Here is a 115,343-nt window from a genome sequence, read left to right as displayed (position 1 = left end):
GGTCTCGATCCCGAACCCGGCCCGCTCGTACGCCCGGCGCAGCGCCAGCTGGTATCCGGCCACCTCGGGCCGGGTGATGCCGCCCTTGCCGTCGGAGGAGATGCCCCAGCCAGCGATCGTCGCGTAGATCCGGCGGCCCGCCTCCTCGGCGTCGGCCGCCCGCATCAGCACGATGATCCCGCAGCCCTCGCCGGGCCAGAAGCCGTTGGAGCCCTTGTCGTACAGCCGCATCTCACCCCTGGCCAGCGCCCCGGTCTTGGCGAAGCCGATCACCTCGAACGGGTCGATGGACAGGTCCACGCCGCCCGCGACGGCCACGTCCACATCTCCGTCGACCAGCGACCGGCACGCCGTCGCCACCGAGAGCAGCGAGGAGGAGCAGGCGCCGTCGACGGTGTAGCCGCCGCCCTTCAGGTCGAAGTGGTTGCAGATCCGCCCGGCGATGGTGTTGGCCAGGCCGCCGGCCAGGCTGTCCTCGTCGATGCCGGGGAACGGCGCCTTGTAGACGGTCTCGTAATCTCTGAGGAACGCGGCCACTTTCGCGTCGTCCCAGCCGTGCTCCTTCAGCGTCGCCGCCGCGGTCCGCCGCACGTACGGCCAGCGCAGCCGCATCACGTTGGCCCGGGCGAACTCCCCGGTCAGCGTGTTGCCGACGATCACGCCGGTGCGCTCCCTGGGCAGGCCCTCGGCGCCGGGGAACCCCGCGTCGGCGAGGGCCCTGGCGGCGGTGTCGAGGGCCAGCCAGTGGGTGAGGTCGGTGGAGCGGTAGGTGCTGCCGGCGATCTTGTACGCCATCCGGTCGAATTCGTACCCCTCGATGACCGCGGCGTTGCGGGCGTAGAACCGGTCCGGGGCGGCCGGGTCGGCGTCCCAGTAGTCGGCCTGCCGCATCCGCTGGTCGGGCAGCCGCCGGAAGGCCCGGCGCCCGGCGAGGGCGTTCTCCCACAGCTCGCGCGGGGAGTCCGCGTCCGGGTAACGGCAGGCCATCCCGACGATGGCGATCCTGGTCATACGGGCGCGACCTCCCTGCCCGGCTTGGCCAGCGCGGCCTCGGCCGCGGCCAGCGCCGCCGCCTCCTGCTTGGCCCTGGACCGCTCGGAGAAGTGCAGGGACCACAGGAAGCCGCCGCGCACCAGGCAGACGATGGCGGTGGCGAAGAAGATCCCATACGGGATGCTCATGCCGGTCAGCACGCCGTAGGTCAGCGCCACGCCGCCGCCGAAGGCGATCTGCGCCCCCGGTTTGGACGGGCTGGTGCCCGGGTCAGTGATCATGTAGTTGGTGAACAGCACGAACGCGACCCCCGTCATGGTGGCCAGGCCGCCGAGGATGTTGACGTCGAGGAGCACGCCGCGCACCAGGGCCTGCAGGGCGAACCCGCCGAGCCAGGCCATGATCAAGTACGTCCGCCCGGTCAGCATGGCGTTGATCATGGTCCCGGCCATGACGATGCCCAGCGGGAGCAGCCAGTCCAGCGCCCCGGTGATGTGCTCGGTGAAGTGGTACGGCGGCGCGATGCTGGCCCACGGGAAGACCAGCAGGATGATCGTGATGCCGAAGTTGGACGGGTTCATGAAGTGGCGCAGCCGCCCCCGCACCGGGGCCCGCAGGATCCACTTGGCCCCGACCGCGACCATCACGCCGAAGATCATCACCAGCACCCGGTCGTTGACGTAGATCAGCATGTTCATCGCCAGGCTGGTGATGTGCGCCGGGTAGAGGAACTCCATCATTCCCTTGGCCCCGTTGCCCCGGAAGCGCGGGGCACGCCGCTCCACCCGGGCGCCGATGATCTCCAGCACGATCTCCACCGTGTAGCCGGTGGCCAGCGCGATGAACGGCCACAGGTACGGCTGCTCGAAGCCCAGCCAGGTGTAGCCCAGGATGTTGAAGACCGTGATGGAGATGGCGAACCGGCGTAGCGCGGTGATCACCTTGGCGTCGTGCCGAGGCGGTTCGGCCACCGGATGTGCGCCGTTCGCGGATCCGTTCTGTGCAGCCATAGGAGTCACCTCTCCGTTGCCTGAGCGCCCAGCTGGATGTTGTGCCAGCCCGGCGTCAGCTGCAGATTCTGTTCGTGGATCTGACCGGTGCGGTCGCGCCAGCAGAGGTTCACCTGGAGCGGGCCGGTCACGTTGTCGCCGAGGCCGAAGTGCACCTCGCTGCTGCGCTTACCGGAGTGGCCGCTGCCGCCGTCCACCCGGGACACCTGCTTGCCGCCGCCGGGCATGGTCACCGTGACCTGCGCGCCCACCACCGGCGAGCCGGGCTTGATGTCGCCGTCCTGCTCGTGGGTGAGCCGCAGGCCGAGGAAGCCGCCCTTGGCAGGGCTGGTGTTCTGGTAGAAGACGGGCTCGTCCCACTGCCGGGCGAGCGCCATGTCCAGGCGGCCGTCTCCGTCCGCGTCACCGGTGGCGACGCCGCGGGTGGGCACGGGGATGGCCAGGCCGAGCTCGCCGGCCACGTTGCTCCAGTAGCCGTCCTTGCCCTTGGCGTAGAAGGCGAAGGTCTGGCCGCCGGCGACGTCGTCCCCGGCCGTCACGTTCGGCCACCACATCGGGAATTCGAGCACGCCGTCGTTGGCGGTGGCCAGCTCCTGCAGCAGCGGCCACCGGTTGACCTCGCCCTTGACGAAGCCGGTGGTCTGCGCGATGGCCGGCTGGCCGCTGTTGTCGAAGTCCGCGATCTTCAGGTCCCAGCCCCAGCCGGACCAGGCCAGGCCGAGGGGCGCGCTCAGGTCCTCCCAGGGCGCGTGCCCGGAGGTCAGGTCGGCGCGCATCTGGCTCTTGTCCTTCGCGGTGCTCATGAAGGCGAAGTTGCTCTCCTCGATGCCGAAGGAGGTGGTGATGTTGCTGACGAACATGTCGTAGAGGCCGTCGCCGTTGAGGTCGCCGAAGTCGACGCCCATGCCCTTGAACGAGTCCCGGCCGACCACCTTGGACTTGGGGATCAGCGGGGTCCTGGTGCCTTCGGCCACGGTGAACCTGATCCGGCCCGGGGTAGACGCGTTGTGCAGCATCCGGTCGGGGCCGAAGTCGTGGCCGAGGTACATCTCGGGCAGCATGTCGCCGTCCACGTCGGTGGCCCCGGCGGCCAGCACCCAGCCCGCGGAGACGGTGCGCGGCAGCCCGTTGTCGATCTGCTGGAAGGTGACCGAGTCCGGCCCGGACGCGGTCCAGCGCAGGAAGTAGTCCTCACCACCGTTGAGGCCGCGCGACATGGAGGCGTTCATGACGACGCCGCCGCTCAGCCGGTCGTCCAGGACCGGGCCGTGCGGGAAGTAGTTACCCACGTATACGTCGTCGTGGCCGTCGCCGTCGAAGTCGTCGACGACCACGGCGTTGGTGTTCCACTGCGGGCCGGTGTAGCCCGGGGTGCTGCTCCGCGGCGGCACGGCCTCGATCGCCTGGTACGCCCCTGCGCTCAGGCCCTTCGCATCCGCTTTGGCCAGGTAGATGATCGGCGTCCGCCCCCACAGGTAGACCAGCAGGTCCATCCGGCCGTCCTCGTTCAGGTCGGCGGGCACGCACCCCATCGGGGCCATCACGTCGTTCATCGGCAGCCCGGCCGGGACCAGCGCGAACGGCGCGTACCGGTCGGACTTCAGGCCGGGGGTCGGGGTGACCACGACCTGGTCGATGCGCGGGTCGGTGACACACAGGTCGTTGGCCAGGCCGTCGCCGTCCAGATCGTTCATGGCGATGCCGGAGCCGACCGAGGAGATCCACGCGTCGATGTGCTTGTAGTCCTTGTTGACGCGGCGGATCGTCTGCTGCTTGAACCCGCTCGGCATGGCGATGTTCATCGGCTGGAACGCGTACGTGCTCGCGATGTCGGCCCGTTCCGCCGGGGACGGGGTGGGCAGCTTGACGATGACGTACGCCACCGCCAGCGCCACCAGTGCCACGATGCCCGGCAGTTGCCTGCGGACCCAGCCAGCTGTGCTTGCCACTGACTAACACCTCCCAAGAGATACGAATTCATCGGCGATGCGCTGGCGCCACACCTCGTAGCCGGGTGGGGCGCCGTCCAGCGGCCCGTCGGGCAGGGCCTCCGCGCAGATCAGGGACGCCTTCTCCGGCGTCATCCCGCAGAAGACGCGGACGGCCAGCTCGGTGTGCGGGCCGAGCAGCCCGGCCTGGACCCGGGCGGTCGCGCCGAACGCGCTGCCCTGCGCGACCTGCGGCCGGTACTGTCCCGCCCGTTCCCAGAGTTCGCGTAGTTCGGCTTCCGAGGCGCCGCCCGCGTAGGTGGCGGCCAGGCCGGTGCCGGCGTACAGGTCGGCGCGGCGGGCCTGCGGGAACTTCTCGATCATCGAGGCGACCAGGTCGGGGTCGGTTCCGCCGACGAACCACATGGCCCGGCCGATGCCCTGGTCGATGGCCCGGTTCTGGTAGCCGCCGTGGTCGCCGCGCGGCCACGGGAAGCGCGGCTCCTGGAACTGGCCGTGCACGTACTTGGCGGTCTGGAAGTACGCCTGGTGGAAGCCGTAGCCGTCCAGGGCCAGCCAGCGCAGCAGCGGATCGGGGGCCTGGACGCGCGACCACACCATCCGGGGCAGCCGGGCCATCGCCCAGCCGACCCCGACATAGACCATGTAGACGTGGTCCTTGCCGCGCCCTTCGAGGAATCCCTGGAGCCTTCCGCGCCCGCCGAATGGCAGCGCGTCGACGATGGTGAATGCCATCGCCGCGCCCTCGTAGGCGAATCCGCGGAATCGTTTGGTAATTCTCTCCAGCAATTCTTCCGCGTCGGCGGGTGTGCGCGCCTCGGCGGCGTGGGCGAATCCGGTGAGAAATGATCGCCCGACCGTTTCGAGTAATTCTTTGGCGGCTGGGCTCTTTTCGTGGAAGCCCCGCACGTCGAGCCTTGTGGCGGACATGTCCGGGGTTAGTATTTTGCGCCTCAGCGCACGCACCATATTAGCCACATATCAAATATCCATTGACTGTGGAGGTGCGTCTACTTCAAACTTGCTCACGCGAATTAAGCCGGGTGCGGACGTTATTCCGCCACAACTCGTAGGCCGGGAGATCGGCCTTCTCGGCGGGATCCGCGGCCGAGTCGTCGGCCACCGCGACCGCCGCGTCGACCGTCAGGTCGGCCAGGATCGACACTCCCGCCGCGCTGTGCTCGGGCACGTGCCCGGCGTAGTGGCGGGCCTTCGCGGCGAACACCACGCCCTGCGCCAGCTGCGCCCAGTGCTCCCCCGACTCGCGCCGCAGCGCCGCCAGCGCCGCCGGGTCCGAGCCGCCCGCGAACGTCGCCGCCAGCCCGACCCCGCTCCACAGGTCGGCCTGCCGGTCCCCCGCGAACCGCCGCACCGCGGCGGCCACGCCCGGCACCTGCCCGCCGTGGATGAACCACAGCGCCCGGCCGATGCCCTGGTCGATGGCGCGCGGGAAGTAGTCCGCCCGGCCCTCCCACGGGTAGGCGGCCGGGATCCGCTGCTCGTCCACCCAGCGCCTGGTCTCGAAGTAGGCCCGGTCGAAGCCGTACCCGTCGACGGCCAGCCAGGTCATCGCGGGATAGTACGGCGTGCCGCTCAGATCCGGCATCACCTTCTTCCACAGCACCCGGGGCAGCCGCGCCATGGCGAACCCGATCCCGATGTAGGTCAGGAAGATGTGCGGCCGCCCCGGCCCCATCAACAGGTCCCTCGTCCGCTTCCCACGCCCCCCACCCATCGCGTCCACCACGGTGAACGCCATCGTGGCCCCCTCGTAGGCGAACCCGCGCTGCTCCGGCTCGATTAGCTCCAGCCGCCGCTCCACCTCCCACTGGTCCCGCGCGTCGATCCCCCACTCGAACCCGCAGATCACCGCCTGCGGAATCGCCTCCAGATGCCGCGTCGCCCCCGGCGGCCCCTCCGGAAACCCCCGCGCGGCAAAAGTCACCTCCCGCAACGCCGGCGTCAACACCAGCCTGCGCAACGAACCAATCGTGGTAGGCATCGCCCCTCCTCGGATCGCGTCAATCACACAATCCCCCGCCACCCCGCACCCACGCTTCTCCGGACGTGCGCGAGCCATCTCCGAACGTGCGCACATGACAACGCCGCCGCTCGAAATCCGAGCGGCGGCGACAATGAAACGCTGGGTCAGGCGGCGCAACCCGCGAGTTCGGCGGGAGGAGTCGGCTGGGGAGTGTTGGCGAAGAAGAGTTTTGTGCAGGCGGCGGTGAACTGGGGGTTCTCTTCGGGGGTGAAGTGGCCGGATTCGGGGGCGATCACTTCGCGGACGTCGTCGGCGACGCGGCGGAAGGAGCCTGCGATGATTCCGCCCAGGGCCTGCTGGCCGCCGATCGCGAGGACGGGCATCGTCAGGCGCTTGGCCTCGGCGTTGGCCTGGTTGTCGGCGGCGTCCGTGGCCAGTGAGCGGTAGTACTCGAAGCCGGCGTGGCGGTCGCCGGGGTCGGAGTAGGCCTTGTAGAAGACCTCGCGGGCGATGTTCTCGGGGTGCCGCGCGCCGTCGAAGAAGTGGTCGAGGATCGGCTTGGTGTCGCCGGTGTCCCAGACCGCTTCCGCGATGGGTGACATGTTGAACTGGAAGTGCCAGCTGAAGGGGTAGAAGTCCTCCTGGCCGAAGCCGGGCAGCAGGGCCTCGATGACCGCCAGCCTGGTGACCTCGCCGGGGAAGTCCCGGGCGTAGGGGTAGGCGACCTGGCCGCCGACGTCGTGGGCGAGGAGCTCGACCTGGCCGCGGAAGCCGATCTTGCGGACCGCCTCGCGGATCCGGTGGGCGGTGGTGACCTTGTCGTAGCCGCCGGCGTACACGCTGGACTCGCCGATGCCGGGCAGGTCGAAGGCGAGCACGGTGTGGTCGCGGGCCAGCTCGGGGATGACCTTGTTCCAGGTGTACCAGGTGCCGAGCCAGCCGTGCAGCAGCACCAGCGGCGGGCCGTTGCCGGCCCGGACGTAGTGGATGCTGCCGCCGTCCACGGTGACCTTGCCGTGCCTGAGGTCGCCGCCGGCGTTGGCCGGCCCGGCGGCGGAGGTGAACAGGGTCACCAGCGCCGCGATTACCGCGAATAATGTGAGCCGCTTCATGACCGGCCCCCTGAATTCTTTGTCTCCACGGTCCCTCCTCGTTTTACCGATGAATTGATACTCGAATGCGGGGAGCGACCGCGCATCTCTAAGAATGCGCACTGAAAGTGACGTGGATCTTGCGCCCCACCCGTCCCGCCTCGGCCAGCAAGTCCTCGCTCCACCGATCCCAGAGCCCGGCCATGCGGGAGGTGATGACGACCGTGTCCACGGACTGGTCCTCAAGACCGGTGAGCAGCCCGATCCGGTGGTGCCCGGTGTGGCCGCCGCCCGCGGTCGCCCGCTGAAGCAGATCGCGGTCGATGTCGAACAGGGTGGCCGGGGGCAGCGACGGCGGCACCCGGCCGCCCGCGCCGATGACGACGATCCGGCCGGTCGGCGCGATCTCCTGCACGGCCGCGTCGATCTCGGCGGACACGTCCAGGTCGCGGACACTCGCCGCCCAGTCGAGCACAGCACGGCACTCGTCGTCGATGGTCCCGAAGAGCAGCCGCGGGATGAGCAGGGCGAGCAACTCGACCTGGGGCTCCTCCCAGCCGCGCAGGAAGTAGCGCAGGTTGATCGCGACGTCCTGCATGTCGTTGGCCCGGTTCCGCTCGTGCGGATACTCCAGCGCCCAGGCCGTCCTGGACAGGACCAGCGGCACGCCGCTCTTGAACAGCCTGAAGCCGAGATGCATGTCCTCGCAGCCCCAGCGGTCGAAGCCCTCGTCGAAACCGCCGACCTCGTGGAACTCCTTGGCCGGGACGGAGACGTTGATGGTGAAGAAGAGCAGCCACGGGATGGCCATGCGGCTCAGGTCGAAGTCATATTTCTCGTACAGTCCGTGCCTGACGTCCAGGAACCACGACTGGCCGGTGAAATGCTCGACCACCTGCTCGGGCGGCATCCGGGACATCGCCTCGGCGATGGCGTCCACCTGGTCGTGGCCGTAGTCGGGGTTGTAGCCGTAGGCGTACCCGACGATGGCCCGCGGGCCGCCGGGACGGGCGTGCTCGGCCAGGTGGGCGCGGAGGAAGCCGGGGCCGACCATGCCGCCGGTGTCGAGGAAGACGAACAGCGGCGCGGACGCCATCCTGGCCCCCGCGTTGCGGGCGTGCCCGGCCCGGAACCCCAGATACTCCATGAAGTGGTATTTCATGTGCAGCTGCCCGGCGAAGGAGTCGACCACGTCCTTGGTGTGATCGGAGGAGCCGTCGTCGGAGACGATGACCTCGAAATCGTCGGCGGAAATGTCCTGCCGGGCGAGGTGATTAAGGGTATCGCGCAGCATTTCAGCGCGATTGTAGGTGGGAATAATCACGGAAATCTTCATGAGTTCTCCCTAATACGTCGTAGCTGGTGTCAGCTGTACGCTTTTGCTTGAAGCGCGAAGAGCTCCGAGTAGAGGCCGCCGCTGGCGGCCAGCGTGCTGTGGTCGCCGACCTCGACGACCCGGCCGTCCTGCACGACGATGATCAGGTCGGCCATCCGTACGGTGGAGAAGCGGTGCGACACGAACAGCGTGATCGCGCCGGTCGCCTCGCCGACCCGCCTGGCCTGCTCCGCGTAACGTTCGAAGAGCGCGTGCTCGGCCTGCGGATCGAGCGCGGAGGTGGGTTCGTCCAGCACCAGCAGCAATGGCGAGGACCGCATCAGCGCCCGGCCCAGCGCCAGCTTCTGCCACTGGCCGCCGGACAGCTCGACGCCGTCGGCGAAGGACTTGCCCAGCTGGGTCTGGAGGCCGTCGTCCAGATGCTCGAGCACGTCGGACCCCTGCGCCCGGTCCAGCGCGGCCCTGATCTCCGGTTCGTCGTCCAGCCTGGGCAGGTCGCCGACGCCGACCGTCTCGCCGGCGAGGAACTCGTACCGGACGAAGTCCTGGAAACCGGCGGCGATGCGCTCCCGCCAGGCGTCGATGGGGATGCGCCGCATGTCCACCCCGTCGATGAGCACCTGGCCCCGGGTCGGCCGGTAGAACCCGCACAGCAGCTTGACCAGCGTGGTCTTGCCCGCGCCGTTCTCACCGACGATGGCGGCCGTGGCTCCGGCCGGGATGTGCAGGTTGACGTCGCTGAGCACCTTCGCGTCGGTGCCCGGGTAGGTGAAGCCGACGTCGTCCAGCCGGATCCCGTCCCGCAGCCGGTCCGGCGGGCTCTCGTCGCCGTGCGCCGCGACCGCGACCACGTCCCTGATCCCGGCCAGCCGCCGGTACGCGCTGGACATGCGCTGCAGATCCTGCAGCAGCGTGACAGCGGTCGTGACCTGCTGGTTCACCTGCGCCGCGAGCGCGATGACCAGCACCACCTCGCCGACGCTGCGCCGCCCGGCGATCGCGTCCCGCACCACCAGCAGGACGGCGCCCACGTACGCCAGCGCGAAGATCACCTGCCCGGCGGCGCGGATCCAGGTGGCGGCCAGATGCGCCCGCCACAGGCCGCGGGTGGCGTCCGCCCACAGCCGGGTGTGCCGCCCGCGCAGCTCCCCGGCGAGGCCGAAGACGCGCAGCTCACCGGCGAGCCTGGCCGACGTGGACAGGTGGAACAGGTTCAGCGCCACCCGGGTGGACTCGGCGGTGGCGGTCCGCGCGCTGTCCCTGACCCGTTCCGCGGCCCGGCCGGTGAGCAGCGGCGGGATCGCGGCCAGCGGCAACAGCAGCAGCCACGGGTTGACCATGGCCAGCAGCACGCCGGTGAGCGCCACCGCCAAGCCGAGGCCGATGCTGTTGAGCAGCGCCTCCAGGCCGACCCGGAACTGGCGGCTCTCCTGCTGCAACACGGTCAGCGCGTCGGCGTGCTCGGCCCGCTCGTGGTGCTCGATGCCCACCGAACCGTTGGAGAGCGCGATGAGCTGCTCGTCGAAGTCGAGCTCCGCCAGCTCGGAGAGCTCGAAGTAGGCCAGGTGGGCGAAGTGGCCGAAGGTCAGCACCATCACGGCGAGCACCGCGACGACGATGCCCGCCAGGGCCGCCTGGCCCGGGTCGTGGGCCACGATGGCGTTGGTCATCCACGCGAGACCGGCGGCGAGCCCGGGGGCCGCCGCCGCGCCGGCCACCATCAGCACCACCGAGATCGCGGTCTTGCGCCGGTCCATCCGCCACGCGGTGCTGATCATCTTCCAGGAGCCGGCGAGGAGGTCCTTCACGCCGGCACCTCCTCGTCGATGTCGGTCTCGTCGGTGAAACGATCGGCTTGGAGGTGGAACAGGGTGGCGTACCGACCGTCCAGCGCCAGCAGCTCCTCGTGGCTGCCCTGCTCGATGATCCGGCCGTGTTCCAGGACGACGATGAAGTCGGCCTGCCGCACGGTGGAGAAACGGTGCGAGATGAGCAGCGTGGTCGCGCCCTGGGTAAGGCCGGCGAAGTCGTCGAAGAACCGGGCCTCGGCGCGCACGTCGAGGCTGGCCGTGGGCTCGTCCAGGACCACGATCGAGGAGCCGTGGCGGAGGGCGAACAACGCCCGCGCGAGCGCGACCCGCTGCCACTGCCCGCCGGACAGGTCGGCGCCGTCGGTCAGGTGCCGGGCCAGCGGCGTGTCGATGCCGAGCGGCAGCCGCTCCAGCGTGGCGGTGAGGCCCACCCCTTCGGCGGCGGCCCGGATCCCGGCCCGATCATCCATGTACGCCACCGCGCCGAACCCGATGTTGTCCGCCGCCGGCGCCTCGTACCTGGCGAATTCCTGAAATATCACGCCAAGCTTGGCGCGCCAGGCCTCGATCGGGTACGTCGAGATGTCGACGCCGTCCAGCCGGACCGCGCCCGAGGTGGGCTCGTAGAGTCGGGCCAGCAGCTTGACCAGCGTGGTCTTCCCCGCGCCGTTCAACCCCACGATCGCGGTGCACCGGCCGACCGGAATGGTCAAGTCCAGGTCCTCGAAGACCGCGCGCCGCTGCCCCGGATACCGGAAGGTCACCCGATCGAACTGAATGGTGTGCACGGGCTCAGGCACGGTGACGGCCGTTCGCTCCTCCTCGACCGGCTCGTCGATGCGGTCGGCGAACCGCTGCACCGCGTCGTACGCCTCCATGCCGATGGCGGTCTGCAGGTCCGACTCCGGGTAGTACTCCGCCAGCCGCAGCGACCCGAGCGAAGCCTGCATGACCAGGATGAACGTCGTCAGCGTGAGCGTGTCGGTGAACCCGACCAGACCGAAGACCGCGGCCGTGGCCACCAGCGCCCACGCCCCGAACCAGACGAACGGCCACAGGTAGACCCGCCGCCGCTCCGCCCACATCGGCCGCAGCCAGGCGAAGTACGCGGCCCGCAGCGTGTCCCGCATCCACCCGGCCAGGCCGAACACCCGGATCTCCTTGCCCGCCAGCGGCTGGATGGCCAGCGTGCGCAGGTAGTCGCCCTTACGCTCGGCCGAGGTGAGAGCGAACCGCACTCGGGCGTATTTGCGCAGGCCGCCGCGCTGGCCGTACCGGAAGAGCAGGACCGCGACGACCAGCCCGGCGGCGGCGAGCCAGGAGAACGCCACCCCGACCACGACCGCGTACCCGGCCAGCTGCGTGTAGCGCCCGATCAGCGCCACCAGACCCGCGCACGCCTGCCCCGGGCTCTGCACCCCGAACTCCAGCTCCCGCGCGGCCACCCGCAGGTCCTCGAGCGCGCCCTGATCCTCCAGGGGCCCGATCCCCGGCGTCCGCAGAGAGGCCGCCATCAGTCGCTCGACCATCTGCCCGTCGATCCTGCGCGCCGCCAGCTCCCCCAGCGACGCCTGCAGCGGCGCGATGATCTGCTGCGCCACGAACGCGACCGCGGCCACCACGAAGATCGCGACCAGCGAGTCCCACGCGGGCGAGTCCAGCCCGCCCTGGACGGCCGCGGGCACCCTTCCCAGCACCACGCTGGTGGCGATCACGAACACCACGGGCAGCAGGCCGAGCACCAGGTTGACCACGACCAGCAGCGCGACCAGGCCGGTCCCGGCTTTCGGCACCAGCTTGGCGATGCGCCAGCGCGAGGCGACGAGATCGCCGGCCGACATCACATAGGGGTTGGCGCTCATGACGACTCCCGTCCGCTCGCCGCGACATACTCGGCGCACCTCGGCAGGTCGCGCGCCATGATGATGTTGTTCAGCTCCCAGTAGTTCAGCTCACCGATGTGCGGCAGGAGTGCGGTGATGGGTGTGGCGTACTTGGCCGCCATGTATTCGTAGTTGCTCGCCGCCTGCTCGTTGTTGCCGTCGAAGCTCTTCTCGTGCGGGCAGTGGATGGCGGCCGCCTCCCGGTTCAGCACGAAGTAGGCCCCGTCCCGGTGCAGCCGGTAGCCGAGGTCGATGTCCTCGCCGCCCCACTTCCGGAACGCCTCGTCGAACATCCCGATCCTGCGCAGCTGCTCGGTTCCGGCCGAGACGTTGCAGGTCCAGAAGTTCAGCCAGGGGGCGGGGAGGTGGCCGAAGTCGTCGCCGTACAGGCCGTAGAAGATCTCCCGCACGTCCAGCCAGACCTTCTTGCGCTGGAGGTCGGCGATCGTGCGATCCGGCCGCTCGAAGTCGATGACCTCGTTGATCAGCTTCGCGTCCTCGTTGTCGAGGTTGAAGCAGTACACGTAGCCCACGACCGCGACCGGCCCATCGGCCTTCTCATGGCTCGCCAGATGCGCCCGCAGGCACTCGGAATGGGCCAGCACCCCCGAATCGATGAGCACGGTGACATCCCCGCCCGCCGCCGCGATCCCCACATTCCGCGCCTGCGCCGCCCGGTACCCCTCGTCCTCCTGCCAGAAGTACCGGAGGTTGAGCCGCCCGCGGAAGGTGTCCACCATGTCGGCCGTCGAGTCCGTGGACCCGTCATCCACCACCAGCACCTCGAACTGGTCCTTCGGCAGACTCTGCCCGACCATCGACTCGAGCGTGTGCCGAAGCAGCCCCACCCGGTTGTAGGTAGGAATGACCACACTGCACTTCAACGACCCCGCCATTGCCGCTCCAGTCCGTCGAGAAATGCGCCTAAAACGCCCGGACTGTCAGTCTTCCGGTGGCCTCTCCTGAGCCGCATCTTCCTAAATGCTGAGGTCATCCCTGCAGGTCAGAAGTCCTTCACTGCCCCGCACGCTGATCACTCACCGTCCCGGCCCGCGACGCCTGACCCACGTCAATCACACGCGCCGAGGGGTTCGACCGCGTGGGTGACCCGGCCACCCTGCGGGGGTGCGGCGAAGGCGACGGAGAAGCAGCGCACGACGACTCCGCCGGACCCGAGGAACGATCCCCTGTCCGCCACGGCCTCCACCGTGACAACGGGCGATCCGGGTGCGGTCGCGCGCACCCGGACCTCCGCGAGCGCTTCGTCCGCCTCCGCCACCGGGTCGGCCACGCTTTCCCAGCGTTGCACGGCGCGCTCGGCGAACAGCACGGCGTAGCGCCCGGCAGCCTCCTCGGCCGCCACGGTAAACCGCCATTCGGCGACGTAGAAGCCGATTACCGGCAGCGCGAACACCAGCACGAAGATCCCGAGAGCCACCAAGAGGGCCACTCTGACCCGCCGGACATCCCGTTCGTCGACCACCCGCGTACCCTTCCGTCGGTGCTCCGATGTTCAGCGCGGCCCGCCTACCAGCCGACGTAGTTGACCTCGAGCGGCCGCAGGTGCTGCCCTACCCGAGTTCGATCTCCAGTACCACCCGGTTCGCCATCCTGATCCGCTCATACGAGCATCCCCGATGCGGTACGACTGGTCCGGGCCCTCTTCGACGAACAGGCCGAGCGGTATGGCTACGCAGATCCTGCCGAGGGGGACCCGGCCGCGTACACCCCCTCCAGCGGACTGTTCCTGGTCGCGTACCTGAACGGTGTCGCCGTTTCCTCTGGCGGCTATCGCGCCCACGACGAGCACACCAGAACGGTAGAGATCAAGAAGATGTACACCGTTCCTGAGCTACGCAGTCAACGCTCGAGCGAACTCATCTGGTCGCTTCCTCATTCTTGGACTTCGTCGCGCCCGCCAAGATGGGATCGAGCCCGCGGATGGGCGGATTGATCTCGTTCGGGACGCGGAACGCCCTCGCGCCGAACGGGTCGTCACGGGGTGCGGGGGTGCCGATCACGCAACCATGTTGGATTCGAGGTGTCAACGATATTTCGAAGTTGTGCGCTTTGCTGCATAATCATCGAGCATGTTCGAACCGGCGTTGGCGGCATCACTTCCCGTGGCGTCCCAGGTGGCCCACGATCCGCTCGCCCGCGCTCGAAGCTCGCACCGCCCGCGCCGCAATCGAGTCCTGAAGGAGTACCCGTGGACAGCCCCGACCGCAGTATCCGGTCCGTCATCGAAGCCTGGGCGATCTGGCGCGACGCAGGGGCGTGGGACGACCTCCGTCTGACGTGGCATCACGACGGTCGGATGAAGACAACCTGGTTCAGGGGCTCTGCCGACGATTTCGTCGCTGCGGCTCGCGCCGGCTTTGAGGCGGGAGTGCTGGTGCACCACTTCCTCGGTGGCTCATCGATCGAGGTGTCGGACCATCGCGCGATCGCACAGACGAAGATGTCCATCTCACAGCGCCTCATGTTGGAGAACGTCGAGGTTGACGTCACCTGCGTGGGGCGGTTCTACGACTTCTTCGAGCGGCGAAGCGGCGACTGGCGAATCGTGCTTCGCGAACCGATCTACGAGAAGGACCGAGTGGACCCCGTGACGCCCGGCCAGATTCCGGTGATGGATCGAGCAGTGCTGGCAACGCTGCCGTCCGGCTGCCGGCATCTGCTCTACTGCCAGCGCAATGCGGGAATGAGCGTCCACACGGACGTTCCAGGTCTTCGCGGCCGAGAGGTGCAGGAACTCTACGCGGATGGCCGGCGCTGGCTAGCTGGCGAGACTCTCCGACGCTGACGGGCCCACCCCATCACGGCAGGTCCTCGGAGAGTGAGCACTATTTTCGTAATTTTCACCTCTTCCCGAGAATGTCTGTTACATTCGCGGCATGGCGATTAGTGACATCGAGACCGTGACTCAACTGGTGCTGCACGAGCGCCAGGGGCGCGACCGCAGGTGGTGGGACCAGATGCGCGCCCAGTACTGGCCGGACGCCACCGTGCACCTCAGCTGGTTCGAGGGGAGCGCCTACGAGAACGTCGACCAGTCCGAGGCGATGAACGCGAACGGCAGCGTGTCGACGCATCGCCTGTCCCCCTTGGTCGTCCACGTCGCCGGAGACCGCGCCATCGCCGAGTTGCCGACCGTGATCGAAGCTCCGATCACCATCAACGACGTCGACGTCGTCCTGATGTCATCCCTCCGCATTCAGTACCGCGCGCTCCGGCGCGACAGTGAATGGCGACTCCTCAGACTCGACACCGTCTACGAGCGCGACCACCTCGTGGTGACGACACCCGGCGAGTCCGTGCACGTTGCTGCCGCCGAGCTTGCGCCGTTCCGCAAGCCCTACCGTCTGCTCGCGTGGTTCCTGGCCTCGCGCGGCTACACCGTTCTCGATGATCTGCTCGGCGACGATCGTCCCGATGAGGTCGCCGCGTTCTACGAGCGCGAGCGTCGTTGGCTGAACGAGTCCTGATCACCATCGCTTCACCGGACTCGACGACGTCCGGGAGAAAGGAATCCCTGTGCCCGAAGCAGTGATCGTCTCGACAGCGCGCTCGCCTATCGGCCGCGCCTTCAAGGGGACCCTCGCCGGCATGCGCGCCGACGATCTGACCGTGCAAATGGTCCGTGCCGCCCTGGATAAGGTGCCCGAGCTCGACGCGGCGGACATCGCCGACCTCATGCTCGGCTGCGGGATGCCGGGCGGCGAGCAGGGGTGGAACATGGGCCGGAATGTGGCGGTCATGCTCGGCTACGATCACCTCCCGGGCACCACGATCACGCGCTACTGCTCGTCGTCGCTGCAGACGACGAGAATGGCGTTCCACGCGATCAAGGCCGGCGAGGGGGACGTCTACATCTCCGCCGGCGTCGAGGTCGTGAGCGGATTCAGCAAGGGTACGAGCGACTCGATCGAAGGCCAGGACCTCCTGAACCCTCGGTTCGCGGACTCCCTCGCTCGCAGCACGCGCCGCGCCGCGCATCCTGAGCCCTGGATCGATCCCCGAGCGCGGGGTGAGCTTCCGGACGTGTACCTCTCGATGGGTCAGACGGCTGAGAACGTCCAGCAAGTGCTGGGGATGAGTCGTCGCGAGCAGGACGAGTTCGCCGTACGCAGCCAGAACCTCGCCGAGAAGGCGATCGCCGACGGATTCTGGGCGAGCGACATCACCCCGGTCGTCCGGCCCGATGGCACGGTGGTCGCGACGGACGACTCGCCTCGCCCGGGCGTCACGCTCGAGGCGGTGAGCCGGCTCGAACCGGTTTTCCGCGCGGGCGGCACCGTTACCGCCGGCAACGCCTGCCCCCTCAACGACGGCGCGGCCGCGGTCGTCGTGATGAGCGCCACCAAGGCCAAGGACCTGGGCATCACCCCCCTGGCCAGAATTGTCGCCACCTCCGTCACGGGCATCTCGCCCGAGATCATGGGTCTCGGCCCCGTGACCGCCATCCCTGCCGCACTGGATGCCGCCGGAATGTCCCTCGCCGATATCGACCTCTTCGAGATCAACGAGGCCTTCGCCGTACAGTGCCTTGGTTCGGCTCACAAGCTCGGCATCGACCTCGACCGGCTCAATGTCAACGGTGGGGCGATCGCGATCGGACATCCGTTCGGAATGACCGGCGCCCGCATCACCAGCAGCCTCATCAACGCCCTCGTTCAGCGCGACAAGCAGTTCGGTGTCGAATCGATGTGCGTCGGCGGTGGAATGGGCATGGCGATGGTGATCGAGAGGCTCGCCTAGGCCTATGTCCGCACGTACGGGCTTCCCGGCGGCGCGAGCTCCTGCGGTTCGAAGCCGTACGAGCTCGCGAACTGTTCGGGCACCAGCAGCATCTCGACGGAGAGGTTGTCCACGAGACGCAGATAGAAGCCGCCGGAGACCGCCGGCATCCCGGCGGTCGAACGGATGCCGAGACGCTCGGACGCTTCGCGCGCCCGCAGGAGTTCGTCGCGGTCCCGGTACCCCATGGCGACGTTCATGAAGCCCTGATCGCTCAAGGGTGCGTCGGGGTCCGGGGCCTTCGGCTCGGGGATTTCGTACTCCATCACCTCGAGGAGCACGTCGCCGGCTTGGAACACCGCGCAGGTTCGCCGAGCACCCTCGAGTCCCCACAATGCCTCGTGCTCGGGACGGTGCAGGGCGTCGGACGCGATCTCGGGGAACCCGTAGACCTCTCGGATCTGGCGACGCGCGACCTCCAAGTCCGACACCGACACCGCGGCATAGGACACGGCCGGGCCGGGCCGCACGCCAGGAACGGCTGTCTCCTCGGTCTCCTCGATGATCTCGACGATGACGTCCGACCCGGATTCCCGGAAGCAGACCCGCCGCGCCCCATCGACGATCACGGGGTCGGTGAGCGTCGACTCCCCCGCCGCGCTCAGCCGCTCCAGCACCGCGTCGAAGTCGGAGACGGTGATGCCGTAGCGCACCCAGCCGAGGTCCGAGGGCCGCCACCCCGCCGGCCGGGGTCGCTGCGGGGGGTTGATGTGGTGGAACAGCTCGATGTGCACGAACTCCTGACGTCCGAGCATCCACCACAGCATGACCGAGGTGTCATCGCCACTGGGCAGCTCCTGCAGGCGGGCGGCGAACTCGCCCCACCGGGGCCTCCCGCCCGCGCTCGAGAAGCCGAACACCTCGACCAGCGTGCGAATCGTGCGCGGCATGTTCGCCGTGCACACGGCGACCTGGATGAGACCTGCCATGTTCCAACCTTCCTGATTCAGAATTCAGAGAACGAGCGCGACGATGCGGGCCCGTCAGGCCGTGCCGAAGTTGACCAGTTCGGTGATCCCGCCGTCGTAGCGGAACTCGGCGCCGGTCAGCGAGCGGTTGGCGGGGTCGGCGAGGTACACGATCGCCCGCGCGATCTCGTCGACGCCGATGAGATGCCCCAGCGGCATCCGGGCGGTCAGGAGCTGCCGCGCGGCATCCGGATCCGCGTCGTAACGACCGGTGACGGAGGTGTGCACCGCCCCGGGGTAGACCGCGTTGACCCGAATGCCCTCGGCCACGAGATCGGCGGCCATCGCCCGGGTGAGCGCGGCGACCGCGCCTTTGGACGCGCTGTACACCGCGCGTAGCGGGGTCCCGGCGACGGCGGCGATGGACGCCACATTGACGATCGTGGCCGAGTGCCCCGCCCGCAGGAGTGGAATCGAGTGCCGGCTGACTCGCGCGACGCCGAACACGTTGACGCCGAAGACCTGGAGCCAGTCGTCTTCGGTCGCCGTCTCGACCGACCCTCTCGCCCCGATCCCGGCGTTGTTGACGACGACGTCGAGCTTCCCGTACGCGTCGCCGAGAGCGGCGAACGCCGCACTCACGGAGGCGTCGTCGGCGACGTCGCACGGAATCCAGCTGATCCCCTCAGTTGGCGGGCCTTCGCGCAGGTCGAGCCCGACGACGGTCATCCCGGCCGCGGCGAACGCCGATGCGGTGGCCAGCCCGATGCCGGAGGCGGCCCCGGTGACGGCGACGATGCGGCCGGCGTCGCTGGAGGGCGGCGTGCGTCCTAGGTTCATGATCACCTTCCGATAACTGTGCGGGTGGTGGTGATGCGGGTCATTCGGTGTTCACAACCTCCGCCCCGCGGTCAGGCCGCCCTCGACGGGAATCAGCGCACCCGTGACGAAGGACGCCTCGTCGGACAGCAGCCATCGCGCCGCATGGCCGATCTCCACCGATTCGCCTGGCCGGCCCAGCAGATGGAGGCTGGCCGCCCGCTCGACGTACGCCGCGGACTCCGTCGACCCGAAGACGGCCTCGGCCATCGGCGTGCGTATCGAGCCCGGGAGGATCGCGTTCACCCGAATGCCGAGCGGCCCGCCCTCGACTGCGGCGGCACGTGTCAATCCGCACACGGCATGCTTCGAGGCGATGTACTCCGCTCGGTTCGGCAACGCCATCACACCGAGCCCGGAGGAGGTGTTCACGATGGACCCGCCGCCTGCCATCGCCCGCATCTGATGCTTCAGGCAATGGAACGTCCCGAGCACGTTGACGCGCATCACCCGGAGGAAATCGTCAGTGGTCAGATCGACGAGCGGTTTCTCGTTCTGTGCCACTCCCGCGTTGTTGAACGCGCCGTCCAGCCGCCCGAAACGCTCGACCGTGCTTTCGACGAGCGCGCGCACCTCGTCCTCCTCGGCGAGGTCGGCTTGGACGAAGAACGCCTCGGGCCCGCCAGCGGAGAGCTCCGCGGCGAAGGCGGCGCCGCCCGTTTCGACCACATCCGTCAGGACGACGTGCGCCCCGGACTCGGTGAGCAAGCGCGCGGTCGAGCTGCCGATCCCGCCAAGCCCACCGGTGACGATGAACACCTTCGCGTTGGTTTTGCTCACAACGTCTTCTCCTCCGTGGATGCCGAGCGTGTGGGTCACTGAACTTCTCTCCTACTCCGCTCGTCGGCCGGCGGCCGCCGTGCGATGGAGCCAGACGATGATGAGGCAGAGCACGGCCACGACGAGGGCCATCGCGATCAGGGTCGTGCGGAACGCCGCGGCGTAGACGTCAGCGTGCCCGACCCCGCCCGCGGCGACCCGGGCAGCCGTGGCCGGGGGGAGTGAGTAGCTGATGAGCGCGGCCATCACCATGCCGTACCCGCCGACGGCGATGGCCGCCGAGCCCGTGCGGAGGAAGTTGAGCACGCCGACGGCGGTGCCACTGCTGCGAACGGGAACGGAGGAGATCGCTTCACCGTCGATCAACCCCATGGGGAACCCGTAGCCGAAGCCGACGAGAGCCAACGGCATGATCAGCCAGGCGAGCGCAACGCCTGGGGACAGCAGCAGCATGCCGAGGTCTCCGATGATCAGGGCTGCGAGCGAGGCGTAGATGATCGTCTCGGGGCGGATCCACCGCACGCGACGCACCAGGTGGGCGGCGAGCAGGGGACCGACGAACACCGGGATCGTCATCGGGAGCATGAACGTCCCTGCGTCCGCCGCGGTCATACCGAACATCGCCGCCGTCGCCACCGGCAAGTAGGTGAGGATAGTGACGTAGCCCACCGCCGGCGCCAGCGGAACCAAGCAGAAGGCAAGGAATCGGCGATTGCGCAGCAGCGTGAAGTCCATGGCCGTCTGATGCGGCTCGCGCTGCGGGTGGGCGCGCGGAAGGGCCGCACTCACGACAAGGACGACCAGTGCCGCCAGGCCGAGGACCGCGTAGACGCCACGCCATCCGACGCCCGCTACCAGACCTCCCATGATGCTGGGGCCGAGGGCCAGTCCGATCCCCACGGTCGTGCCGAACAGCGCGAACGTCCGCGCCCGGGCTGGGCCGCTCGGGTAGGCGTGCGACATCGCGGCCGATCCTCCAGCGATGATCCCCGCACTTCCCACCCCACCGAGGAAGCGGCCGACGTCGAGGACCAGCAACGTCGGCGCCAACCCGCTGACGGTCGACGACGCGAGCACGACCACCAGGCCGATCACGAAGGTGAGCCGGTATCCGAACCGGTCGGCGAACACTCCCGCGGCAATCGTGAAGACCGCGAACGCGAAGTTGAACCCGTTCACCGCCCACTGCAGACCGAGCTGATCGGAGCCGAGGTCCCGAGCGATCGCCGGTAGTGCGATCGCGGTACCGGCCACGCTCAGGGGCGTGAGGAAGACTGCCACGAGGACGACAGGAGCTACCGGCAACGACCATTTCCTACTCACGGTCTCGGCGAGGCCGGTCGCTGTCACGTGCCATCAAGCTGGCGGCCACCTCGGGGGCGAAAGCACTTCCCGGGGGCGCCAAGTCCTGTGGGCTGAAGCCGTACGCCCCGTCGAGATCCGGAGGCACGAGGAGCAGCTCGACGGAGAGCCGGTCAGAGATCCGCAGGTAGGTGGCACCCGACACAGGCGGCGGGTCAGTGGTGGTGGAAGCGCCAAGGGACTCAGCGGCCGCGAGAGCATCGAGCATCTCCGCACGATCCCGGTGCCCGATAGCGACATTCATGATGCCCTGGTCACTCAGCAGCGCATCCGCCGCCGGCGCCTTCGGTCGTGGCGTCTCATAGTGCATCACCTCGAGCAGTACGTCGCCGGCACGGAAGACGGCACATGCCCGTCGCGCGCCGTCGAGCCCCCACATGGCCTCGTGCTCGGGTCTGTGGATAGCGTCTGACTGAATCTCGGGGAAGCCGAAGACCTCGCCGAAGTATCGGCGCGCACCCTCAAGATCGGATACGGACGCCGCCACATACGCAAGCGCCGGAGCGTGGGACCCAACCGTCTCCTCCATGATCTCGACGATGGCGTCCGCGCCAGGCTCTCGAACGCACACGCGACGACGTCCGTCGACGTCTACCGGACTGGTCATCGTGGTAAGACCCGCACCGTGCAACCGCCGCATCGTGAGGTCGAAGTCAGGAACGGTGACTCCGAACCGGACCCAGCCGAGATCGGAGGGTCTCCAGCCCGGACGCCTCGGTCGTTGGGCGGGGCTCGTGTGGTGGAACAGCTCGATCTGCACGAACTCCTGCCGCCCGACGAGCCACCACATCATGACGTATGTGTCATCTCCGGTCGGGAGCTCATGGACGCGCGAGGCGTACTCGCCCCAGCGCGGTCGCCCGCCCGCATTGCGGAAGCCGAGCACGTCCACGAACGTCCGGATAGTACGAGGCAGATCAGCGGTGCACAGCGCGACCTGAGCGAGATTGGCCACTTCGGAACTCCCTGGATCCAGTCGAATCGAGTACGTGCCGACGCGAAGACTCGCCGTCACTCCGACTGAATCCACCAATGCAGCACCCGGCGCTTGAACGCGTCCGCGATCCAGAGCATCAGCAAGGCACAGACTGACAGGACGATGATCACGGCAAACGTCATGCTGGTGTCGGCCGCGTTCGTGGCGGCTGTGATCAGCAGACCCATCCCCGACACGCCCGTGAGGATCTCGCCGGTGACCACCGAGACGATCGCGAAACTGACGGCGACGGGAAGGCTCGAGAGCGTCCAGGCCAGCGAGTAGGGGAATCGAACTCGCCACATGAGATCCCACCCGGAGGCACCGAGCAGGCGGACATTGTGCCGCACATGCGCCTCGACAGTTCTGGCGCCCTCATAGGCATTGAACAGAGCCACGAAGAAGACCACCATGAAGGCGATCACGACGGAGCTCTGGAGTCCGCTGCCGAAGAGCACGACCACGATGGGGATCAACGCGATCCGCGGCACCGCGTTCAGAGCGACCACGAACGGGCGGAACACCGCTCCCGCGAACTCGAAGCTGCCCAGCAGCAGGCCCATCAGGCCTCCGACGATCATCGCGATCACGAGGCCGATGATCGAGGCGAGAAAGGTCGGCCCCAGGTACCCCCAGACCGCGGGTACGCCCTCGCGCCCCAACAGCAGGTTCATCAAGGTCGCGCCGACGCGAGACGGCGAACTGATGAAGTACGGGTCGAGGAGCTTCCACTGCGACAGGCTGCCGATCTGGGGAACGAACTCCCACGCGAGCAGGACGACGACCGCGACCAGTGCCTGCGTCGCGGTGACGACCACGCGTGACCGGCTGTTCATCCGGATACGTCCGGTGCCCGTGGCGCTCGGGTTCACGACCGGGAATTCCTTGGGGCTCGCCTCGGAGAACGTGTTGGTCGCCATCAGTGGCTCCCCTCGGCGTCGTCCCGAGTCGACTCACTCTCGTGTGACGCGTCGATCTGAAGGTGGAGATCCCGCCAGAGCCGGCTGTAGAGATCAAGGAAGTCGGCGCTCTCGCGGAGCGTCATCATGTCGCGCTCCGGTCCGAAGGGAATCTCGTGCTTGCTGAATACGGAGGTGGGCCGGGGTCCCATGATGTACACCTGGTCGCACATGCTCGCGGCCTCGGCGAGGTCGTGCGTCACCAGGACGGTGGTGATGCCCAGTTCCCTGACGATGTCGAACACGTCCTGATGGATGGCCACCCGGCTCGGCTCATCGATCGCCGAGAAGGGCTCGTCGAGCAGCAGGATCTGCGGAAACGCGGCGACGCTGGTGAGGACTGCCACCCGCCTGCGCATCCCGCCGGAGAGCTGGTACGGGTAGGCCTTCTCGAACCCTTCCAGATGCACCATCGCGATGAGCTCGCGGATCCGTTGATCGATCGCTCGTCGCGACAGCCCTCGGCGACGCTCGCCTGACCCCTTCTTGAAGCTGTAGTGCAACTTGACGTTCTGTTCCACGGTCAGCCACGGCAGCACGGTGTCCTTCTGGAAGACCATGCTGAGGAGATGCCGACCCGATTGATCCGGGCGTACGAGGATGTCGCCGGCCTGCGCTTCCCGAAGACCCGCGATGAGGCTCAGCACCGTGCTCTTCCCGCACCCGCTCGGACCGACGATGCCGATGCTCTGCCCACCGGCGATGCTGAGGTCGAGACCGTCGATCGCGTGCAGTCCACTCGGGTAGCGGTACCCCACGTTGCGAAACTCGATAGAGGCGCCGGCGGCGCGCCCGGTTTCACTGTCCGGGCGAGTCGAGAACTCCGACAGATGCGTCATCATTCTCCAATCGCCGCTTTGTAGTACGACATGTCGACCGCGCTGGCGTAGTCGAACCTGCTCGAGTCGCTGGCGAGGAAGTCCAAGCCGCCGGTCTGGTAGAAGGCCAGGGTTCTAGCCCAGACGTCCTCGGAGATGTAGCCCTTGTCCGGGCTGAGCAGCGGCTTGAACTTCTCCACGGCCTCGGCCAGCACGTCCACCGAGCCCACCGCTGCCCACTGGGGGTCGTAGGAGATCAGCGTTCGAGCGATGTCCTTCGAGTCGGCCGCCAAGTAGTCGGACAGCGCCGTGTCGTACGCCCTCAGGAAACGCTCCACGGCCGGCTTCTTCTCTTTCAGCCTCTCCGGAAGTCCACCGAAGACGTCCTCCACGCCAAGGGCGGGCCACCCGGGCGGAAGACTGGATTTGTCCGTGGGGTCGAGGAGGACGCGCAGCTTGCCGCTGTCGATGCCGCTCTGGTAGAAGGACACGTTTCCGGTCGCGCAGTCCGTACGCCCGCCTATGACGTTCGCCGCGATGGCCGGGACCGTGGTGAGTTGCGTGATCTTCCATTTGACGTCGTAGACCTTCTCCAGCTGTCTGGTCCACGCGTACAGCACCGTGCCAGGAGTCGCTGTGGTGACCGACTTGCAGTCGGTGGGCGTCTTGACCGAGTCACTCGAGGTCACGACCCACCCGGAGATGCCCGAATCCGAACCGTAGATGGCGGTGACGCGCTTGCCGGAGTTGATGACGCCGAACAGCGCACCTTGTGCGCCCATTGACAGGTCCACCTGACCAGCGACGAGCTGAGCGCTGTGGGCCGCCTCACCGGCCTTGATGGAGAGGTCGAGTCCCGCGTCCTTGAAGTATCCCTTCGCCGCAGCCCAGTACAGGGATGCTTGGGGGACGGTTGCGTTCCGCACACCGACCACCAGCGACCCATCCTCCGATGAGGCCGCACGGTCGGCGCCTTCGCCTGCTCCACAGCCCACCGCCAGGACGGAGATGACGGCCAGCGCGGCGAGCCGAGCGGTCACGCCCTTGCGCCTCGGCCCCGTGGCCGCCGACGCGGGACTGATTTCAACATCTCGCTGAATCATGTCTTCAGCTCCTCTGCTGTCCCTGTGGGACATCGTGCTAAATCTCTTTGGATCGTTTTTCGTCCCCCGACTGTGCGAATCACCGGTCGGCGCTCGACTCCTCGTCGGCCCACCGGCGGGCGAGATCGACATAGAACGGGACGAGCTCCGGGCGATCGATGGCGCCGGCGCTCAGCACCTCATTGGGGTCGGCGCCCTGGAGGATTCGCTTGAGCGGCACCTCCAGCTTCTTGCCGGTCTTGGTGTGCGGAACGGCGGGCACCACATGGAATTCATCGGGAACGTGGCGCGGCGAGCCTTCGGTACGCAGCTTGTGCCTGATCAGCTCGATGGCCTCGGTGTCGAGGGCATGGCCGTCCTGCGGCACGAGGAACATCGGCATCCGGTAACTCCCGTCCGGGCGTTCGACACCCAGCACGAGCGCCTCCGCGACGCCGGCCGCGCCTTCGACCACCTGGTAGAGATCGGCCGACCCGATCCGTACCCCGTTGCGGTTGAGCGTGGAGTCCGAACGACCGTGGACGACGAACGTGCCGCGGCTGGTGTGAGTCGCCCAGTCGCCGTGCCGCCATACGCCGGGAAAGGTCGCGAAGTACGCCTCGTGGTAGCGCTCCCCGTTCACGTCACGCCAGAAGCCCAGCGGCATGGACGGCATGGGGACGGTGACGACGAGCTCGCCGACCGTGTCACGCACGGGACGACCGGCGTCGTCGAATGCCGCTACCGCGACGCCGAGGAGCGGACCCGGAATCTCGCCGCGGTGGACCGGCAGACCCGGCGCACCGCCCACGAACGAGCTGACCACGTCGGTGCCGCCGCTGGTCGAGATCAACGGGATGTCCGGCGACACGGCGTCGGCGGCCCAGTCGTAAAGCGACTCGGCCACGGGGGCGCCGGTCACCATGATCTGGGTGAGGTGTGCGAGGTCGTGGTCGTCGCCGGGCCGCAAGCCGGCGGCGACGGCGGCCCGCAGCAGTCCCGGACTCGTGCCCAGCTGAGTGGCACGCTCCCGCTCGGCGATCTCCCACAGCCGGTCCGCCGTGGGGAAGAGCGGGCTTCCCTCGTACGCGACGGTCGTGACACCGGCGAGCAGGGCCGAGACGACGACGTTCCACAGCATCCAATTGGTCGTCGTGTACCAGAACAGGGTGCTGCCCGCGGACAGGTCCTGGTGCAGGCCGAGCATCAGCAAGTGCGTGACGACGACACCGGCGTGGCCGTGCACGATGCCCTTGGGGATGCCCGTCGTGCCTGACGAGAACAGCACCCACAACGGATGGTCGGGCGCGACCTGCTCGGTGCGAAAGGTGTCGATGCCGGCCGTCGCCACGGCGTCGGACCAGGTGACGAACCGGGTACCGGCAGGCTGGTCCGCGGGCTCGACCTCCAGGCCGCCACGCGTGACCGTCACGACGAGGCGGGGGTCGAGCCGGTCGACCAGCTCGGTAAGGACGTCCCGGCGGTCGCGGAGCACGCCGCCGAACGAGTATGCGGTCGCGCCGACCAGCACGGCGGGCTCGAGCTGTGCGAGCCGGTCGCTCGCGGCCGATGCCCCGTAGTCAGGTGCGCAGCACGCCCACACCGCCCCGACCGCAGCCGTCCCGAGGAAGGCGACGATCGCCTCGTCGGCGTTCGGCAGGTAGCCGACCACACGGTCGCCGGGCTCGACACCCGCGTCCCGCAGCGTCGCCGCGAAGGCGGCGACACGTTCACCGAGCTCGTCCCAGCGGACCTCGCGGCGCGTGCCGTCTTCGGCGATTACTACTACGGCCGGCGTGTCCAGGCGGCCGACGTGCCGCAGCACCTGGTCGACATAGTTCAGGCGTGCGCCGGTGAACCAGCGTGCCCCGGGCATGCGGGGCTCCTCCAGGACGGTGTCGTACGGCCGGGACGAGATCACCTCGAAGAAGTCCCACACCTCGCCCCAAAACGTCCCGGGATGGGCGACCGACCAGGCGTGCAGCAGTCCGTAGTCCGACACGTCCACGCCGTGTCGACTCGCGACGCGAGCGGCGAACCGGCCCATGGCGGAGCCGGCTCCGATCGGAGCGCCGGGCCCTGAAGCCCCTGGCCGGTCGGAGGCCGCCGTCATGACGAGTGCGATCCGGTCATCAGACCAGCGAGGTCCTCGGGCGCGAGGAACGACGGCGGCGGGGGCGGACCCCACTGATACAGCGACCGGGCGCCCTCCCACACGCCCGGCGTCCACAGGGCGTCGTCGACGATGCAGTCGATGTCGGCGTAGTACTCGGAGAAGTTCCCGGCCGGGTCCTTGAGGTACCAGAAGAAATTCGAGCCGATGGCGTGCCGGCCGAGTCCCCACACGTGTCGTCCCGGGTCCGCCTCGAGCATCTCCGCGGCGCCACGTCCGACCTCGTCGACATCGTCGACCTGCCATGACGTGTGGTGCAGGAAGGTGACGGGCGCACGCTGCACCAGGAGGTTGTGGTGGTCGGTCGAGCAACGCATGAACGCGGCGAGGTCCTTGACGGTGTCGCTTACTTTGAAGCCGACGCCCTCGGTGAAGAATCGCTGCGTGGCCTCCTGGTCGGCCGACCCGAGAACGACGTGCCCCAGCTTGCGCGGCCTGACTCTGGTCCCGCGTGTGACGGCATCGGCGCGCGCGTTCTCGCGGGCGATCACGCCCGGCGTGTTGTAGACCGGAGCGGGGGTCGGCCTGGACTCAACGCGTGGGGCGATCTCCACCCGCACCCGTACGTGGGTACCGGGGTCGACTGCCTCCACCGCTGTCGCGGAGCGCACAGTCTCGACCTCTAACCGCGCCATTGCCCGCGCCACGCGGTCGAGGTCGTCCGAGTCGTCGGCGCCTACCCCGAGGTCGAGCAACCTGCGGCAGGGAGCATAGGTGATGGCCAGTTGCTCGCCGCCGTCGACGGTGCTGAACCGTTCGACGTCCGGCGTACCGCCGGTCGCGGTGACCCGCGTCAGGCCGAAGTCCCCGTAGTACGCGGCGGTACTCCGGACGTCCGGCACGCCCATCGTGATCCTAGTGAGCCGGTGCAGCGGCATGAGAGATCCTTTTGTGGTTCGGGAAGCTAGGGGGCGACGCACGTCTGACGCAGGCTGCCGATGCCCTCGATGGTCGTCTCCACCACGTCGCCGGCCTGGAGGAAGACGGCGGGTGTGCGGGCACCGCCGACACCGGCCGGCGTACCGGTGAAGATGACGTCACCCGGCATCAACGGCACGACCGACGACAAGCGCTCTACCAGCGTCGGAACAGGAAAGATCAGGCGGCTGGTCGAGCTCTTCTGCATGGTCTCGCCATTGATCCGGCACTCGATCGTCAGGTTGTCCGGATCGGCGACCTCGTCCGGAGTCACCAGCCAGGGGCCCTGGGGGGCGAATCCCGGGAAGGACTTGCCGAGCGAGAACTGCGGGGCCGGCCCCGACAGTTGAAGCGCGCGCTCCGAGTAGTCCTGTCCGACGGTCAGGCCCGCCACGTACGACCACGCGTCGGCCGCCGTCACCCGCTCGGCCCGGCGCCCGATCACGACAACGAGTTCAGCCTCCCAATCGACCGTCGCCGCGGGCAGCTCGAGCCGGCCCACAGGTCCGGCGAAGCTGCCAACCCACTTGGTGAACGCCGGGGGCGAGTCAGGATGCTCCAAGCCCGCCTCGTCAGCGTGGTCACGGTAGTTGAGCCCGATCGCGAAGACCTGCCGTGGATCGGTCGAGGGAGGACCGAGCTCCTCGAGCACGACCGGCACACCGTCGGCGGCGAAGTCGATCGACGAGCCGGTCGCCCAGTCGACGAATTCATCCCACGCGTCGTATACGCCGCGCGGCTCAGGCCCGAAGCGGCCTCCGCTGGCCCGGGCGACGTCGACGATCGACGCAGTGTCGGCTGAGACGAGAACCGTCCTTCCAGACCGCGTTGCAATGCGCACTCGTTTGACCTCCTGGAACGAGGTCGTCACCGCGACGACCGAGACTGTGGCAGCGCTCACACAATCACCTGATATTCGAGGTGTCAAGATTATTTCGAAGATTTGTCGTTTTGCCTCTTCTCCCGGTGAGGTTCGCACAACTTTCGGAACTTCGTTAAGATGTCGTCATGCCGCGTGCCCGAACCTCAAACCCCACCCGCTCGGACGTGATCCTCGGCCAGATCCGAGTCGACATCCTCAACGGCCGGCTGGCTCCAGGCTCCAGGCTCGGATTCGCCGATCTCGGCGAGCGGTACGCGGTGAGCGCGGGCGTGCTGCGCGAGGTGCTGACGCGACTCGTCGAGCAGGGACTGGCCGAGTCAGAGGCGCAGTTCGGATTCCGGGTCGTCGACGTCTCGATCGAGCGCCTCATCCAGCTCACCGATGCCCGCGTCGCCATCGAGACACTGGTCACGCGACAGGCGATCGCCGCCGGCGACATCGCGTGGGAAGCCGACGTGGTCGCCAAACACCACGCGCTGGCCCGCATCGGCGACTCTATGTTCAGCGAAGGCATCACCGAGGAATGGCTGACCGCCCACGAGGCGTTCCACGCCTCCATCCTTTCGGGCTGCAAGAACGCGTACCTCATCGAGATCGCACTTCGGCTTCGCTCGATCTCTGAGGTATATCGGTGCTGGTCGCGGCCCGAGCACACCCGCACGCACCGCGATGTGGCCAGCGAGCACCGCGAGATCATGGCGGCGGCGATCGGCCGCGATGCGGACCGCGCCGTGGAACTGACTGAAGCTCACATCCGGCTCACGACTGAGTTGCTGATCTCTGGCCGCACCGCCGAACTTTCCTCGCCCTGACTCACCGAGCGTCAGGTGGTGTGCCGGGTCCGTACGACGGCTCGGACCACGATCAAGGCGATGGCCATGACCAGGATGTAGAGCGGGAGGCCGAGGGCGACCTGGCGGGCGACTTCGGCCACGACGCTGACCGGTTCGGCCTGGGGTAGAGGGGCGCGGCCGTCGCCCCACCAGGTGGTGACCTGGGTGGCGACCCAGGTGCCGCGGCCGACGAGGGCGTCGTGCAGGAACGGGCCGGGGGCGGTGACCAGGGCGAAGGCGGCGCCGCCCGCGATGACGTAGAGGGTCTGGCGGAGTTGGTCGTCTTTGGCGTGGGCTGAGATCCATCCGGCGAGGGGGAGGATGAGGGCGATGGCGGGGAGGAGGCCGATGAAGCCGGCCGAGGAGTCGAGGAGCCAGTGCTGCCAGTGGCTGATGGCGGGGCCGCCTTCGCCTAGGTAGATGGCGTGGTACCAGAACATCACCGCGCCGCCGCCGTACGCGAGGAAGAGGGCCGAGATGAGGAGGGCGGCCCAGGCCATCCGGCGGGAGTAGAAGTCGCGCACGATCCCGAGCACGAATCGAGGGCTGAGGAGCGCGCGCAGCCCGGAAGCCCCTTCAAAGATCGCCGAATGGCCTCCGTCCGCTGAGCCGGAAGTCCCCGGCTCGGCCGCCTGGGGAGATGCCTCGGGTTGATCCGCCTGCGGAGAGGGGTGGTCCGCTGGGTCGAACACCGTCCACGCGGTTGCGTGGGGGACGCGAGATGGCATCGTCGGCCTCCGTGTCAATCGCTGTCAATGCCCGCAAAAACCATAAGTTGGCGATGATCCCCGGTGCGGGAGGGAAAACTTTCCCGACTCGAATTCCATTCGGAAATAGCCGTTGACCTGGCACGATGCCCATATACCAAAAGACGGATAAATGTATATTTCAACCATGACGGAAACTCCCTGAAGGGAATTGGCGTGAATCATTCAATAAGGGTTCTGATGAGCTATTGAATGGTTCATTCGTGAAGGGATTGCTGTTCCCAGGGGCACCGTTGGCAACTCTCGCTCTGCTGTGTCCCACGGGCAGGTCGTAGCGTCGGAGCCGTGGATCTGCTCATACGTGACGCCGCCCTGCGCGGGCGGCCCGGCCGTTGGATGATCGCCGCCGAAGGGGGCAGGCTGGCGGCCGTACAGCCGGAGGGCCGGGACGCTCCGGCGGCGGGGACGGTCATCGACGCGGGCGGGAACCTGGTCACCGAGCCGTTCGCCGACGGGCATCTGCATCTGTGCAAGGTGCACACGCTCGACGTGGCGGGGCCGTCGGCGCTGGAGGCGTACACCGGCGGCTCGATGGGCGCGGCGATGGGCGCGATCGAGCAGGCCGCAGCGGTCAAGGCGGGCCAGTCGGTGGAGGCGGTCACCGGCCGGGCCAGGGCCGCGCTGGTGGAGTCGGTACGGCACGGCGTGCGGCGCGTGCAGGCCTTCGCCGACGTGGACCCGGTGGCCGAGCTGACCGGGGTGCGCGCCCTGCTCGACCTGAAGGCCGAGTTCCGCGACCGGGTCGACGTTCGGGTGGTGGCGTTCCCGCAGGACGGGGTGGTGCGCTCGCCCGGGACGGAAGAGCTCGTAGAGGAAGCCGTCCGGCTCGGCGCGGACGTGGTCGGCGGGATCCCGTGGATCGAGTGGACCGACGACGACGCGCGGGAGCACGTGCGCAAAATGGTCGACCTGGCGCACCGGTATCGGCGCAGAGTCGCCATGCTGGTGGACGACGCGGGAGACGCGTCGCTGCGGACCACCGAGATGCTGGCGAGCGCACTGCTGGCACGCGGCATGATCGGCCAGGGCAGCGCCCAGCACGCCCGCGCGATGGCCCGCTACCCCGAGCCCTACCTGCGGAGGCTGATCGGCCTATGCCGGGCGGCGGGACTGGGCTTCGTCAGCGATCCGCACACCGGGCCGCTCCACCTGCCGGTCTTCACGCTGCACGAGGCGGGCGTCCCCGTCGCGCTCGGACAGGACGACATCGAGGACGCCTACTACCCGTTCGGCCGGCACAACCTGCTCGAGGTCGCCTTCCTGGCCGCCCACCTGCTGGACGCCCGCACCGACGCCCGGCTGGACGAGCTCTACGACATGATCACCGTCACCGCGGCCCAGGTCCTCGGCGGTCCCGTCCCCCGGCTCGAGCCGGGCCACGACGCCGACCTGGTGATCCTGAACGGCCGCACCGTACGCCAGGCGCTGGCCGCGCACACCCCGCCCAGCCACGTGATCGTTTCCGGCCGAGTGGTCGCGACCACGTGGTCGCACACATCTTTCGCGTGAGTACGGGGTAACTCATGCGCGCCGGATATTTCCGGCGCACTGTGTATGTCGGGACATGCCCGGCGTGGTCGTCCCCGACGTGGTAACCGCGACCCAGGTCCGCGCCGAGGGCTTCCTCGGCGAGAACCTGGTCGCGGTCGCTCGCACGTTCCTGGATTAGGCGGCCCGCGCCATCTTCCTGCTCACCCGGGGAATGCGGCGGACGCGCTTGTCCAGCCAGGTCGGCCCGCTGGAGGTCACCGTGACCGGCACGCCGAGCTCGTCGGCCACGAAGGCGGGCCACGGCCCGGGTACCGGTTCCAGGATCGGGCGGGCAGCGGCCAGCCGCCGGGCCAGGTCGGCCTGGTGCGGGAGGTCGCCGGGCGTGAGCCGTACCGGCTGGTCGTAGGCGCGGCAGACGCGCAGTTCGGGGTGCTCGTCGGCGACGTCCAGGTGGGTGAGGGCGAGCTCGTCCACGCCGCCGCACACCTGGACGGCATACCGCGCGGCCACCAGGTCCAGGTGGCCGACCCGGAACGCGCCCTGCCACTCGCCGGTGTCGTTGTGCCGTTCCGGCAGCGAGAGCTTGGCGTCCTCGGTGACGAAGGGTCCGGGGCCGTGCCGCGTCCCGTAGGTGCGCAGCACGCCGAGCCGCCGCACGTCCCCGGCCCCCGCCCCCGCCTCGTCCAGCAGCGTGAAGGCGTTCATGAACGTCGTCGTGGACCAGGTCGTGTACGGATGGAAGCCGTACACCTCATCGAGCAGCACGCCCTGCGCGCCCTCGAACAGCAGCGGCCCGCCCGAGGGCAGCCGCCCGGTGCGCACCCGGAGGGCGAACGCGCCGAACGCGTCGGCGACGTCGTCCACCGCGGGCAGCGGCACCGGGCCGACCTCGTCGATCACCCACTCGCGCAGCCGGCGCAGCAGCAGCCGGAGCGAGCGCGGGCTGCCGCAGTCGGCCACCCGGGGGGCGGCGGCGGGATGGGAAACCGCGTAGGAGGCCGTCTCGCCGACTCCCATCCCGCACGATCCGTGGCGGCTGCGCCCCCGGGCCCGCTCCCGCGCGCGGTTGGCCGCCTTGTGGTACGGCGTGGTGACGAGCGCGTCGGGCGCGACGGTGAGCAGCTCGAACGGGTCGCCCGTGCCGAGCCAGCGCAGGTGCGCGTGCTCGGCGATCAGCGCCAGCGGGTCGACCATCATGAAGCGCGACAGGAACGTCGGGACGCCCCAGAACGTCCCGGCGCCGAACTGCGCGAACGTGTGGTGCCGCCCGTCGGGCGTGACCACGTTGTGGCCGGCCTGCGCGCCGCCGTTGTAGCGGACGACCGCGTGCGGGGCGTCCTTCGTGCGCGAGCAGAGCCAGTCCACGATGGTGCCCTTGCCGCTGTCGCCGTACCCCAGATCGGCGATGATGACGTGCTCGTCCATCTCTCCCCCGTTACCGTGCCCGTTGGGACATGACGCGGTCGACCACGGTGAGCGCGATCGTCTCGCAGATCTGCGAGACATCGTCGATCTCGATCACCCGGTCGTCGAGCAGCTTGTACCAGAAACCCGTGACGAACTGGTCGCGCCCGTGCGAGGTGCCGCCGGGGATGACGAAGTTGATGTCCCAGGAAACCTTCGCCTGCCTGAGGATCTCCTCAAGCCGGATGTCGTTCGGCAGCCCTTCGCCGAACAGGCTGGCCACCTCGTGGCCCTTGACCGCCGGATAAGCGGTCTCGTCGCCGATCACGAAGGCGATGCCGCGCACCCCGCGCTTGGTGAAACAGTCCAGTCGGGTGTGCTTGGCCAGGAAGTAGAAGGCCAGCTCGTAAGACTCGCCCATGTTGCTGCCGCCCCCGCCCTCCAGCAGGATCCGGCGCAGGTCCTCGTCCATCCGGTTGTCCGACTCGAACTGGCCGATCTGCAGCGGCGCCCGGTCGCAGGTGGCGTCGCCGATCGCGCCGAACAGGATCTGCGCGTGCGGCAGGTGCTCGGTGATGGTGCCGAGCAGGTTGGGCAGCCGGGCCTGCAGTTCCCGCGGGACCAGTTGCATGGAGCCGGTCACGTCGAAGAGCACCGCGATGGCCACGGACTCCGGGTGCTCCGCCGAGTCACGGGATTCGCGGAAGCCGAGCCCGATCGGATCCAGGGCCTGGTGGACATGCCACTGATGGCGGCTGAGCCGCCGCATCTCATCGCTGTGCCCGAAGGCGCTCTGACCCCGCTCCGCCCGATACCGCTGCGCGGCGTCGTAGGCATCGATGGACCACTTTCCGTCCCCCATTTGGTACTCCTATCCGGTGGCTTCGTTTCAGCGGATCTCGTCTTCACGCGATGGCCGCAGCAGGGCCGGGTGCAGGTACTTGGCGTCGCCCTTGCGGTAGAGCCGGGCACGAGGGCCCCCCCGAGGCCCCCCGCGTTCCGTGGTCAGTCCGGTGCTCTCCACGAAGCCCGGGACCGACAGCACCTTCCGGTGGAAGTTGCCGGGGTGTAGCTGCTCCTCCCAGACGGCGTCGTAGACGGCGCGCAGTTCGGAGATGGTGAACTCCTCGCCGACGAACGAGGTCGCCAGCGGCGTGTACTCCAGCTTCGAACGGGCCCGCTCCAGGCCGTCGTCGAGGATCTTCGCGTGGTCGAAGGCCAGCTCCCGAGTGGCAGTCAAGGGAGTCCACACCGCGGCGTCCGCGTCTGATCCGGCCTTCGGATCGGGCAGCCAGGGGGCGAAGGCGAGGTAGGCGACGGTGACGACGCGCATCCGCGGGTCACGTCCCGGCTTGCCGTAGGTGCCGAGCTGCTCCAGGTGGACCCGGTCCAGATCGGCCGGGGACAGACTGGTCTCCTCGGCGAGCTCGCGCGCCGCGGCCTCCTCCAGGTCGTCCTCGCGGACGAAGCCGCCGGGCAGCGCCCACGCCCCGCGGAACGGCGGTTCGCCGCGCCGCACGAGCAGGACGTGCAGCCGCCCGTCCCGGATGGTCAGCGCCACGATGTCGGCCGTGACGGCCATCGGGTCGAAGGCCCGCGGGTTGTACGCCGCGAGGAAATCCGATTCGTCCATCCGCCCGTCTTTCTCAAGTCGAGTAGTTCTCTGAATGAGAATAACGTGCGAGCCCCTACCACACAAGATGCGCTGAACGTTTCACCGCCCCCGGCGAAGCGGCGCACGTCACAAGGGGGCCACCCCGTCATGTTGGCGAAACACCCTGTACGCCCCCCCGAAACCAACGGACATTGGGAGCGCTCCCAATGAGGGGGTTGGGCGCGCTTGGAGCCGTACACCCGCAAAACCGGGACGGCGTGGACCCCATATGGCTGGGAGATGATCAGTTTGAGATCAAGATCCTGGCGAGGGCGTTTGATGGCGGTGGCGACTGCGTTCGCCACTGCCCTCGCTCTTGCCACCGTCCCCTCGACCCCGGCGAACGCCGCCGTGGCCTGTCAGGTGACATACACGAAGACCTGGGAGGGCGGCAACGGCTTCGGCGCGTCCGTCCGGCTCCAGAACCTCGGCGACCCGGTGTCCAACTGGCGGATCACCTACACCTTCCCCGGCAACCAGACCCTCCAGAACGGCTGGGAAGGCACCTGGAGCCAGTCCGGCGCCAACGTCACCATCGACGCCCCCTCCTGGGCGCCCAACCTGGCCGCCAACGCGGTCGTCCAGCCCGGCGCCAACTTCACCTTCAGCGGGACCAACACCAACCCGACCGCGTTCTCGCTGAACGGCACCCCGTGTACTGGCCCGGTGACGACCCAGGCCCTGGTGGTCACGCCGACCAGCGTGAACGTGCCCGAGGGCGGCACCGCGACCTACTCGGTGCGGCTGCAGTCGGCGCCCACGGCCAACGTGACGGTCACCTCGACCGCCGCGACCACCGGGGACACCAACCTGACCGTCTCCGGCGGCGCCAGCCTGACGTTCACGCCGGCGAACTTCGCCACCCCGCAGAACGTGACCGTGGCCGCGGCCGAGGACGCCGACACCACCAACGGGACGCGGACCATCAATGTGGCCTCCGCCGGATTGACCACGGTGGCGGTGACCGCGACCGAGGTGGACAACGATCCGACCACGACGCTGTCCTGCATCGTGACCCCGACGATGGTGAGCGTGCCCGAGGGCGGCACGGCCACGTACTCGGTGCGGCTCAACCAGGCGCCGACCGCGAACGTGGTCGTGACCAGCGCGGCGGCGACCGGTGGTGACACCAACATCACCGTCACCGGCGGCGCTTCGCTGACCTTCACCCCGGCCAACTTCGCGACGCCGCAGAACGTGACCCTGAGCGCCGCTCAGGACGCCGACACCACCAACGGCACCCGGACCATCAACCTGACCTGTGGCTCCGGCGGGCCCGTCACCCCGATCACGGCGACGGAGGCGGACGACGACCCGGTCACCACCCAGTCCCTGGTCGTCACCCCGACCAGCCTGAGCGTGCCGGAGGGCTCCACCGCGATCTACAGCGTCCGGCTGGCCATCGCGCCGACCGCCAACGTGACGGTGACCAACACCGCCGCGGCCACCGGTGACACCAACATCACCGTGACCGGCGGCGCCACGCTGACCTTCACTCCGGCCAACTTCGCCACCGCGCAGAGCGTCACGCTCTCGGCGGCGCAGGACGCCGACAACACCAACGGCTCGCGCACCATCAACGTCGCCTCCAGCGGCCTGACCACGGTTCCGGTCACCGCGACCGAGGCCGACGACGAGCCGGGCAGCACCAACGCGTACCTGACCGAGTTCCAGGCCCAGTACGACAAGCTGAAGGCATCCGCGAGCGGCTACCTCTCGCCTGAGGGCATCCCGTACCACTCGGTCGAGACGCTCATGGTGGAGGCCCCAGACCACGGTCACGAGACCACGTCGGAGGCGTTCAGCTTCCTGCTCTGGCTGGAGGCGCAGTACGGCCGCGTCACCCAGAACTGGGCGCCGTTCAACGCCGCCTGGACCCTGATGGAGAACTACATCATCCCGTCCGCGGCCGGCCAGCCCGGCGGCCAGACCAGCTACAACCCGGCGGACCCGGCCGACTACGCGCCCGAGTTCAACCAGCCGAGCCAGTACCCGTCGCCGCTCAGCACCAGCGTCGTCGCGGGCCAGGACCCGCTGGCCAACGAACTCGCCTCGACGTACGGCAACCGCAACATGTACGCCATGCACTGGCTGATCGACGTCGACGACGTCTACGGCTACGGCACCGGGCGGGGCAGCTCGCTCACCGAGTGCGGCGACAACACCAAGCGGGTCACCTACATCAACACCTACCAGCGCGGCCCGCAGGAGTCGGTCTGGGAGACCGTCCCGCACCCCTCGTGCGAGACGCAGCGGTACGGCCAGTCCGGCCAGGGCTACCAGCCGCTGTTCATCCAGGGCACCGCCGCCGCCCAGTGGCGTTACACCAACGCCCCGGACGCCGACGCCCGCGCCGTTCAGGCCGCCTACTGGGCGCTGACCTGGGCGACCGAGCAGGGCAACCAGTCCCAGATCTCGGGGACCCTCACCAAGGCCGCCAAGCTGGGCGACTACCTGCGCTACGCGATGTACGACAAGTACTTCAAGAACCCCGGCTGCGCCTCGCCCACCTGTACCGCGGGTTCCGGCAAGAGCAGCTCGGCGTACCTGCTGAACTGGTACTTCGCGTGGGGCGGCGCGCTGGACGGCGCGTGGTCGTGGCGGATCGGCTCCAGCCACAACCACGGCGGCTACCAGAACCCGCTCGCCGCGTGGGCGCTGTCCCCGGCCGGTCCGACGGCGCTGCGCCCGCAGTCGCCGACCGCGGCCGCCGACTGGAACCAGAGCCTCACCCGGCAGGTGCAGTTCTACAAGTGGCTGCAGTCGGCTGAGGGCGCCATCGCCGGTGGCGCGACCAACAGCTGGGACGGCGCGTACGCCGCCCGGCCGGCGGGCGCTCCGCAGTTCTTCGGCATGACGTACGACGTCGACCCGGTCTACCACGACCCGCCCTCGAACCAGTGGTTCGGCTTCCAGGGCTGGGGCGTGCAGCGCCTCGCGGAGCTGTACTACGTGACCGGCAACGCGATGGCCAAGACCGTGCTGGACAAGTGGGTGGCCTGGGCCATCTCGCAGACCACGCTCGGCACCGGCAGCAACTTCCAGATCCCCAGCGAGATGGACTGGAGCGGCGCTCCTTCGGCCAGCTTCAGCAGCACCACGGGCACTCCGGCCGACAACCCCGGCCTGCACGTGACGGTCCGCACGTTCTCCCAGGACGTCGGAGTCGCCGCCGCGTACGCCCGGACGCTGATCTACTACGCCGCCAAGGAGCCCACCAGCACGCTCGGTATCTCGGCCAAGAACACGGCCAAGGGCCTGCTGGACCGGCTGCTCCTGCTGAAGGACTCCCGCGGCATCGTCACAGCCGAACCGCGCGCCGACTACAACAGGTTCGACGACGTGTGGACCTCGGCCAACCAGACGGGTCTGTACATCCCGTCCGGCTACAGCGGGGTCATGCCCAACGGCGACACCATCGTGCCGGGCAAGACCTTCCTCGGCATCCGCTCCTTCTACACCAGCGACCCTGACTGGCCGAAGGTGCAGACCTACCTGAACGGCGGCGCGGTGCCGACGTTCACCTACCACCGATTCTGGGCTCAGGCGGACGTCGCGATGGCGCTGGCCGACTACGGCTCGTTCTTCCCCGCAGGTTGATCTAGTTAGATCCGGGACGGCTGCCGCCCCCCGTGGCGGCAGCCGTCCCGGCTTTATCGGATGAAAGTTTCATATCCGCACAGGCCATCCATCCTGCTGTGATGGGTGGATCTTGACGAAACGGTCCCACGGTGGGAGCGTTCCCATCAAATAAGTCGCTGGTCAAAGGGCTTCGATGCTCCCCTTGTCACTCGCACAGGAACGTTTGTGGTTCCTGCACAGGCTCGATCCCCGGGACCCGTCGTACCACCTGTTCCACGTCGCGCGGCTGAGCGGTCCGGTCGACCCGGACCGGCTCGCGGCGGCGCTGACCGAGATCACCACCAGGCACGAGGTGCTGCGCGCCCGGTTCCCGCTCCGGGACGGCGCCCCCGCGCAGGTCGTCGACCCGCCGGAGCCGTTCGCGCTCGAGCTGATCGCCGCCGAGGCGCCGGACCCGCTGGTGACCGACCGGATCTCCCGGCCCTTCGACCTCGCCGCCGACCGGCTGATCCGGGCCACCCTCATCGCCACCGGTCCTGAGCGGTTCACGTTCTGCCTGGTCGTGCACCACATCGTGGCCGACGCCTGGTCGCTCGGGCTGCTGCGGCACGAGCTGGCCCTGCTGTACGGCGGGGAGGAACCGCCACCGCTCCCGGCGCAGTACTCCGAGTTCCTCCTGGCGGCGGACACGGGGGCGCCCAAGTCGCTGGACTACTGGACGGACGTGCTGGTGGGGGCGCAGGCGCTGGAGCTGCCGGCCGACCGGCCCCGGCCGCCGGTGGCGACCACCGCCGGCGGGCACGTGCAGCGCGACCTGCCGGAATCGCTGCTGCAGGCGGTGGACAGGTTCGCGGCGGCGGAACGTTGCACTCCGTTCATGGTGCTGATGACGGCCTACCAGGCGTTGCTGTCCGGGCGGAGCGGGAGCACCGACATCTCCATCGGGTTCGCCACGGCCGGGCGGCGGAAGCAGGAGTACGAGCCGCTGATCGGGCTGTTCGCGAACACGCTGGTGTTGCGGGGGGATCTGTCGGGGGATCCGACCTTCCGGGAGTCGTTGCGGCGGACGCGGTCCCGGTTGCTGGCGGCGTACCGGCATGGGGACGTGCCGTTCGACCAGCTGCTGACGGCGCTGGACGTGCCGCGGGACCAGAGCAGGACGCCGCTGTTCCAGGCGATGTTCGGGCTGTTCAACCTGGCGAATCCGACGCTGACCCTGCCGGGGGTCGAGACCGAGCACGTGGAGCCGGATTTTCCGCACGCGACGCACGAGTTGCGGTTCGCGGTGTGGGAGAAGGGCATGCTGGCGGTCTACAACAGCGATCTGTTCGACCGGGAGACTATCCAGCGGTATGTCGCGGGATATCAGGACATCTTGGAGCGGGTGCTCCTGGACCCGGAGATCCGGTTGTCGCGGCTGGCCGCGCCGCGCGGGGACGAACGCGATCTGGTGGTGCGCGGTTGGAATCAGACCGCTCCGGGGGTTTCCGGCACCTTCGACGCGATGTTCGCCGCGCAGGTCGAGGTCCGGCCGGACGCGCTCGCGCTGGTGTGCGGGCCGGATCGGCTGACCTACGCCGAGCTCGATCGGCGGGTCACGGAACTGGCCGCGCGGATTCCGGCGGGGCGTGGCGACCTGGTGGCGATCCAGCTGCCTCGGACCACGGATCTGCTGGTGGCATTGCTCGCGGTCCAGCGAACGGGTGCGGCTTATGTCCCGCTCGACCCGGAGTATCCGCCCGCACGCCGTGCTTTCGTCCTCGCGGATTCCGGCGCCAAGCCCCTGTCCCTCAAAACCCTCCCGGACCGCGAAGCATCCTCGAGCCCCGAACCGCCCTCAAGCCCCGAGCCGCCCCCGAGCTCCGAAGCGTCCACGAACCCCGAAGCCAGGGCCACAAATCCGAAATTTCCCCCGTCGCCGGGTGATCCAGCCTATGTGCTGTACACGTCGGGTTCGACCGGCCAGCCGAAGGGCGTGACCGTCCCGCACTCCGCGCTGGCCAACCTGCTCGCCGCGATGGCCGACCAGCTCGGTTCCGCGCCCGGCGACGTCTGGCTGGCCGCGACCTCCCTCTCGTTCGACATCTCCGCCCTGGAGCTCTACCTCCCGCTCGCCACCGGCGGCACCGTCGTCCTCGCCGAATCCGCCGAAGCCCCCGCGCTGGCCCGCCTGATCCGCGCCGAGCGCGTCACCCACGCCCAGGCCACCCCTTCCGGCTGGCGCGCCCTCCTCGACACAGGTTTCCGCGACCCCGCCCTGGTAGCCCTCGCAGGCGGCGAAGCCCTCCCGCCTGCCCTGGCCAGAGAGCTGCGCCCCCGCGTCGCCCGCCTGATCAACGTCTACGGCCCCACCGAGACCACCATCTGGTCCACCTCCTGGGAAGTCCCGGAAAATCCTGACGAGATCCGCATCGGCTCCCCCATCGGCGGCACCCGCTGCTACGTCGTCGGCGAGCACCTCGACCCGCTTCCGATCGGCGTCCCCGGCGAGCTCCTCATCGGCGGCTCCGGCGTCGCCCTCGGCTACCACGGCCGCCCCGCCCTCACCGCCGACCGTTTCGTCCCCGACCCGTACGGCCCGCCCGGCGCCCGCCTCTACCGCACCGGCGACACCGTACGCCACCGCCCCGACGGCACCCTGGAATTCCTCGGCCGCGCCGACAACCAGATCAAACTCCGCGGCCACCGCATCGAACTCGGCGAGATCGAATCCGTCCTGGAAAGCCTCCCCGGCGTACGCCAGGCCGTCGCCGCCGTCTACGACGAGATCCTCCTCGCCTACGTCGTCCCCCCGCCCGCCGACCAGGACGACCTCCTCCGGCAGCTGGCCGACCGCCTGCCCGAGTACATGATCCCGGCCTTCCTGCTCGGCCTGGACGCCCTCCCGCTGACCGCCAACGGCAAGGTGGACCGCCGCGCGCTGCCGCCGCCGGAGGGACTGCCCGGCTCCGGCCGGCCGGAGTTCGTCGCCCCCAGGACCGACGCCGAGGAGCTGGTCGCCGAGGTCTGGACCGACGTGCTCGGCCCTGGCAGTCCCATCGGGGTGTTCGACGACTTCTTCCGGATCGGGGGTCACTCGCTGATGACGGTCCGGGTGAGCGTGCGGCTGGCCGTCATCACCGGAATCGAGCTGCCGCTGCGCACGCTGTTCGCCCGGCGTACGGTCGCCGACCTGGCCGCCGCCCTCGAGGAGCGCCTGCGCGAGGAGCTGGCGGCGATGCCGGAGGACGAAGCCGAGCGGCTGCTCGGCGAGGCGTCCCAAGAGACAGCCCAGACCTGGAGGTGAACATAGTGCAGGACCCCTTGGAGAACCGGCTGGCCGTCATGGTGGCCGCCGCCACCGACGACCAGATCTCGGCCGACGACGTGCTGGCCGCGCGGCACTCGCTGGCCGCGCTCGGCGTGACCTCGCTCAGCCTGATCCGGCTGGTGGACGCCATCGAGGACGAGTTCGGCGTGGACGTGGACCCCGGCCTGGTGGACGACTTCGCGAACCTGGTCGCGGACGTGGCCGGGAGGCTGCGATGAGCGAGCGCGTGCGCTTCTCGGGCGGGCGCGGGGGCCGCGCGAACCTGGCGTGGGGGCAGCGGTCCATCTACGAGGCCATGCGGCAGGCCGGTCCGGCGAGCGCGCACTATTTCAACCTCTGGCGGGTGCTGCCGATGCCGCGCGGGCGCGGCCCGTACACGGTGGAGCAGGTGACCTCGGCCGTGGTCGCGCTGGTCGCGCGGCACGACTCGCTGCGGTCCAGGATCGCCCTCCACGCGGACGGCCAGCCGTTCCAGATCGTGTCGGAGACCGGCTGGCTAGAGCGGCAGGTGCTGGCGGCCACCGAGCAGGAGGCGGAGAAGGCGGCCGAGGGCCTGGTCCTGGATCTGGCCGCGCGCTCGTTCGACCTGGTCGAGGAGTGGCCGGTCCGGATCGGGCTGATCACCGTCGACGACGTGGTGCGGCAGGTCGGGGTGGTGCTGTGCCACACCGCCGTGGACGGCTACGCGGCCGACATCGTGGTCCGCGACCTGCGCCAGCTGCTGCTGCGCGGGAGCCTGGCCAGGCCGCCGTCCCAGCAGGTGCTCGATCTGGTGGCCGAGCAGGAGTCCGGCGTGGGGCGGAACCGGTCCGAGCGGGCGCTGGCGCACTGGGAGGCGGGCTACCGCAAGGGCCCGCCGACGATGTTCCCCGATCTGGTCGCCGAGCCGGGCTCGCCGCGCTGGAGCAAGGCGATGCTGGAGTCGCGGGCGCTGGAGGACGCGGTCACGATCGTGGCCGCGCGGCATCACATGAGCACGGCGACCGTGCTGCTCACCGCCGTCTCGGCGCTGATCGGCACGATCACCCCGCACGAGACCTGCGTGATCACCCCGATCGTGCACAACCGGTTCCGGCCGGAGACCAGGGATCTGGTGACCTCGCTCAGCCAGCTCGGCCTGTTCACGATGTCCCCCGATCCCGACGCGACGCTGGCCGAGACGCTGGAGGCCACCCTGCCGGAGGCGATGCGCGCCTACCGGCACGCCCAGTACGACCAGCTGGCCTGGGAGGCCATGGTGGAGCGGGTGAGCGCGGACCGCGCGGTCAAGGTCGACCCGTCGTGCTGCTTCAACGACATGCGCCCGGTCGATCACAGCGCTCTGCAGGAGAGCTCGCCGGGCGAGGACGCGATCCGCACCTCGGTGACGTCCTCCCGGATCGAGTGGCTGCCGGGGGTGGACCATTTCACCTGCAATTTCTGCTTCTTCGTGACCCGCCAGAGCGGCATCCTGTCGATCGGCCTGAACGCCGACACCTGCCGCCTGCCGCAGAGCCGGATGGTCGGGCTGCTGCGCGCGGTGGAGGAGCTCGTGGTGGAGTCGGCCTTCAGGGACGCCCGGCCGGGTGAGCTGGAGGTCGCGCCGTGATGCTGGCCGAGCTGCTCCGTACGCGCGCGCGGGAGGACGCCGCCCGGGTCGCGATCGAGGTCGCGGGGGTGGACTCGCTGACGTTCGGGGCGTGGGAGCGGCGTTCGGCCGCCGTGGCGCGCGGGCTGCCGGCCCGGGCGGGCGAGCGGGTGGCGCTGCTGTTCGGGTCCCGGGACTGGGCCGACTACGCGGTGGCGTACGTCGGGGTGCTGATGGCCGGGGCGGTGGCGGTGCCGCTGTCGGACCGGCTGGCCGAACCCGAGCTGGAGTTCCTGGTACGCGACTGCGGAGCCGTGGGCATCGTGCACGCCTCCCGGTTACGCCCGCCCAAGATCGAAGGCTGGTCGTCGGTCGTGACCGAACTCGAACTCGCCCACGGCGACCTCCCCGAGGGGCCACGGCCGAAGGATCTGGCGCAGATCCTCTACACCTCCGGCACCACCGGACGGCCGAAAGGAGTCGGCGCCACCCACGCGAACCTGGCCTTCGGCCGGGGCGGGCCGCCCGCGCGCCGGATGTTCCGGCACTCCAAACACTTCCTGCACGCCTTCCCGATCGGCACCCAGGCCGGTCAGGCCATGCTGCTCAACGCGCTGGACGCCTTCCCGGCCATGCTCACCCCTCCCGTGTTCACCCCGTCCAGATTCGCCCGCCTGATCGAGTCGCACGGCGTCGGCACGGTCTTCCTGGTCCCGACCATGGCCAACGAGCTCCTCGCCTCGGGCGCGCCCGACCGGCATGACTTCTCCTCGGTGCTGCTGCTCGGCTCGGCCGCCGCCGCCCTGCCGCCCGCGCTGGCGCTCCGGCTCACGAAGGCGTTCCCGAAGGCGACGGTGACGAACTACTACACCTCCACCGAAGCCGCACCCGCCCAAACCGTGATGATCTTCGATCCGAAACGTCCGGCCGCGCTCGGCCGCCCCGCGTTCGGCAGCGGCCTGCGGATCGGCGACGGCACGCTCCCACCAGGCGAAACAGGCGAAGTATGGCTGCGCTCCGGCGCGGCCCCCCGCTCGTACGTCGGCGACGGCGAGGCCACCGGCGCGGTCTTCAAGGACGGCTGGATCCGCATGGGCGACCTCGGCTACCTCGACGAGGAGGGCTACCTCTACCTGGTCGACCGCGAGAGCGACGTGGTCAAGTCCGGCGCCTTCAAGGTCTCCACGATCATGGTGGAAGCCGCCCTGTACGAACATCCGGACGTGGTCGAAGCCGCCGTCTTCGGCGTGCCCGACCCTTCGCTGGGCACGGCGGTGGCCGCCGCCGTGGTAGCCGACGTCTCCGCCAACGACCTGCGCGCGTTCCTGGCCACCCGGCTGGCCCGGCACGAGCTCCCCGCGCACATCCTGCTGCTCGACACGCTCCCCAAGAACCCGTCGGGCAAAATCCTCAAGACCGAACTGCGCGGCCTGCTCGGGACGCCGCGCGAGGAAAGCGAGTGACATGTCCTCGTCGCTGATCTGGGAGCAGGCCTCCCCCGCCCAGCACGGCATGTGGGTCACCGACAGGCTCGGGGGCGACCCGCGCGCCCACCACATGCCGCTACTCATCCGGCTCACCGGGGAGCTGGACCGGGCCGCGCTCGCCGCCGCGTGCGCCGCCGTGGTCGAACGCCATCCGCTGCTGGGCAAGGCCCTGGCCGACCGCGACGGCGTGGTCGGCCTGGTCCCCGCCGCGACGCCGCCCGCGCTCGAACCAGGTCCCGCCGAGGTACGGTTCGACCTCGCAACCGGCCCGCTGACCCGGTTCATCCTGACCTCGTCCGGATCCGAGCACGAGCTGCTCGTGGTCGCCCACCACGCGGTCTTCGACGGCGTCTCCAAGGACCTCCTGGTCCGCGACCTCGCCCTGGCTTACAGCGGTTCACCCCTTTCACCCCCCACGGCTTCGGAGTCCGAACCGGCCGACATCGCCGCCGCCACGGAATTCTGGCGCCCCCGCTGGCGCGACCCCGTCGACCTCGCCCTCCCCGGCCTGACCGCGCTCTCCCTGCGCGCCACCCCCGCCGACGCGGTCGACCTCAAACTCGACCCCGAACTCGGCCAGCTCGCCGAATCGCTCGGCGTCACCCGCTTCGAAGCCCTGGTCTCCCTCCTGCACACCCTCCTGTACGGCTACCGCCCCGGCCCGCAAACCGTCGCCGTCGACCTCTCCACCAGAACCGCCGCGGACCAGGACACCATCGGCCTGTTCGCCAACGAGCTGCCCGTCTTCACCACCCCGAGCTCGACCGACTCCTTCGCCCAGTTCGCCCGCAACGTCCGCGCCGAACTCCGCGAGATCTACCGCCACCGCCGCGTTCCTCTCGCCCGCGCGGTGACCGGGATCACGCCACGGGCGGCGCTGGCCCCCGTATCGCTCAGCTACCGCAAACGGTCGGCGCCGGATCCCGAGTTCCCCGGCCTGGCCAGCTCGGTCGAGTGGATGACCGCCGGCGGCGCGCTCAGGAACACCCTGCATGTGCAGGTTGTGGACGGTGTGGGCGCGCGGTTGTCGTTCGATCCCGCCTGCCTGAGCCGGGCGTCGGCCGATCTGGTCGCCGCCGACCTGGCCGCGTTGCTGGCCGCGCTGGCGGCGACGCCGTACAAGCGGCTCAAGGACCTGCCCCCGCCGCACCCGGCGGAACCGGCCTCCCTGAGCGCTCCCGCGTCGGCGGCCCCGGCCGGTCCCGCCGACGAGGGCATCCTGGCGGTCATGACCGCGATCTGGTGCGAGGTGCTGGGCGTCGAGGAGGTGCACCCGGACGACGACCTGTTCGACCTGGGCGGTCACTCGCTCACGATCACCCAGATCATCGCCCGGGTGGACAAGCGCCTCGGCGTCGAACTCACCCTCGACACGTTCTTCGAGACCCCGACCCTCGCCGAACTGGTCTCCCAGGTGGAGGCGGCTCGCGCCGACTCCCGCGGGACCATGCCACGCTAACGCAGGCTCCGACGGACCACTCAACCAAAATGCCCGCTCTCTTCGGAGAACGGGGACATTCTCTGTGTGGCCCTCGGGGTCAATCCAACAGGCCCATGTAGTTGAGCATCCCGTTGACGATCAAATCGACGTACGGAAGAGGCAGGTCACCGGCACGGTCCCGTAAATCCTCTTTCAGGATGGGTTGGGGCATCGTGGCCCGCGCCCAGCAGGACTTGGGGAGGTTCCCTACACCCTTGTCCAGCTTGACGCAGTAGGCGGTGGCCAGTTTGCCCTGCGTGGACGTAGGGACAACCAGCACGGTCGGCCAGTTGGGATCGGAATTCCTGAGGTTCCCACTCATCACCACCACATGGCGTTGCTGATGATACTGGCGGCCGTCGTTGGGGGGCAGCGTCAACACGGTGTCGTTGACGAGAAAGACGCTACCCCTGCGGATAGCGGCAATCATTCGTCTCCGAGCTCCTTGGTGTTGGCGCGACGGCGAAGCTCATCAAATTCTGTCTGCTCGGCGATCAGCTCGGCGGCCACGCCCGGGTCATCCTGGTCGACGCCTTGGTCCTGGAGAAGGGCGCGGTGGCGCTCAATCAATGCCCGGACCTTCTTGGCCTCGCGCGCGCGGTCGAGGTTAAGCACGACGCCACGTTGTCCGCCTGCCTGTGCTTCGGCCATCGGCGGGGTCGCATATGACAGATCCTTGAGCGTGGTGGCGTTCTTGGCCCCATGCTCGACCACAATCCTCCGCAGGATACCCATCGCGCCCGGCGGAAGAGGATCCTCCACCTGCTTGACATCGTCGGCCAGGCTGAGAACGACGGAACCGTGCATTGCCTGGAGGATCCGCCCGTCCTGCCGATTCATCTTGTTAGACCAAAGAAGCTGATCTTCCACGTCGTACAACGCGTAGTCGAAGGGCCCGTAGTCGTGCCACTTCCAGCTCGCACCACTGATGGGCGGCATCCCGTCACTCACCGCAGCCAGGTCGGCCAGGTAGAGCAACTTCGCCGCTTTCATGCGAGTGAGGGTGACACGTCGCCCTTGCTCTTTGGCAACCTTGAGCAGGGCAAGGAGGGCATCTTTGAGCTGAGCGTCAGCAGGCTCAAAAGCAGCAGCCACGCTCATCCCTCCCCTCCCAGCAGTGGATCCGTCATAAAACTACCTTCGGTTCATACCCTAGTCACGCATTCGAACACACGTATGACTCAGCGGTCAGGTGAATCTTTGTCTAGTTCTGGCTGCTACAGGGGGTAAGTTCGCCAGCACATTGCGAGAGTGCCAGCAATGGATGATCGACAGCAGGTGAATGATCAGAGTGGGACCCGTGGCCCAACGACCCCGGCGTCACGACGCCGCCGCTCACTTCGGCGGATCAGCCTCTGTCCCGATCAACGCGCGGCATGCAGCAGTCGAAAGCTGCGGCCCGGATACGACGATCAAGCGGCTAGACACCGCCCGTGAACCTGCTGTCCGCACGAGACCAGCAGCACTCATAACCCAGTTCACGCCATCAGCGGCCGAGGCCGGCGTCTCAAGCGCGGATGATCGCTTCCGCCCGGTCGGCGGTCTGGAGCTTGTTGAGCACCGAGTACACATAGTTACACACGGTCTTCTGGGACAAGAACAACCGTGCGGCGCTCTGGCTGTTCGACAGGCGGCCACCAGGTCAAGCACCTCATGTTCCGGGCGGTCAGGGTCGGGAACGCCGGAACGGTGCCGCCTTACGGCCTCGGGGCCAAGAAGTCGGCGATGCGCGAGGCCAGGACCGCTCCGAACACCACGCCAGCGCCGACCACCGAGCGACGATGGCGACGCGCACCTGGAGGGCTCTCAACAGACGATAAAGCGTGTTCTACCAGGGCATATACCTCGCCTATACCGGCCTGTCCGATGCTCGATCTGAGCCGCCCCCGGCTTCGCCCCAGTGGTAGGGCGAAGCGGAAAGGCGCGTGGTTCAACTGATTCTTTCGGCCCGGCACGGCTCAATCAGAAAGGAAGCGATCATCCGGTGAAGCGCTATTTGGCTCGTTTCAGAGATGAACTGCTGTCGGCAGTTCTTCCGGAATCCGACGCGGCGGCCAGCTGTACCGTTTACAGTCGCGCCTGTTACTACTGCTCGTCGAGCTACTCGAGGTTAGTGGTCACCTACAAGTGTTACCCCAGCGGCGGTGGCTATTACTACCAGAGCACCGACTACGGCTGCGGTAGCTGCTAATGCCGATCATCCCAGAGAGCTGCTTCGATCGCAATTCGGTCGGCTTCTCGTGGGGTGATCTGATCGCTGGAATCTCCGGCATCGTGATGCTGATATGGATTGCGGTGCCGGTGTCCGGAAATCTCCACCCGCTCCATCTTCTATCCGGAGCCGAATTGTGATCGTACTCCAGGTAAGTCTGCTAATACTGACGTTATGTCTGACTCTGCTCAACCTGGTGTTCACCCTAGGTATCGCACGAAAGGTTGGGCGGGGTGCAGGAGTGATGCCCGTCCCGGCTAGGGACCCCCAACTGAGCTCATCGCCGGGAACTCCTATAGGCGGGTTTGTGGCCACGAGTACACAGGGGGTGACGGTTAGTCGTAACACCCTCGAATTCGGTACGGTGTTCGCCTTCCTCTCGCCGGGCTGCGAACCTTGCCAGGAGGCCATGCCGGCTTTCATCTCCTACGCGGCCATGAACAAGGGGACAGTCGTGTCCGTACTCTCCGGCGCCTATGGCGGGGATGTCATGGCCACATTGGAGGCGCTGGGCCCGGTTCTCGTCGAAGCGCCGAATGGGCCCGTGGCCAAGGCGTTCGGTGTCATCGGAGTTCCTGTCTTCGTCACCGTGGGGGTCGGGAACGTGCTCGCGACCAGTTCGGAGATCGGCCCGGACTCAAGAATCACCATACCCGCGTAACCGCCTATCTGCTCGACCGGGGTTGCTTGCCATGGAATTCGCTTACATAGCCCTTGTCTCGGTGGCGCTCTGTCTAGCTTTTGCCTTTGGCGTGCTGCGCCGGAAGTTCGGCGTCGTGCATGTTCATGGGCCGAGCATGCACCCGCATCTGAACGCGGGCGACAGAGTCATTATCGCGCGCCGTCCGTCACATTATGCGCGCGGGGACGTTGTGGTGATCACGCGTCCTGACTCGCCGGGGCAACTTATCAAGCGGATCGCGGCTGTTTCCGGTGACCGATTCCCGGGCGGGCTGGAAACGGTGCCACCGAACCATGTGTTCGTTCTCGGCGACAACCTGCCGTCCAGTATGGATTCGCGTCATTTCGGGTTCGTTCCGATGGACCGAGTAGTGGGGCGAATGATACGGCGGCTGATAATATAGCGTCTCAATGGAACCTCGGCGCCTGTTTCCCGGTGGCCCAGGCCCTCTGACTGTTGTGGGTGACGGCTAGATGGCAGACCATGCACTCTTGTTCAGCGGAACTCTACTCGTCGCCGTCTTCCTTACCTCGAGCGTCGGGAAGATCTTCCACTTCTCATCGTTCACGGACTCGGTCCGTGAAATGCGGCTCCTGCCCATCGGGGCCGTACCGAGTGTCGCAATCCTGATAGTAACTGCCGAGCTGGTCGCCGCTCTGTCGATACCGATAGGCCTGCTGACGAGCTCGGCTCTGCTCGTGTACGCCTTCGCCCTTTCCGCCGTACTCTGCGTGGCATTCAGTCTGGCGATTATCACCGTGATTCGTCGAGGCAGCTCCGTGGCCTGCAACTGTTTTGGGCGACAAGCGTCGGAATTTTCCGCCCGGCACATCGTGCGCAATACCTTACTTGCGGCCGCAGCTGTCGTCGGTATGCTCAGCGCCGACGTCGGGGTCAGCTCTTGGACCACGGAAACAGGAATCACCATCGTCGCGGGATTGGTCCTGTCGCTTCTGGTCATCCTGATGGACGACCTGGTAGATCTCTTCGCCTAAACGAGCGGGTCCCGCCATTTCCCGGCATGGTTTGGATGTCAGATTTCCATGAAATCAATACGAGACAGCGTCCACACGACCGCCAGGGCATTCTCCTTGGCCTGGCAGGCGAGGGCACGGCTCGTCGTCCTGGCGGTGCTCATCGCCGTGACCACCGCCGCGGTACCCGTCACCGTCGCATGGCTGACCAAATTCATTCTGGACGCCATCGTGATGAACCTTCCAGCGAGAACGCTGCTCGTTCTCGCGAGCCTGCTCGCGACGCTGGGGCTGGTCTCGAAGGCACTGGCGGAGGGTGCGCGCTACTGCCAGTCAGAGTTGGACAGATTGATCGCGCTGAAGGCGCAGAGCAGGCTGTACGTCGCACTCAACCGGCTGCCCGGACTCGCGCATTTCGAAGATCCCGCCTTTCTCAACCAACTGCAGCTGGCCCAGACCATGGGCGGTCGCACCCCCAGCCAGATCCTCTCCGGGTTTCTGGCCATCGCCGGAGCGACCCTGGGCATCGCGGGTTTCGTCGGATCCCTGTTCTCCCTCAGCCCGATCATGGCCGGTGTGATCCTGATCAGTGTGGTGCCGACCCTGCTGGCGGAGATTTCACTTTCCCGGCGCCGGGTCGCCATGCACATGAGACTAGGTCCGCTCGAACGACGGGAGATCTTCTACGCCCAGTTGATGACCGACGGCCAGGCCGCGAAAGAGGTCCGGCTGTTCGGCATCGGCTCCTTCCTGCATACCCGGATGGTCTCCGAGCGACAGGCGGCGAATGCCGAGAACCGGACGTTGGATCGGCGTGATCTCGTAACCCAGCTCGCGCTTGGCGGCCTGGCGGCACTGATCGCGGGAAGCGGTCTGGTCTGGACCATCATCCGCGCTCATGACGGTGCCCTGCTGGTCGGCGACATTTCAATGTTCATCGCCGCCGTGGGAGGGATGCAGAGTCAACTCGCCGGGCTCATCGGCCAAATGGCGCGAACCCATGAGCAGATCGCGTTGTTCAGGAGTTTCGTAGCCATCGAGAGCACAGAACCAGATCTCGTCGTGGCACCCCACCCCGCACTCGTCCCTTCCCTGTCCCAGGGCATCACGCTGCACGATGTCTGGTTCCGCTACAGCGAAGCTCATCCCTGGATTCTCCGTGGCGCGCGCCTTGAGATTCCGGCCGGGACGTCGATGGGGCTGGTGGGCCTGAACGGCGCGGGAAAGAGCACGATAGTGAAGCTCCTGACCCGTATGTACGATCCGAGCGCAGGTCGTATCACCTGGGACGGAATCGATCTGAGGGACTTCGAGCCTGCGGAGCTCAGAGCCAGAATAGGCGCCGTCTTCCAGGACTTCATGGCGTACGACATGTCAGCACGGGAGAACATCGCGATCGGGCGGCTCGAACTCATGAAGGACACAATCGCCATCAAAACCGCCGCTCACGATGCGGGAATCGACGAAACGCTGCACTCCCTACCCCGCGGCTACGAAACCCTCCTGACTCGACTGTTCATCGACGAGCCCGACCAAGATGGCGACACCACCGGGATATTCCTTTCCGGGGGGCAATGGCAGCGGGTGGCGCTCGCTCGCGCGATGCTCCGCCGTGACAGCGATCTCCTGATCCTCGACGAGCCGAGTTCCGGCCTCGACGCGGAGGCGGAACACGAGGTCCACACACGCATAGCGACCCTGCGAACCGGCCAGACAAGTGTGCTCGTCTCCCACCGACTCGGCTCCATCCGGCACGCCGACACGCTCGCCGTCCTCCAGGACGGCGTATTCGCCGAGATCGGCCGCCACGACGAACTCATGACCCAAAACGGCCTCTACGCCCGCCTGTTCAGACTCCAGGCATCCGGCTACCACGACCCGATCGTCACCCGCGCCTAACCCCTCCGACAGTCACCGGGAGCGCTCTGAGGCATCAGGCCAGGGACCCAGTGCGCGAGCCATAGGCCGGCCCGAACACAACCAACAGAGCCAGATCCTCAGTGACGTCCACAAAGCGGTGTTCCTCACCGGCCGGAACAAAGATCACCGCCCCAGGACCGACCTCCACCTCACCACTCGCCGCCACGACCCGGGCTCGACCTGCGGTCACCACGTAGATCTCATCCTCGGTGTGCGGACTCTGGTCATCAACCCCGCCAGCCGGAATGCAGTACGTCCCAACGGACAGATCTGGCACCTTGAGCTGCTCAACCCAGTCGTTGGCGGCCCCGGCGGCGGGCTGCACCCACTCCCCCGCACCCTTGATGATCTGCATGGTGGCCAGCGTACCTCCCGGTTCCAGGCACCTGGAGGTACAGCGGGCGACGGCCGTCCTCGGCAATACACCACCGGGCACGAACCACCGCAAGCTGTCGCTTCAGGCCGCCCACGGGTGGGATTCTTCTTCGTTACGCGTACCTGGACGGGTGAACCAACCAACGCCGAACCGGGCAAATGCGCAAAAGTCGATTGGGTGCCAGCGGACTTGCTCCCGGACAACACGGTGCCCTACACCATGGGCCACGGTCGAAGGATCTCAGCCCGACGCGGACGACAAAGGCAAAGGCAAGAAGATCTCACTCCTTGCCGTTTCTAACGTATAGCGCGCAGGGGGGCTTGCGGCAAGACCCGGGCCTTGCCGCAGAATCGGCGGCCGGACACAGCACCGACGAGGAAATGGGGGGCACGACGTGGGTGTGTTGTCGATGTACGGGGGACGCGGCGACCTCGAACCGCTGATGAGATTGGCGGTGCAGTTGCGGGCGCTTGACGCGGAGGTGCGGGGGTGCGCGCCGCCCGGCCGGGCGCAGCGGCCGGCCGACTCGTCAGAGGGAAGCCAACCAGGCATGAGGACGTGCCCAGCAAGGGGTTCGACACAGCTCGAGGCGCCGGTGATTCGATCGGCCAGTGCAGTGCGACGGAGCACGGCTGCCTCGGAGGTATCGCAATGATCGAGCAGTACGTGTTGGATCTTCAAGAGGTTGACGAGACGCAGGTCGCGGTCGTTGGCGGCAAGGCCGCGCACCTGGGCGGGCTGTCACGGATCGAAGGCATCCGCGTGCCGGCCGGGTTTTGTGTGACGACGGCCGCCTTCCGGCGGATCATGGCGGAAGCGCCGTCGATCGACGATCGGCTCGATCAGCTGTCGCGCCTGAACCCGGATGACCGGGAGGCGATCCGCACGCTCAGCGCGGTGATCCGCCGGACCATCGAAGGGATCGCCATCCCGGGCGATCTGGCGGCAGCGATCACCCGCGCGCTCGCCCAGCGAGGCGAGCAAGCCGCCTACGCCGTGCGATCCAGCGCGACGGCAGAGGACATGCCGACGGCCTCCTTCGCGGGCCAGCAGGACACGTACCTGAACGTCGTGGGGCCGGCGGCGATCCTCCAGCACGTCAGCCGGTGCTGGGCGTCGCTGTTCACCGAGCGGGCCGTGACCTACCGCCTGCGGAACGGCTTCGGCCACCGGAAGGTCCACATGGCCGTGGTCGTGCAGCAGATGGTCTTCCCGGATGCGGCCGGCATCCTGTTCACGGCCGACCCCGTCACGGGCAACCGGAAGGTCGCCACCGTGGACGCCGGCTTCGGCCTCGGCGAGGCCCTGGTTTCCGGCCTGGTGAACCCGGACGTCTTCAAGGTGCGCGACGGCGAGGTCGTCGCCGAGGCGATCGCCGCCAAACAGCGTGCCGTTCACGCTCTGCCGGCTGGCGGAACGCAGGAAGTGGCGATCGACCCGCAGCGGCAGGAGCAGCCGGCGCTGACGGAAGCGCAGGTCGTGCGGCTCGTACAACTCGGGCGGCGGATCGAAGCGCATTTCGGCCGCCCGCAGGACATCGAATGGTGCCTGGTCGACGATGACTTCCAGATCGTACAGAGCCGGCCGATCACCACGCTGTTCCCCATCCCCGCGGCCCCCGACCGGGACAACCACGTCTACCTCTCCGTTGGTCATCAGCAGATGATGACCGACCCCATGAAGCCACTGGGGCTCTCCATGTGGCAGCTGACGGCCATGGCGCCGATGCACGAGGCCGGCGGAAGGCTGTTCGTCGACGTCACCCGGCGCCTGGCCTCGCCCGCGAGCCGCGCCGGCCTCCTGGAGATGGCGGGGAGGTCCGATCCGCTGATCAGGGACGCGCTGGAGACCGTCCTCGACCGCCACGACTTCGTCCCGGCGCTCCCGGACGGCGGTCCCGGCGGGCCACCGGTCGGCGGCGCGTCCGCCCCGATCGAGACCGATCCGGCCATCGTCACCGAGCTGATCGAGCGCAGCCAGGCCTCCATCGCCGCCCTGCGGCGCGACATCCGGACGAAGACCGGACCGGCGCTGTTCGAGTTCCTGCTGGAGGCCTTCCAGGAGCACAAGCGGGTCCTCAGTGATCCATTGAGCATGCAGGCGATCATGGCGGGGATGGAGGCCACCTGGTGGCTCAACGACCGGCTGCGGGAATGTCTGGGCGAGAAGAACGCGGCCGACACCCTCACGCTGTCCGCCCCCGGCAACGTCACGTCGGAGATGGGACTGGCGCTGCTCGACGTCGCGGACGTGATCCGCCCGCATCCGGAGGTGGTGGCGTTCCTGCAGGGCGTCGAGGACGACGGCTTCCTGGACGAGCTGCCGAAGTTCGCGGGCGGGACCGAAGCGCGCGACGCCATCGAGGCCTACCTCGACCGGTACGGCATGCGCTGCGTCGGCGAGATCGACATCACGAGGCCGCGTTGGCGCGAACGCCCCACCACGCTCGTGCCCGTGATCCTCGACAACGTCAGGAACTTCGAGCCGGGCGCCGCCAAGCGGCGCTTCGAGCAAGGACGGCAGAAGGCGCAGAAGAAGGCGCAGGAGGTGCTTGAACGCCTGCGGGCACTGCCGGACGGGGAGCAGAAGGCCGACGAGACCAAGCGGATGATCGACCGGGTCCGGACCTTCATCGGCTACCGGGAGTACCCGAAGTACGGCATCGTCAGCCGCTACTTCGTCTACAAGCAGGCCTTGCTGGAAGAGGCCGAGCGCCTCGCGCGGGCCAACGTGCTCCCCGAGAAGGAGGACATCTTCTACCTCACGTTCCAGGAGCTCCACGACGTCGTGCGCTCGAACCAGGTGGATGACAAGCTAATCCAGCAGCGCAAGGACGCGTTCCGGTCGTACCACGCGCTCACGCCGCCCCGGGTGCTCACATCGGACGGCGAGGTCATCGCCGGGGCGTACCGACGCGACGACGTGCCGACCGGCGCCCTGATCGGCCTACCGGTCTCCGCCGGGACCATCGAAGGACGCGCCCGCGTCATCCTGGACATGGCCCAGGCTGACCTCGAACCGGGTGACATCCTCGTCACGGCCCACACGGACCCGAGCTGGACGCCCCTCTTCGTCGCCATCACAGGCCTGGTGACCGAGGTCGGAGGATTGATGACACACGGCGCAGTGATCGCACGGGAGTACGGCCTGCCGGCCGTCGTCAGTGTGGTAGACGCCACCCGGCTGATTCCCGATGGGCAGCGGATCCGCGTGCACGGAAGCGACGGGTACGTCGAGATTCTGCCTTGACTGACCACTCAGGAGGCAAGGGATGATCACGCCGGGGGACGTGCGCGGAGCCAGGCTGCCGCTCTGCGCGCCGATGCGCGGGACAGCCACGCGTCCTGGACCACCTCGGCCAGCTCGTTCCGGGTGAGCTCGCCGATTCGACTACCCCGCAGCAGCACCGACGGGTGACCGTCGAAGTGCGCGTTGGTAAAGAACGGCGACGCCTCGTCCTGAACCAGTGCCTGCTTGTCCGCCTCTGACGCAACCCAGAAGACGATCACATCCACATAGCGCTCCCCAGTGTCCGGGTCGACTGCGTCCGGCCGTGGGTTGCGGAAGAAGATGAACGACTTCCCGCCCACTTGATAGACCGGATTGTCGCCAGTCCCGTACACGACGGTGACATGCGGCATGGACAGAGCCAGTTCGTGCACGTCCTCGACGCGGGCGGCCCAGCCTCCGTTATCGGACACAGCCCCAGCGTAGGCGGCTCCCGGTGGAACGTCCGGCCCTGCTGAACTGCGCGGGGTCGGCCGTGTTCGTCATGGTGCGATGGTGAAGAATCCTTGGGAACTTCGCTGAACATACGGACACAGACCGGGTGTGGATACAGATCTCGAGTTGTGGTCACGTGCGGCCGGTGACGACGGCGGGGCCTTCGGGGCTTTGTTCGACCGGCATGCTCGCAGCGTCTACAACCACTGCTTCCGGCGCACCGCGGACTGGTCGGCCGCCGAAGACCTGACCTCGGTGGTGTTCCTGGAGGCGTGGCGACGACGCCGCCAGGTGCGGATCAGCAATGATTCCGTGCTGCCCTGGCTGCTCGGGGTGGCCAACAACGCCTTGCGTAACCGGTCTCGGTCGCTGCGCCGCCACCAGGCGGCCATCGGCCGGCTCCCGTCCATGAACTCGGTCACCGATCCGGCGCAGGAAGTCGCGGAGCGACTCGATGACGAACAGCAGATGCGCGAAATCCTGGCGGTGGTGAATCGGCTACCGGAGGCGGACCGGGACGTTCTGGCGTTGTGCGTCTGGGCCGGGCTGAGTTACGAGGACGCGGCCGTGGCGCTGAACATCCCCGTGGGAACCGTACGATCCCGGCTTTCCCGCGCGCGGGCCCGAATGAAGAAGCTATCCGGAGCGGAACTCGAAGCCGAGTCCGGACACAGACGGAGTGAGCGCCATATGGCGCTTCGAAAGAGGGAGGAACTGTGACCGATCGCAGGATCCCGCCGGAGCGGGATCTTCCCGCCGCGCATCACTCGCTTCGAAGGACTCACCTGATCATGGAAATCACCCAGGATAGATCGCACTCCTTGGTGCACCTCTTCCACAAGCACCTCCCGGCAGAGGTCGGCCCCATGGCCAAGGTCAAACGGAGGCGGTGGCCGATCCTGGTCTCGAGCCTGGTCGCGCTGGCGGCGGTCGCGCTGGTGGCGGCACAGCTTGTCACGGTGCCGTCGGCGCAGGCGACTGTGGTGGCGGCGGCGGAGCTGACCGCGACCGAGAGCTTCCGCAGCCACGTGGTAACGACGCAGGAGACCCCGGACAGCCCGCCGTTCGAGCGGGTGGTCGACGGCTTCTTCAACCCCGCCACCCGGTACGGCAGGGCACAGGTCCAAGAGCCAAAGTACGAGATGCTCTTCATCGGGGACACGATCTACAGCCGGCTCCCGGCGGACCTGCCGAAGGAGATCCTGGCTCAGATACCGGCGGGCAAGCAGTGGGTGGCCGCCGAGAAGCAGGAGACGCGGGGGCCGCTGCTCGCTTTGGTTAAGCAGTCGTTCCAGGATCCGGCGGCCGCCTTGCAGCAGCTCAAGTCGGCCAACGACGTCGTGGAGACGAGTCCTGGCCACTACGCGTTCAAGCTGATCATCGCTGAGGGGATCGACCAGAGTTTGACGGGCACGGTAGAAGTCGACGATCAGGGTCGGGTACGAAAGCTGGAGATCACCGTGGGGGCCTTGCGAACGGTCCTGGAGTTCCGTGACTACGGTACTCAGGAACCAGAACTCACAGCGCCGCCGGAAGCGGAGACGGCGGCGATGCCAGCGGCGCTCAGCGCCCCGATATACCAGTTAAGGGCAGGCTAAGTCAGGCCGCCCCGGTCATCGCCGCGTGGAGCCGCAGGTACGGCGCGGCGTCCTCCGGCCTGCTCTGCCGCTCCAGGGTCCGGCCGAGCAGCAGGTAGGCGTACTCCTCGACCGGGTCGCGCTCCAGGATCAGGCGGAGTTCGGACTCGGCCCGGCCGAGCTGAGCCGAGTGGTAATAGGCACGGGCCAGCAGCAGCCGGGCCGCCAGGTCGTCCGGAGCCTCGGCCACGACCTCCGCCAAGATGCGCGCGGCCCCGATGTAGTCCTTCAGTCCGAAGAACAACCGCCCGCGCTCATACTCCTCGGCCAGCTTCTCGATCGGCATGTCACTCCCTTCCGGGGAAGGGCCCGTCGGCGTGCGGGACCTGCTCGGCGGGGATGACACCCAGGCGGCCCGCCTGGTAGTCCTCCATCGCCTGGATGATCTCGGCGCGGGTGTTCATCACGAACGGGCCGTAGTGAACGACCGGCTCGCGGATCGGCTGCCCGCCGAGCAGCAACACCTCCAGGTTGGGTTCGGCCTGGGGCTGGGCGGTGTCCGCAGCGAGGGTCAGCGACCCACCCGCGCCGAAGACGGCGAGCTGACCCTTGCGGACCGGCCGTCGCTCGGCGCCCACGGAGCCCTGGCCGGCCAGCACGTAGCCGAGGGCGTTGAAGCCCGGGTTCCATGGCAGGTCCAGCCGGGCGCCGGGGCTGATGGTCGCGTGCACCATCGTGATCGGGGTAAACGTGATGCCCGGGCCGGCATGCCCGTCCAAGTCGCCGGCGATCAGCCGCAACAGCGTGCCGCCGTCGGCCGAGGCGAGCAGCGCCGCCTCGCGTCCCCGGATGTCCTGGTAGCGGGGCAGGTGGAACTTGTGCGCGCGGGGCAGGTTGACCCACAGCTGGATGCCGTGGAACAGCCCGCCCGAGACCACCAGGTGCTCCGGGGGCTTTTCGATGTGCAGCAGGCCCGACCCGGCGGTCATCCACTGGGTGTCGCCGTTGGCGATCGTGCCGCCTCCTCCGTGGGAGTCCTGGTGCTCGAAGATCCCGTCGATGATGTAGGTGACGGTCTCGAAGCCGCGGTGCGGATGCCATGACGTGCCCTTGGGCTCGCCTGGGGCGTACTCGACCTCGCCCATCTGGTCCATGTGGATGAACGGGTCCAGCGCGGACTGCGGCACCCCGGCGAACGCGCGCCGTACGGGGAAGCCCTCGCCCTCGAAGCCGCTGGGTGCGGTCGTCACCGACCGCACAGGTCGCGGTCCGGCGACGGCCGGATCCGGTACGGCGACGCGTGGCAGCATCAGGATGTCGGCGGTGACGGCAGGCATAGCCAATCCTTCTGGTTGAAATTTCAAATACTGCCCTTAGAACCAATTATGGCCGTCGGACATTCCCTCGTCCTGGAGCCCCAGGTCAGGCGAGCGTATGATCGTCGCCGCGTTCCAGAAGGACAGCCAGGCGGTCTTCCACTGGGGACCGACCGATCCGTTCCACTATGAGTGTTTGGGGCGAACCGGCGTCACCGTCACCGCGTCGTAGGAGTCACGGCGGTCGTCATGGACGACACTCCACTGACCGGCCGGCACCACGGCGTGGGCGGCAGCCGGCCCCGCAGCGACGAAAAAGGCGACGGCTGCAGCGGTGCCGCGAAACAGTATTCCCATAAAGGGCGAGACGCGCCTTTCAGGGGAGAAGTTTGCATGCGGCACCCCGGGCGATCGTCAGGGCCGCATCCGTGCGGCGGTAGTAGCGGCTTTTCTCACTGGCCAGGTGATCGATCTCGACACCTGCGGGCCGTATTCCACTGCTGTGCGAAGACCAAGAGGCCCATCGCGGTGATCGCGATGGGCCTCTGATCGGCGGAGCCGCCTTGGGAATCGAACCCCAGGGTCAGTGGCGGGCGCTGAGGGGGCGCATGTCGGTCCAGACCTCTTCGATGTGGGCGAGGCATGCCTCCTTTTCGCCGGAGAAGCCCTCCGCGCGCCAGCCGTCTGGGACCGGGCGGTCGGCGGCCCAGATCGAGTACTGCTCCTCGTCGTTCAGTACGACCAGATACTCGCTCACACTTTCTCCTTCTTCTTAAAGGATCGGTTCTTCAGGGTTTCGAAGCCGATCACGTCGTCGGGTAGCGCGTCCGGCACCAGTTCGTCGAAGCGCCATAGGCCCTTGATCCATCGGGCCACGAACACGGCGGAGGCCATGATCAGGGCGAACAGGACGTACATGAAGGCGATGCCGCGGCCGTCGCCGGTGCCGATCACCGCGCCGACGGTGTCGGCCAGCAGGCCGCCGGGGGCGAACATGGGCTCGAAGAGGGCGGTGCCGTACGGGGCGACCAGGCCGTAGCCGAGGGGCAGGGTGGAGAACGCGACCAGTTGGTTGAGTGCGAAGACGCGGCCGTGGAAGCGTTGTGGCACCTTGACCTGGATGATCGTGGCGTAGATGCCGTTGAGTACGGTGAGCGACAGGAACATGCCGAAGACGCCGGCGGAGATCACCAGTAGGTGCTCGTGGGAGCCGACCACGATCGCGGCGGCGGACAGGGCCACCGTGGACCAGAGTTGGCCGCGCAGTCGCAGTCGCCGGGGGCCGCCCCAGATGGTCATGATCAGGCCGCCGAGGAAGACGCCGAGGCCGCCGAAGAATGTCACCCGGCCGACGTCGGCGAGTTCGGCGAATGACAGCACCAGTGGCGAGATCAGCAGGAACAGCGGTGACATGAACAGGTTGACGACCGCGAAGAAGAGCAGCATGCGGCGGATGCCGTGGTTGCCCCAGGTGTACTTGAAGCCGTTGACCATCTCGGTCAGCATCGGCTCGCGGCGACGCCAGGCCATCGTCTTGGGGAAGCGGACCAGCAGTACGGTGATGATCGCGACCGAGTAGCTGATCACGTCGATGACCAGGATGCCGCCGAGGCCGATGACCGCCATGAGGCCTGCGGCGATCAGGGGCACCACCAGCATGGCGACGCCGTTGACCATGCCCATCAGGCCGTTGGCGTGGCCGAGGAAACGTTTCGGCACGAGTTGCGGGATCGCGGAGCCGTACGCGATGCGCTGGAAGGTGAGCGCCAGGGAAAGGCTGACCAGGAGTGGGTAGACGTGCCAGACCTGGAGGTTGCCGGTCCAGGTCAGGATCCCGAGGATCAGCTGGGTGCTGCCCGCCGCGATGTCGCTGCAGAGGATGACCTTGCGGCGGTCGAAGCGGTCCACGACCGTCCCGGCCAGGGGGGCCACGAGCATGCCGGGGACCAGGGCTAGTACGGAGAAGAGGGCGAAGTTGGCGAGGGAGCCGGTGGTGAGCAGGATCCAGAGCGGCAGGGCGAACTCGGTCAGCGCGGAGCCGGTGATCGAGACGAGCTGTCCGGCGGCCAGCGCGGCGAAGCGGCGCATGCTGGGTTTGGGGCCGATCTGCACGCTCTGCTCGGCGCCGCGGCGGGAGACGCCCTGGAGCCACCAGGTCTCATCGCCGGTGCTGCGTTCCAGGTGCGCGGTGTCCCCGGCGAGCACGGCGCGGTGGGTGCCGGTGACGATGTCCGCCAGCTCCTCCGCCCGATATTTCATGAAATAGTGGGCGGCTTCGTCGAGGACGACGCAGGCGGCGGTCTCGGCCACGCAGTGCCACTCGCGGAAACGTTCCTGGTAGTACTCGACCGCCGGGTCGCGTTCGCCGACCACGGCGATGACCGGAGGGGTCAGCGGCTGGAGTTCCTGCTCGAAGATCTGGGCGAAGTACCGTTCCGCCTCGCGGGTGCCGACCCGGCGGTTCTTGACGATCAGCCGGAGCTCGTCCTGGTCGAACTCGGAGACGTCGAGCCCGGCCGCGGTGAGCGCGTTGATCCGGCCCTGGTCCCCGCCGAGTTCCTCCCACCACTCGCCGAATCTGGCCATCGGGCCGCGCGGCCGGGCGAACGGGAAGACTCCGCCCAGGTAGACGGCTTCCGGCGGGCGTCCGGCCTGTTCCAGGATGCGGGCGGCCTTGGTGGTGAGCATCACGCCGAGGCCGCAGTGGCCGTACATGACGACCGGGCCGGTGATGGTGTCCAGGATCTCCTGGGCGTATCCGGCGGCCACCTCGTCGATGGGCCGGGGGTCCTCGCCCAGCTCGTTTCCGGGGACCGCCAGCGAGTAGAGCGCCCAGTCGGCCGGCATCACGTCGGCGAGCGGTTTGTAGATGACGGCGCTGCCGCCGCCGTAGGGCGCGCAGACGAGGGTGGCGGTGGTCGTACGGACGGGAGTGAGGCGGTGGAGGAGCCGGTCGGGGCCCTTGACCGTGTCGGGGTCGAGGAGGTGGGCGAGCTCGCGAACAGTCGGATGCTTGAATAAATCCAACAATGTCGTGGTATGTCCGGCCTTGCGGAGGCGGGCGACGACCTGCATGGCGAGCAGGGAGTGGCCGCCGAGGTCGAAGAAGTCGTCCAGCACGCTGACGCGTTCCAGGCCGAGCACGGCGGCCCAGATGGCGGCGACGGTCTCCTCGATGGGGGTGGCGGGGTCGGTGAACTCGGCGCCGAGGGCGGGGCCGCCGGTGGGGTCGGGCAGGGCGGCGCGGTCGACCTTGCCGTGCGACTTGAGCGGCAGCCGGTCCAGCCAGACGTAGCGGGCGGGGACCATGTAGTCGGGCAGGCGTTCCTTCAGCCAGGCGCGCAGCTCGCCGGACTCCTCGCCGACCAGGTACGCGACCAGGCGCTGGTCGCGCAGGTCCACGACGGCCTGGGTGACGCCGGGGTAGGTGGCGAGGACGGTCTCGATCTCGCCGAGTTCGACGCGGTAGCCGCGGACCTTGACCTGCAGGTCGCGGCGGCCGAGGAACTGGAGTTCGCCGCCGGGCAGCCAGCGGCCGAGGTCGCCGGTGCGGTACAGGCGCGTGCCGCGCGGGCCGTAGGGGTCGGGGACGAACTTCTCAGCGGTCAGCGCGGGCCTGTTCAAATAGCCGCGGGCCAGGCGATCGCCGCCGAGGTTGATCTCGCCGGGTACGCCTACCGGGACCGGGCGGCCGTGCGCGTCGAGCAGCCGGACCAGCGCGCCCGGGAGCGGGCGGCCGATGGGCAGCAGGCCGGTGGTGGCGGTGACCTCGTGGGTGGTGACGCCGACGGTGGCCTCGGTCGGGCCGTAGTGGTTGACGACGCGGACGCGGGTGGCCAGGTCGGCGGCCCATTCGGCGGGGGCCGCCTCGCCGCCGAGGATGAGGAGCTTGCGGGGCAGGATCTCGGCTGGTTCGGCTTCGGCGAGCAGCGCGGCCAGGTGGGAGGGCGTGATCTTGAGGTAGTCGGCGGGACGTCTGCGGAAATATTCGGATAAGTCGGGGGCGGCGGTTCGGGAGGGCAGGAGGTGCAGGCAGCCGCCGGTCATCAGGGACAGGTAGAACACGGTGACGCCGAAGTCGAACGCCAGGGATTGCAGCAGCGCGAACGCCGAACCGGGTTCGACCTGGAATCGTTCGTGTACGCCCGCCAGATATGTCATGACTTCGCGGTGCTGGACGGCGACACCCTTCGGCCGTCCCGTGGTCCCGGAGGTGAAGATCACATAGGCGAGGTCGCCGGGAGTGACCCCGCTGTGCACGGGTGTGTCCTGTCCGCCCTGGTCGTCCACGTATACGGGGGCGAGCCCGTCCGGCAGCAGCTCCTCGGTGGTGACCGCGATCCTGATCCCGGCGTCCGCCACCATGTACGCCACCCGCTCGGCGGGCAGTTCCGGATCTATCGGGACATAGGCTGCACCCGATTTGAGCACTCCGACGATGGCCACCGCGAGCTCCGCCGACTGCTCCAGGCAGACCGCCACCCGATCCCCCGGCCTGACGCCCTGATCTCTGAGGCGGTGCGCGAGCCGGTTGGCACGCTGGTCGAGCTCCCTGAACGTGAGCGAATCCGGTCCGAACACGACGGCGGGCGCGTCCGGCGTGCGTTCCGCGGCGGCGGTGACCAGGTCGTGCAGCAGGTCACGGTCGAGCGACGCGGCCGGCTCCGAAGTCCCCAGGGCGAGCACGCGCTCGTGCTCCCCTGGCGGCAGCAGGTCGAGTTCGGAGATCCTGGCGTCCGGGTTGGCGACGATCGAGCGCAGCAGAGCGTCCAGCGAGGCCGCCATGCGGGCGACCGTGTCCTCGGTGAACAGGTCGGTGCTGTAGATGATCGCGCCGCCCATGCCCTCGAAGCCTTCGTACAGGTAGAAGGCGAGGTCGAACCTGCTCACCTGGACATCGGCCGCGAACCCACTCACCGCGACTGCGCCGGGCGCGGACGCCGGACCGCTGGCGTAGTTCTGCAGCGCGAACATGACCTGGAAGATCGGCGTCCGGCTCACGTCGCGTTCGACGTTCAGCTCGTTCACCAGCTGGTCGAACGGCAGCTCCTGGTGCGAGAACGCGTCCAGGGCGGCTTCCTTGACCCGGCCGAGCAGCTCGGTGAACGTGGGGTCGCCGTCCAGGTCGGCGCGCATGGCCAGGGTGTTGACGAACATGCCGACCATGCCGTCGAGCTCGGGCAGGCCGCGCCCGCTGACCGGGCTGCCCACGGCGAAGTCGTCCTGCCCGGACCAGCGCGACAGCAGCACCTGCAGCGCCGCCATGAAGGTCATGTACGGCGTCGCCCCGCACGCGGTCGCCAGCGCGCCCACGGCGGCTTCGAGGCGGGCGTCGACGCCGAAGCCGTACCCGGCGCCGGCGGAGCCCTGTTCGGCGGGGCGGGCCAGGTCGGTGGGGAGTTCCAGCGGGGGGACTCCGGCCAGGCGGTCCCGCCAGTAGGTGACGTCGGCCTGGTAGGCGGGAGTGCCGGTGCGTTCGCGCTGCCAGGCGGCGTAGTCGCCGTACTGGATGGGCAGGGGCGTGAGCGGGCGGCCGTCGAGGGCGGCCAGCAGGTCGCCGAGGAGGACGTCGCCGGACCAGCCGTCGGTGATGGCGTGGTGGGCGGCCAGTTGCAGCACGTGCTGGCTGGGGCCGAGGCTCACCAGCGTGGTGCGCAGGAGCGGTCCGGTGGCCAGGTCGAACGGCCGGGCCAGGTCGGTGGAGATCAGGTCCCTGGCCTGCTCGGGGGTGTCCGCGGTCAGGATCGTCAGGTCGATCACGGGCTCGTCGGAGATCACGACGGCGGGCAGGCCGTCCTCGGACGTGGTGAAGCTGGTGCGCAGGGTCTCGTGCCGTTCGGTGACCTGGATCAGCGCGTTCCTGAGGTTGCCGGGGTCGAGCGGGCCGTCCAGCCAGACCGCGAAGGGGACGATGTAGGACGCGGTTCCGGGGCGGTACTGCTCGAGGAACCACAGGCGTTCCTGCGCGTGGGAGAGCGGGGGGACCGTGCCGGGTGGGCGGGGGGAGATCGAGGCCGCCGCCGTACGGCGCCGCAGGCGCTGTTTGAGCAGGGCCTGTTTGGCCAGAGACAGGTCAGGTGTACTGGTCACGGAGACTCCATGAGGCGCAGGGCTTCCTCGTCGGACAGGTCGTCCAGCTCGGCGAGCAGGATGTCCTCGACGGTCGCCGCGAGGTCTGCGACGGTGGTGTGGGTGAACATGGTCCGGATCGGCACCTCCACGCCGACCACGGCCTTGAGCCTGGCGGCCACCCGGATGGCCAGCAGCGAATGGCCGCCGAGCAGGAAGAAGTCGTCGAAGGCGCCGATGCCCTCCAGGCCGAGCAGCTCGCTCCACACGTCGGCGACCAGGGCTTCCGCGTCGGTTCTCGGCGCGACGAACGCCTCTTCGCGGGAGGGCTCCGGGTCGGGCAGGGCGAGGCGGTCGAGCTTGCCGTTGGGGGTGAGCGGGAGGGCGTCCAGGCGGACGAAGGTGCTGGGGATGTGGGAGGACGGCAGGCGGGCGATCAGCTGCTCGCGCAGGCCGGTGGTGTCCCCCACCACGTACGCGACGAGGTTGTCGGCCCGGACGGTCACCGCGGCCCGGCGCACGGCGGGAAGGCTTTCGAGGACGGATTCGATCTCGCCGGGCTCGATCCGGTGGCCGCGGAGTTTGACCTGGTCGTCGTTGCGGCCGAGGAATTCGAGGGTGCCGTCCCAGCGCCAGCGCACCAGGTCGCCGGTGCGGTAGAGGCGGGTTCCGCCGGGTCCTGGGACGAATCGTTCTGCGGTCAGGGCCGGGCGGCCGAGGTAGCCGTGGGCCAGGCCGAGGCCGCCGATGACGAGCTCGCCGGGGGCGCGGGGCGGGACCGGGCGGAGCAGGTCGTCGACGACGGCGACCTGGGTGTTGCCGATCGGGCGGCCGATGGTGATCTCGGCGGGGTCTTCGGGGACCTCCCAGGCGGTGGACCAGATGGTGGTCTCGGTCGGGCCGTACACGTTGATCAGGCGGGAGACGCGGGCGCGCAGGTCGCGGGCGAGGCCGGCGGGCAGCGCTTCGCCGCCGACCAGGGCGGTCACCCGGGGAAGCTCGGCGGTCATGAGGACGCGCCAGCCGGACGGGGTGGCCTGGACGTGGGTGACACCCTGCTCGGTGATCAGCTGGGCGAGCTCCTCGCCGTCGAGCGCGTTCCCGGCCATGACGATCCGCCCGCCGGTGATCAGCGGCAGATACAGCTCAAGTCCGGAAATATCGAAGGAAAGGGAGGTCAGTGCCAGCCAGACGTCGCTGGAGCCCGCGTTCAGGAGGTCGCGCATCGAGATCAGGAAGTTGGCGAGCGCGCGGTGCGGGACGACGACGCCCTTGGGGCGGCCGGTGGAGCCGGAGGTGTAGAGCACGTAGGCGGGGTCCTCGGGGCGGACCTCGACGTCGAGCTCGCCGTCCTCGGTGATCGGCTCTCCGAGCCGGATGGTCGGGCCGTCCCAGGCCGCCTCGCCGTCGGTGAGCAGGGCGCGCGGCTTGGCGTCGTCCAGCACGAACGCGATCCGCGCCTCGGGATAGGCGGGATCCAGCGGCAGGTAGGCCGCGCCTGCCCGCATCACGGCCAGCATCCCGGTCAGCGAGGCCACCGACCGTTCCGCCAGCACTCCGACGACGTCGCCGCGCCCGACGCCCAGCCGCCGCAGGCGCAGCGCGAGCCGCCGCGACGCCGCGTCGAGTTCGGCGTAGGTCAGGCCGTCGACGGCGATCCGGTCGCTCGGCTCGATCAGGCCGAGCAGCGTCGGCGCGGGCAGGTCGAGCTCCGGGCCGCGCGCCGACTCGGCCAGGAAGGCTTCGTCCTCCAGGGTGCGCATCGACAGGACGGACAGGCGAGTCGTCGGGTCGGCGGCGATGTCGTACAGGGATTCGACCAGCCGGGCCGCCAGCCGCTGCACCGTCCGCGCGTCGAACAGCCGCGCGTCGTAGTCGAAGACCAGGTTGAGCCCGTCCGGCACCGGCCACGCGGTCAGCGTCAGATCGAACGCCGTCTTGATCGGCCCCGCGTTGTACGGCTCGTGCCGCAGCCCCGCGAACGTGGCCGGCATGTTGCCCTCGGCGGTCTGGCTGTGCAGGATCAACATGGTCTGGAACAGGGCCGTCTGCCCGAGCTCGCGCCGTACGCCAAGGATGGACTTGAGCCGTTCGACCGGGATCTCCTGATGCGCGAGCGCGTCCACCAGCGTGGCCCAGGTCCGGCGCAGCAGCTCGTGGAACGGCGGATCGCCGTCCAGGTCGGCGCGCAGCACCAGCGTGTGCGCGAGGTACCCGATCACCGACTCCAGCTCGACCCGGCCCCGGGCCGCCGTCGGCGAGCCGATCGCGAAGTCCAGCTTGCCGGTGTGGCGGGCGAGCAGCGCCTGGTAGGCGGCGAGCAGGACCATGAACAGCGTGACGCCGCTCTCCCGGCCCGCCGATTCCAGACCGGCCACCAGGTCGGCGGGCACGTGCTCGTTGTGCACCGCGCCCTCCCTGACCAGGTCGAGCGGGCGCGGCCGGTCCAGCGGGAGTTCCAGCACGGGGACTCCGGCCAGTTTCTGCTTCCAGTGCGCCAGCGCGGCCTCGCCCTCGTCGAGGGCTTCCCGCTTGAGCTGCCAGATCGACACGTCTCCGGCCTGTACGGGCAGCGGGGGCAGGTCCACACCCTCGTACAGGGCGGCGAGCTCAGTGAACATCACATTGAGCGACCAGCCGTCGGCGATGATGTGGTGCATCGGCACGCAGAGCACGTGGTCCTCGGCGCCGATCTGGACCACCGACACCCGGATGGGCGGGGCCGCCGCCAGGTCGAACGGGATGTTGACCCGTTCCGCGCAGAATTCCCGCGCCTCACGTTCCGGCAGCTCCGCCCATTCGATCTCGACCTCACGCGGCGGGTCGATGACCAGGACGGGGCGGCCGTCGTCGGCGGGGAAGCGGGTGCGCAGCGACTCGTGCCTGGCGGCCAGGGCGGTGAAGGCGGCGGCGAAACGGGTCCGGTCGAGCGGGCCGTACAGCCGTCTGGCCAGGTACATGTTGCTGGAGGCGTCGCCGGGGGTGAAGTGGTCCATGAACCACAGCCGCTCCTGGGCGGCCGACAGCGGCACCGGCGCGCCCTCGGGGCGGGGTTCGAGCGGGACCACGCCGGGGTCGGCGCCGATCGCGGTGGCCAGCGCGGCGACGGTCGGATGCGCGAACAGCGCCCGGACGGGGACGGGCACGCCGAACGCCTTGGCGAGCAGGGCGGCGGCGCGCGGGGCCAGCAGCGATCTGCCGCCGAGCGCGAAGAAGTCGTCGTCGGCGCCGACGCCGTCCACGCCGACGACCTCGCCGAACACGCGGGCGATGAGACGTTCGGCGGGGTTGGCCGGGGGGCGTCCGGTTCGCTGGGCGGGAGCGGGTTCGGCGCGGACGACCGGGCGCGCGGCGAGCCCTTCGGCCCGCCAGGCCGCGCCGCCGAGCGTGACGCCCGGGAACAGCAGGTCGGCCAGCGGCCGCTCCGGGCCTGCCACGACGGCGTCGAGCAGCGTCGTGAACCGCGCGGCGAGAGCGTCGATCCTGACGTCGTCGAACAGGTTCGCGTCGTAGGTGAACACGAGGGAGAGCGCGTCGGCGGTCCGCCACGCGTCCAGCGTCAGGTCGAATCGCGCGGGCACGTGATCGAGGTCGAACGGCACGCAGGACGCGCCCGCGATCTCGACCGGCTCCGGCATCGTGTCGAGGGCGAGCATGGTCTGATAAAGCGGGGTCTGGCCGGTGTCCCTGGCCAGGTCCAGGTCGGCGAGCAGGCGCTCGACCGGGATCTCCTCGTGCGCCATCGCCGCCAGCACCGTCGACCGGGCCCGCGCCAGCAGATCCGCATAAGTCGGGTCGCCGGACAGGTCGGCGCGCAGCACCAGCACGTTGCCGAGCCGCCCGGCCACCGCCTCCAGCTCGACCCTGCTACGGCCCGCCGTGGGCGCGCCGACCGCGAAATCGTGCTGGCCGGTCTCCGCCGACAACACCGCCTGGTACGCGGCGAGCAGCACGGTGAACAAGGTCGTGCCATGGCGCTGGGCCAGCTGCTCCAGCGGTCTCACCGGGATCCGCACGCGCGTCGACCTCCCGCGACGCGACGCCACCGCCGGGCGGGGCCGGTCGGTGGTCAGGCGCAGGACCGGTAGCCCGTCCAGGCGTTCCCGCCAGTGCCGCAGCGCGTCGGCGCCGGCGCCGAGCGCCTCGCGGCCCTGATGCCAGGCGATCACGTCGCCGTGCTGGACCACGGGAGCGTCCCTGCCGGGGTCGGCCAGGTCTTCGACGAGGACGTCGAGCGACCACTCGTCTCCGGCGATCGCGTGGAAGACCACGCAGAGGATGTGGTCGCCGGAGGCCAGCCGTACCAGCGAGATCCGGACGGGTGGGGCGGCGGCCAGGTCGAAGGGGGCGTTGACCCGGGCCGACAGCAGCGCGCGGGCGTCGGCTTCGGTGGCGGCGGTGAGATGGTCGAGCGGGACCTCGCCGGGTTCCTCGATGACCGCCACCGGGCGGCCGTCCACATCGGGGAAGCGGGTGCGCAGAGCTTCATGGCGGGCGATCGTGGCGGTCAGGGCCACTTCCAGCGCGGGCACGTCGAGCGGGCCGCGTAGCAGCCGGGTCAGGTGCATGTTGTAGGAGGCGTCGCCCGGGTCGAAGCGGTGCAGGAACCACAGCCGTTCCTGGGCGGGCGACAGCAGCACCGGGGTGCCGGGCGGGCGCGGCTCCAGCGGCACCGACACCGTGTCCAGGCCGTCCAGGACCGCCGCGAGACCCGCCACCGTCGGGGCCGCGAACAGCTCACCAACGGGGATCTCCACGCCCAGCCGCCGGGTCAGCCGGGCGGTCACCTTGGTGGCCAGCAGCGAGTGCCCGCCGGCCGCGAAGAAGTCGGCGTCCGCGCCGACCCGCTCCAGGCCCAGCACCTCGGCGAACGCCTCGGCCACGACCCGCTCCGACTCGGTGCGCGGCTCGATCTCCCCGGCCCCGGCCACCGGCGCGGGCAGCGCCCGCCGGTCCACCTTGCCGTTCGGGGTCAGCGGCATCGCCGCCATCGGCACCACGATCGACGGCACCATGTACGGCGGCAGCCGCTCGGCCAGCTCGTCCCTCGGGTCCTCATGCTCGCCCACGACGTACGCGACGAGGACGTCCTTGTGCACGGTGACGATGGCCTGCCGGACGCCGGGGATCTCCTCCAGGACCGTCTCGATCTCGCCGAGTTCGATCCGGTGGCCGCGGAGTTTGACCTGGTTGTCGGAGCGGCCGAGGAAGTCGAGCGTGCCGTCCTGGCGCAGGCGTACGGTGTCGCCGGTGCGGTAGAGGCGGGCGCCCGGTCTGCCGTAGGGGTCGGGGATGAAACGTTCGGCGGTCAGGGCGGGGCGGCCGAGGTAGCCGTCGGCGACGCCGAGGCCGCCGATCAGGAGTTCGCCTTCCTCGGCGGGGTTCAGGTGGTCGTCGGTGACGTGGACCTGGGTGTTGCCGATGGGGGCGCCGATGCTGACGGAGGCGGTGCCGCGGGGGACCTCCCAGGAGGTGGACCAGATCGTGGTCTCGGTCGGGCCGTAGACGTTGACGAGGCGGGCGCAGCGGTCGGCGAGGGTTCTGGCCAGGGCGACAGGGAGGGCCTCGCCGCCGACCAGGCCGACGACGTTCGCGGCGAAACCGGCGTCGAGGAGGACGCGCCAGCCGGAGGGGGTGGCCTGGACGTGGGTGACGCCCTGGGTGGAGATCAGGTCGCGGAGTTTCGTGCCGTCCCTGGCCGTCTCGGCGTCGGCGACGATCACGCGGCCGCCGGTGATCAGCGGCAGGTACAGCTCGAGTCCGGAAATATCGAAGGAAAGGGAGGTCAGGGCGAGCCAGGCGTCGCTGGGGCCGGCGTCCAGGATGTCGCGCATCGACCAGAGGAAATTGAGCAGCGCGCCATGCGGGATGACGACACCCTTGGGGCGGCCGGTCGAGCCTGAGGTGTAAAGGACATATGCCCTGTCAGACCTTTTACGCGGATATTTCGTGAATTCGGTGTGGGGAGCGGGGTCGTCTAGGGCGAGCACCGGGCCGGTGAAATCCGGGAGGCTTTCGCGCAGGTGGCTGAGGGTGAGGACGGCGCGCGCGCCCGAGTCGCCGAGCACCATCGCGATCCTCGCCGCCGGGTATCCGGGGTCCAGCGGCAGGTAGGCCGCGCCCGCCTTCAGCACGCCCAGCAGCCCGGCCAGCATCTCCGCGGACCGATCCGCGAACAGCGCGACCAGGTCCCCCCGCCCGATCCCGGCCCGCTGTAATCGCGCCGCGACGGCTTCGGCGGCCTCGTTCAGCTCGCCGTACGTCATGGTGCGGGAGCGTGCCACCACCGCCACCCGATCCGGGCCTTCGGCGACGCGTTCCTCGAACAGGTCGACGATCGCCGGGACGTCCGGCAGCGGCAACTCAGAACGCGTGTGCACGCCGGTCATTTGCATCCCGGTCGTTTCGGTCATCGCTCGTGTCTCCCAAGCCGGTGGTCAGGCAACCAGAGGGCAGGCATCAGAAAAAGCCGCACCGCCGTGAGGGGGAGCGTGCGTGGCGTGGGAGCGTTCCCACGCATTCTGAGGCTAGATTTCGTGTGTGACGGCGTCAATAGATCATCCATATTTCAGAAAGATTCGCCGGGAATACGGCTTTCATCTGGGGATATTTAATCCGCCCATAATTGGGGCTTGACGCGCCGGGGGCGGTTTCTTCTATGCTGATTTGGGAGCGCTCCCAGGCCTCTCTGCCGTACCCGAAATCAGAGAGGAGCACGGGATGCCCCTGCCCGAGCAGGCCGATCGGCGACGCGAGCTGGTGGCCAGGCTGCTCGCCCAGAAGGCCGCTCCGCAGGGTGTGACGCCGATCCCCCGGGACGGCTCGCCGCTCGCGTGCTCCCACGAACAGCGCCGTATCTGGCTCGCCCAGCAGTCCGACCCTACCGCCGCGCCCAACGTCACGCTCGCCGTGCGGCTCACCGGCCCGCTCGACCTGGCCCGGCTGGCGGGGACCTTCACCGCGCTGATCGCCCGGCACGAGGTCCTGCACACGATCTACACGCTCATCGACGGCGAGCCGTACCAGACCATCCGGTCCGGCCTCCCGGCGCCCTTCGAATTCACCGACCTGAGCGGGCTGCCCGAAGCCGACCGCGAGCCCACCGCGCTCGCCCTCGCCAGAACGGCCAGCGCCGAACACTTCCCGGTGACCTCGGGCCCGCTCATGCGCCTGACCGTCTACCGGATCTCGCCGTCCGAGCACCGGCTGTTCCTGGTCTGCCACCACATCGCCGCCGACGGCGGCTCCCTCGCCATCGTGGCCGACGAGCTCGCCGCCCTCTATTCCGGTACGGAACCTCCCGCGCCCTCCGTGCAGTACGCCGACTACGCCGCCTGGTCCGCCGAGCGCAGCGCGCGGCGGTTGCCGGAACGCCTGCCGTACTGGACCGAACGGCTGCGCGGCCTGCCGCCGCCCTTGTTCGGCGGCAAGCCGGCCGAGACCGCCGCCCGCTCCGGCGCGACCCGCATGATCCGGGTGGAGCGCGAGACCGTCGACCGCCTCCGCCGCGTCGCCGAAGGCCCGGCCACCCCGTTCGTGGCCCTGTGCGCCGCCTACGCCGTGCTGTTGCAGCGGATGACCGGCCACCGCGACGTGAACGTCGGCATCGTCTCCGCCTCCCGGAGCCGCCGCGAGCTGGAATCCGTCGTCGGGACCTTCATCAACATGGTCCCGCTCCGGGTGGCCCTGCCCGCCGGCCAGACCTTCGCCGCCCTGCTCACCCGGGTCAGGGAAACGGCCGCGGGAGCCCTGGCCAACGAGATCCCCTTCGACACCCTCGTCTCCAAGGCAGGCATCCCCCGCATCCCCGGCATCCACCCCGTCTTCCAGGCCTCGTTCATCCACCGCGAGGACCCCAAACCCCCCGCCGACTGGAACGACCTCACCGCCGAGGTCTGGGACCACGAGGATGACGACGCCACCCTCGATCTGACCCTGGCCGCCACCCCTCGCGGCGACCAGTACGAACTCGCCTTCACCGGCCGCCTGGCCCGCTTCTCCCCCGCCGAGATCCACGCCCTCCCGGCTACTTTCGCCACCCTGCTGACCGAACTCGCCGAAACCCGCTGACCAGCACCCCGACAAACGAAAGCCCCGTCCCGATAGGCGAAAGCCCGGCAACCAGCGCCCCCACAAGCGGAAGCCCGAAAACCAGCGATCCGATAAGCGGTATTCCGCTAATCCGAAACTCGGTAATCGCAGGCCCGGCAATGGGCGCGGCCCCTGCTCCCCGCTCCCAGCCAACACCCACACCGCCGTCTCCCAGCACGCCTCGACCGCCGCGCTAAGCACAACGGGCCAACCTACGACCGGAACCGCTCCGGGCATTCGATCACGCCCACCCCCGCCCGCAACACCCGCGTCTCAAAACGGAAGAAACCCCGGCGAAATCTTCACTCCACCAGCGCACGACGTCTGCCGCACCTGTAGCGTTCGCCGCCACCCCGGATCGTGAGCGACCACGTCGCGGGACAGTGGGGACTTGTCACCACATCTCAGGCGAAACTCGCCGGTCTCAACTCCGTTGACCTGCTGCGTCTGGCGGAGACGGATCTCCTGGAGAGCGCCGGCCGCGGCGTTCACCCTTGTCGCCGGAGCAGCGCCGCCCGACCATCTTGAGATCAAGGTCGCCTGGCTCCGACTCGAACCAGGCACTCTGGCCGCCTGCCTCGCTCAGCGTCGGGCCGGGAGCTACTCGATTATCTCGTGGCACAAGCAGACCGACGCCGTCGGAAGCACGCTTGAGCCGAGATATCGATCTTCAGCGACCAGGGGCCAGGAGCATTCAGGAAGCACGTTCCGCCCTGCTCGGCGCCGCGGCACTTGACCTCCCGGCAGCTTTCCCTGTTTGTCCCAAACGCCTAAGTCGAACGTGCGCCGCTGTGCGACCTTGTGCGGATAATACATCGCCTGTGGCCGCCCACCCCGTTACGCCCGTTCAATGGCCTCGATCGCCCCGAACGCAGGGCCGATCACGGGGAAAAGAACGCAGGGGCTTTCTCTCCTTCCCTTGGTTCACTTGAGCGAGGTTCCGTCATGCGTGAAACACATCCATTCTGCGAGGATTCGTGATGTGGGCCGGGTGCGCCAATTTGTACGCCAACACCCTCAGTGCAATTCTCCTTTAGATACGAGCAGGAAACACACCCGTCCAGACAGGAGACATTCATGCGCAGCAGAACAAGAATCGGACTGTGGCGGATCGTCGCCGCTGTCCTGCTGGCGACAGGAGTGCAAGCCGGAGCAACGGCCACGGCCACGGCCGCGGCAGCATGCGCCAGCGATAACTGGAACCCCTGGCGCGTCGAGGCCGACAGGGAACTCAACGAATATGGGTACACATACGAGTTCCGCAGGTCGTCGAACAACGAACTCGAGTGGCGGGACACCACGCAGTCGACATTTCACGGCGTAGGAACCGACCACGTGCCCATGTGGGGTTCTCCGAGCGCGATCCGAAACCGTGACGGCAGGGTGGTCGTGTTCATCACGACCGACTGGTACGGGAGCGGTCACGGCGCGATCTACTACAAGTTCGAGACGTTTCCCGGGTCGCGCGACTGGTCTGGCTGGGTCAGCCTCGGCGGTGTGGGAAACAGCAACCCAGAGGCAACCCAGAATCACGACGGGCGCATCGAAGTATTCGTCCGAGGCACCGACAACCTGATCTACCACCGCTGGCAAGACCTGAACTACAACTGGGTTCCGGCGAATGGCTGGGCGAGCTTCGGCGGCGCCTTCGCCGACAGTCTGGTACGTTCCGAAAGCGGCCGGAACAGATCAGACGGAAAGATCGTCATCAAGGCGCGCAGCGACAACTGTTACGAAAACTCAAAGTGGCAATACACCCCCGGCGGTGACTGGTACCCGCCCACCTGGTGGTATCAGGGAGGTTTTGTCGGCTAATCCACTCCGCCGTTGACCAAGCCAGGCTAAACGCCAAGCCGTCCTGGCCGCTCGCCTGACCACTTCAAGATCATGATGTGAGTCCGGGAAGGGCTGTGCGGGGCCGGTCATTCTCCGACCGGCCCCGTGCCAGTACCAAATCGCTCGGAAGCTCCGATGAGTATCACGCGTAAGGCTGCGGGCCGATGGCGGCAGACCGGTCATGCCTGGGAACGTCCCGGCTGTTCGCGGATGCCACGCGCACCGACCCGCCTTCGCCTGGTAGCCAGCCCCTTCCAGGGAAGCCCCACGTCTGCCTGGAGACCGGAGCGGCGTACCGACTGAGCGTGTTAACACGAACTTCACCCCGAGTTCGGGGGCGGAGCAAAGGCGGTCGGCGACGTCTGTCCTGATCAGCGCGTCGCAGGCGCGAGCAGCGGGCGGGATCACACGAATGATCCCTGTCTGGATGGTCAAAGGCTGATATTTCAGCGTTTGTGAGGGAATGCGACTGTCCCACTTAGTCCAGTCCAACCCCGTTGGCGTCCAGGATCACCCACTGGCCGGGGTTGCGGACAGAAGGAGGGACTCGTGCAGCGAGTCTTCGCGCTCTTCACCGCGTTATGCGCCACTCTCGCCCTCACCACCGTGCTCGCCGGGCCCGCGTCGGCGACCCCGCCGGGCATCCCGTCCACGGCCACCGCCACCTCCCAGCTCGCCGCGCTGACCGTCGCGAACGAGGCCAACGCGTCAAGCTACAACCGCGACCTGTTCCCGCACTGGATCACCATTTCCGGCGCCTGCAACACCCGCGAGACCGTGCTCAAGCGCGACGGCAGCGGCGTCGTCGTCAACTCCAGCTGCGCCGCCACCTCCGGCAGCTGGTACAGCCCCTACGACGGCGCCACCTGGACGCTCGCCTCCGACGTCGACATCGACCACATGGTCCCCCTCTCCGAGGCCTGGAAGTCCGGCGCCAATGCCTGGACCACCGCCAAGCGCCAGGATTTCGCCAACGACCTGTCCAGCCCGCAGCTCTGGGCCGTGACCGACAACGTGAACCAGTCCAAGGGCGACAAGGACCCGGCCGCCTGGAAGCCCTCCCGCACCGCCTTCTACTGCACGTACGCAAAGGCTTGGATCGCCGTGAAGTACAAGTGGGCCCTGAAGCTCCAGAGCTCGGAGAAGACCGCCCTCACCAGCATGCTCGGCAGCTGCTGACGCCCGGCCGCTGACCCACCGGGGGCTGCCGCCGGTCGAAGCGACGGCAGCCCTCACCAGCATGGCCCAATCCGCCACCGCGAGAGCACCCTCAAACCACAACAAGCCGGGTCAAACCACCACGCAGCGTGTTCGATTGAGTACGGGCCTACTCATGCCGTCCGCCCGTATTCCCCACATCGTTGCAAATATGCTGACCAGACCCTTACGGGCAGCGCTCGCGTTCCTCCTGGTCATCGCGGGCCTGTCCATCGTTCCCGCCCAAGCACGAGCGGCCGCGACCCAGCCGCTCACCGTGCGCATCCTCCTGGTGAACTGCATCGATCCCTGCCGCAACGAAGGGCTCGAAGCCGCCGGAGAGAGCGCACCCGACTTCTACGGCGAGATCACCTTCGCCGGATTCCCCGTGCACACCACCCCGAGAGCGGCCGAGGACCAGGAACAGGTCGCCCCGTTCTGGGAGCTCACCCGGGACATCCCCACCACCGTGGTCGAGCAGGAGATCTCCATCCTGATCAAGGACCACGACTCGACCAGCGACGACGACTGGGCCGACACCTCGCCACGGGCAGGCGACCCGTTCACCCGGGTCAAGGTGAACATGATCAACGGCACTGTCACCGGTGACCTGACCTCGTCCGCCGGATGTGTGGCCGGCAACGGCGAGCCGGGCGGCGGGATCTTCGGGGCCGACCCGAAGCCGGCCGTACAGGTCTGCTTCGAGATCACCCCCTCCAGCGCGGCCGACTCCGACGGCGACGGATTCACCGACTACGAGGAGTTCCGCGGCCGGGACTTCAACAACGACAACGTGGTCGACATGACGCTGCCGGACGCCGATCCCACCCGCCGCGACATCTACGTCGAGATCGACTGGATGGCCGGCCTGAAGCCGCAGCCCGGCGTGCTGAGCAGGGTGGAGCAGGTGTTCAACAACGCCCTGGTGACCAACACGCAGACCGGCGCGAGCGGCCTGGCCCTGCATCTGATCGAAGACGAGCAGGTCCCGTTCGCCGCCAGGATCGACTTCGGTGATGTACGGCCCGCGGGCACGTACGACGACTTCGACGACATCAAACAGGGCAACCCCGCCGTGGCCTGCGGCACCACCGGCACCGGCAGCTTCGGCAGCGCCGCCGACCGGGCCAGCCCGCGGTGCAGCGACATCCTCAACTTCAAGCGCCAGCGATTCCGGTACGGCCTGTTCATCAACGGGCTGACCAACAGCGGCACCACCTCCGGCCGGGCCGAGCTGCACGAGCAGGGCGGCAACGACTTCGTCGTCTCGCTGGGCGTCTGGACCACCAACATGTTCACCAACGTCGGCGGCAGGGCCGCCGCCGAGCAGGCCACCCTGCTGCACGAGCTGGGCCACACCTTCGGCCTGGGCCACGGCGGGCGCCGCGACAACGGGACCGTCGACGACCTCAACTGCAAGCCGAACTACCAGAGCGTGATGAGCTACTCCTGGCAGTTCGCCAACATCGACGGCAACCGCCCGCTCGACTACCAGCGGTTCGGCAAGATGACCCTGAAGGAGGACGACCTCGACGAGACCTCGAACCCGGGCCTGCCCGGCGTCGTCCGTCCGGTCATCTACGGGGTCGGCGGCAACTGGACCCTCGGCTCGGCGAGCGCGCCGATCGACTGGACCGGCGACGGCCCGCCGTTCTCGGCCAGCGCGCAGGCCAACATCAACCACATCCCGACCATCGACCCGGGCTGCACCAACACCTCGAACACCGAGACCCTGCTCAGTCCGCCGGACTGGGACCGGCTGAAGTACAGCTTCACCAGCAGCCCGTACTGGTCCGACGGCTCGCACGGGCCGACTGTCCAGGAGCTGACCGGTGACTCGGCGCTCAAGGTGACCTCGGCCGACCTGACCGCGGGGCTGACCGTGGACAAGGCCGACGCGGCCGGTGGCGACACGGTGACCGCGACCGTGACCATCGGCAACAAGGGCGGCAGCGGCTCGACCGCCACCTCGGTGACCTTCACCCCACCGGTGGGCGATCCGGTCACCCGTACGGTCCCCAACCTGGCGCCCGGCGGATCGAGGACCGAGACGTTCACGTACACGGTGCCGTGCACGGTCGCCGACGGCACCACGCTGACCGCGACGGCCGCGGTGACCGGCAAGAACGCCGAGGGCACCCCGGAACCGGCGGAGACCCTGGCCGACAACACGGCCACGGCCACCACCGAGGCGCACGTCCCGGTCATGGCGGTGACGTCCGCCGCGACCGCGAGCGTGAACGCCGGTGAGGCGATCACCTACACGGTGACCCACCGCAACACCGGCAGCGCCGCCGCCACCGGGGCCACCCTGAAGTACACGCTCCCCGCGAACGTGTACTACAGCACGGCTCTCGACACCGGCGCCGGTCCCCGCCCCGCCTCCGTGACCAGGAACGCCGACGGCACGACGACCCTGACCTGGAGCCTCGGCACGGTCGCCGCGGCCGGGACGGGCACCGTCGTCTTCACCGCGCGGCCCAGCCTGCTCCTGGAGGCCGGCGCCACGGTGACCGGCGCCGCCGCCGTGACCTACGGCGGGACGAACGGCTGCGCGTTCGACCCGGTGACAGGCTCCTCGCAGACCTCGATCACCGCGGTCGCGCCGAGCCGGCAGCCGCTGGTCTCCACCCTGTGGGCTCTCCGCACCGACCTGCGCACCCCGGAGGCCCTGGCTCGCGTCCAGGCCACCGACACCCGTTTCGACGGCGCGGACGACTCCACCCCCAACGGCGCGCTGTCCCAGTCCGAGGCCTCGTCCGTCCTGTTCCTGCCGGTGACCCAGCCGCGCAAGCTCCGGGCGGAACTCCTGGCCACCACCCTCAACCTGGCGACCCGCAGGATCAACGCGGGCACCCAGATCCGTACGATCACCATCCAGCGCCTAGGCTTGACCACAGTGGGCGACGCCGTCCGCTACGTGCAGGCCACGCTGGCCCAGCCCCAGACCCTGGCCAACCTCATCCGCTACACCGACTCGACGCTGATCCTCACGGAGATCAACGCGAATGTGGCAGAACGCTACTGATCACCTGGCGGCGCCTCCCGGATCATCCAGGAGGCGCTGCCTCTTTGCAGGGGAGGTAATTACCAACTAAATTTGTAGGAAAAGTAGGAGGTTGCCCATGCCGCTGCCCGACTTCCTGGTGATCGGCGCGCCCAAGGCCGCCACCACCGCCCTGCACGCCGCCCTGGCCGGCCACCCCCAGCTGCACCTGTCCGCCGTCAAGGAACCCAAGTTCTTCCTCACCGACGGCCCGCCCCCCACCACCGGCGGCCCCGGCGACGCCGACACCTACCGCGAGCACATCTGGCGCCGCCCCGACTACGAGGCCCTGTTCCGCCCCGGCTCCGTCAACGGCGAATCCACCCCGTTCTACCTGTACGACCGCGAGGCCCAGCGCCGGATCCACAACCTGATCCCGCACGCCAAGCTCATCGTCACCCTCCGCGACCCGGTCGAACGCGCCCACTCCAACTGGACCCACCTCTGGTCCGCCGGCCTGGAACCCATCGGCGACTTCCTGGAAGCATGCGCCCAGGAACCCCAGCGCATCCGCGCCGGCTGGGCCCCCTTCTGGCACTACATCTCCCTGGGCCGCTACGGCGAGCAACTCGCCCACCTCTACACCCTCTTCCCCCGCGACCAGGTCCTGCTCTTCCGCTACCGCGACCTCCTCGACCGCCCCGCCCCCACCCTCAACCGCATCTGCGCCTTCCTCGACGTCGACCAGGACATCCTCACCACGATCCCCCGCGAGAACGTCACCGCCCACCCCGCCGAGACCCCTCGCCACCGCCTCCTCTCCCACTTGGTCCGCCTATCCGACCGCCTCGCCGGCCAACGCCTGACCGCCCCCCTCACCCGCCTCCTCCAGCACCGCGCCAACCCCCGCCAACCCCTCACCTGGACCCAACGCCAGTCCCTCCTCCCCCACTTCGCCCCCGACATCACCCTCCTGCAATCCACCACAACCGAGGATTTCTCCGACTGGCTCCGCCCCCGCCCCCGCTCCGGCGGCCTGGTAGGCACCCGCCCCACCGGCCAATCCCAATCCCGCAACGGCCGCCCCCGAGGCTGACCTTCTTACGCGGCCCTGGACCTTGCCCTGTCACGGCGGTCGGCGGGTAGGGAGCCGCCAAGCCCAATGGGGAGAAGTGGTTGCCGCCCCAGGCTGCCATGGTGATGGCAGGAGCCGCAGACCGCCAAGCGCCCCGCGAGACGATCACGGGCTCGTTCGCCAAGGGCACGAGCGGCGGTCCGCTCATGCGCGGGTCGCGATGCCGCAGGTGGCGTGCCGGGCGAGGTCGGCGGCACCGATGACGCCTGCCATCACTCCCAGCGAGGCCGGGTGGAGGGGAACGCGTGCCCGGGGCGGGGTGAGTTCCGCTTGCGCGGCGGCTTCCTGCACGAAGAAGTGAAAGAGCGGGTCGGTGCCCAGCCCACCGCCGAGCAGCACCCGAGCAGGGTCGAGGATCGCCGTCAAGATCATGATTCCGTGCACCAAATGGGCCGCCACCCCTGCGACCACGTCGGCTGCCTCGCTGTCACCTTGATGCGCTGCGCGGAGGATGTCGTATCCCGCTGTCGCGGTGTCCCAACCGGCTGCTTGTGCGGCGCGGTGCAGGGCTTGCCCGCTCGCGTACTGTTCCCAGCACCCGTGTGACCCGCACTCGCACGTCCGTCCGCCTGGTAGGAGCGGTAGATGCCCGATCTCGCCGCCGGCGCCGGTGAAGCCGCGGACGAGTGCGCCGTTGGCCACGACTCCGCCGCCGAGGCCGGTCCCGACGGTGACCAGCAGCAGGGAGTCTCCGTCCCGGTGTCGGCCGAAGCGATGCTCGGCCCATGCGGCGGCACCGGCATCGTTGTCGACATGTACGAAGATCGAGGACGGCAGGTGGGTGTGGAGGCGGTCGGCGAGGTCTAGGCCGAGCCAGGCGAGGTTCGGTGCGGCGGTGATGATCCCGGTGCGGGGGTCGACTCCACCGGGGACGGCCAGGCCGACGGTGTCGATGGGGTGACGGGTGCGGTAGGTGTCGATGATCTCTGCGACCTGGTCGACGACCTGCCGGCCGGATCCGAGGGTCGGGGTGGCGTCGGCCTCGGCGACGGTGCCGTCGAGGCCGACCAGCCCGGATGCGATCTTGGTGCCGCCGATATCCAGGCCGAGTGTGGCTGAGCTCACGCCTGCCGTCCACGGCGGGCGAGGGTGTCGAGTGTGACGGCGGCGAGTAGCACCCCGCCGGTGATCATCAGTTTGATGGAGGAGTTGAGGCCGAGCAGGTCCATGCCGTTGGAGATGGAGCCGATGACGAGGGTGCCGAGCAGCGCGGAGTAGGCGGTGCCGCGGCCGCCGAACAGGCTGGTGCCGCCGATGACGACGGCGGCGATGGCGTTCAGCAGGACGTCGCCGGAGCCGCTGGACTGACTGACGGCGAACAACCGGGAGGCGGCGAGGATGCCGCCGATGGCGGCGAACATGCCGGCGATAACGAACACTGAGGTGCGGATGAGCTGCACCTTCATGCCGGCACGCCGGGCGGCTTCGCTGTTTCCGCCGACGGCGTACACGCTCTGCCCGTAACGGGTCCGGGTCATGACGATGCCGACGATGACGACGAATCCGGTGAAGATCACCAGTGCGAGCGGAACGCCACGGTCCTGACTCAGAACGATTCCGGCGGCCGCGAGGATGCTGATCAGAAGCGTCTGACGAAGGGCGATCTGGACCAGCGAGCGGGCGGGGAGTCCCGCGTTGCGGCGCTGGCGGCGTTCGTTGAGCTGGACGGCGAGGTTGATCACGATGATCGCCGCGACCAGCGACCACCAGACGGCGGGCGACAGGAAGGTGGAGGTGAGCTCGGTGATTCCGCCGGTGGGCAGGTTGATGGTGCCCTGGCCGCCGAGAATGTAGAGCTGCAGCCCCTGCCAGGCGATGAGACCGGCGAGCGTGACGACGAAGGCGGGTACTCCGAGCCGGGCGATGAACAGGGACTGGAAGAGCCCGATGGCGATGCCGACGGCGACCGCGGTCAGGATCGCGGCGGCGGTGCCGAAGCCCTGGTTGACGACCAGGACGCCGAGGACGGCGGCGCAGACGCCGCTGATCGAGCCGACGGACAGGTCGACCTCACCGAGCAGCAGCACGAGGAAGATCCCGACGGAGATGGTGCCGGTCGCGGCGACCTGCAGCGTCAGGTTGGTGAGGTTGAGGGGGGTCAGGAAGTTGGGATTCGCCGTCTGGAAGACGACGGCGATGACGATCAGCCCGAGGACGACGGGAAGGACGCCGAGTTGGCCGTGGCGAACCCGGCGGCCCCAGGACTGAGCGTAGGAGCGGACGTTGTTGCCGGTGGCGATCAGCCGGGGATCGGGGCTTGGTGAGGTGGTCATTGCGGGTTCCGCTCCGGGCCCCCGGCGGGGGCGTTGTGTTTCCGCTCCGCGGAGGCCAGGTACTGCGCGATCTTGTCATCGGTCGCGCCGGTGATGGCGGCGACGACATCCGCGGGGGTGGTCTCCTTGGTGATGAAGCTGCCGTTGTTCTTGCCGAGGCGCAGGACCTCGATGCGGTCGGCGACGCTGAAGACGTCACCGAGGTTGTGACTGATCAGCACAACGGCGAGGCCGTTGTCCTTCAGACGGGTGACGAGGTCGAGGACCTGCCGGGTCTGGCTGACGCCGAGGGCGGCCGTGGGCTCGTCGAGAATGACCAGCTTGGGGCTGGCCAGCAGAGCGCGGGCGATGGCCACGGACTGCCGCTGACCGCCGGACAGGGACCCGACCGGGGTCCGGACGGAGGGGATGCTGACGGCCAGGCTGGTGAGCAGCTCGTTGGCGTGGATCTCCATGGCGGTCTCGTCGCGCCATCCGATGAGCCGCCCGATTCCCCTGGTCCGCGCACGGCCTAGGTAGAGGTTGGCGACCACGTCGAGGTTGTCGCACAGGGCGAGATCCTGGAACACCGTGGCGATACCCAGGGAGGTGGCATCGGCCGGCTGGCGCATGCTCACCGGCTGGCCTTCGAAGAGGATCACGCCCTCGCCGGCCGGTGCGGCTCCAGAGATGGCTTTGACCAGGGTGGACTTGCCCGCCCCGTTGTCGCCCACGAGAGCGACGACCGAGCCGGGATACGCCGCGAAGTGAGCGTCGTCCAGCGCCCGCACCGCTTCGTAGCGTTTGCTGATGCCGACGGCTTCCAGGGTGGCCGCGACCATCAGAGACCGGCTTCTGTGCAGGCTGCGACGAACTCGGCGGTGCAGATCTCGTCGCGGGTGTAGAAGCCGTCCTTGATCAAGGTGTCCTTGATGTTATCGATGGTCACCGCGACCGGTACGAGCAATTGGGACGGGACCTGGCCGGCGCCGTTGTCGACGGCGATGTTGGAGGCGGGCTTCTGGCCCTTGAGCAGCGCCACTGCGGCGGTGGCGGCGGCGGTGGCCTCCGGCTTGATCGCCTTGTAGACGGTCATGTACTGCTGACCGGCGACGATCCGCTGGATGGCGGCGAGTTCGGCGTCCTGGCCGGTGAGCGGGGGGATGGTTGTGAACCCGGCGCTGCGCATCGCCGCGACGGCACCACCGGCGGTGCCGTCGTTGGCGGCGTAGACGCCGACGATGTTGTCCTTGCCGAGCGCGGTGATGGCCTGCTGCATCTGGGTCTGCGCCTTGTCGGGGCTCCAGTCGGGGGTGTCGTACTCCCGGCCCACGGTGACCTTGCCGTCGAGCGCGGTGTGGGCGCCCTTCTTGAACTGGGCGGCGTTGGCGTCGGTGGGCGCACCGTTGATGATCACGATCTGGCCCTTGGTGATGGTGCCGTCGTCGGTCAGCTTCTTCACCAGCGCGTCGCCCTGCAGCTTGCCGACCTCCTCGTTCTGGAAGGAGACGTAGAAGTCGATCGGCGCGTTCTGGACCAGGGCGTCGTAGGCGATCACCGGGACGTTCTGAGCTTTGGCCTTCTGGGCGATGGCGGCGGACGCCTTGGAGTCGACCGGAGTGATCACGAGCACCTTGGCTCCGTTGGCCAGCGCCGCGTCGGCCTGGGCCTGCTGCTTGGCCGAGTCCTGCTCGGCGTTGTTGTAGAGCAGCTTGCATGCCGGGCACTGCACACTGAGCGCCTCGGTGAAGTACGGCCTGTCGAACATCTCCCACCGGGCGGTCTTGTTCTCCTTCAGCAGGAACGCGATGGTCCCGCCATCGGTCCCGCCGTCGCCCGAACCCGACGAGGCCGAGCCGGTCGACCCGTTCCCGCAGCCGGTGCTCAGGGCGGCGACGAGGACGAGTCCGGCGGCGGTCGCGATGTGGCTTCGCTTCATTTCTGTGCCTCTCCGAGGGGTGGGGGGCCGGAGCGGTCTCCTTAACAAGAGACTTTCGTTTTGATTCTGTTATGCTCGAATCGCTTCGTTTTCCGGTTTTTTGTAACTAAACAGGAAGCAAACGAACCTTGCAAGGGGCCAAAGGAAAGTTGTGAGATCGACATCCCAGGGAGAGCTCATGAAGGAAAACGTCCGCCTGGCACTCGTCGGCTGCGGCCGCATCGCCCAGGCGGCGCACCTGCCGGCGCTGGAGAAGGCGGAAGGAGTGGAACTCGTCGCGGTCAGCGACCCGAGCCAGGACGTCGCCCGCGCGGTCGCCGGCCGCTACGGCATCCCGGCGGCGTACACCGACCAGGCGCAGGTGTTCGCGGACCCGTCGGTCGAGGCGGTGGTCGTCGCCGCGCCGGACCGATTCCACTACTCGATCGCCGCGGCGGCGCTGAAGGCCGGCAAGCACGTGCTCGTGGAGAAGCCCCTGGCCTCCACCGTGCAGGAGGCCGAGGTGCTGGCCGTGCTGGTGGCGGAGACCGGGCTGGTGTTGCAGGTCGGTGCGATGAAGCGGCATGACCAGGGAGTCGAGTACGCCCGGCGGTTCATCACCGAACGGCTCGGCGAGCCCCGCTCGTTCAACGCCTGGTACCGCATCGGTGACCTGCGCCCCGGCATCGAGGCCACCCTGTTCCCACCCATCTACGCCGACATGGCCGCCCGCCAGACCGAAGCCGCCTTCAAGGCCGACCGTCGCCGCTACCTGCTCGCCACCCACGGAGCGCATGTCTTCGACACCGTCCGCTTCCTGCTGGGTGACGTCGCCTCCATCGTCTCCCGGCACCGCGAGGACGGCCGGGACCAGATCTGGCAGATCCTGCTGACCACCGCGTCCGGTGCCATCGGCACGGTCAGCGTCACCGTGGACGTGCCCGGGGCGCCCGCCGAGGGCATCGAGGTGTTCGGCTCGACCGGCACCGTTCGGGTCGACACCCACTTCCCCTTCTACCGGCGTGCCTCCACCGTGCACGCCTACGCGGGAGGGGAGACGACCGTCCCGGAGCTCACCGACGGCGACGCCTACGAACGGCAGGCCGAGGCGTTCGCCCGCACCATCCGTGACGGCGGCCGGCCCGTCCCGGACGTTCTCGACGGGCTGCGGGCCATCCGGCTGATCGACGCCACCGCGGCGGCGGTCGAGACGGGCACCGAGGTCAAACTGTGACCACCGCCGACCTGGCTCCCCGGCTGGGAATCTTCGCGCGCACCTTCCGCCGCGACAGCCCGGTCGAAGTCGCGGCCGCCGTCGCCGGAGCCGGATACGCCCTCGCCCACTGGAACTTCGCCGCCGTCGGACAGCCGACCCTGGCCGCCGGCGTCAGCGACACGCGATTCGCCGAGGTGCGGGAGGCCTTCGACGCCGCCGGCCTGGCCATCCCCAGCGTCTCCGGCACCTTCAACGTCATCCACCCCGACACCGCGCTGCGTGCCCGCCAGACCGATCAGGCCGTCCGGCTGATCGCCCTCGTCGGCGAGCTCGGCGCCGACGTCGTCACGCTCTGCACCGGTACCCGCGACCCGGACAACATGTGGCGAGCCCACCCCGGCAACACCGACCCGTCCGCCTGGACCGACCTACGCCGCACCCTCGACCCGCTCCTCGAAGCAGCGCGCGACGCCGGCATCCGGCTCGGCGTGGAACCCGAACACGGCAACGTCGTTCGCGACGCCGTGACCGCGGCCCGGCTCCTCGGCGAACTCGGCGACGACGCGCCCATCGGTATCGTGCTCGACCCCGCCAACCTCCTGAGCCCGCAGACCGTCGCGCAGCAGGAACAGGTCGTCGGCGAGGCCATCGACCTGCTCGGAGCGCGTGTCCTCGGACTCCAGGCCAAGGACGTCGTCCCGTCCGGCTACTCCGCCGCCGGTGCCGGGCTGATGGACTATCCGGCCCTGTTCACCCAGCTGGGCCGGCTCGCTCCCGTGCCACTCATCGTCCAGGATGCCGACGAGGACGACGCCGCCCGTGTCCATGCGGACCTGCTTCGCTGGTATGCCAAGGCCGAGAACCGATGAGAGCCCCCATCACCTACAGCCTCACCGGCGACGGACCGCCCGTACTGCTGCTGCACGGCCTTGGAGGAGACCGGCGACAGGCGCTCGGCCTCCTGCCCGGCGACGTCCGTGCCACCCGGATCGCCCCCGACATGCCCGGCCACGGCGATACGGAGCTGACGGCCGAGGAGTCTCTCACCTTCGCGGAATTCGCCGCCCTGGTCGCGGATCTTCTCGACACCTTGCGAGAAGAGGGGAAACTACCGATCAAGGCGATGCCGGTCGTGGGGGTCTCCATGGGCGCCGGGATCGCCGTCGCCCTGGCGGACGACCGTCCGGACCTCGTCGAACGCCTGATCCTGATCCGCCCCTCTTGGCTCGACCGGTGCCCTCCACCGAACCTCGCGCCCTTCCCCCTGATCGCACGCCTCATCGACGCCTTCGGGCCCGAAGCCGGCAGCGTCGCCTTCCGCGCCACTCCCGAGTACCAGTCCATGAACGAGACGGCCCCGGCCATGGCCGACTCCCTGCTCGGCCAGTTCACTCGCTCTCACGCGGCCGAACGGTCCCGGGTGCTCGCCGACATTCCCAGCAGCCTGCCACTCCCCAACCGCGACGCCTACCACCGTCTCCAGGTGGAGACCCTCGTCGTCGCCGCCCCGGACGACCCGGTGCATCCCGAGCAACTGGCCCGCACCGTCAGCAACTGGATCCCGAACGCGCGACTGGTCACCGTACCCCGCAAGATGCCCGACCCCACCGAGCACCAACTCGCCCTGCAGCGAGTGGTCGCCGCCGGGCTCGCACCGCCCACACCCGGCGGAGGGAGGAGCTGACTACAGTGTCGCGCATGCCGAGGGAACAGCCTGTCTTCGCCGAAGAACGACGCCAGCGAATCGTTGACGCCGTCGCCGCGCAGGGCCGGGTCCGGATCGCCGAACTCGTCGAGCTGCTCGGCGTCACCGAACCGACCATCCGCAAGGATCTCGACGAACTTCAACGGCTTCGGCTGCTGCAACGCACGCACGGCGGCGCGATCGCCGTCCAGTCCCACTCCGAGGTGCCACTCCACGACCGCGGCTTCCAGCACCGCGAAGCCAAGAAGCTCATCGCCACGGCCTGCCGCGACGAGATAACCCGCGGCGAGTCGGTCTTCCTCGACTCCGGCACCACCGTGCAGGGCATCGCCGAAGGCCTCGACAACCTCGACGTCAACATCCTCACCAACGCCCTCGGCGTGGCCAACCTCGTCGCCGGCCGACCCGGCATCCGGCACACCCTGATCGGAGGCCAGGTCCGCCCCCTCGGCGGCTCCCTCATCGGCCCGGTCGCCCTGGACAACCTCACCCGCTTCCACGTCGACATCGCCTTCATCGGCGCCAGCGGACTCACCGAAGACGGCATCAGCGTCGCCGACGTGGCCGAAGCCCAGATCAAACAGGCCGTCATCGATCGGGCCCGCCGCGTCATCGTCCCCATGGACAGCAGCAAGTTCAGCACCAGCGACTTCGTCACCGTCTGCCAGCTCAACCGCATCGACATGATCATCACCGAACGAGCCACCGACGACGTCACCCGATGGTGCAAACGCCACGGTGTCATCCTGCGCGTGGCGGGGGAGTAGACGAGCCCTGCTGCCTCGGGCTCGCGCCGGCACCTCGAACCGTTAGCGGCGACCCGCCAACATCATTCAACCCGTACGTCCACGCCACATCAGCATTGCCCGCACTGACACTCGAGCGTCGGAACCTCCTGGACCTCAGGCGACGGCGCTGTCGACGAGCTGCCGGACCCGCTCAGGCGTGTAGATGCCGTCGACCGGCAGTTGGGCGAGCCCGAGGACGCCCGCGTGCGGATCGAGATCGCTGCGGACGATCTGCAGGTCCTGTGCTCGTTCTTGATGTGGATCTCGAAACCCGGCGGCTGTGACGCCTGCCGGTTTCTCAATCCTGGTGGGGTTGCAGGAGTTCGGTGCGGAGTTCGTGGGCGCCGTCGGGGCGGGTGTACTCGTAGTAGAGGCGGGTGTGGCCGGTGGGGAGGGGGAGGATTTCCAGGTAGCGGAGGCCGCCGTACGGGGATTGGGCGTGGGGGGTGAGGCCGTGGGCGGTGAGGGTGGAAGGGTCGGGGCCGGTGGCCAGGCCGGTGCGTTCTTCGTAGTTTTCGGTGGCGGAGGCGCGGCCGTCGTAGTAGGCGGTGAGGCCGTCGGGGGTGAACTGGACGGCGGAGACGCGGACGCCGCGGGAGTCCCAGTGGCCGGGGCGGCGGTCGAGGGCGGTGCCGTGCCAGGTCCAGTCGAGGCCGTCGGGGCTGGTGGCGTAGTCGGTGACCATCTGGTCGGCTTCGGCGGGGATTTCCAGCGGGTGACAGGACGCCCACAGATGCCAGATGCCGTCGTGGTGGACGATGACGGGGTCCTTGACGCCGGTTTTGAGGTCGCCGGGGAGGACCACGCGGGCCTGGGCGGGGTCGAAGGCGGCGGGGGTGGCGGCTTCGAGGAGTTCCACCCGCCAGTGTTTCGTGCCGTACGTCGCGCAACTGAGGTAGAGCCGCCAGGAACCGGCGGGTGTGCGGACGAGTGTGGGACGTTCCAGGGATTCGGTGTGCATCTGCTCTTTGGTGATGGTGAGCAGGGGTTCGAAGGTCTGGCCGTCGGCCGAGCGGGCCACCACCACGGCGTACCCGCGGCCCTCGCCGACGGGGCGGCGCAGCCGGTAGGCGAGGTAGACGAAGCCGTCGGCGGCGACGGCGCTGGGGGCGCCCGCCCAGAAGCCGGGGCCCTCGCCGGGCGGGGGGACTGCGACGGCCGAAAGGGCAGGCTGCGGTAGGAACACGTGCGGGTCTCCGTTGATCACACGACGACGATAGACGCCCAGGTCCCGGCGGCCGCCGAGCTTTGCCGGGTCGTTAACTCCACAAAGCCTATCTGATTACCAGGTTTTGGATCGGCTGAACCGAACCTGAAACGTCCGCGTATCTCGGCCCGTAAGGGAGCTTCGCGAACTCAGCTACCTCAGCAGTCAAGAACCCCGAGCAGGTTTCTAGGAGGCTCGATGCGATCACGCATCGCCGTTCTCTGTGTCGGCGCTCTCATCCTGAGCATCCCCGGCACGGCGCACGCGACCACGAAAACCCCGGCCACGAAATCTAAACCCAAAGCGACGGCGAAACACACACCCAGAGGCCTGGCGACCCGGTTCAGCCAGGTCAACCTCGTCTCCGACGTGGCGGGCAAAGCCACCGTCACCGACCCCAAACTGGTCAACCCGTGGGGGCTCGCCATGGGCAAGACCCTCTGGGTGTCGGGCACCGGCACCGGCACCGCGACCGTCTACTCCGGCGCGGTCAAGAAGGAGCAGACCGAGGTCGCCATCCCGGGCGGCGCGCCCACCGGGCAGGTCGTCAACAAGGGCGACGGCTTCACCATCAAGGGCAAACCGGCCACGTTCATCTTCTCCAGCCCGTCCGGCGCGATCACCGCGTGGAACGCCGAGGTGGACGCGAAGAACGCCCAGATCGCCGCGTTCACCCGCAACGCCGACTACAAGGGCCTGGCCCTGATGGAGACCAACAAGGGCCAGTTCCTGCTGGCGCCGTCGTTCTCGCACCGCAAGGTGCACGTCTTCGACAGCGACTTCAACCGGGTACGGCTGGCGCGCTGGCAGTTCCGCGACCCGACCATGCCCGCCACCTACTCGCCGTGGAACGTCGAGATCGTCGGCAACTCGGTCCTGGTCGCGTACGCCGTGCGCGACAACGCCACGGGCAAGGTCGTGCCTGGCAAGGGCAAGGGCTTCGTCAGCCAGTTCAACGCGAACGGCCGGTTCCTCGGGCGGGTCGTCAACCGGGGCGCGCTCAACGCGCCGTGGGCGATGACGATCGCGCCGCAGGGCTTCGGCGGGTTCTCCGGCGCCCTGCTGGTGGGCAACTTCGGCGATGGCTGGGTCAACGCCTACAATCCACGTAACGGCCGTTACCTCGGCCCGCTGCGCAACGCCAACGGTTCGCCGATCGCGATCGAGGGTCTGTGGGATCTGGAACGTGGGACCGCCGAGAACGGCGGCGTGAACTCGCTCTGGTTCTCGGCCGGGATCAGCAAGGCCCAGCATGGTCTGCTGGGGCTGCTGAAGCCGTCCAACGCCGCCGCAGCAGGCACCGGGGCGTCCGCGACTCCATCCGCATCCGCAACCCCCACCCCGACGCCGAGTAAAGCCGGGGGCTCGTCGTACGGTTACTGACCTGGCCTCAAGGAAAGGAGCGGCTCATGGAGACAGCAGACATCGGAGTCACCGGCCTGGCGACAATGGGCCGCAACCTGGCCAGGAACTTCGCCCACCACGGCTACGTGGTGGCGGTGCACAACCGCTCGGAGAGCAAGACCAAGCAGCTCATGGCGGATCATTCGGACGAGGGCGCGTTCCTGCCCGCGAGCTCGATGGCCGAGTTCGTGACCTCGCTCCGCCGCCCGCGCCGCGCGATCATCATGGTGCAGGCCGGTCCCGCCACCGACGCGGTGATCGAGGAACTGGCCGCCCACATGGAACCGGGCGACATGATCATCGATGGCGGCAACGCGCAGTTCACCGACACCCGGCGCCGGGAGGCCGCGCTGAAGGAGCGCGGGCTGCACTTCGTCGGGACGGGCATCTCCGGCGGCGAGGAGGGCGCGCTCAACGGCCCGAGCATCATGCCGGGCGGCGCCGCGGAGGCGTATCGGGACCTGGGGCCGATGCTGGAGAGCATCGCGGCCCAGGTGGACGGCGTGCCGTGCTGCGTGCACGTCGGCCCCGACGGCGCCGGGCACTTCGTGAAGATGGTGCACAACGGCATCGAGTATTCCGACATGCAGCTCATCGCGGAGGCCTACGACCTGCTCCGGCAGGCGCTGGGCCGCTCCCCCGCCGAGCTGGCGGAGATCTTCCGGGAGTGGAACCGGGGCGACCTGGAGTCGTACCTGATCGAGATCACCGCCGAGGTGCTCGATCATGTGGACGCCTCCGGGCAGCCGCTGGTGGACGTGATCGTGGACCAGGCCGAGCAGAAGGGCACCGGCCGCTGGACCGTGACGAGCGCGCTGGATCTGGGGGTGCCGGTGACCGGCATCGCCGAGGCGGTGTTCGCCCGCGCGCTGTCCGGCCACCCGGAGCAGCGGGACGCCGCGCGCCACCTGCAAGGGCCGAACGGGACCGCGCCGAACTACTCCCTGGTGGAGGACGTCCGGCTGGCCCTGTACGCATCCAAGATCATCGCGTACGCCCAGGGCTTCGACCAGATCACCGCCGCCAGCGAGGAATACGGCTGGAACATCGACCGCGGCGCGATGGCGACGATCTGGCGAGGTGGCTGCATCATCCGGGCCCGGTTCCTGGACCGGATCCGGGCGGCGTACGAGGCGAATCCTGGGCTGCCCACGCTGCTGGCCGACCCGGCGTTCGCCGAGGCGCTGAGCGAGGCCCAGCAGGCCTGGCGGCGGGTGGTGTCCACGGCCGCGCAAATCGGCGTGCCGACGCCTGGTTTCTCCTCGGCGCTGGCCTACTACGACGGGCTGCGCCGGGAGCGGCTGCCCGCCGCGCTCATCCAGGGCTTGCGCGACTATTTCGGCGCACACACCTACCGCCGGATCGACCGTGACGGGACCTTCCACACGGACTGGTCCGGCGACCGGACCGAGCGCCCGGCCTGATTTCCCCTGTCTGATCGTCTTCTGGTCGTCCTGGGCTGGCTTCGTGCTGCCCAGGACGGCCGAAGGACGGCAACGTGGGTCCAGAAACTTGCAGCAAGCTTCCAACCAAGATCGGAGGCAAAATCGCCCCAACGCGTGCTGATTTAGCTGGATATTTCCTAACGATTAGGTCTCGGCGACTGTGCAAGAACGCTGCAAGCTCGCGTTTTGCCGTACAGCCCGCCCAAGCCTGATGTTGGCTGGTTGAAAACTCTTCCAGTTCTTGCAATGGGTTGCTAACTTCGCGGCACCAACGGTGGATTCCCCCGAGGACCGCGACTGCGGGCCTGACCCCTTCAGAGGAGAAACCCATGCGCAAGCGCGCCGCGGGTCTGAGTGCCGCCCTGCTCGGCATCGTGCTCGGACTGACCGCCTGCGGCAGCGACCAGCCGGCCGCCGCCCCCGCCGATTCCGCCCCCGCCTCGGCTCCCGCCGTCGACAAGGGCAACGGCAAGCTCGTCATCTGGGCCGACCCGGTCCGTACGGCCGCGCTCAAGCCGTTCACCGAGCAGTTCGGCAAGGAGAACGGCGTCACCGTCGAGATCAAGGAGATCGCCGAGGAGCTCCAGAACCAGTTCCTCACCGCTTCCCAGCAGGGCAGCGGTCCCGACGTGCTGATCGCCGCGCACGACTGGATCGGCAACCTCGTCCAGAACGGCTCGATCGACCCGGTCCAGCTCACCGCGGAGCAGAAGAGCGCCTTCCAGGAGATCGCCATCAAGGCGGTCACCTTCGGCGGGCAGACCTATGGCGCGCCGTACGCGGTGGAGAACCTGGGCCTGATCCGCAACACCGCGCTGGCACCCGAAGCCCCGGCGTCGGTGGAGGCGCTGATCGAGAGCGGCCAGGCGCTGAAGAAGGCCGGGAAGGTGTCGGAGATCCTCTGCGTCCCGGTCGGCCAGGAAGGCGACGCCTACCACATCTACCCGTTCTACTCCTCTGCGGGCGGTTCCCTGTTCGGCACCACCGCCAGCGGCGACCCCGACCCCACCAAGATCACGGTCGGCGACTCGGCTCCGGCGTTCACCAAGCTCAACGAGCTGGGCAAGAAGGGCGTCGGCGCGCTCAAGACGTCGCTGGGCAACGACAACACGATCGCGACGTTCGCGTCCGGCAAGTGTGCCTACCTGATCTCGGGCCCGTGGGCGATCGCGGATGTGAAGAAGGCCGGGATCAGCTACGACGTGACCGCCGTGCCCGCCTTCGACGGCGGTGACCCCGCCACCCCGTTCGTGGGCGTGCAGACCTTCTACGTCGCCAGCAAGGGCAAGAGCAAGGCGCTCGCGCAGGAGTTCGTCACCAACTACGTGACCAACCCGGACGTGGCGATGGCCCTCTACAACGCCGACCCGCGCCCGCCGGCGCTGACCGCCGCCCTGGACCAGGCCAAGGCCGCCAACCCGGACATGGGCAAGTTCATCGAGGCCGGCAAGACCGGCATCCCGATGCCCGCGATCCCGCAGATGGCCGCCATCTGGCAGCCGTTCGGCGTGGCCGAGGCCGCCGTCATCAACGGCGGTGACCCGGCGAAGGCCGCGGCCGCCGCCAACAAGGCGATCACCGAGGCCATCGAGAAGTGAAGACGAAGCCCAGGGCGGGGAACGACTCCCCGCCCTCCGGGCATCGGCGCGCGCTCCCCCGCCCCCGGCGGGAGCTGAGCACCGGGTTCGTGGTGAGCCGGATCCTCGTGCTCGCGGTCGGCTCCGCCGTCGCGTTCTACGCCGCGCCGCCGCTGATCGCGGCGGAGAGCTGGACCGGCCTGACGGTCCTGGCCGCCGCCACCGCGCTGATCGCCTACGTCTACCTCAGCCGACGGCACCTGCCGCTGAAATACCTGGTTCCCGGCACGGTGTTCCTGATCGCCTTCCAGATCTTCCCGGTGCTCTTCACCCTGAGCACGGCCTTCACCAACTTCGGCGAGGGCCACCGGGGCACCAAGGAAGAGGCGATCACCTCCATCCAGACCTCGTCGGTCGCCCAGGTCCCCGGCTCCCCCGAGTACAACCTGTCGGTCGCCGTACGCGACGGCGAGCTGGTCTTCCTGCTGGTCGACACCGCCACCAAGCAGGTCCAGGCGGGTACGGCAACCGGCCTGGAACCCGTCTCGGGCGCCGAGCTCGGGCTGACCGGCAAGGTGCTCAGCGCGCCGGGGTTCCAGGTCCTGACGATTCCGCAGGCGGCGGCCCGGGGCGCGGAGATCTCCGCCCTGACCGTGCCGACCGCCGCGGGCGCGATCAAGGCGAACGGGTTGAGCCGCGCTTTCGAAGGGCGGGCCGCGAAGGCGTACGCGCCGGACTGCGACTGCGTCACCGACAGCGCGACCGGGCAGAAATGGACGGCCGATCCGGATGAGGGCGCTTTCGTCGCCGCCGACGGGTCCCGGCTCGCCCAGGGCTGGCAGGTCAATGTCGGGTTCTCGAACTTCACCCGGGTCTTCACCGATCCGCGGATCTCGGCGCACTTCCTGAGCCTGTTCGCCTGGGACCTGCTCTTCGCCGCCGCCAGCGTGCTCGGCACGTTCGGGATCGGCCTGATCGCCGCACTCGCCCTGCACGGCGTGAAGGTGCGGGGCACGCGCCTGTACCGGGTGCTGCTGGTGCTGCCTTACGCGATGCCCGCGTTCGCGATGTTCCTGGTCTGGCGGGACATGTTCAACACCGACTTCGGGCTGATCAACCGGGTGCTCGGCCTGCACACCGACTGGTTCGGCGAACCGGTCAGCGCGCGGTTCGCGGTCATCCTGGTGAACCTGTGGCTGGGCTTCCCCTACATGTTCCTCGTCACCACCGGCGCCCTGCAGGCCATCCCGTCCGAACTCGGCGAAGCCGCCAGGATCGACGGCGCCACCCCCTGGCACAACTTCCGCCGGGTCACGCTGCCGCTCCTGCTGATCGCGGTCACCCCGCTGCTGATCTCCTCGTTCGCGTTCAACTTCAACAATTTCAACGCGATCCGGCTGACCACCAACGGCGCGCCCTTCTCCGTCGACAACACCACCGTCGGCGGCACGGACCTGCTGATCACCTACACCTTCCGGCTGGCTTTCGAGGGCGGCTCCGCCGAGTTCGGCTTCGCCGCAGCGATCTCGGTCTTCATCTTCATCCTGGTCGGGATCATCTCGGCGCTGGCCTTCCGCCGGACGCGTTACCAAGAGGAGGTGTACGCATGACGTGGCTCAGGAAGATGGGCTGGCGGCACTTGGTGCTGATCATCCTCACCCTGTTCGCCGTCTTCCCGATCCTGTTCGTGCTGTCGGCGGCCCTCAATCCACTGGGCACCCTCGGCTCCTCGGAGCTGCTGCCCACCGGCGCGTCCCTGGACAATTTCGGGAAGCTCTTCGGCAACCCGAACTACCCGTTCCTCCGGTGGATGGTGAACTCGCTGGCGCTGGCGCTCATCTCGGCCTTCTCCAGCATCTTCCTGGGCGTCTGCGCGGCCTACGCGTTCAGCCGGATGCGGTTCGCCGGTCGCCGGGTGGGCCTGCTCTCGCTGCTGCTGATCCAGATGTTCCCGCAGTTCCTGGCCATCGTCGCCATCATCATGATGTTCACCCGGGTGAGCGAGCTCTGGCCCGCCTTCGGCTTCGACTCGATGGGCGGCCTGTTCCTGCTCTACATGGGCGGCGCGCTGGGCGTGAACACCTACCTGATGAAGGGTTTCCTGGACACCGTCCCCAAGGAGCTGGACCAGTCCGCGGCGATCGATGGCGCGACCCACGCCCAGATCTTCTTCCGGATCATCCTGCCCCTGGTCACCCCGATCATCGCGGTCACCGGGCTGCTGGCCTTCATCGGCATCATCAGCGAGTTCATCGTCGCCAGCGTCTTCCTCCGCGACCCGGAGACCAAGACCCTGGCGGTGGGCATGTTCGGCATGCTCGGCAACGACGTACGCAACGCCAACTTCGGCATGTTCGCCGCGGGAACGCTGCTGACCGCGATCCCCACGGTCGGCGTCTTCCTGTGGCTGCAGAAATACATCGTCAGCGGCCTGACCGCGGGGGCCGTCAAAGGCTGACGGGGTACGGCTGCCGCTCGCGGGCGGCAGCCGTACCCCGGTTTGATCAGACGACGGCCGGTTCCGCGGGTTCGGGGGTGGGCTCGTTGCCGCCCCGGAGCGGGACTTCCTTCACGAAGACGGCCAGGACGGGGACGAGCACGGCGAAGATGAGCGCCCAGACGAACACGCCGCTGATGGCACCGGCGAGGGAGTCCAGGAAGCCGGTCTTGATGGCCGGGGGCAGGTCGGCCAGGGCGGTGGGGCTCATCTGGCCGCCCGAGGAGACCATCTTCCCGGCCTCGGCGCCGAATTTCTCGGTAAGGCTGCTGGTGAGGTGGTTGTTGAAGACGGCGCCGAACAGGGCGACGCCGAAGGAGCCGCCGATCGAGCGGAAGAAGGTGCTGGCGCTGCTGGCGACGCCCAGGTCCTTCTGCTCGACGCTGTTCTGGGCGATCAGCATGGTGGTCTGCATGAGGAAGCCCATGCCGAGGCCGAGGACGGCGATGAAGACACCGGTCTGCCAGGCGGGGGTGTTGACGTCCATCCGGGACAGCAGCCACATGCCGGCGGCCATCCCCACCCCGCCGAGCACGGGGTAGATCTTGTACTTGCCGGTCTTCGTGATCGCCCGGCCGACGAACAGGGAGACGACCATGGCCGCGCCCATCATCGGCAGCAGGAGCAGGCCCGAGTTGGTGGCGGTCGAGCCCTGCACGGTCTGCTGGAACAGCGGCAGGAAGCTGATCGCGCCGAACATGGCGAAACCGAGCAGGAAGCCGATCCAGGAGATCAGGTTGAAGTTGCGGTCCTTGAAGACGTGCAGCGGCATGATCGGCTCGGGCGCGCGGCGCTCGATCGGGACGAACAGGGCGAGCGACACGACCGCCAGCACGCCCAGCGAGATGATCTGCCAGGAGCCCCACGGGTAGCCGTGGCTCTGGCCGCCCCACGAGGTGAGCAGGACCAGCGCGGTAATGCCGACGGTGAGGACGGCGGCGCCGAGCCAGTCGATGCGGTGCTCGGTGCGGCGCTTGGGCAGGTCGAGCTTGAGGAACAGCCAGGCCAGCGCGATGCCGCCGAGCGGCAGGTTCACGTAGAAGGCCCACCGCCAGTCGAGGTGGTCGGTGATGAATCCCCCGGCCAGCGGACCGGCGATCATCGCCAGCGACATGATCGCGGCCATGATGCCCTGGTACTGGCCGCGCTCGCGGGGCGGGACCAGGTCGCCGATGATGGCCATGACGCCGACGATCAGGCCGCCCGCGCCCAGACCCTGCACCGCACGGAAGGCGATCAGTTCGGTCATGCCGCCGTCGACGCCGCCGAACAGGGCGGAACCGGCCATGCCGCAGAGGGCGGAGCCGACCAGGAAGATGACGATCGAGCCGAGGAAGATGTTCTTGCGTCCGTAAAGGTCGCCCAGCTTGCCCCAGATGGGGGTGGAGACGGTGGTCCCCAGCACGTAGGCGGTGGTGACCCAGGTGAAGTATTCCAGGCCGTTTAATTCGCCTACGATGCGCGGCATGGCCGTGCCGACGATCATGTTGTCCAGCATCGCCAGCATCATGGCCAGCATCAGGCCTGGCAGGACGATCATGACCTCTTTCGACCGCGCTGGCGCGGCCGAGGTTTCCGTCATTGGGGGCCCCCTTGATAAACTCTTACTTACTTGCCGACCGGCTAGGTACCTGAGATACGGTAGGGTCCTTACTTGCCGCCCGTCAAGTTGAATAAAAGGGACATAGGTGATCATGAGCGAGCGAACGAGCACGGACAGTGCGTTCGCCACCGAGACCGGCGACGAGCGTCCACGGGACACACGCGCGCGTATCCAGGAGATCGCGCTCCGGCTTTTCACCGAGCAAGGCTACGAGGCGACCTCGCTGCGGGAGATCGCCGAGGAACTCGGGGTGACGAAAGCGGCACTGTACTACCACTTCAAGACGAAAGAAGACATCGTCGCGAGCATGATGATCGATCGGGTGACCTTCATGGACTCCCTGATCGACTGGGTGCGCGACCAGCCGCGCACGCCGGAGGTCCGGCGCGAGGCCATCCGGCGTTATGCCGACTGGCTGCACGCGGGCAGCCAGGGCCAGATCATGCGTTTCATGGAGCGCAATCAGACGGCGCTTAAGGGCCACCAGACCATGGGCCAGATGCGCGAAAAAATGCTGGCATTGATGGGGTTCTTCGTCGACACCGACGATTCGCTGACGGTCCGGCTGAAGCGGACGCTGGCCGTGTTCGCGCTGCATGCGGTGTGGTTCATGATGCCCGACGTGACAGACACGGAGCGGGCCGACACCTCACTGAAGGTCGCCCTGGAATTGATCGACGCCTCGGATGGTTGACGCGGTCGAAAGGGAGGTGGCGACCATGCTCTTTGGTGCGCAACATATTGAAAGGTACCTGGCCACGGACGGCCAGGAAGGCCACGACTGGCAGGGCACGACGGCCGCGCTGCTCACGACCAAGGGCCGCCGCACGGGCAAGCAGCACACCACGCCGCTCATCTACCAGCGGTATGGGGACACCTATCTGGTGGTCGCGTCCAAGGGCGGCGCCCCGCAGCCACCGGAGTGGTTCCTCAACCTGGAGGCCAACCCCGAGGTGGAGTTCCAGGTGTTGGGCGAGCGCTTCAAGGCTCGCGCGCGCACGGCCACGGCGGCGGAGAAGCCGGACATGTGGCGGGTGATGGCGGCGGCCTGGCCCGCGTACGACGACTACCAGAAGAAGACCTCGCGCGAGATCCCGGTCGTCGTGCTGGAGCGGGTCTGACAGCGGGAGCTGACATTCCCGTTCGGCGAATGCGGCTGTCGGGGGCAGGATAGGGGGCGTGGACCTCAACCTCACGCAACGACTGCCGCAGACCGCCGACCCTGATTCCCTGTTCGAGACGTTCGTGCAGTGGAACGAGGAACGTGGTCTGACGCTGTATCCGGCGCAGGAAGAGGCCCTCATGGAGGTGGTCTCGGGCAGCAACGTGATCCTGGCGACGCCGACCGGTTCGGGGAAGAGCCTGGTGGCCGCCGGGGCGCACTTCGCGGCGCTGGCGCGGGACGAGGTCAGCTTCTACACGGCTCCGATCAAGGCGCTGGTGTCGGAGAAGTTCTTCGACCTGTGCGCGGTGTTCGGGACCGAGAACGTCGGCATGATGACCGGGGACGCCTCCGTGAACGCGGACGCCCCGATCATCTGCTGCACCGCGGAGATCCTGGCGCAGGTGGCGCTGGCCGAAGGGGCGCGCGCCGATGTCGGCATGGTCATCATGGACGAGTTCCACTTCTACGCCGAACCCGACCGGGGCTGGGCCTGGCAGGTCCCGCTACTGGAGCTCCCGCAGGCGCAGTTCGTCCTGATGTCGGCGACGCTCGGCGACGTCGAGCGCTTCGAGAAGGACCTGACCCGCCGCACCGGCCGCCCCACGGCTGTGGTCAAGAATTCGGAACGCCCGGTTCCGCTGGTCTACTCGTACCGGATGAGTCCCCTGCACGAGACCCTGGAAGAGTTCCTGACCACCAACCAGGCCCCCGTGTACGTCGTGCACTTCACCCAGGCCGCCGCGATGGAACGCGCCCAGGCGCTCATGTCCATCAACATGTGCTCCAAAGCCGAAAAAGAATCCATCGCCACCCTTATCGGAAATTTCCGGTTCACCACGAAGTTCGGGCGTGCGCTCTCCCGGCTGGTACGGCACGGCATCGGCGTGCACCACGCCGGCATGCTGCCCAAATACCGCCGCCTCGTCGAACGCCTCGCCCAGGCCGGCCTGCTGAAGGTCATCTGCGGCACCGACACCCTCGGCGTCGGCGTCAACGTCCCGATCCGCACCGTCCTGTTCACCGCGCTCACCAAGTTCGACGGCAACCGCGTCCGCCGCCTGCGCGCCCGCGAGTTCCACCAGATCGCGGGCCGCGCCGGCCGCGCCGGCTTCGATACCATCGGGTATGTCGCCTGCCAGGCCCCCGACCACGTCATCGAGAACGAGCGCGCCCTCGCCAAGATCGGCGACGACCCGAAACGCCGCCGCGGCTACGCCCGCAAGAAGCCCCCGGAGGGTTTCGTCAACTGGAGCGAGGAGACCTTCGCCAACCTCCAGGCCGCCGAACCGGAACCGCTGACCTCTCGCTTCAAGGTCAGCAACGCCATGCTGCTGGCCGTCATCAACCGCCCCGGCGACTGCTTCCAGGCCATGAAGAGCCTGCTCACCGACAACCACGAAGACCGCAAGTGGCAGCGCCGCCACATCAGCCACGCCATCGCGATCTACCGCTCCCTGCTCGCGGGCGGCATCGTGGAAACCCTCAAGGAACCCGACGACCAGGGCCGCCGCGCCCGCCTCACCGTCGACCTCCAGCAGGACTTCGCCCTCAACCAGGCCCTGTCCACCTTCGCCCTGGCCACCTTCGAGCTGCTGTCCCCCGACTCCCCCACGTACGCGCTGGACATCGTCTCCATCGTCGAATCCACCCTCGACGACCCGCGCCAGATCCTGCACGCCCAGCTCAACAAGGCCCGCGGCGAAGCCGTCGCCCAGATGAAAGCCGACGGCATCGAGTACGAGGAGCGGATGGAGCTGCTCCAGGAGATCACCTATCCGATGCCGCTGGAGACCCTGCTCTTCGGCGCGTACGAGACCTACCGCCAGGGCCACCCCTGGGTCGGCGACCACACGGTCAGCCCCAAGGGCATCGTCCGCGACATGTACGAACGCGCGATGACCTTCGTGGACTACATCCAGTTCTACGAGCTCGCCCGCTCCGAGGGCACCGTCCTGCGCTACCTCGCCGACGCCTACCGCGCCCTCTCCAAGACCGTCCCCGAACACGCCAAGACCGACGATCTCATCGACTTGATCGAATGGCTGGGCGAGCTGGTCCGCCAGGTCGACTCCAGCCTCATCGACGAGTGGGAGAAACTCGCCAACCCCTCCGAGGCCCTCGAAACCCGCGACGAGCTCGAATCCAAGCTCCGCCCGGTCACCGCCAACACGCGCGCCTTCCGCGTCCTGGTCCGCAACGCCATGTTCCGCCTGGTCGAACTCACCGCCCTGGACAAGCAGGAAGAACTCGAAGAGCTCTACCCCGACGTCGACTGGGCCTCCGCTATGGACGCCTACTACGAGGAACACGACGAGATCGGCACCGGCCCTTCGGCCCGCGGCCCCGCCTTCCTCCAGATCGAGGAGGAAAAGGAACTCTGGCGCGTCCGCCAGGTCATCGAGGACCCCGCCGGCCACGGCGACTGGTCCATCAAAGCCGAAGTCGACCTCGCCGCCTCCGACGAGGCGGGCTTCGCCGTCCTCCATGTCAGCGGCCTGAGCCGGATGTAATTCCGGCGTGTTGTGGCGGGAAACTCTTCCGGGGCCCGGCGATTCCTGCAACGATTTCCGCAGGGGTTCGGCGAGCAAGGGGGGCGGGCCCAATGGAGGTGCGGATACGAATCTCGGCGCCCGATAGGCCGGCCGAGTACGCCGCCTTGTGGAATTGGCTGCGAACCGAACGCGAACTGGCCGGAAGGACACGCGCGATCCAGCGGCCCCCCGGCCCGGAGGAACTCGGCGACGGAATCGACCTCATCGCCCTCGCCGTGAGCTCGCTGAGCGTCCTGATCGCGCTGGCGCAGACGATACCCGGGTATTTGAGCACCCGCCGCTCACAAATCCGGCTCCATCTGCGGCGCGCCGACGGCGCGGAGCTGGAACTGGACTCCGATACGGACATCGACAAGGTCGCGTCCCTGGTGCAGGTCTTCCTGCGTGACGGCTTCGACGATGAATGACGGGTCGAGGGCCATTCTCATCGGCACCGCCCGCTACGAGGACGGTCATTTTCCGCAGCTTCCGGCGGCGGCGAACAGCCTGGCCCAGTTCAGGCGGGTGCTCACGGACAGAGAACTCTGCGGGTGGCCGGATTCGCTCGTCACCGTGCACCAGGATCCGACCGACGTCCGGCGGCTCCTCCAGGACATCCGGCGGCAGGCTCGCAACACGGATCGGGTGCTGCTGCTGTACTTCGTCGGGCACGGAACGCTTCTCCCGGATGGACGGCTCTGCCTCGCGCTCACCGACACCGAGTCAGGGGACGCCGACTACACCGGGCTGGAATATCAGCGCATCCGAGAAGCTTTGGTGGACAGTCCGGCCCGCACGAAGATCGTCATTCTGGACTGCTGCTTCTCGGGTCGCGCGATCGAGGCCCTGTCGGGCTCGGCCGGGGACATCACCGATATCCACGGATCCTATGTGCTGACCGCCAGCGATAACGCGGCTCATGTCGTGCCGTTGGAGCGGCAGGCGGATACCACCACGTCATTCACCGGCGCGCTGGTCGAGCTGATCCGCGCCGGTATTCCCGGGGAATCCGAGGAGCTCACGCTCGGCGTTCTCTTCCCGCATCTGCGAAATAGGCTCGCGCGGGCGGGCCGGCCAGAGCCGAGTCAGCACGGCAGCGACACGGTGCACGGTTTTCGTTTCACCCGGAACGCGGCCCACGGGGCCGCCTCGGCCAGACCTCAATTGACGCCGCGCGCACCCTACAGCGGCGAGATGGTGCTGCCGTTCTATCTGGTGTGCGAGGAATCGTTCGCGCTGGCGGGCCCGGCCATTGAGCAGATCAACAATTCGCTATCCGAATTGCACTTCGCGATCGGCGGCAATCCGGTGGTCGCCGACAGGACACGATTCTGTCTGATGAGCTTCTCCGACACGGCACAAGTGCTGTTGCCCCTGTCCGACCTGAGCACGGTGACGTCCGTGCCCGGGCTGCTGGCTTCCGGAGGGACCAACTACAGCGCGATCATGAACCTGTTGCGTATGACGATCAACCACGACGTCCTCGCCCTGAAGTCGGACGGCCACCACGTGTTGCGCCCGACGGTCTTCTTCCTGACCGGAGGGACGCCCTATGACGCCGACGAATGGCCCGCCGCGTATCGCCGGCTCGTCGACCCGCGCTGGCGGGCGCACCCCAACATCCTGGCGTTCGGATTCGGTCAGGCCGACCCGGTCACGGTGAGCCAGGTCGCCACCGTGCGGGCGTTCATCTGTGATGGCACGTTCGGCCCCGCGCAGGTGCTGAACGAGTACGCCCACTCCCTGATCACTTCCGTCGTCAACTCGGGCTCTTCTGGCGCGCCGGGGGGCGCCACGATCATCGTTCCCGACTTGCAACCCGGGTTCACTATCCTTCCCGCCGATGACATCTTCTGACGCCACCGGCCGGAGCGAACTCGTGCTCGGCGACAGGCTGAACTCCGGCGGTCAGGGCGTGGTGCATGAACTGCTCGGGCCGGAGACCGGTTACGTGTTCAAGGCGTACAATCCGAGCCTGCTTCCGGTGAACGGGGCTGCTTTGCAGCGTCTTGTCGACTTCCCCGAGGAGCTCACCGAAGCGGACCGCGAATTCCTGATGCGCCAGACGGCCTGGCCGCTGGCGTGTGTCATCGAATGTGACCAGGTCAGAGGGTTCGTCATGCGGAGGGTTCCCGAACGATTCTGGGGTGACACGCCCGCGGGCCCGCGGCTCCGCGAGTTGCAGTATCTCCTCTACGAACGGAAACCGCTCTGGGGCGACATCGCTCCGCTCGCCATCGAGGACCGCCTCGACGTCGCCCGGCAGACCGCCGAGCTGTTCAGGTTCCTCCATTCCCGGCGACTGGTGGTCGGTGACGTCTCGATGCGGAATCTCCTCTGGTCTCCGCGTCCGGTCACCGTATTCCTGCTCGACTGCGACGGCATCACCATCTCGGGAGAGCCGGGCGTGCTGCCGCAGCCGACCACGCCGGACTGGACTGATCCCTATGAACCTCATAGCGGGCCGGATATCGATACTGACCGGTATAAACTCGCGCTGCTCATCGCCCGGGTGCTGACCCGGAACCCGTATCTGCTTCCATCCCAGCGGCCGGACTTCCTGCCTGGCCTCCCTGCGCAGACGGCCAGAAATGTCGAAGCCCTCTTCGCCAGAGCGGCAGGGCCCCCGGGGGAACGATCGAGCGCCGCGGCGTGGGTCAGGGCCCTGATCCCTGAATCGGAGCTGAGCGGTTAGCCACCCGAAGTCGCGTCCTCGGCGTCGGGGGAAGGGATGGCGAGTTCGTCGGGGTCGTCGAGCCAGCCGTGTGGGAGCAGGACCTTCTGGCGTTCGCCGCTCTTGCCGCGGGGGCCGTCGGCGGCTTCGCCGGGCCAGGGCTGGGTGTGGTCGAGTTCGGCGAGGTGGTCTTCGAGTTCGGCCAGGCTGGTGGAGAGGGCGAGGACGCGGCGGGTTTCGGCGCCTACGACGAAGCCCTTGAGGTACCAGCCGATGTGTTTGCGGAAGTCGGCCACGCCGTACCGCTCGCTGCCGATGACCTCGCAGAGGAGTTCGGCGTGGCGGAGGAGGGTGCGGGTGACCTCGCCGAGGGTGGGGCGGGCGCGGTCGGGGCTGCCGTTGAAGGCGTTCTCCAGGTCGCGGAAGAGCCAGGGGCGGCCGAGGCAGCCGCGGCCGACGACCACGCCGTCGCAGCCGGTCTGGGCGACCATGCGGAGGGCGTCGTCGGCGGTCCAGATGTCGCCGTTGCCGAGGACGGGGATGTCGGGAACCGCGTCTTTCAGACGTTTGATGGCGTCCCAGTCGGCGGCGCCGCCGTAGTGCTGCTTGGCGGTCCGGGCGTGGAGGGCGATGGCCGCGATTCCCTCTTCTGCGGCGATCCGGCCCGCGTCCAGATATGTCAGGTGATCGTCGTCGATGCCTTTACGCATCTTCATCGTCACCGGCAGACCGCCCGCGTTCGTGACGGCTTCGCGCAGGATCGCCCGCAGGAGCCTCCGCTTGTACGGGAGCGCCGACCCGCCGCCACGTCGCGTCACCTTGGGCACGGGGCAGCCGAAGTTGAGGTCGATATGGTCGGCCAGATCCTCTTCCGCGATCATTCGGGCGGCCTTGCCGATGATGGCCGGGTCGACTCCGTACAGCTGGAGGCTTCGGGGGCGTTCGTGCGGGCCGAATCTGATCATTTCGAAGGTCAGCGGGTTGCGCTCGACCAGCGCGCGCGAGGTGATCATCTCGCAGACGAAGAGGCCGCCGCCCTGCTCGCGGCAGAGGGTGCGGAAGGCGATGTTGGTGATTCCGGCCATCGGGGCGAGCACCACCGGCGGCCACACGTCGAGCGTCCCGATTTTCACCATGCCATTGTCCCGTCTTTGAGCGGGTCCTCGGGTTACAAGATCGCGTTATGGCCGATAATCTGAGGTCTGGAGCGGTCGGGGAGGCGTCCATGTTGTTGCGGCTGCGTATCGCCGTGCCGGATCGTCCGGGTTCGCTGGGTCAGGTGACCAGCGCGCTCGGGTCGGCCGGCGCGGATATCACCCAGGTCATCGTGCTGGAACGCGGTGACGGCCGGGCCGTCGACGACTTCACCGTGTACTGGCCGGACGCGGCGCCCCGCGAATACCTGATCAGCGCCCTGGAAGAGCTCGACGACATCAAGATCGAAGGCGTCTGGTCCACCCGGGAAGCGCCGGGCACCTACCCGGAACTGGAAATCCTCAAGTTCCTGACCACGGCCGGCGAACGCGCCCTGGCCACCCTCATCGACTCGATGCCGGTCCTGTTCAGCGCCGACTGGGCCGCCGCCGGAACCGAACGTACGCCCCGGGAAACCGTCTACTCCAGCTGGCGCGCCCCGGAAACCATCCCATACCCGGCCGAAACCCCGTCCAGACCGACCGCGTCGACGCTCGAATCCGGCCTGCACCTGATCACGGCGCCGCTGCCGCCGCTGGCTCTCTCGCTCGTGCTGGCTCGCGCGGAAGGCCCCGACTTCCACCGCATCGAGGTGCACCGGCTCACCCGCATCCTGGAGATCTTCCTGATGCTGCCCGCCATCGAGCGGGGCGCCGACCGGGCGTTCCGCAACCTCGCCACGCGCACGCAGGATTAACGGCGGCTGACGAAAACCCGCTAGAATCCGAGGGTCGCCGCGAGGCGTGCGCGGAAGTGGCTCAGTGGTAGAGCATCACCTTGCCAAGGTGAGGGTCGCGGGTTCGAATCCCGTCTTCCGCTCGCAGATCTTCCCCGGTGGAGTGGCCGAGAGGCGAGGCAACGGCCTGCAAAGCCGTGTACACGGGTTCAAATCCCGTCTCCACCTCCCCTTGTGGTGACCAGGGCGCCTTGGACGACGCCCTGGTCACCGGTGGATCAGGAGTAGACGCGCCGGTCCGCGTCCAGGTCGCGGGTCAGGCGGATGGTGATGAACTCGTTGTTGTCGGCCACGCCCGCGGTGCGGCCGTTCGAGAACGGGTAGTTGTTGTCGTCCAGGACCCCGAGGGTGCGGTCGTCGAGGATGACGACGTCCTCGATCGTCTGGAACGGGAAGCGGAAGGTGTCGCCGAAACCGCCGATGTGCCGGGGGTTGGCGATGTCGAGCAGGTCGGCGACGAGGGTCTTCTCGACACCGTGGTTGCTCAGGGTCACCTCGAAGATCTTCTTGAACGCGGCGGCGTCGCCCTGGCCGTTGTCCCGCTCGATGACCAGGAACCGGCGCTTGTCGATCGCGATGAAGTCACCGATCGCGTTCGACGGCGAGTCCAGCTGGTAGGCCCAGCGCTGGCCGGTGTACGCGCGACGGCGCAGGTCGAACTCGTTGATCCGCAGCGTGCCGGCCGGGTCGCCGGTGACCGTGCCCTCCAGCAGCGGGTAGAGCGTGCGCCCGTCCACCGACCGGGCCATGCCCTCGAAGCCCTTGCTGCCGCCGAGATTCGGCGTGCCGCCGTTGAGGTACGGATTCTCCGGCGCCTGCACACCCGGCAGCGCGATCGGCGCCTCCAGCAGCTTGCCGCCGGCCGAGAAGTGCAGCAGGAACGGGCCGAACTCGTCACCGATCCAGTACGTGCCGTCGCTGGTGCGCACGATCGACTCGACGTCGAAGTCGGCGCCGGTGAGCTTGCGGTCCTGCCGGGTCAGCGGGAAGGGCGCCTTGCCGTACGGGTCGGTCAAGTTGAAGCCGCCGAGCACCTTGATCGTGCCGTCCCGGAAGGAGGGCTTGATGTGGTGCACGCGGAGCAGGAAGTCGGAGCTGTTGGCCTTCGCGCCGTAGCCGTTGTCGGAGAGCGCGAAGAAGGTGCCGTCGTGGTTGCGGACGATGCCGCTGAAGCCCTGCACCGGCTGGCCGGGGAACGGCGGGGTGATGCCGTTGCTCGGCGCCGTCCCCAGGAGGGAGCCGGAGGGCTCGCTGCCGGGAACGTAGGTCTGCGCCGGCAGGGAGGCGAAACCGGTGAGCGTCGCCCTGCCGTACTGGCCGTGCCGGGAGGGGTCGGCCTGAGCGGGCACGGCGACGGCAAGGGTGAGCGCCACCGTACCCAACATGATCAATGTTCTTCTCATGTCGGGCAGGCTAGGGGTTCCCGGTGACAGCCGCCCTAACTTCAGGTGGCGTCGCCGGTGATGTCAGGGCTCAACTGCCTGGCTGAGTGGGTTCCGGGGTGCCATTGGGCCAGATACAGGTCGAGGTGGCGGCAAGCGTGGGCACATCATCATTTGTCCAGCCGAGTGCGAGGTAGAAATCGTCGGGGCGAGTGCGTCCGACGACCACAAGGCCGTCATTCGACACCCCATCAATGATGTGGCCCTGCTGTTCCCAATGGGCTTTCACGCGTTGCGTGACCTCGGTGATGCGGCCCTTGGGGATGCCTCGGAGGAAATACTTCCGGTTGACGACGATGCGTTCCTCGGAGCCGCCGTCGATAGGGTCGAGGCATAGGTCGTCGCCGAGGCTGGGTTCGTATAGTTCGAGCTCTTTTGGCATGTCGATGGCGTCGGCGGCTTCCTTGATGAGCTGCTCGACCCGGGCGAGCGCCTGTGCCTTCGTCATCGTCGGCCGGTTGGGTGGTGCGGTCATCCTTCCCCCTAAAACAGCTTCGCCTGGAGCGCAGCCGGAGATGAGAACCACTCCAGCGACGATCAATCTCATGCGGCGGAGCATCTAGCCTCCCGGCGGCGTGGGTGACGGCTGCGGCGATGGCGAGGGCATAGCCGTCAAGACCTCGGCGGGTGGGGACGGTGCGGGCGGGGTCGGCGAGGGCTGCGGAATGGGTGTGGGTTTCGGTGGCTTGATCTCTATCACGCGGTCGTACTGGCCGTTGATGAGATAGCCCAAATTCACCAGAGACGATGAGTCGTTATTCCAGTAGCTGGAGTGAGATGAAAAATTATAGTCAATGACGTTCTGCTGGCCACCTTGAACGACGAATTGGCGAGCGCCGAAGGAAAAGTCGCTGGGATCGGTGCCGAACGGGCCGTCCAGATCCGGGAAGACAGCGGACATGCCGCCCCCGAGGGCCTTCTCGGCGCTGGCCGGGACATGGCCCAAATCGGCCACCGGATCCTGGGGAGCCTCACCCACCCACACCTGGTCGACGCCCAGCTCCCTCGCCGTTGAGACGCCCACCCCCGGACTGCCCACCAGGATCAGCTGGTCGGCGAAGGTTCGCGCCCGTCTCCGCGCCGCGTACCCGACGACCAGCGAACCGTAGCTGTGGCCCAGCACCGTGAACCGCGGATCGACTCCCACCTTGTGCGCGGCGTTGAGCCCGTCGGTGAAAGAAGCCAGCGACTTCGAACCCTCTGAGGCGACGTACGGGGCCGCGACCGAGCGATCGGCTGAGAATCCACTGAGATCGAGCTGCGGGGCTTCATATTCGAACCATGCGATTGAGGCGATCTTCTTTTGATCTTCCGAGGAGTCGGCCTGCTTCCAGAGCGTGGAGGCTCGCATGACGTCTCCGTAGATGCCTTCCAGCTTGGTACCGGTTCCTGGCACTGACGTGATCACCGAGTCGGTGGTGTCCGGGTCGCCGAAGGAGATGGCGGTCCGGCCGAGGCCGCCGAGGCCGATGCTGAGCAGGAACGCCGGCGGGCGTCCGTCGCGTTCGCCGAGTGCCAGACTCTTGTTGACCTCGTCGATCTGCCGCAGCTTCAACTCCAGCGTTGCTATTTCGGCCTTCGCCGCTTCCGCTGAGCGGCGTAGTTGTTCCAGGCGCTGGGTGATCTCGGTGTGTTGTGCGGTCAGATAGCCGCGGTTGGCGCGGTCGCGGGTGGCGGCGGGGAGGCCGTTGAGGCCGCCGATCAGGTTCGGGGCGGTGGCGATCAGGTGTTCCTGGGTTTGTTTGTCGAGCAGGTGCCACCAGGCGTTGACGCGGGCGGCCAGGGTCGGGTCCTTGCCGGTGCGCTGGAAGGTGAGGAGCAGGGCCAAGGCCTTCTGGTCGCCTGTCGCCGCGAGGGTGAGGGCTTTCGCGGCGCCGGCCGTGTCGGGGGCGAAGCCGCCGAACAGGCCGAAGGCCGCCATCGCCGGGGAGGTCAGGCCGGGGGCGGTCTCCTGCCGCTGCAGGATCGTGAGCCGTCTTCTCAGGTCGAGCACTTGTTTGGCGGCCCAGGCTCCGGCGTCGGCGACCTGCCGCTCGGGGCCGGAGGGGACGCAGGCGGTCAGCAGTTCCGCTGACAGGCGGTGGGCCGCCTCGGGCAGGTATCGGGCGGCGCGGTCCAGGTCCTGGACCAGGCGGGTCATCGCCTCCACGTTCATCCCGGCGAACCCGTCCGGGACCGCGGCCGACATCACCGCGATCGAGGTGGACAGTGACGGCGATCGCGCGTGACCGCCTTGGGCGCGGATCCGCTCGGCGATCTCGTCGGCCGCGCTCTGGAAGCCCCGTTGCATCCGGATTCGCTGCTCGGCCAGTTCCTGGGAGAAACGAACGGCTCCGCCGCCAACCCAAGAATGGGCGGCCATGTAACGCATACACGAATCGAGCGCGGAGACGTGTTCATCCGCCAGCCGTACCACCCGGGACAATGTTGCTTCTAGCCCGGCCGTGTCAGCCGCCACGACCGGCGACTCTGTCACAGCCAGGTCGTGTGCGGCGATCAATCATGCAAAGCCGATATGAAAGATGGTTTGATGCTGTCCGATCGCTAAACCCTTCGCCTACCGGGCAGGTGGGACGTTGCCCATTGCTCCCAGACTGTTGGGGGGTTGGCTGTGAGTTGTGCGCTGTGGTCTTGTGCGGCTGAGGTGCTCATGTTCATGGCTTCGGCTACTCGTTGGATGGTTCCGCCTGCGGTGATGTAGGCGCGGATTACTCCGTCGCGGGCGCCCTGGAGGCGGGGTGGAAGGCGGTCGAGGCCGCGGAGTGCGGCGGCCCAGTCGCCCTGTGTGGGGGCGGGTGTGCCGGGGTCGCGAGAATTGATGTTGGTACGGAGCATGGCCATGGCCCATAAGCAGCTGTCGAGGATTTCGGCCATGAGTAAGGCGTCTCGGCCGATGGTCTCCGCCTCTGATGGAGTCAGCCTGATGGTGATCTCCATTCCGCCGTTGGTTTGATCGTCGCCAGGTCGGTGGGAAATGGTCATTTGGTCCTCCAGTGATGACCCCCGATTAGAGCATCACATCACAGATGGACCGTCAGATATGCGGAGGGCCTGAATGCCGGAGCTACCAGGCCCTTTGGGTGTGCTACGGGGTGGGAAATCGGCTGGTGAAGGTGTGGGTGCCGGAGCCGATTTCTTTGGGTGGGGTGCCGGGGAGGTCTATTTCGGCGATTGTGCCGGGGGGATTGTGGTGGTGACGGTCAGGGTGGTTTCTGTTCTGGTCCAGGTGACTGAGGTTGGGCCGTACGGGGTGTGGAGTTCGGCGGTGGCGTGGGTGAGGTCGCCGCCGGGGCGGGGGGCGATGCGGAGGCGGCGGTAGCCGGGGGCGGTGGGGGTGAGGCCGGCGACGACGCGGTGGAGGAAGTCGGCGACGGCGCCCAGGGCGTAGTGGTTGAAAGAGGTCATTTCGCCGGGGTTGACGGTGCCGTCGGGGAGCAGGCTGTCCCAGCGTTCCCAGATGGTGGTGGCGCCCATGGTGACGGGGTAGAGCCACCCGGGACAGTCCCGCTGGGTGAGCAGGCGGTAGGCGGTGTCGTACGCCCCGACGGACGCGAGGGCGTCGCAGATGAGGGGGGTGCCGACGAAACCGGTGGCGATGCGGTGGTCCTCCAACTCGACCAACTCGACGATCGAGGCGCTGGTCGATCGTCAGGTGGACGGGATCCTGATGATCGCGCCGCTGACCTCCCGGGCGGATCTGGACAAGATCGCGGAGAGCATTCCGATGGTCGTGCTGGGACGGCACGAGAAGTCGGCGATCTACGATTCGGTGTTCGACGACGATGAGTACGGCGCGTCGCTCGTGGTGGAGCATCTGATCGGGCTGGGGCATCGGCGGATCGGGCATATCTCGCAGAAGGACGCCAGCCGGGCGCGGCCGTCGGCGTCGCTCATCTCGATTCGGGCGGACAGTTACGCCCGGGTGATGCTGGATCATGGGCTGGAGGATGAGATCGCCGTCGCGATGACGGCGTGGACCGAAGAGGGCGGTTATGCGGGCACGCGTGAGCTGCTCGCCCGCGCGCCGGGGGTGACCGCGATCTTCGCGGGGGCTGATCAGGCCGCGTTCGGCGCGCTGGCCGCCGTGCATGAGGCCGGGTTGTCGGTTCCTGGTGACGTGTCGGTGGCGGGGTATGACAACACGCGGATGGTGGCGCTTGATCACATCTCGCTGACCAGCGTGGACCAGGACGGCCTCATCATGGGCCGGACCGCCGGGCGGCTCCTGCTGGAACGGGTGGAGGGGCGGACGGCGTCGGTGCGGTTCTCCGTCACGCCCTCGCTGGTCCCCAGGCGCTCAACCGCCGCGCCGCGCGCCGGATGACCAGGATTTGAACAGTCGCAGTGCGTTGGTCAGCGCGATCAGGCGATGTGGTGAGGCGAGGCCGAGATGGTAGAGGTGGAGTTCGTCGGCGCCCGCTTGGGTGAGGGTGGTGAAGGTGCGCGCGAGTTGTTCGGAGCCGGGCGCTTTCGGCTGCAGGATCGTGGCGTAGGCGCCTAGTTTTCGGCAGGAACCGGCCAGATCCGCGAGGTTCGCGCTGGCTTCTTCGTCGGTTCCCCAGCACTGGGCGACGACTCCCGTGAGCGCTTGGTCGGAGCCTGGGGGCTGCCCGAGGGGGAACGGGGAGAACGACCCGGTTGTCCAGAGGTCGGCGGAGGCGTGGAGGCGGATGGGGTGGCCGTGGGCGGCCTTGATCACTCTGGTGTGGAGCGCTGTGGTGAGGGTTGTTCTGAGGGCGCTGAGCTGGGGGGACAGGTCGCCTAGGGCGGCTTCCATGGAGGGGGGTGAGGTGTCGATGGCGGCGCGGACGTGGGCTTGGAGAGTGTCGGGATATTTCGGGGTGCAGGCGGTGCAGAAGCAGAGGGAGAGCAGGGCTGATTGGGTGGGGGTCCAGTCGGCGCCGGCGGTTTTGTCGTGGACGGACTGGTGGGCGATGCCCATGGGGCCGCAGGCTTCCAGGATGATTCCGTCGGGTTCTCCTAAGTCGATGATCTCGCTGACCAGGTTGGCGCAGTAGTCGAGGACGTCCGGGTGGGACGGGCAGAGCGCGTGTGGGTACGGGTCGCCGAAGGCGTTGCGTACGGTCAGGGCGGGGTGGGCGCGGCCGAGGGAGGTGTTGTGGGTGAGGACCGTCCAGGCGTGGACGGGGAGGCCGGTGGATTTCAGGGCGTCCCGGGCTTGGAGGTAGGCGTCGGGTGGGGTCCATGACGGGCTTTTCGGGGATAGGGGGCCGTAGGCGGCTTGCCGTACGGGGAGGTAGAGGGCGGAGTGGGGGACTTCCAGGACGCGGTGGGCGGGGTGGAAGGGGGTGGCGGCGCGGGTGGAGTGGTAGGAGGCGGCGAGGGCTATCGCGTCCACGCCGGTCGCGGCCAGGCGGTCGGGGGCGGCGGGGTCGCCGACGATGTCCCAGGGGAAGACGTAGCCGAAGTTCACCAGCGGGGCCTCGTGGTGGGGAACGTGGGGTCGAAACGTCGGATGTAGCCGGTGTCGTCGCGGGCGGTGAGGCCGCAATTGACGTACTGCTCGTGCATGACGGCTAGGGCGTCGCGGTCGAGTTCGATGCCGAGGCCGGGGGTGGTGGGGACGGGGACGGAGCCGTCGGTGAAGCGGAGCGCGCCGGGGGCGATGACGTCCTGGCCGTCCTGCCAGGGGGTGTGGGTGTCGCAGGCAGTGGTGACGTTCGGGACGGCGGCGGCGAGGTGGGTCATGGCGGCGAGGCTGATGCCCAAATGGGAGTTGGAGTGCATCGAGAGGGCGATGCCGAAGGTTTCGCAGAGGCGGGCGAGCTGGACTGAGCGTGTCAATCCGCCCCAGTAGTGGTGGTCGGAGAGGAGGACGCCGATCGCGGATTGGGCGATGGCGGGGGGTAGGTGGTCGTACGTCACTACGCACATGTTGGTGGCGAGGGGCATGGGGGCCTTGGCGGCGACGGCGGCCATTCCTGGTATGCCGGATGTGGGGTCTTCCAGGTATTCGAGGGTTCTGTCGAGGGCGTGAGCGACTCGGATCGAGGTTTCGATGGACCAGAGCGCGTTGGGGTCCAGGCGGAGGGGGTGGGTGGGGAAGGCGGCCCGGAGGGCGAGGATGGCGTCGATTTCCTGGTCTGGGGGGAAGACGCCGCCTTTTAGTTTGATCGATTGGAATCCGTACTCGTTGATGAGTAGGTGGGCTTGGGTGACGATTTCTTCGGGGGTTAGGGCTTGGCCGAAGCGGTCGGCGGGGGTGCCGGGGTGGGCGGGCCATTTGTAGAAGAGGTACGCGCTGTACGGGACGGAATCGCGGACTGGGCCGCCGAGGAGGTCGCATACGGGGCGGCCGATGGCTTTGCCTTGGATGTCCAGGCAGGCTACTTCGAATGGGGAGTAGACGCGGTCGATGCTCTTCTCTTTGGTGGCTGCTCCGGTCAGGCCGTGGAGATCGCTGATGGCGTCGCCGGTTACTGCGGAAATATGGTGGTAAATCTGGTTTTGGGCGTAGATGTCGAGGCCGGTGATGGCTGATGCGGCTTCGCGTACCTTGTTGAGGTGGGCGAGGTCGCCGTAGGTTTCGCCGAGGCCGGTCAGGCCTTCGTCGGTGTGGATTTCGACGATTGTCCGGAGAGCCCATGGTTCGTGGACGCCGGCGGCGTTGAGCAGGGGCGGGTCCCGGAACGCTACGGGGGTGACTGTGATCTCTCGGATTTTCATGTGAGTGACCGCCGGGCTGGTGAAATGGCTGAATCGGGATCTGGACAGCCGCTGCTGTCTGGTTGTTAGGAGCTGATTGCTAAGCCTGCGTCGAGGAGGCGTGCGAGTGCGGCGACATGTTCGGGGGTGGGGTCCACGAGTGGCGGGCGAACGTTTCCCGCGTCCAGGCCGCGTAGTTTCACGCCTGCTTTGACCAGAGCGACCGCGTAGCCGGGGACACGATCGCGTAGTTCGACGAGAGGGAGGTAGAACTCTGTCAGCAGTTGCTGGGTGAGCAATTCGTCGCCGCTGGTGATGGCTTTGTAGAAGGCGAGTGCTACCTCGGGGGCGAATGCGAAGGCGGCGCTCGAATAGAGTGGGACGCCGAGGCCACGATAGGCGGGAACTGTGAGTTCCGCGGTGGGGAGACCGTTGAAGAAAGTGAATTCGCGGTCGGTTTCCTGGCGGACGCGCAGGATGATGCGTTGCAGCAAATCGATATCGCCCAGGCCGTCCTTGAAGCCGACGACGGTCGGCAGCTTGGTCAACGCTACGGCGGCGTCGGGGGTGAATCTGGCTGTTCCGCGCTGGTAGACGATGATCGGCAGATCGCTGACCTCGGCGATTTGTCGGACATAATCCACCAGGCCGGATGGGGGCGCTGTGACCAGATACGGCGGGAGAAGGAGCAACCCATCGGCACCCGATTCCGAAGCCGCCCTAGCACATGACCGAGCGAACGGCAGCGAACCTCCCGCACCCGAGATGACGGGCACCCGCCCCCCAACCACGCTCACCGCGGTGTCCACCACATCCGTGTACTCATCCAGGCTCAGCGCATTGAACTCACCCGTGCCACAGGCCGCGAACACTCCCCCAGAACCCGCCACGACACCCATCGCCACATGCTCAGCAAGCACTCCACAATTCACCGCCCCACCTTCCCCAAAGGGCGTAACCGGAAAGAAAAGCACCCCATCAAGCCGCATCGCTACCTCCACTCTCCACACGACTTCTCCCACCCACCCTTGATTCCCCTCGGCTCCACAGCCCATCGAT

At 68.3% G+C, this 115,343-nt stretch carries 91 protein-coding genes and 2 tRNA genes (1 of these 93 only partly in view); 42 read left to right on the top strand and 51 right to left on the bottom strand.

Annotated elements, in window-relative coordinates; genetic code table 11:
- From Amac_RS00735 to Amac_RS00680, 12 genes are all read right to left on the bottom strand, one after another.
- Positions 1-1,011, bottom strand: partial view of a type I polyketide synthase gene (locus Amac_RS00735; protein ID WP_155352293.1) — the start only. Its footprint begins 4,689 nt before the window's first position; only the first 1,011 of its 5,700 coding nucleotides appear in the window; it begins with the start codon at positions 1,009-1,011; its stop codon lies off the left edge, out of view.
- The gene (locus Amac_RS00730; RefSeq protein ID WP_155352292.1) at positions 1,008-2,003 is read right to left on the bottom strand and encodes an enediyne biosynthesis protein; all 996 of its coding nucleotides are present in this window, start codon (positions 2,001-2,003) and stop codon (positions 1,008-1,010) included. Before Amac_RS00730 ends, Amac_RS00735 begins: the two co-directional genes overlap by 4 nt.
- Positions 2,004-2,008: 5 nt before the next feature.
- The gene (locus Amac_RS00725) at positions 2,009-3,952 is read right to left on the bottom strand and encodes a CRTAC1 family protein (protein ID WP_155352291.1); all 1,944 of its coding nucleotides are present in this window, start codon (positions 3,950-3,952) and stop codon (positions 2,009-2,011) included.
- Positions 3,953-3,955: 3 nt separating this feature from the next.
- Entirely contained in the window at positions 3,956-4,921 is a 966-nt protein-coding gene (locus tag Amac_RS00720) for a DUF1702 family protein (protein WP_155352290.1), read from the bottom strand.
- A 46-nt stretch (positions 4,922-4,967) separates the two neighbouring features.
- Positions 4,968-5,954: a DUF1702 family protein gene (locus Amac_RS00715; RefSeq protein WP_155352289.1), complete on the bottom strand. Its 987-nt coding sequence runs from the start codon at positions 5,952-5,954 to the stop codon at positions 4,968-4,970.
- Positions 5,955-6,100: 146 nt separating this feature from the next.
- Positions 6,101-7,048, bottom strand: a complete 948-nt coding sequence (locus Amac_RS00710; RefSeq protein WP_155352288.1) for an alpha/beta fold hydrolase — start codon at positions 7,046-7,048, stop codon at positions 6,101-6,103.
- A gap of 88 nt (positions 7,049-7,136) precedes the next feature.
- Complete coding sequence (locus tag Amac_RS00705) at positions 7,137-8,363, bottom strand: glycosyltransferase (RefSeq protein ID WP_155352287.1); 1,227 nt, start codon at positions 8,361-8,363, stop codon at positions 7,137-7,139.
- Between the two features lie 29 nt (positions 8,364-8,392).
- Positions 8,393-10,171 (bottom strand): ABC transporter ATP-binding protein, encoded by a 1,779-nt coding sequence (locus Amac_RS00700; protein ID WP_155352286.1) that lies wholly within the window; start codon positions 10,169-10,171, stop codon positions 8,393-8,395.
- Positions 10,168-12,036 carry an ABC transporter ATP-binding protein gene (locus Amac_RS00695; protein WP_155352285.1) on the bottom strand — a complete coding sequence of 623 codons (1,869 nt, stop codon included), beginning with the start codon at positions 12,034-12,036 and terminating at the stop codon, positions 10,168-10,170. Before Amac_RS00695 ends, Amac_RS00700 begins: the two co-directional genes overlap by 4 nt.
- Positions 12,033-12,953, bottom strand: coding sequence for a glycosyltransferase (locus tag Amac_RS00690; protein WP_155352284.1), 921 nt, complete (start codon positions 12,951-12,953; stop codon positions 12,033-12,035). Before Amac_RS00690 ends, Amac_RS00695 begins: the two co-directional genes overlap by 4 nt.
- Positions 12,954-13,126: 173 nt before the next feature.
- Positions 13,127-13,540, bottom strand: coding sequence for a hypothetical protein (locus Amac_RS00685; protein ID WP_155352283.1), 414 nt, complete (start codon positions 13,538-13,540; stop codon positions 13,127-13,129).
- A gap of 394 nt (positions 13,541-13,934) precedes the next feature.
- Positions 13,935-14,078, bottom strand: a complete 144-nt coding sequence (locus Amac_RS00680) for a hypothetical protein (RefSeq protein WP_155352282.1) — start codon at positions 14,076-14,078, stop codon at positions 13,935-13,937.
- Between the two features lie 188 nt (positions 14,079-14,266).
- Here Amac_RS00680 and Amac_RS00675 point away from each other — a divergent pair, with 188 nt between their 5' ends.
- The 3 genes from Amac_RS00675 (at position 14,267) to Amac_RS00665 (ending at position 16,818) form a co-directional block, all read left to right on the top strand.
- Positions 14,267-14,863: a nuclear transport factor 2 family protein gene (locus Amac_RS00675; protein ID WP_155352281.1), complete on the top strand. Its 597-nt coding sequence runs from the start codon at positions 14,267-14,269 to the stop codon at positions 14,861-14,863.
- Positions 14,864-14,954: 91 nt separating this feature from the next.
- Positions 14,955-15,545: a nuclear transport factor 2 family protein gene (locus Amac_RS00670; RefSeq protein WP_218040806.1), complete on the top strand. Its 591-nt coding sequence runs from the start codon at positions 14,955-14,957 to the stop codon at positions 15,543-15,545.
- Positions 15,546-15,594: 49 nt separating this feature from the next.
- Positions 15,595-16,818: an acetyl-CoA C-acetyltransferase gene (locus Amac_RS00665; protein ID WP_155352280.1), complete on the top strand. Its 1,224-nt coding sequence runs from the start codon at positions 15,595-15,597 to the stop codon at positions 16,816-16,818.
- Between the two features lie 2 nt (positions 16,819-16,820).
- Here Amac_RS00665 and Amac_RS00660 read toward each other — a convergent pair whose 3' ends face one another.
- From Amac_RS00660 to Amac_RS00610, 11 genes are all read right to left on the bottom strand, one after another.
- A complete protein-coding gene (locus tag Amac_RS00660) occupies positions 16,821-17,786 on the bottom strand; it encodes a VOC family protein (protein ID WP_155352279.1) in 966 nt (321 codons plus the stop codon).
- 54 nt (positions 17,787-17,840) lie between these two features.
- Positions 17,841-18,605: an SDR family NAD(P)-dependent oxidoreductase gene (locus Amac_RS00655; RefSeq protein ID WP_155352278.1), complete on the bottom strand. Its 765-nt coding sequence runs from the start codon at positions 18,603-18,605 to the stop codon at positions 17,841-17,843.
- 51 nt (positions 18,606-18,656) lie between these two features.
- Positions 18,657-19,424 carry an SDR family NAD(P)-dependent oxidoreductase gene (locus tag Amac_RS00650; RefSeq protein ID WP_155352277.1) on the bottom strand — a complete coding sequence of 256 codons (768 nt, stop codon included), beginning with the start codon at positions 19,422-19,424 and terminating at the stop codon, positions 18,657-18,659.
- 51 nt (positions 19,425-19,475) lie between these two features.
- Positions 19,476-20,705, bottom strand: a complete 1,230-nt coding sequence (locus tag Amac_RS00645) for an MFS transporter (RefSeq protein WP_170322242.1) — start codon at positions 20,703-20,705, stop codon at positions 19,476-19,478.
- A gap of 34 nt (positions 20,706-20,739) precedes the next feature.
- Complete coding sequence (locus Amac_RS00640) at positions 20,740-21,741, bottom strand: VOC family protein (RefSeq protein ID WP_170322241.1); 1,002 nt, start codon at positions 21,739-21,741, stop codon at positions 20,740-20,742.
- Between the two features lie 56 nt (positions 21,742-21,797).
- Entirely contained in the window at positions 21,798-22,682 is an 885-nt protein-coding gene (locus Amac_RS00635) for an ABC transporter permease (protein WP_155352274.1), read from the bottom strand.
- Positions 22,682-23,563, bottom strand: coding sequence for an ABC transporter ATP-binding protein (locus Amac_RS00630; protein ID WP_155352273.1), 882 nt, complete (start codon positions 23,561-23,563; stop codon positions 22,682-22,684). The genes Amac_RS00635 and Amac_RS00630 overlap by 1 nt, the downstream gene beginning before the upstream one ends.
- Positions 23,560-24,642, bottom strand: a complete 1,083-nt coding sequence (locus Amac_RS00625) for an ABC transporter substrate-binding protein (RefSeq protein ID WP_170322239.1) — start codon at positions 24,640-24,642, stop codon at positions 23,560-23,562. The genes Amac_RS00630 and Amac_RS00625 overlap by 4 nt, the downstream gene beginning before the upstream one ends.
- A 79-nt stretch (positions 24,643-24,721) precedes the next feature.
- Positions 24,722-26,734 carry an acetoacetate--CoA ligase gene (locus Amac_RS00620; protein ID WP_155352271.1) on the bottom strand — a complete coding sequence of 671 codons (2,013 nt, stop codon included), beginning with the start codon at positions 26,732-26,734 and terminating at the stop codon, positions 24,722-24,724.
- A complete protein-coding gene (locus Amac_RS00615; RefSeq protein WP_155352270.1) occupies positions 26,731-27,672 on the bottom strand; it encodes a VOC family protein in 942 nt (313 codons plus the stop codon). The genes Amac_RS00620 and Amac_RS00615 overlap by 4 nt, the downstream gene beginning before the upstream one ends.
- 26 nt (positions 27,673-27,698) lie before the next feature.
- On the bottom strand, positions 27,699-28,613 hold the full coding sequence (locus Amac_RS00610) for a fumarylacetoacetate hydrolase family protein (protein ID WP_246267987.1): 915 nt from the start codon (positions 28,611-28,613) through the stop codon (positions 27,699-27,701).
- Between the two features lie 107 nt (positions 28,614-28,720).
- Here Amac_RS00610 and Amac_RS00605 point away from each other — a divergent pair, with 107 nt between their 5' ends.
- On the top strand, positions 28,721-29,407 hold the full coding sequence (locus tag Amac_RS00605) for a GntR family transcriptional regulator (RefSeq protein ID WP_155352269.1): 687 nt from the start codon (positions 28,721-28,723) through the stop codon (positions 29,405-29,407).
- Between the two features lie 11 nt (positions 29,408-29,418).
- Here Amac_RS00605 and Amac_RS00600 read toward each other — a convergent pair whose 3' ends face one another.
- Entirely contained in the window at positions 29,419-30,156 is a 738-nt protein-coding gene (locus Amac_RS00600; protein WP_155352268.1) for a hypothetical protein, read from the bottom strand.
- A 324-nt stretch (positions 30,157-30,480) separates the two neighbouring features.
- Between Amac_RS00600 and Amac_RS00595 the strand changes: the two genes are divergently transcribed.
- Positions 30,481-31,704: an amidohydrolase family protein gene (locus Amac_RS00595; protein WP_218040805.1), complete on the top strand. Its 1,224-nt coding sequence runs from the start codon at positions 30,481-30,483 to the stop codon at positions 31,702-31,704.
- A 156-nt stretch (positions 31,705-31,860) separates the two neighbouring features.
- Here Amac_RS00595 and Amac_RS00590 read toward each other — a convergent pair whose 3' ends face one another.
- The 3 genes from Amac_RS00590 to Amac_RS00580 are packed head-to-tail and all read right to left on the bottom strand — an operon-like array spanning position 31,861 to position 34,723.
- Entirely contained in the window at positions 31,861-33,111 is a 1,251-nt protein-coding gene (locus tag Amac_RS00590; RefSeq protein WP_155352267.1) for an adenylosuccinate synthetase, read from the bottom strand.
- A gap of 10 nt (positions 33,112-33,121) precedes the next feature.
- Positions 33,122-33,952 carry a vWA domain-containing protein gene (locus Amac_RS00585; protein WP_155352266.1) on the bottom strand — a complete coding sequence of 277 codons (831 nt, stop codon included), beginning with the start codon at positions 33,950-33,952 and terminating at the stop codon, positions 33,122-33,124.
- A gap of 27 nt (positions 33,953-33,979) precedes the next feature.
- Positions 33,980-34,723, bottom strand: a complete 744-nt coding sequence (locus Amac_RS00580; RefSeq protein WP_155352265.1) for an NUDIX hydrolase — start codon at positions 34,721-34,723, stop codon at positions 33,980-33,982.
- A 300-nt stretch (positions 34,724-35,023) separates the two neighbouring features.
- Between Amac_RS00580 and Amac_RS00575 the strand changes: the two genes are divergently transcribed.
- The 6 genes from Amac_RS00575 to Amac_RS00550 all read left to right on the top strand — a co-directional run bounded on the left by Amac_RS00575 (position 35,024) and on the right by Amac_RS00550 (position 46,149).
- Positions 35,024-38,344 carry a glycoside hydrolase family 48 protein gene (locus tag Amac_RS00575; protein WP_170322238.1) on the top strand — a complete coding sequence of 1,107 codons (3,321 nt, stop codon included), beginning with the start codon at positions 35,024-35,026 and terminating at the stop codon, positions 38,342-38,344.
- A 184-nt stretch (positions 38,345-38,528) separates the two neighbouring features.
- Positions 38,529-41,612, top strand: coding sequence for a non-ribosomal peptide synthetase (locus Amac_RS00570; protein WP_170322237.1), 3,084 nt, complete (start codon positions 38,529-38,531; stop codon positions 41,610-41,612).
- Entirely contained in the window at positions 41,609-41,854 is a 246-nt protein-coding gene (locus Amac_RS00565; RefSeq protein ID WP_155352262.1) for an acyl carrier protein, read from the top strand. The genes Amac_RS00570 and Amac_RS00565 overlap by 4 nt, the downstream gene beginning before the upstream one ends.
- The gene (locus tag Amac_RS00560) at positions 41,851-43,224 is read left to right on the top strand and encodes a condensation domain-containing protein (protein ID WP_155352261.1); all 1,374 of its coding nucleotides are present in this window, start codon (positions 41,851-41,853) and stop codon (positions 43,222-43,224) included. Before Amac_RS00565 ends, Amac_RS00560 begins: the two co-directional genes overlap by 4 nt.
- A complete protein-coding gene (locus Amac_RS00555) occupies positions 43,224-44,666 on the top strand; it encodes a class I adenylate-forming enzyme family protein (RefSeq protein WP_155352445.1) in 1,443 nt (480 codons plus the stop codon). Before Amac_RS00560 ends, Amac_RS00555 begins: the two co-directional genes overlap by 1 nt.
- Position 44,667: 1 nt before the next feature.
- Positions 44,668-46,149 (top strand): condensation domain-containing protein, encoded by a 1,482-nt coding sequence (locus Amac_RS00550; RefSeq protein ID WP_155352260.1) that lies wholly within the window; start codon positions 44,668-44,670, stop codon positions 46,147-46,149.
- A 79-nt stretch (positions 46,150-46,228) separates the two neighbouring features.
- On the opposite strand, the gene Amac_RS00545 is transcribed toward Amac_RS00550, so the two are convergent.
- The 3 genes from Amac_RS00545 to Amac_RS57795 form a co-directional block, all read right to left on the bottom strand.
- On the bottom strand, positions 46,229-46,600 hold the full coding sequence (locus Amac_RS00545) for a type II toxin-antitoxin system PemK/MazF family toxin (protein ID WP_155352259.1): 372 nt from the start codon (positions 46,598-46,600) through the stop codon (positions 46,229-46,231).
- Positions 46,597-47,271: a Panacea domain-containing protein gene (locus Amac_RS00540; protein ID WP_155352258.1), complete on the bottom strand. Its 675-nt coding sequence runs from the start codon at positions 47,269-47,271 to the stop codon at positions 46,597-46,599. The genes Amac_RS00545 and Amac_RS00540 overlap by 4 nt, the downstream gene beginning before the upstream one ends.
- 406 nt (positions 47,272-47,677) lie before the next feature.
- Positions 47,678-47,800, bottom strand: a complete 123-nt coding sequence (locus tag Amac_RS57795) for a response regulator transcription factor (RefSeq protein WP_155352444.1) — start codon at positions 47,798-47,800, stop codon at positions 47,678-47,680.
- Between the two features lie 991 nt (positions 47,801-48,791).
- On the opposite strand from Amac_RS57795, the gene Amac_RS00530 reads away from it, so the two are divergent.
- From Amac_RS00530 to Amac_RS00515, 4 genes are all read left to right on the top strand, one after another.
- Complete coding sequence (locus Amac_RS00530) at positions 48,792-49,043, top strand: thioredoxin domain-containing protein (RefSeq protein WP_155352257.1); 252 nt, start codon at positions 48,792-48,794, stop codon at positions 49,041-49,043.
- 31 nt (positions 49,044-49,074) lie between these two features.
- Positions 49,075-49,467 (top strand): signal peptidase I, encoded by a 393-nt coding sequence (gene lepB / locus Amac_RS00525; protein ID WP_155352256.1) that lies wholly within the window; start codon positions 49,075-49,077, stop codon positions 49,465-49,467.
- Between the two features lie 70 nt (positions 49,468-49,537).
- Positions 49,538-50,059 (top strand): MauE/DoxX family redox-associated membrane protein, encoded by a 522-nt coding sequence (locus tag Amac_RS00520; RefSeq protein WP_155352255.1) that lies wholly within the window; start codon positions 49,538-49,540, stop codon positions 50,057-50,059.
- A gap of 135 nt (positions 50,060-50,194) precedes the next feature.
- A complete protein-coding gene (locus tag Amac_RS00515) occupies positions 50,195-51,937 on the top strand; it encodes an ABC transporter ATP-binding protein (RefSeq protein ID WP_170322236.1) in 1,743 nt (580 codons plus the stop codon).
- 34 nt (positions 51,938-51,971) lie between these two features.
- On the opposite strand, the gene Amac_RS00510 is transcribed toward Amac_RS00515, so the two are convergent.
- A complete protein-coding gene (locus tag Amac_RS00510) occupies positions 51,972-52,313 on the bottom strand; it encodes a cupin domain-containing protein (RefSeq protein WP_155352253.1) in 342 nt (113 codons plus the stop codon).
- A gap of 672 nt (positions 52,314-52,985) precedes the next feature.
- Between Amac_RS00510 and rph the strand changes: the two genes are divergently transcribed.
- A complete protein-coding gene (gene rph / locus Amac_RS00505; RefSeq protein WP_155352252.1) occupies positions 52,986-55,583 on the top strand; it encodes a rifamycin-inactivating phosphotransferase in 2,598 nt (865 codons plus the stop codon).
- A 26-nt stretch (positions 55,584-55,609) separates the two neighbouring features.
- Here the strand turns inward: rph and Amac_RS00500 are convergent, their stop codons facing one another.
- Positions 55,610-56,035 carry an MmcQ/YjbR family DNA-binding protein gene (locus tag Amac_RS00500; protein WP_218040803.1) on the bottom strand — a complete coding sequence of 142 codons (426 nt, stop codon included), beginning with the start codon at positions 56,033-56,035 and terminating at the stop codon, positions 55,610-55,612.
- A 130-nt stretch (positions 56,036-56,165) separates the two neighbouring features.
- Between Amac_RS00500 and Amac_RS00495 the strand changes: the two genes are divergently transcribed.
- Together Amac_RS00495 and Amac_RS00490 are read left to right on the top strand one after the other, a co-directional pair.
- Positions 56,166-56,777, top strand: a complete 612-nt coding sequence (locus Amac_RS00495) for an RNA polymerase sigma factor (protein ID WP_155352251.1) — start codon at positions 56,166-56,168, stop codon at positions 56,775-56,777.
- The gene (locus Amac_RS00490; protein ID WP_155352250.1) at positions 56,774-57,655 is read left to right on the top strand and encodes a hypothetical protein; all 882 of its coding nucleotides are present in this window, start codon (positions 56,774-56,776) and stop codon (positions 57,653-57,655) included. Before Amac_RS00495 ends, Amac_RS00490 begins: the two co-directional genes overlap by 4 nt.
- A gap of 1 nt (position 57,656) precedes the next feature.
- Here Amac_RS00490 and Amac_RS00485 read toward each other — a convergent pair whose 3' ends face one another.
- From Amac_RS00485 to Amac_RS00465, 5 genes are all read right to left on the bottom strand, one after another.
- Positions 57,657-57,980: a tetratricopeptide repeat protein gene (locus Amac_RS00485; protein ID WP_155352249.1), complete on the bottom strand. Its 324-nt coding sequence runs from the start codon at positions 57,978-57,980 to the stop codon at positions 57,657-57,659.
- A gap of 1 nt (position 57,981) precedes the next feature.
- A complete protein-coding gene (locus Amac_RS00480) occupies positions 57,982-58,971 on the bottom strand; it encodes a pirin family protein (RefSeq protein ID WP_155352248.1) in 990 nt (329 codons plus the stop codon).
- A gap of 562 nt (positions 58,972-59,533) precedes the next feature.
- A complete protein-coding gene (locus Amac_RS00475; RefSeq protein WP_155352247.1) occupies positions 59,534-59,707 on the bottom strand; it encodes an MbtH family protein in 174 nt (57 codons plus the stop codon).
- Positions 59,704-65,040, bottom strand: a complete 5,337-nt coding sequence (locus Amac_RS00470) for a non-ribosomal peptide synthetase/MFS transporter (protein WP_155352246.1) — start codon at positions 65,038-65,040, stop codon at positions 59,704-59,706. The genes Amac_RS00475 and Amac_RS00470 overlap by 4 nt, the downstream gene beginning before the upstream one ends.
- On the bottom strand, positions 65,037-71,432 hold the full coding sequence (locus Amac_RS00465) for a non-ribosomal peptide synthetase (protein ID WP_155352245.1): 6,396 nt from the start codon (positions 71,430-71,432) through the stop codon (positions 65,037-65,039). Before Amac_RS00465 ends, Amac_RS00470 begins: the two co-directional genes overlap by 4 nt.
- Before the next feature lie 307 nt (positions 71,433-71,739).
- Here Amac_RS00465 and Amac_RS00460 point away from each other — a divergent pair, with 307 nt between their 5' ends.
- The 5 genes from Amac_RS00460 to Amac_RS00440 all read left to right on the top strand — a co-directional run bounded on the left by Amac_RS00460 (position 71,740) and on the right by Amac_RS00440 (position 80,225).
- A complete protein-coding gene (locus Amac_RS00460) occupies positions 71,740-73,089 on the top strand; it encodes a condensation domain-containing protein (RefSeq protein ID WP_155352244.1) in 1,350 nt (449 codons plus the stop codon).
- A gap of 1,098 nt (positions 73,090-74,187) precedes the next feature.
- Positions 74,188-74,925, top strand: a complete 738-nt coding sequence (locus Amac_RS00455; protein ID WP_155352243.1) for a DUF8189 domain-containing protein — start codon at positions 74,188-74,190, stop codon at positions 74,923-74,925.
- Positions 74,926-75,495: 570 nt separating this feature from the next.
- A complete protein-coding gene (locus tag Amac_RS00450; RefSeq protein WP_155352242.1) occupies positions 75,496-76,125 on the top strand; it encodes an HNH endonuclease family protein in 630 nt (209 codons plus the stop codon).
- 190 nt (positions 76,126-76,315) lie between these two features.
- On the top strand, positions 76,316-79,171 hold the full coding sequence (locus Amac_RS00445) for a CARDB domain-containing protein (RefSeq protein WP_155352241.1): 2,856 nt from the start codon (positions 76,316-76,318) through the stop codon (positions 79,169-79,171).
- 97 nt (positions 79,172-79,268) lie between these two features.
- On the top strand, positions 79,269-80,225 hold the full coding sequence (locus Amac_RS00440) for a sulfotransferase family protein (RefSeq protein ID WP_155352240.1): 957 nt from the start codon (positions 79,269-79,271) through the stop codon (positions 80,223-80,225).
- Positions 80,226-80,408: 183 nt separating this feature from the next.
- Here the strand turns inward: Amac_RS00440 and Amac_RS00435 are convergent, their stop codons facing one another.
- The 4 genes from Amac_RS00435 to Amac_RS00420 are packed head-to-tail and all read right to left on the bottom strand — an operon-like array spanning position 80,409 to position 84,455.
- Entirely contained in the window at positions 80,409-81,329 is a 921-nt protein-coding gene (locus tag Amac_RS00435) for an ROK family protein (protein ID WP_155352239.1), read from the bottom strand.
- On the bottom strand, positions 81,326-82,537 hold the full coding sequence (locus Amac_RS00430) for a sugar ABC transporter permease (protein WP_155352238.1): 1,212 nt from the start codon (positions 82,535-82,537) through the stop codon (positions 81,326-81,328). The genes Amac_RS00435 and Amac_RS00430 overlap by 4 nt, the downstream gene beginning before the upstream one ends.
- The gene (locus Amac_RS00425) at positions 82,534-83,358 is read right to left on the bottom strand and encodes an ATP-binding cassette domain-containing protein (protein WP_155352237.1); all 825 of its coding nucleotides are present in this window, start codon (positions 83,356-83,358) and stop codon (positions 82,534-82,536) included. Before Amac_RS00425 ends, Amac_RS00430 begins: the two co-directional genes overlap by 4 nt.
- Positions 83,358-84,455 carry a substrate-binding domain-containing protein gene (locus tag Amac_RS00420; RefSeq protein WP_155352236.1) on the bottom strand — a complete coding sequence of 366 codons (1,098 nt, stop codon included), beginning with the start codon at positions 84,453-84,455 and terminating at the stop codon, positions 83,358-83,360. Before Amac_RS00420 ends, Amac_RS00425 begins: the two co-directional genes overlap by 1 nt.
- Positions 84,456-84,633: 178 nt before the next feature.
- Between Amac_RS00420 and Amac_RS00415 the strand changes: the two genes are divergently transcribed.
- Genes Amac_RS00415 through Amac_RS00400 form a run of 4 tightly spaced genes read left to right on the top strand, consistent with a single transcriptional unit; the run spans position 84,634 to position 88,122 of the window.
- Positions 84,634-85,668 (top strand): Gfo/Idh/MocA family protein, encoded by a 1,035-nt coding sequence (locus Amac_RS00415; RefSeq protein WP_155352235.1) that lies wholly within the window; start codon positions 84,634-84,636, stop codon positions 85,666-85,668.
- Positions 85,665-86,519, top strand: a complete 855-nt coding sequence (locus Amac_RS00410) for a sugar phosphate isomerase/epimerase family protein (protein WP_155352234.1) — start codon at positions 85,665-85,667, stop codon at positions 86,517-86,519. Before Amac_RS00415 ends, Amac_RS00410 begins: the two co-directional genes overlap by 4 nt.
- Positions 86,516-87,334 carry an alpha/beta fold hydrolase gene (locus tag Amac_RS00405; RefSeq protein WP_155352233.1) on the top strand — a complete coding sequence of 273 codons (819 nt, stop codon included), beginning with the start codon at positions 86,516-86,518 and terminating at the stop codon, positions 87,332-87,334. Before Amac_RS00410 ends, Amac_RS00405 begins: the two co-directional genes overlap by 4 nt.
- 14 nt (positions 87,335-87,348) lie before the next feature.
- Positions 87,349-88,122 (top strand): DeoR/GlpR family DNA-binding transcription regulator, encoded by a 774-nt coding sequence (locus tag Amac_RS00400; RefSeq protein ID WP_155352232.1) that lies wholly within the window; start codon positions 87,349-87,351, stop codon positions 88,120-88,122.
- Positions 88,123-88,441: 319 nt separating this feature from the next.
- Here the strand turns inward: Amac_RS00400 and Amac_RS00395 are convergent, their stop codons facing one another.
- Positions 88,442-89,350 (bottom strand): hypothetical protein, encoded by a 909-nt coding sequence (locus Amac_RS00395; RefSeq protein WP_246267985.1) that lies wholly within the window; start codon positions 89,348-89,350, stop codon positions 88,442-88,444.
- A 198-nt stretch (positions 89,351-89,548) separates the two neighbouring features.
- Here Amac_RS00395 and Amac_RS00390 point away from each other — a divergent pair, with 198 nt between their 5' ends.
- The 5 genes from Amac_RS00390 to Amac_RS00370 all read left to right on the top strand — a co-directional run bounded on the left by Amac_RS00390 (position 89,549) and on the right by Amac_RS00370 (position 96,234).
- A complete protein-coding gene (locus Amac_RS00390; RefSeq protein WP_155352231.1) occupies positions 89,549-90,733 on the top strand; it encodes a TIGR03118 family protein in 1,185 nt (394 codons plus the stop codon).
- 26 nt (positions 90,734-90,759) lie between these two features.
- A complete protein-coding gene (gene gnd / locus Amac_RS00385) occupies positions 90,760-92,178 on the top strand; it encodes an NADP-dependent phosphogluconate dehydrogenase (protein WP_155352230.1) in 1,419 nt (472 codons plus the stop codon).
- A gap of 350 nt (positions 92,179-92,528) precedes the next feature.
- Positions 92,529-93,797 (top strand): sugar ABC transporter substrate-binding protein, encoded by a 1,269-nt coding sequence (locus Amac_RS00380; RefSeq protein ID WP_155352229.1) that lies wholly within the window; start codon positions 92,529-92,531, stop codon positions 93,795-93,797.
- Positions 93,794-95,386: an ABC transporter permease subunit gene (locus tag Amac_RS00375; protein WP_218040802.1), complete on the top strand. Its 1,593-nt coding sequence runs from the start codon at positions 93,794-93,796 to the stop codon at positions 95,384-95,386. Before Amac_RS00380 ends, Amac_RS00375 begins: the two co-directional genes overlap by 4 nt.
- Positions 95,383-96,234: a sugar ABC transporter permease gene (locus Amac_RS00370; protein WP_218040801.1), complete on the top strand. Its 852-nt coding sequence runs from the start codon at positions 95,383-95,385 to the stop codon at positions 96,232-96,234. Before Amac_RS00375 ends, Amac_RS00370 begins: the two co-directional genes overlap by 4 nt.
- Positions 96,235-96,280: 46 nt before the next feature.
- Here Amac_RS00370 and Amac_RS00365 read toward each other — a convergent pair whose 3' ends face one another.
- Positions 96,281-97,855, bottom strand: a complete 1,575-nt coding sequence (locus Amac_RS00365; RefSeq protein ID WP_155352228.1) for an MDR family MFS transporter — start codon at positions 97,853-97,855, stop codon at positions 96,281-96,283.
- Positions 97,856-97,967: 112 nt separating this feature from the next.
- Here Amac_RS00365 and Amac_RS00360 point away from each other — a divergent pair, with 112 nt between their 5' ends.
- From Amac_RS00360 to Amac_RS00335, 6 genes are all read left to right on the top strand, one after another.
- Positions 97,968-98,570 carry a TetR/AcrR family transcriptional regulator gene (locus Amac_RS00360; protein ID WP_155352227.1) on the top strand — a complete coding sequence of 201 codons (603 nt, stop codon included), beginning with the start codon at positions 97,968-97,970 and terminating at the stop codon, positions 98,568-98,570.
- A gap of 25 nt (positions 98,571-98,595) precedes the next feature.
- Positions 98,596-98,997, top strand: coding sequence for a nitroreductase family deazaflavin-dependent oxidoreductase (locus Amac_RS00355; RefSeq protein WP_155352226.1), 402 nt, complete (start codon positions 98,596-98,598; stop codon positions 98,995-98,997).
- A 58-nt stretch (positions 98,998-99,055) separates the two neighbouring features.
- Positions 99,056-101,551 carry a DEAD/DEAH box helicase gene (locus Amac_RS00350; RefSeq protein WP_155352225.1) on the top strand — a complete coding sequence of 832 codons (2,496 nt, stop codon included), beginning with the start codon at positions 99,056-99,058 and terminating at the stop codon, positions 101,549-101,551.
- Positions 101,552-101,649: 98 nt separating this feature from the next.
- Entirely contained in the window at positions 101,650-102,000 is a 351-nt protein-coding gene (locus Amac_RS00345) for an effector-associated constant component EACC1 (RefSeq protein ID WP_155352224.1), read from the top strand.
- Positions 101,993-103,429, top strand: coding sequence for a caspase, EACC1-associated type (locus tag Amac_RS00340; RefSeq protein ID WP_155352223.1), 1,437 nt, complete (start codon positions 101,993-101,995; stop codon positions 103,427-103,429). Before Amac_RS00345 ends, Amac_RS00340 begins: the two co-directional genes overlap by 8 nt.
- Positions 103,416-104,267 (top strand): hypothetical protein, encoded by an 852-nt coding sequence (locus Amac_RS00335; protein WP_155352222.1) that lies wholly within the window; start codon positions 103,416-103,418, stop codon positions 104,265-104,267. Before Amac_RS00340 ends, Amac_RS00335 begins: the two co-directional genes overlap by 14 nt.
- Here the strand turns inward: Amac_RS00335 and dusB are convergent.
- Positions 104,264-105,382 (bottom strand): tRNA dihydrouridine synthase DusB, encoded by a 1,119-nt coding sequence (dusB, locus tag Amac_RS00330; protein WP_155352221.1) that lies wholly within the window; start codon positions 105,380-105,382, stop codon positions 104,264-104,266. The genes Amac_RS00335 and dusB overlap by 4 nt on opposite strands.
- A 47-nt stretch (positions 105,383-105,429) precedes the next feature.
- Between dusB and Amac_RS00325 the strand changes: the two genes are divergently transcribed.
- From Amac_RS00325 to Amac_RS00315, 3 genes are all read left to right on the top strand, one after another.
- Complete coding sequence (locus Amac_RS00325; protein WP_246267984.1) at positions 105,430-106,137, top strand: ACT domain-containing protein; 708 nt, start codon at positions 105,430-105,432, stop codon at positions 106,135-106,137.
- A 50-nt stretch (positions 106,138-106,187) separates the two neighbouring features.
- Positions 106,188-106,259 (top strand) — tRNA-Gly (locus tag Amac_RS00320).
- 14 nt (positions 106,260-106,273) lie between these two features.
- Positions 106,274-106,344, top strand: a tRNA-Cys gene (locus Amac_RS00315).
- 50 nt (positions 106,345-106,394) lie between these two features.
- Here Amac_RS00315 and Amac_RS00310 read toward each other — a convergent pair.
- The 4 genes from Amac_RS00310 to Amac_RS00295 form a co-directional block, all read right to left on the bottom strand.
- Positions 106,395-107,579, bottom strand: coding sequence for an esterase-like activity of phytase family protein (locus Amac_RS00310; RefSeq protein ID WP_155352220.1), 1,185 nt, complete (start codon positions 107,577-107,579; stop codon positions 106,395-106,397).
- Positions 107,580-107,649: 70 nt separating this feature from the next.
- Entirely contained in the window at positions 107,650-108,165 is a 516-nt protein-coding gene (locus Amac_RS00305; RefSeq protein ID WP_246267983.1) for a hypothetical protein, read from the bottom strand.
- A 12-nt stretch (positions 108,166-108,177) separates the two neighbouring features.
- Positions 108,178-110,076 (bottom strand): alpha/beta hydrolase, encoded by a 1,899-nt coding sequence (locus Amac_RS00300; RefSeq protein WP_246267982.1) that lies wholly within the window; start codon positions 110,074-110,076, stop codon positions 108,178-108,180.
- A 701-nt stretch (positions 110,077-110,777) separates the two neighbouring features.
- Positions 110,778-111,239, bottom strand: a complete 462-nt coding sequence (locus Amac_RS00295) for an alpha-L-rhamnosidase-related protein (RefSeq protein WP_246267980.1) — start codon at positions 111,237-111,239, stop codon at positions 110,778-110,780.
- Here Amac_RS00295 and Amac_RS00290 point away from each other — a divergent pair.
- Positions 111,214-111,942, top strand: a complete 729-nt coding sequence (locus tag Amac_RS00290) for a LacI family DNA-binding transcriptional regulator (protein ID WP_246267978.1) — start codon at positions 111,214-111,216, stop codon at positions 111,940-111,942. The genes Amac_RS00295 and Amac_RS00290 overlap by 26 nt on opposite strands.
- Here Amac_RS00290 and Amac_RS57105 read toward each other — a convergent pair.
- From Amac_RS57105 to Amac_RS00275, 3 genes are all read right to left on the bottom strand, one after another.
- Positions 111,916-113,052: a hypothetical protein gene (locus Amac_RS57105; RefSeq protein WP_155352217.1), complete on the bottom strand. Its 1,137-nt coding sequence runs from the start codon at positions 113,050-113,052 to the stop codon at positions 111,916-111,918. The two genes, Amac_RS00290 and Amac_RS57105, sit on opposite strands and share 27 nt — an antisense overlap.
- On the bottom strand, positions 113,049-114,305 hold the full coding sequence (locus Amac_RS00280; RefSeq protein WP_155352216.1) for a glucarate dehydratase family protein: 1,257 nt from the start codon (positions 114,303-114,305) through the stop codon (positions 113,049-113,051). The genes Amac_RS57105 and Amac_RS00280 overlap by 4 nt, the downstream gene beginning before the upstream one ends.
- Positions 114,306-114,370: 65 nt before the next feature.
- Positions 114,371-115,273 carry a 5-dehydro-4-deoxyglucarate dehydratase gene (locus tag Amac_RS00275; RefSeq protein ID WP_155352215.1) on the bottom strand — a complete coding sequence of 301 codons (903 nt, stop codon included), beginning with the start codon at positions 115,271-115,273 and terminating at the stop codon, positions 114,371-114,373.
- Positions 115,274-115,343 lie beyond the last annotated feature (70 nt).

Source organism: Acrocarpospora macrocephala, assembly GCF_009687865.1.
In the GTDB taxonomy this organism is placed as follows: Bacteria; Actinomycetota; Actinomycetes; order Streptosporangiales; family Streptosporangiaceae; genus Acrocarpospora; species Acrocarpospora macrocephala.
Note: the sequence above shows the minus strand (reverse complement) of the source record. Positions and strands in the feature narration are given on the sequence as shown.

Bases quoted from the DNA above. Each gene is read 5' to 3' on its own strand.
- Amac_RS00530 (WP_155352257.1), top strand. From the start codon at position 48,792: ATGCCGGCTTTCATCTCCTACGCGGCCATGAACAAGGGGACAGTCGTG.
- Amac_RS00670 (WP_218040806.1), top strand. From the start codon at position 14,955: ATGGCGATTAGTGACATCGAGACCGTGACTCAACTGGTGCTGCACGAG.
- Amac_RS00605 (WP_155352269.1), top strand. From the start codon at position 28,721: ATGCCGCGTGCCCGAACCTCAAACCCCACCCGCTCGGACGTGATCCTC.
- Amac_RS00310 (WP_155352220.1), bottom strand. From the start codon at position 107,579: ATGAGAAGAACATTGATCATGTTGGGTACGGTGGCGCTCACCCTTGCC.
- Amac_RS00635 (WP_155352274.1), bottom strand. From the start codon at position 22,682: ATGGCGACCAACACGTTCTCCGAGGCGAGCCCCAAGGAATTCCCGGTC.
- Amac_RS00355 (WP_155352226.1), top strand. From the start codon at position 98,596: ATGCTCTTTGGTGCGCAACATATTGAAAGGTACCTGGCCACGGACGGC.
- Amac_RS00290 (WP_246267978.1), top strand. From the start codon at position 111,214: ATGCGGTGGTCCTCCAACTCGACCAACTCGACGATCGAGGCGCTGGTC.
- Amac_RS00485 (WP_155352249.1), bottom strand. From the start codon at position 57,980: ATGCCGATCGAGAAGCTGGCCGAGGAGTATGAGCGCGGGCGGTTGTTC.
- lepB (WP_155352256.1), top strand. From the start codon at position 49,075: ATGGAATTCGCTTACATAGCCCTTGTCTCGGTGGCGCTCTGTCTAGCT.
- Amac_RS00620 (WP_155352271.1), bottom strand. From the start codon at position 26,734: ATGACGGCGGCCTCCGACCGGCCAGGGGCTTCAGGGCCCGGCGCTCCG.
- Amac_RS00325 (WP_246267984.1), top strand. From the start codon at position 105,430: ATGGCCGATAATCTGAGGTCTGGAGCGGTCGGGGAGGCGTCCATGTTG.
- Amac_RS00465 (WP_155352245.1), bottom strand. From the start codon at position 71,432: ATGACCGAAACGACCGGGATGCAAATGACCGGCGTGCACACGCGTTCT.
- Amac_RS00430 (WP_155352238.1), bottom strand. From the start codon at position 82,537: ATGACCACCTCACCAAGCCCCGATCCCCGGCTGATCGCCACCGGCAAC.
- dusB (WP_155352221.1), bottom strand. From the start codon at position 105,382: ATGGTGAAAATCGGGACGCTCGACGTGTGGCCGCCGGTGGTGCTCGCC.
- Amac_RS00630 (WP_155352273.1), bottom strand. From the start codon at position 23,563: ATGATGACGCATCTGTCGGAGTTCTCGACTCGCCCGGACAGTGAAACC.
- Amac_RS00305 (WP_246267983.1), bottom strand. From the start codon at position 108,165: ATGAGATTGATCGTCGCTGGAGTGGTTCTCATCTCCGGCTGCGCTCCA.
- Amac_RS00455 (WP_155352243.1), top strand. From the start codon at position 74,188: ATGCGCAGCAGAACAAGAATCGGACTGTGGCGGATCGTCGCCGCTGTC.
- Amac_RS00615 (WP_155352270.1), bottom strand. From the start codon at position 27,672: ATGCCGCTGCACCGGCTCACTAGGATCACGATGGGCGTGCCGGACGTC.
- Amac_RS00275 (WP_155352215.1), bottom strand. From the start codon at position 115,273: ATGCGGCTTGATGGGGTGCTTTTCTTTCCGGTTACGCCCTTTGGGGAA.
- Amac_RS00380 (WP_155352229.1), top strand. From the start codon at position 92,529: ATGCGCAAGCGCGCCGCGGGTCTGAGTGCCGCCCTGCTCGGCATCGTG.
- Amac_RS00440 (WP_155352240.1), top strand. From the start codon at position 79,269: ATGCCGCTGCCCGACTTCCTGGTGATCGGCGCGCCCAAGGCCGCCACC.
- Amac_RS00705 (WP_155352287.1), bottom strand. From the start codon at position 8,363: ATGAAGATTTCCGTGATTATTCCCACCTACAATCGCGCTGAAATGCTG.
- Amac_RS00625 (WP_170322239.1), bottom strand. From the start codon at position 24,642: ATGATTCAGCGAGATGTTGAAATCAGTCCCGCGTCGGCGGCCACGGGG.
- Amac_RS00425 (WP_155352237.1), bottom strand. From the start codon at position 83,358: ATGGTCGCGGCCACCCTGGAAGCCGTCGGCATCAGCAAACGCTACGAA.
- Amac_RS00540 (WP_155352258.1), bottom strand. From the start codon at position 47,271: ATGAGCGTGGCTGCTGCTTTTGAGCCTGCTGACGCTCAGCTCAAAGAT.
- Amac_RS00585 (WP_155352266.1), bottom strand. From the start codon at position 33,952: ATGGGGGACGGAAAGTGGTCCATCGATGCCTACGACGCCGCGCAGCGG.
- Amac_RS00715 (WP_155352289.1), bottom strand. From the start codon at position 5,954: ATGCCTACCACGATTGGTTCGTTGCGCAGGCTGGTGTTGACGCCGGCG.
- Amac_RS00590 (WP_155352267.1), bottom strand. From the start codon at position 33,111: ATGGACGAGCACGTCATCATCGCCGATCTGGGGTACGGCGACAGCGGC.
- Amac_RS00415 (WP_155352235.1), top strand. From the start codon at position 84,634: ATGAAGGAAAACGTCCGCCTGGCACTCGTCGGCTGCGGCCGCATCGCC.
- Amac_RS00580 (WP_155352265.1), bottom strand. From the start codon at position 34,723: ATGGACGAATCGGATTTCCTCGCGGCGTACAACCCGCGGGCCTTCGAC.
- Amac_RS00560 (WP_155352261.1), top strand. From the start codon at position 41,851: ATGAGCGAGCGCGTGCGCTTCTCGGGCGGGCGCGGGGGCCGCGCGAAC.
- Amac_RS00520 (WP_155352255.1), top strand. From the start codon at position 49,538: ATGGCAGACCATGCACTCTTGTTCAGCGGAACTCTACTCGTCGCCGTC.
- Amac_RS00555 (WP_155352445.1), top strand. From the start codon at position 43,224: ATGCTGGCCGAGCTGCTCCGTACGCGCGCGCGGGAGGACGCCGCCCGG.
- Amac_RS00335 (WP_155352222.1), top strand. From the start codon at position 103,416: ATGACATCTTCTGACGCCACCGGCCGGAGCGAACTCGTGCTCGGCGAC.
- Amac_RS00730 (WP_155352292.1), bottom strand. From the start codon at position 2,003: ATGGCTGCACAGAACGGATCCGCGAACGGCGCACATCCGGTGGCCGAA.
- Amac_RS00550 (WP_155352260.1), top strand. From the start codon at position 44,668: ATGTCCTCGTCGCTGATCTGGGAGCAGGCCTCCCCCGCCCAGCACGGC.
- Amac_RS00545 (WP_155352259.1), bottom strand. From the start codon at position 46,600: ATGATTGCCGCTATCCGCAGGGGTAGCGTCTTTCTCGTCAACGACACC.
- Amac_RS00365 (WP_155352228.1), bottom strand. From the start codon at position 97,855: ATGACGGAAACCTCGGCCGCGCCAGCGCGGTCGAAAGAGGTCATGATC.
- Amac_RS00690 (WP_155352284.1), bottom strand. From the start codon at position 12,953: ATGGCGGGGTCGTTGAAGTGCAGTGTGGTCATTCCTACCTACAACCGG.
- Amac_RS00655 (WP_155352278.1), bottom strand. From the start codon at position 18,605: ATGAACCTAGGACGCACGCCGCCCTCCAGCGACGCCGGCCGCATCGTC.
- Amac_RS00720 (WP_155352290.1), bottom strand. From the start codon at position 4,921: ATGGTGCGTGCGCTGAGGCGCAAAATACTAACCCCGGACATGTCCGCC.
- rph (WP_155352252.1), top strand. From the start codon at position 52,986: ATGATCGAGCAGTACGTGTTGGATCTTCAAGAGGTTGACGAGACGCAG.
- Amac_RS00480 (WP_155352248.1), bottom strand. From the start codon at position 58,971: ATGCCTGCCGTCACCGCCGACATCCTGATGCTGCCACGCGTCGCCGTA.
- Amac_RS00575 (WP_170322238.1), top strand. From the start codon at position 35,024: ATGGCGGTGGCGACTGCGTTCGCCACTGCCCTCGCTCTTGCCACCGTC.
- gnd (WP_155352230.1), top strand. From the start codon at position 90,760: ATGGAGACAGCAGACATCGGAGTCACCGGCCTGGCGACAATGGGCCGC.
- Amac_RS00695 (WP_155352285.1), bottom strand. From the start codon at position 12,036: ATGAGCGCCAACCCCTATGTGATGTCGGCCGGCGATCTCGTCGCCTCG.
- Amac_RS00420 (WP_155352236.1), bottom strand. From the start codon at position 84,455: ATGAAGCGAAGCCACATCGCGACCGCCGCCGGACTCGTCCTCGTCGCC.
- Amac_RS00280 (WP_155352216.1), bottom strand. From the start codon at position 114,305: ATGAAAATCCGAGAGATCACAGTCACCCCCGTAGCGTTCCGGGACCCG.
- Amac_RS00460 (WP_155352244.1), top strand. From the start codon at position 71,740: ATGCCCCTGCCCGAGCAGGCCGATCGGCGACGCGAGCTGGTGGCCAGG.
- Amac_RS00660 (WP_155352279.1), bottom strand. From the start codon at position 17,786: ATGGCAGGTCTCATCCAGGTCGCCGTGTGCACGGCGAACATGCCGCGC.
- Amac_RS00445 (WP_155352241.1), top strand. From the start codon at position 76,316: ATGCTGACCAGACCCTTACGGGCAGCGCTCGCGTTCCTCCTGGTCATC.
- Amac_RS00360 (WP_155352227.1), top strand. From the start codon at position 97,968: ATGAGCGAGCGAACGAGCACGGACAGTGCGTTCGCCACCGAGACCGGC.
- Amac_RS00390 (WP_155352231.1), top strand. From the start codon at position 89,549: ATGCGATCACGCATCGCCGTTCTCTGTGTCGGCGCTCTCATCCTGAGC.
- Amac_RS00400 (WP_155352232.1), top strand. From the start codon at position 87,349: ATGCCGAGGGAACAGCCTGTCTTCGCCGAAGAACGACGCCAGCGAATC.
- Amac_RS00405 (WP_155352233.1), top strand. From the start codon at position 86,516: ATGAGAGCCCCCATCACCTACAGCCTCACCGGCGACGGACCGCCCGTA.
- Amac_RS00340 (WP_155352223.1), top strand. From the start codon at position 101,993: ATGAATGACGGGTCGAGGGCCATTCTCATCGGCACCGCCCGCTACGAG.
- Amac_RS00370 (WP_218040801.1), top strand. From the start codon at position 95,383: ATGACGTGGCTCAGGAAGATGGGCTGGCGGCACTTGGTGCTGATCATC.
- Amac_RS00600 (WP_155352268.1), bottom strand. From the start codon at position 30,156: ATGCCATCTCGCGTCCCCCACGCAACCGCGTGGACGGTGTTCGACCCA.
- Amac_RS00710 (WP_155352288.1), bottom strand. From the start codon at position 7,048: ATGAAGCGGCTCACATTATTCGCGGTAATCGCGGCGCTGGTGACCCTG.
- Amac_RS00510 (WP_155352253.1), bottom strand. From the start codon at position 52,313: ATGCAGATCATCAAGGGTGCGGGGGAGTGGGTGCAGCCCGCCGCCGGG.